Consider the following 115,343-nt stretch of genomic DNA (forward strand, 5'->3'; position numbering starts at 1 on the left):
TTGAGCTCTCATTGACCGCCCCCTCTATTTAATTATTGGATGATTTTAAGGGGTGACAACAATCCTGACACAGGGGGACTCTAAAACCATCTCTAAAGGGCTTAATTTTTCAAACAGTTCATTTCTACACACATTTAACAGCAGTGGCCAAATGCACTTAAATAACTCAAATATACCTTCTTGAGTACATAAATTTTCATAGTTTTCTTCTAACCATTTTTCAATGAATATTAAGTCTTCAATTCCTAGGAGTGCTTTACCGTAAAAAGCTAGTTTATCTGGTTCAACTTTAATTACAGATTTATAGATCAATTCAAAAGCTTCGATGAGTAAGAGCTTCTCTTTGTCAGAGCACAAATGATGAGCCAATGTTCCTTGAGCCAAATCTAAAAAGATAGTTTCATTATCAACTTCTGGTGCGTCTTTAAGAAAAGACATCATATAACTTTCAAGTGCATTGATTGTCTTTTTCTTACTATCTAGCTCAAATATCAAATCCTTTAAGTCTTGCCCTGTAATTTTATCCTCTATTGCAACTTTTATGCATAAATCTCTATAATGATTAGGGCTTTTGATAAACTCAATTGCTGTCAATTGTTTCCTGCCAACTATAATGGGTTCAATCAACCGTTTTAAGCTACTTACGCAGTCCTCTGAATTAGAAGGGTCTAATAGAGCTCTTACTTCTTTCCATCTTTTATCACCATCCCATGTAAGTCGTTCATCATATAGCTTTGTATTGGAAAAAATAACGCTGCCTTCAGTGTGATAACCCGATCTACCAGCCCTACCTATAAGGTTATGAAAATCTCTTGTGGATATTTTATTTATTCCCTGAGCTGTATTTGAAATAATTAAATACTTAATTGGAAGGTTTACACCTTGAGCTAGTGTTGAAGTACAAACAACAAGCGAAGCTTTATTATTCTCCATCGCCCATTCAGCAGACACTCTAAGACCATTTGGAATATTAGATCCATGAGGTAAAATACCTAAATCGATAGCTCTAGGGAATATACTCTTATCTGCAAAATGCTTTCGGCTTAAACTTGCAATCTTTGATAATTCTTGTTGATCACTATTAGATAGCGGAGGTGGTATTTCTAACCCTCTTGAATAATGATCTACAAGCGTTTTGCAAATGGATGTGATTATAGATTTCGTTCCACAAAATATAGCAGTTGGTGATTGTTGAGCCAATTTTATACCTAGATATGCAGATATAGCCGAGTTATCTCCTGTTTTTGGAAATATTCGGTCAACGCTTTCTGTACCGCGAGTTCCTAAATTTACTTGTTCTATTATTCTAGGAACAAAAAACTCCCTTTCTCCTATAAAATCTTTATCTATATATTGTAATTTACCTGTAGAACTAGCGAATGCTGTTGATCTAATAGTAGGTAAACAGTGAGTACCTTTAACCTCCGTCCCATTCTCGCCATACAACCAATCACCTATGGTTTCAGCGTTAGACATAACAGCCGAAATAAGTATGAGTTGAGAATCAACAGGGATATTTGCCTTTAAGGATGCCAGTAATAATTCATATGTAATTCCTCTAGAACCAGAATCAAACTGGTGACCTTCATCAAAAATTAATAAACCAATATTAGATGCTAATTCTGGTTCATGGCGAAGTAAATAAACTAATTTTTCTGGTGTTGTTATAATGACGGAACTACTAACATTATCATCATCCTCTATATTCAGCAGGTCATTAATCATTGCTAAATCATTGGGATTTAATTGTGGTACATCTTGTAGTTCATTGATTTTGATATTTTCATTTGAAAATGATTTTTTAAATGAATCAGCTATTTCCCTACATAAAGCTCTGAATGGGGCGACAACTACAGCTAAATTACTTCTTTTTGATAAAAAAGAGCTGCGTATAATTAATTCCGTTGATTTTGTCTTGCCTGCACTGGTTGGCATCTGGACAACAGCTGATTTCCCTTCAAAAACCCCATTCTCACCTAACAAACGTTGCGCGGGCCAAAACTCTTTTATGAAATCGTCTTTAGCTAGTGCTGATTTCCAAAGGTTAACTGTTAAACCTGTATATTTTGGAAGGCAAATTAACGATGAATATTTTAACTTTCTCTTCGCTATAGCACCCAATATATCTACAAGTAACAGCTCACGTGCATTTCCGCCTGCGTATACAGCTCCCCTTAATTTTTTTATTGCATCATCAAGTTGAGCAAATGGCACTTCTTGTTTGAAGCAATTAGTTATACTCGATGTAAAATATTCTAGCTCTTTTTCAAAATCGCAATTTTTTACGATATACCATTCATGCAGTAAATTTCCTTTTAATAGCCAAATCAAAATACCTTCGATATAGGAAGGTGTAAGGATATCAATGTCATAATCTACAGAATTTATTAAAACTAAAGAACTACCTGGCATATCAGCTAAGTAATAAGAGGCTGAACCTAATAAATTTAAATAGTTAGATAATGAGCTTTCTAATCTTGAATTGTTCAAAGAATCAAAATATTGGCTTACATCTATCAGTTGAGATTTTAAAGATATGTATTCTTCATTATTCTCATTTTTGGCTAAATGAGAAGCCTCTATAGCGGATAAATCACCTAGTATCCCAATAGTTAGTAAAAGTAACTTTTGAGGTTCAATCGTTAAATTAATATGATGCTCTTCTTCTACACCAAATTCATACATTTTCGCTTTAGATTTTGTAATAGACAGATATATTTTTGAGCTATGTTCAAGCTTCATCAGCAGCCCTTTGATATAAGAAATGAACTAAATCCATTAAAGCATCTCCCTTAATAACCAATAAACTTAAAGAAGAGTTATTAATATGCCCTGTGGTATCAGTTTTATTTAACTCTGTATCAGAGTACATTGTATTAGTTAAAACAGATGCAGCTCCGTATTTTTCTTTGTACGGATGATCTCCAATGTTTTGAAATCGCTGTACTTTAGGTACATCTTGTTGAAGACCCTTTAATTTTAATCGTTGTTTTATTGCATTAAGAGACTCTGCAATTCTAAAGCGATCTTTATTTGAGTCATTTACTGCTATCTGTAATCGATTTGAAGGTTTATTTCCAGTTAATGATCCTTTAACTTCATATATCATTAACTCATCATTCTTAGGTTTGCCATCAGCAGAAAACTTAAAACCAATTACATCAGAACCATTTTCAGATAAGTTTGGGTTCACTTTAAATTCATAACGAGTTCTTGGAACCCAGTAATTTAAATTAAACTCCAGAAAGTCAGATACAAGTATCTCGGTGAAATCCCCAGACCGTGTAGCGGGACCTGTTTTTTCATGGGGCGCTGTAATTTTTTGAACTGGGAGTTTTACTTTTAATAAGTACTCAGATCTAGATAGGCCAGTGCCTTCTCTTAATTCATCAATCTCTTTATCATCACAATAATGATTTCTGAAATGTTTCGCCCAGGCAGACATTGTAGCTTCGTCAGTCATATCTGGATTAAAAGTATAAATAGGGGCTTGCTTACCACAAGCTGTTGTTATTATCTCTCCTGTATTTTCTAACCATTTCAGATGTTTATTTGTCCATGGCATACTACTTTTCCTTTAATGGGCTTATCCAACGAGCAACAGGTAAGTTCAGGATAAATTAGATCTAAGTAAACGTTTTTAACGTCTTGTCATTCCCTACAACATTTAAATCAACCTATTTTCAAACTCACAATCTACACAATTCAAGGTGTAGGTTTCTTTGCGCTTAGTGACTTTGGTATTTTTACTCATGCATAGTGGGCATGGTAATTTCATCGATGTATTTTTACTGCACTGGTTACAGTTGATGTAGTAACCGAACTTGCCATACATCGGGGTGTATTGTGTTGATTCACCGCAATGTTTGCAGCTTATTATAGGTTGTTGGCCTGGCGCTAATGCGACAACCGCTGCTGGTGCAAGTATTGCGACAGTAGATTGAGCTAGAGCATTAATGGGCGCTAACGCTGGTTGAAGCTCTGGCTCAAGCTCTGGTTTTAGTTCTGGTCTTTTGGGTATCGCTTGGATTTGCTTTAGTTGTGCTGGAGCTGCGTCAACTTGCTGAGTATTTGAGTCGAGATGTTGGCTAATAAGAAATTGACCGATTGAATCGAGTTCCCGTTGGCTAAAGTCTGGTCGAGTGTCGGTGACGCTGACCAAGCGGAGCAATTTGTGTTTAAGATTCATGATATTTTTGAGTTCATCGACCAAAAACTCAGTTTTATACAGTTTGTCTGAAATCTCTTTGGGCATGGTTTTTCGGTCGATCACCGCATTACTGGATATCGCACATAAATAATGCCAGCAGCGTCCATTGAAGCCTTGCTGCTTTATACCCAGTAACTTGCTTAATATGTCATTCCTATGATGCATGAGCATTTCTTTCAATAAGGCTTGTTGCAGCTCAACTTGCTTGATGGGCGAAGACATACCTGACCATTGGCTGTTATAACTGCGTGTCCATTCGCCTTGGTTGTTCACTTTAACGTGACCTTTTATGCTTTTTGATTCAATGAGCACAAAGCCATAGGTATACACAATCAAGTGATCGATTTGAGCTGTTTCATTATTAAAGCTGAATTTGAAGTCGTTGATAACCAGTACTTCAGGGTTGTCTTTAAATGCGCGGCGTAAGAAGAAGGCCACATCCTGTTCTTGTTTTTGACCGGCAATCGTTTGCGGCGTTTTGGTCATTTTTAGTGTTTTAGTTTTAAGAATCATTTACCAACAGCATCCATTCATAACTTGATAATAATCAATCTCATAATATCTATGATGCTGATAAAAAAGCCAGTGTTAATTTTAAAAGTAGGGCGTAATCGATTCGATAGTGTAACAACATATACTTCTAACTCGTTTAGCGACTGCATATTAGTGGAGGCAGAATAAACTTTCTTTTTTGTCTAAATCGGTGATAACTGCATCGCTTCAACACTTAGGTGATTGATAAAAGCCTAAAGCCAAACTTCTTATAAAAGAGAAAGCCTCGATTCTTAACCGTATTGAGGCTTTTTGTTTTTCGCTTGTTGCTTAATATGTAACGGTTTTTTCGTTAAGTCTTATTAGGATGCGATGTGAACGATATTGGGCTCAAAGCTTTACTTATTTCACCAATAGTTAGTTAAATTCAGCATTATTTGTAAACACTCTAATTGAGTGAAGCTTAACTTGTTGAATTTTAATAGATTATTTTTGGCGCTGTATTTGCATTGTTATTTCATCTTGATCTATATAGGGAAATACAATGTTATTGGATATTCAATCACTTAGTCATCAATACCAAAGTGGGAAAAAGGCTAAGCCTGCAATCAAATCGCTGTCGCTGCAAGTTGAGCCGGGGGTTTTGGGGCTGTTAGGTCCTAATGGTGCGGGTAAATCTAGCTTGATGCGTATTCTCGCAACAATAACAAAACCAACCCATGGGAATATCTTCTGGCAAGGGCAAGATATTATTAAGTCACCTCAAGTATTGAGGAAAGAGCTGGGTTATTTGCCACAATATTTTGGGGTATATGATCAGTTATCCGGCATCGAATTTCTGCACTACATGGCTAGCTTAAAAGGGTTAGATAAATTAACCGCAAATCACACCATCGACGATTTACTTCATAAACTCAACCTAACGCACGCTGCGCATATGCCATTGAAAGGCTATTCTGGCGGCATGAAACAACGAATTGGTATTGCACAGGCTTTACTTAATGATCCCAAATTGCTGATTATTGATGAACCCACCGTTGGCCTTGACCCACAAGAGCGTGCCAATTTTCGCCAGTTATTAACCGAGTTGGCAGGTGAACGGTGCATTATATTCTCTACGCATATCGTGGCAGATGTTGAATCCATCGCAGACCGTATTGCGATTATGCACTCCGGGAGTTTAATTCAATCAGAATCACCACGTGCACTTCAAGATAAGATCGCTAATAAATGCTGGCAACTCATCGCAAATTTCAGTGAACTAAAGCAAATTCAGCATGAGTTTATTGTTGGCCATAGTGTGCGTAAAGACACCATGGTTGAACTCAACATTATTGCTGACAATTGCCCCGATGAAAGAGCCATTTCAAGAACTCCATCCTTAGAGGATGCTTACCTTTATTTTACCAGTCATCGACAAGCTCAAATTGGCTATGCGAGGGCAAGTTAATGAATCAAGTTTGGCAATGCATTGTCGCTGATTTTAAACAACGAACTCGCCAGCAAAGCTTTGTAGTAACACTTCTGGCGATGTCGGTATTAACATTACTTTTTTTCCCATCCCCTGATGCCCATTATCAAACGCTAGTGATTAATGGTTATCGTGGTATCTACAATAGCGCCTGGCTTGGTATATGCCTCGCGATGTTGAACGTGTTGTTTTTGCCTCTTATCTGTTTTTATCTGGTCAAAAATGCTCTTGAATTAGACCGACAATCAATGACCTGTGAACTCATCGCAGCAACCCCGATTAATAAACTGACTTTTTTATTAGCCAAGTGGTGCACAAGTGTATTTATTCTGTTTTCTATTGTGCTGGTTATGTTGCTGAGTAGTATTGGGATCCAGCTTTATTATGGTGAAAGTTATCAAATCGATCTTTGGGCGTTAGCATGGCCACAATTCGTTTTTGTATTGCCAATGCTATTGGCTATTGCCGCTATCGCGATAATGTTTGAGTCAATTAAGTGGCTTAGAGGCGGGTTAGGCAACGTCGTTTATTTTTTCTTATGGATTGGCTCTATTGTTCAAACCATTGAAAGCGTGTCTGGGATCGGAGCATTAGTCGACCATTTAGATGCAGAAGTCGCAGAGCGCTTTCCGCTACAGCAAGGTAATACTAATATAGGCATAAATATCAGTGATGAAACACGCGAAATAAATACCTTTGTTTGGCAAGGAATAGAGCCGACGATAATGCACCTTTGGGGAGCGCTGCCTTTGCTTCTTATTTGTCTTGGTTGTTTAGTGTTAGCGTTTATCTTTTTTGACCGTTTTAGCGCACACTCACTATCTGAAAACAAACCAGATTTATGGATGAATTTCACATTAAAAACCAAAGTGGTTAGCCTACTGGATAGTTTTTTTGTCACGTTAACTCAGCATTTCGCTTTTACTCGTTTATTAAGATTAGAGCTAAAATTAATACTCAAAGGCCATTCGGTATATTGGTTTATCGGTTTGCTGGTGTTGAATGGTATTCAGTTGTTTATCAGCCAGGATTTACTTCTCAGCATTTTTTTACCCATTTCATGGTTGTGGTGCGTGTTAGTGATTTCTCAGTTAGGCCAATTAGAAAAACAATCGAATACGGTAGAGCTGATGACTTACAGCAAACAATCCCCCATATTACAAAGCTTAGCCAGTTATTCAGCAGCATGGATGTTATTAGGCTTAGCAAGTATGGGAAGTGTGCTGCGCTTTACAGGAGGAGCTGAGTGGTTGTTGCTGGTTCAATTGATTATCGCCATTTCATTTACTGTATCTTTGGCCTATTTTTGTGGCACGTTTACAGGAACAAAACGGATGTTTGAAGTGCTTTATCCGGCACTTTGGTACATGGGGCCCATTCAAGCTGCACTATATGTCGATTTTTTTGGTGTGAATAGCCAAGCAAGTTGGCAGGCGGGTGTACCGTATTTATTTTTTGCTACTGCAATCGGTCTGCTGATGTTAACCGTTAGTGCTAAACGCACCCGCTAGCATATCAACATCAGTTTAATAGCCGGATAGTGGCTAGATAAATGATGAAAAAGTAATTAAGTCCATCCGCAGGAATGAGTGTAAACCTCGAATGTAGATTGTGGTTGTGTCGTCCATTTCAAATAGGTCATTAAAAATAAGTGGGGAAGAGTTAACTTTCCCCCACTATTTATCTCTGCTATTTACATCAAGTGAGCCTGATATTACTTGCGGGTAATTTTATCCAAATATCCCATGGCGAAGGCCGATAATACAAAGGTGATGTGGATGAGCAAATACCACATGATTTTGTCGTTATCTATATTGATTTCTATCAATCTTCGGGTCAATTTCACAGTCTGTAGTGATTACATTTAATCAGCAAATCACGAAATAATCGTATAGTGTAACAACTTACACTTTAACTCATTTAACAACCTAGACACTGTGAAGGTGTACTATGTTACACTTTTAACTGAAGCAAAAGAGTAAATCACTATAAAGTGTAGCAAAGTACACTTTGGACTAACGTTATGGCATCTGCACTCAATCAACAATCCTTGGGCTTACTCATTAAAGAAACCAGAAACAACGCAGCACTGACTCAAGATGTGGCGGCGATGATGTGTGGCGTGACCAAAAAGACCTTAATCCGTGTTGAGAAAGGCAATGATGTTTATATCTCGACAGTGTTTAAAATTCTTAATGGTCTGGGGATTAGTATTGATGTCGCGCAGAATCATAACGCTGATCCTAAAGTGTGGTACTAATCGATAGTAAATAAAAAGCCCTGATGCTGTTATGTATCGGGGCTTTTTATTTTGTGATGGATTGTTATTTACGGGTAATTTTATCCAAATATCCAATGACGAAGACCGATAAGACTGATATTTATCTCGTATTCATAAGTGTAGGTCGAATTTATTTTTCTTAAATAAGCGTTCAATTTGTTGTTTGGCGTTTTATTTAAGTTTAGTCAGCCAAGCATTTAAAGGATGTTATGTAAACATGCGATTATTGAGTTATATAATGCTCAATACGTAGTGTTATGGCTCATTGCTGAGTATTATACAACTCAATAATAAACCGGCCCGATAGCTTTTGAGTATTATATGACGTATTAGCTATCAGCGTAGCAATCTTCTAATTATCCAAATTAACGACAAGAACAAACAACCAAATGAGTTTTATAGTACTCAGTAATTGAAGGTGATAACAATTATTGAGTACTATAAGTTACTTTTATTGAGATTTTACATGTTTTTGAGTACAATAGTGTTCATTAAGTATAAAAAAGAGTATTCAATGGAAGATATTAATCTTGAAAATTTAAATGAACTAACTGTACAAGCTTTCATTGATAACTCATGGAAGGATATTGCGAAGATTACATTCCCGAATAATGCTGATTACACATTTGACGCTACCGAAGTCGATTATGAACTTGACTATATAATTGCTAATCTTTCTGCGGATGATCACCATGCAGTATCTATAAATCACCCTGTTGAATTTTATTTTGATGACAATGGACAACAAGGTTGGTTGAAGTTCATTGACGACATCATCCCTAGTGGCTCAAGCCGAAAGTACTGGCTGACTCAAATAGATACAGATGGGATGTCAGCCAATCAACAAAAGTTCGTGTTGCTAGCATATGGCACTATTTCTCCCATTGGAAATTTGCGTATCAAAGAATCTATAGAAGCAGTTAATAGAGTTCCTAATCAATACTTTGAAGTTTCAGACGTAGCAAGTAGAGGTGCAGACTTTTTGAGTTACGCACAAACTCGGGGGGCCGCTGCTGGTGGAGCTACTGGAGCAGGTGGAGAAGCCCCAAAACTGCTACTAAGACGTAGCAAAAACGATGTCGTGTGGATAGATACCTATCAAGACAATACAAATATTGATGATATGTATTACCTCGTTAAATTCCCAAGAGGGAATAGAAGGGGAGTTAATGATGCGGTATTAGTTGCCGAATACCACTATTATCATGAGTTAACCGCTATGGGTTTTAGTACTATACCTGTAGCAGACATGAAACTAGAAAAAGGTGAAAACTATCATTCACTTTGGTTGCCAAGGTTCGATATAGAGACTCAAGTAGATGGGACTACCAAACGTTATGGTATGGAATCTGTGTACTCAATGTTAAAAAAACCGCCAGCTACTATTCTAGATCATGGTGAGACAATACGTGAGTTGGTTGACCTGATCACTCAGAGTAATACAGTCAAAGAGAAGCACCTGCATTTTGATGTTGAGGCATTTATTATTGAATGGGTTCGCCGTGACTTATTAAATATTGCGTTTGGTAATAGCGATAACCACGGACGAAATACTTCATTCTATAAAGATGACAAGGGTATAAGGTTAACCCCCATTTATGACTTTGCGCCTATGAAAGCTGATCCAGATGGTATACCAAGAACAACGAAATGGGCTGCTCCAGATCTTGAACTTGGTGGTAAATTTAATTTTATTGAGATTGCCTACTCCTTAAGTGATTTAATTGATCCAGAACTATTGATAAATGAACTAAGGACAACAGCACATCAACTAGTCGGTTTAAAGCAAAGGCTAATCGATCGTGGTGTTCCTGATCAAATAGTGAATATGCCAACATTTGGGTTTGATTTTCTAGATGAAAAATTGAAACAATGGGAATTATTATGAAAAAGAAAAATTTAACGAATACAGTTAACTTCTTAAAAAAACATAATTCTGATAGCAATATGAAATTTAACAGCGAGGGGGAACGTATACAGACTAGAAGCGACCAAATTATAACGAATCGAGTTGATAACAGCGTTGTCCATATGACAGTTGGAGATGCTGGAAAACCCGTTGTTGTTCAGAGAGGCCCGCTCCCTAGATTGGAGGGAGCTCCTAGAGGTAAGTCATTTGCAAGCGATGTAACATCTAGTGATAAAACTCAAACTAGGCAACGTTCGTCTACGAAAACGGCTATTAAGGATGCTAAGTTACGTAGGGCAGTTATTAATAATGTTATAACTAAATTACTATTTTCTAACATTACACAAGGAGATGCCTTAATTCAGTTACGCATACAGGTGCTCGGTTTGAACCAAGAAAAATATGCAAAGTTAGTTAACGTTTCTCGTAAAAAGCTTTCTGATATAGAAAATAATAGAAGCAACCCAAGCGTTGTGGTTTTGAATAAAGTGTTTAAGCCTTTTGGTTTAAACGTAGGTTTGATCCCAATCTCACCCACGGTATTGCAAAATGTTCTAGATGATGGTGACTTTGTTAGGTATTTGCCCGAGTAAGGTAAATGTTTGCTCCTAAAATAGGTTGATGATTTTTATTAAGCTTGTTGGATCTCCCAACTGGCTATTTTATGCACTTCGTTTGGGGTTTCATTCTAAATCAGTGAGGCAGAGTAAACTTTCTGCCCCACGATATTGTCTATGCCATTTCCACGACGTAAATCTGCTATTACTTGCGTGTAATTTTATCCAGATATCCCATGGCGAAGGCCGATAACACGAAGGTGATGTGGATGAGCAAATACCACATGATTTTGTCGTTAGCGATATTTTCGGCATTCATAAATACTTTGAGTAGGTGAATAGACGAAATCGCCACAATAGATGCGGCTACTTTGTTTTTTAGCGAGCCTGCATCCATCTTGCCAAGCCAGTTGAGTTTTTCACTGCCTTCACCCACATCGAGTTGTGAGACGAAGTTTTCGTAACCTGAAAACATCACCATGATGAGTAGACCACCGACTAAAGTGATGTCGATTAACGATAGGGTGATTAGCACCAAATCGACTTCTTTTATCGAGAAAATATTGGGGATAATATGAAAGATCTCTTGAAAGAACTTTATGCCTAAGGCGAATAAGATTAGGCTTAATCCCAAATAAATCGGCGCCATGATCCAGCGTGATGCATACATCAATCTTTCAAACACTTTTTCCATTAAAAATTAATCCTTCAGATAAAATAGGTAAAAATAACTCAAGTCACTCATTCTAAAACAATAACAAAATGAACGTTAACTGCGCCGACATGCAGTGGCACACGTGATGATGTGTTGCCTGTATACTTTGCATAATGCACAGTGTATTGCATTATGTTCTTAGTGGTCGATATTTAGTGAGGGCAGAGTAAACGTTATTGCCGTCTAAATCACCTATTGTCTATTCATCCCAGACGTTTTTAATCTAAGCCTCAGGTTTATTGATTATACTGTTTTGCTTGGGTATGTATTTCAACACTTAAAAGAGAGATCTATCATTATGGATAAACCTACCAACGCGCCTCGTAAAATGCCTTGGGTTGCGATAAGTGTCATAGCATCCATAGTATTGCTGTTTGGGCTGTTGTTAATGCTGATGCCCAAGGGGTTTACGTCTAATCTTGAACAAATTGGTACGGGCAAACCTGCGGTAGTATTTGTTTATGATCCTAACCTTGTTTCAAGTATCACCCAAACAGAGCAGATGAATGAAGCTCGATCTCATCTTGGTGATAACGTGTACTTTCTGCTTGCTAGAACAGCAACGCCTGAGGGCGATGCGTTTATCGCCAAGCATAACGCACGAGTAACTGAACTATTCCTCTTTGACTCAGCAGGAAGCCTAATTAAAAGACAGCGTGCGGTGATAGATGCGAATGAGCTGATGCGATGGGTACGTTAGTCATTTTAGCGTGATCGCCATCTGTGATTAGCGTGATCGCCATCTGTGATTAGCGTGATCGCCATCTGTGATTAGCGTGAGATTAAGTGAGGGAGTCAGTGGAGAGAGTAAGTGGGTCTGCTTAAACGTTTCATCTGACTTAAAGCCGCAATAACTGCGTTGCTTCAACACTATTTTATAAAGCCTCGATATTTAATTGTATTGAGGCTTTTTAATAGCTGAACTAATCAACAGTGTATGAAGCTACACTTTATGGCTAGTTTACGGCTTTGCGCCCTGAAAGTGTATGTAAGTACACTTTTTTGGGGCATGCGAGATCCCAATAAACTATTTCCTAAACTGTTCAGTACAAAATTCTTATTCATTGATGATTACCCAAAAGGCCCTGTTATTAAACGGCGTAGCGGCTTCTTTAAGTATTTTAGTGAGTGAAGGCTTGTTAGATTATAGCTGTTAGCGAATTTTCATTTCAGATTACTTATTTCTCATGCTTTATTTCTCACTCCTTATTTCTCAATCGTGCGATTTGATATATGATGCGCCACCCTAAATTTGCCTATGTCGCCGATCCCTTTTTATGTCTACCAATGCCCTTTATACCGATTTGTCCGCTTATTACGATTTAATGTGTTGTGACATTAATTACCAGCAGCAAAGCAATAGCATAGTGCGCTTGCATCAGTTTTTGGGTAACAGTGGTAAACAGCATTTAGATTTAGCCTGTGGAACGGGGCCTCATGTTAGGCATTTTATCGATTTAGGTTTTCAAAGTAGTGGCCTCGATATCAATCAACCCATGCTCGATATTGCTATGCGTCGTTGCCCTGAAGCGCAGTTTAGTTTGCAAAATATGACTGAGTTTTATGTAGAAGAAAAACTCGATTTAATTACCTGCTTTTTGTACTCCATTCACTATTCTCCAGGTATCGAGGCACTTAAAGCCTGTATTGCCAGTGTGCATAAGGCATTAAATACCGGCGGCTTGTTTTGTTTTAACACCGTTGATAAACATAAAATCAATAACAAGGCGTTAGTGAGACACAGTGCCGAATTTGAAGATAGTCAGTTTGTGTTTGAATCGGGTTGGCATTATAGCGGTGAAGGTGAGATGCAGTCGCTCAATCTAAGTATTGGTAAAACTCAGTCTGATGCGACGCAGTTATGGCAAGATTCGCATGCGATGGTCGCCACTAGTTTTACTGAACTTGAAGCATTGTTAAGCCCGTATTTCGATATTCAAATATTTGAACACGATTACGACAAAATCATCCCTTGGGATTTGGCTTCCGGCAATGCCTTGTTTGTGTGTACGAAACGTGAGATTTAGTGGTTAAGTTTTTAGCTGCTATTCACTAAGGTTTTTAAGCGATAATGCTGATAAGCCGGAATGAAACGTTGATCTTTAGACTATAAATAAGTGGTTCAGACTAATACTTTTAAACATGGACCATTAAACTGCGAAAGTCGAATTGGAGTGAGTGGATTCAATTTAGTCGCATGCCTGTGGAACTTCACCAGCTTTCAAATACCGATTTTTATAGGCTAGAATGTATAAAAATCGGTATTTGAATGTGGTCAGCCATCATCATTAACAATGGCTGTTGATGGAGTTTTACTGCGCGGTATCAGTAAATTCAGCTTGAACCTTGTCTAATTCTTGCTGATTTTTAAGCTCAACTTGTTGCTGTTTTTTAATGCTGACTTCTTCTACAAGTGCCGCTTGTCTTTCTTTAAGGCTGTGTTTCTCATCTTTGGTCAGAAACTTAAACGCTTTTTCATTGGCAAGTGCATACGCAACGACATCTTCGCCTTTTACTCTGCGTTCATCCACTCGTTTTGAAAAACGATCGTTATCTCGAGCTTTACGCTCTTCGGCATTTAACTTACTCATTGGTGTATCCTCATTAGTTAATCACGGTAGGGTTCACTACGCTCAGTCAAACAAATGAGAATTGCACATTCATAAAGCTGATCGGCGCATTTTAGCATAAGTTGGCTTGTTAGCCTGTAATACATGGTGCCTGAGTAACTTTATCATCTGTTGGTGGTTTCTAGAGTCGGTTCTGCTGTCGGTTACCTATAACGATCAATCATTAAAGCTATTTAATGCCATTGCGATGTTGTGAGTGGCTTGTTTGGCGCGCGGGCTGAGTTTTGTGATTGAAATAAAGCCATGCATGCAATCGTCATAATGTTGGTGTTGTGTATTGATGCCTGCCGCTTTTAGGCGCTGGGCATACGCAATACCATCGTCCCTTAATGGATCGAACCCAAGGGTTAATATGTAGCTTTTTGGCGATTCGCTAATGTCTGCTGCTTGCAGTGGACTCACTAATGGCAGAGTGACTTCGTCGAGAGAGTGTAAATATTTTAACCTGAAATAATCCATTAAATCGCGGGTGAGTATTAATTGTTTATTGAAACGGCGATAAGACTCGGTTAAGCCTTGTAAATCTACCATTGGGTAGATCAAAAACTGAAATGCGGGTGTTACTTTTGCCTGTACTGGCAGCGATGTTTGCAGTGAATGTAAACCGATGATACACGCTAGATATCCGCCTGCGCTGTCACCACCCACGCCTACGTGCTGTGGATTAATATTAAGTTGTTGATGGTTGGCATTGATATAGTTCCACGCTTCGATAGCATCACAAATCGGGATGGGGAATTTATGTTCTGGAGCCAGTCGATAATCGACTGAGATAATGTTCATGTTGCCATGTTTAGCCAGATAGCGGCAAAAGTGGTCATGAGTGTTAATACTGCCAATAACGCCGCCGCCACCGTGAAAGTACACTAAGGTTTTTTGAGGCTTGGTGGAGCTAGGATGGTAGATGCGAAGCTTTATTGTGCTATTGCTGTCATTACCGTTATTGCTGTTATTACTAGTACTAGTAACGCTGGCGCTATGTTCGTTCAAAGGAATAGTGCCCATAAAAGGAGTGCCAGCGCTCACTGGAACCGTTAAATTAATCACCTTATCCATTTCAATTTTAGTCAGCCCAAGTACTCGGTCCATCGCTAGAAATACATATCTGAATAATGTAACTGGTAACTTGTATAACGGCGCTAATGATAACCACTTGGCGACCATTAATTGTTTCGCTTCAAGCTTGGGCGCTTGTAGACGTTTGCCTTGTAGCGGTTCGTCTTGTGGTAGTTCGTTTTGCGACGGCTTGTCAGATGATGATTTATCTTGTGACAATGGTGTTGGCTTATTATCGTTATCCATTTTTATAGCCTTGTTATTATTGTTAACTGATTAGAACCGCATGTTTTATCGACTTAGCCACTTCATCGCTAGGCGATTGATAAATGCCGGTGATACGTTACTTAATCTATGTAATAGGCCATAAAAAACACTGACCGTTCTATGGGTTTTAGGCTGTTTCACTTGTTTAGCAATCACTGCGACTACGTGTTCAGCAGTGATGTTCACGCCGAGTCGTTGCATGACTTTGGCGCTGTTTTTCTGTGCCTTAAGCATATTGGTTGCCACAAAAGGTGGCATAACATCGCATACACTGATGCCGTACTTTTTCCACTCAAGTTCCAGCGCCTCGGTAAGGGCTTTTACGGCAAACTTACTGGCCGAATAGCTGGCTAATTCTGGTACACCATAATCGCTGCTGGCTGATGACATGTTGATAATAGTACTTGTGCCATTGTTGTGTAGATATGGCCATGCAGCATGGCATAGGTTCATTACTCCAATGACATTGACACTTAATGTGCGCTGATGTTGTTCGATAGGGATTTCTTCAAAGGAGCCTATTTTCAATATGCCGGCATTATTAACTAATATGGCCAGGCAGTTATTATGTTCAGCACAAAATTTAGCCATAGCGTGTTGTACTTGTGAAAAATCACTGACATCCAGTTGAAACAACCTTATTCGAGTTCTATCCCATATATCGGTGGCTTGTGTTAATTGCGCCAAATTGATGTCGGCCATACCGACCCAGTAGCCCTTTTTGTGAAAGTGTTTTGCCGTCGCTAAGCCAATGCCGGAAGCTGCGCCGGTAATAAATATAGTGTTTTTATTCATCATAAACCTAGTTGTTTCTAGTATGAGTCAATCAGCACGAGTGAATCAATACGGGTGGATATGTAAGGGTGAAAGGTGGATAAGCCAACTAAAATGATCGGGTATTAAGGTGTTCCATCTGCGGCTGTTTCATTTCATCAACCCATCGTTGCCAGGTGTAGGGCCATAAAATTGGGTCGCCATCGGCATCTAAATACCAACTTTGGCATCCTCCAACCCAGCTAGTGCCTTTTAACCCTTCCTTTACGTAGGCATTAAAGTCGTCAATGGCTTGTTGCTTGGCTTCAAACTCATCAAATTCATGCTCACGCCATTTATCGATCAGTTTAATAACGTAGTTAGTTTGAACCTCGCTCATGGCGATAACCGAAAAATTACCAATAGGTGTGTTGGGGCCGAGCATTAAAAAAAAGTTAGGGTAGTCGCTGAGTAACATTGATCGATAGGCTTTGATTTTATGAGCCCAGGCTTTATCAATGTGCAAATTGTTGCGCCCAATGAGATTCATTGGGCGCATAAAATTAAATGCATTAAAACCGGTCGATAATACCAATACATCGAGGTCGTGATGTTTACCGTCTTTAGTGATAATGCCTGTTTCAGTTATGCGCTCAATGCCTTCTGTTATTAACTCAGCATTGGGTTTTTGAATGCCTTTATAAAAGGTGGTGTTGATAATGACCCGTTTGCAGCCTACTTGATAATGAGGTCGTAGCTTTTCGCGTAAGGTTTGGTCTTTAATGCTTAATCGTAAGTTGGCTTTACACAAAAAATTTAACGCATGCTTTTGGATAAAGTGTCCCGTGACTGCTTTGGTAAAAAAATGTTCTAGAAAAAACTTGCCCATATTGCGATGAATTTTGGTGATGATGGGAAAGCGAGCCATTAACTTTCTGTTGGTTTTTGAAAAGGTAAAATCGGGCAGGTGCATTAGCCATTGTGGTGTGCGCTGAAAAACTGACACCTTAGCTCCGGTTGTAATCAGTTCGGGTATGGCTTGTGCGGCCGTTGACCCAGTACCGATAACTCCAACCCGGGTTGAGGCGGATATGTCGACGTCATGATTCCATTGGGCAGTATGGAATGTTGTGCCTTTAAAATCTTTTAATCCGGGAATGTCTGGAAATTGTGGATGATGCAAAATGCCGGTGGCGCACACAATAAAATCGGCAATATAGGTTTGCTGTTGGCTGGTTTTTACCGTCCATTTGCCATTGGCATATTGTGCATCGGTAACGGCTTCGTTAAAGCGAATGTCTCGTTTAACATCATATTTATCTGCTACGTGCTCAAAGTATTGTTTAATCTCTGGTCCATGGGCAAAAAAGCGGCTCCAATTTGGATTAGGTTCAAATGAATAGGTATACATGTGAGCGGGTACATCACAAGCAGCTCCAGGGTAGGTATTTTCTCGCCACGTTCCGCCCACGCAGTCTTTTTTCTCCAGTACTACAATATCGGTGATGCCAGCTTGGCGCAGTTTAATGTCCATTAAGATGCCTGTCATACCTGCACCAATGATCACCACAGTAGGATTTCGTTTCACTTGGGTCATGACGCCCTCTATTATTGTTATGGTTTTTTATTAACGAGCTTGGTTGTTGTTAGCTTTTGTTATTCGTCATCGCTATTTTTACTTGTTACGTTGAGCATTAATTTCTGGATAACGGATCATTCAAAAGTTGTTAATAAATTGTATTATCTATCCAGCATAGGAAACTATTGTTCATTGATCTACGCGCTAAAGGGACGTATATTTGTGATTTTAAGACATGGCAGCCCTCAGTTATGACATTTCGCAGCATTACCAGTGTGCAAATTATTGTTTCCTATGGCATTGAGCTGGGCATTGAGCAAGAGCGGTTGCTGCAAGGGTCTGGTTTGACGGGGGCCCAATTAACCGACCACGAGCAACTGGTTGAAGGAAAAAAAGAATTACAGGTGTTAAATAACCTAATGCTCAATACTTCATGCCCATTCAAGGTTGGAATGGAGCTGGGTTGCCGTTATCACCTGACCAGTTATGGCATCATGGGTTATGCTCTATTGGCGAGCAGCACTGCGAGAAAGGCGATTGAATTAGGCTTACGTTATCTAGATTTAACCTATGTTTTTTCACAAATAACATTAACTGAGCTTAAAGACGATTTATCTCTAAGGTTCTCATGTGACATTCCTGGAGAGTTAGGCGAGCTGGTGTTAGTTAGAGACATGTTGGGCGCTGCGATGATCCAACGAGAAGTATTTGAAAGTAACGACTTACCGATAAAATTGCAGTTTACGTCGCCCCAGCCCGCAGGCTTGTCGCTCAATGATATAAAGCAAAAACTGGGTGCTGAGATTGAGTTTAATGCCAGTTATAACGGTTTTACTGGATTAGCACCGCTATTAGATCTGCCATTATTAAAAGCCAATGAAGCCACCGCCAGATTATGTGAGGCGCAATGCAACCAGCTACTGCAACAAAAGCAAAACTGGAAACCTGTTGCTAAGTTGGTAAAAGACACCTTAGTACACTTAGGCTTAACAGCATCAATGGAAGATATCGCCCAGCATTTAGCTCGAACGACTCGCACTTTACATCGTCAACTCACACTAGAACAAACCAGTTGGCGCCAAGTGCGTGACGATGTTCGTTTTGGCATAGCCGAAGCGCTATTATTAACGCCGATGCAACTTGATGAAATAGCCGAACGCCTTGGTTTTAGTGATGGGGCTAATTTTAGTCACAGCTTTAAACGCTGCAAAAATATGACCCCAAGCCAGTATCGAAAGCAGGCGAAAAAATAACGATAGTCACCTGTGACACATAGATAAAGACTAGCCAGAACCTTATATCTCAAGCCTAGAATCTAAAGGCTCATACCTAGGGTCTAGGATTTAGCACCCTAGTGCCCAAGCAAGCGGCTGTTAGCCAGAACCTGCTTTCTATGACTCCATCACCTCATGTTTAATTACAGAACTGCCTTTCACATGGAACCCCATCGTTATTTCCGTCCATTTGTGTGCCTGGGCAGTTACGGATATAAAAGGTTGCTTCTTCACAAGATGTCATCTGACTGCAGTGTGTTTTACCGGCTTCGCATCTGAACTGTGGTTGTAGATTGATTGAGCTTGGTTTTGATACGGTTGGTGTCCACTCCATCTGTTCAACATTCTCATTGGTCAGCACTGGCGTAGCGGTCATTTTTTGATATTGTTTATAACCGAAAATACCAACCCCAAGCAGGATAATAAGCATGATTACGCGGCCAAGCACGGGGCTTGAACGGTAGTTTTCGTCTTGATGAGATGGGCTGTTTCGATGATGTTGACCAGTGTGAGAAGCTGGACGGGTTGTATTAGACACAACTGCGACGCCTTCAATACTGGCTTTTACGGCTTTGACTTTGCCATCGGGTTGGTTTTCGCGATGAAATAGTATCTCATCGCCAACAATGGGCTTTCTTGCCATGTGTTTTAGGGTTGAAATATGAATAAACACATCTTGATTTTCACCGGTTTCTGGCTTGATAAAACCAAAGCCTTTTTCGGTATTCCAACGAACCAACGAGCCTCTTTCCATGGCGATACCATATCCTTGATAGTCATTAAGTTAATAAAAATCATGATGTAGAATCATGCTTTTAAATCAGTAACATAATACCTATAACTACAGTGTTTTAGCCAGTAATTTGATTGAGTTTATAGATAGAGTCATAAAATATATCCGCTACGCTTACCTGCTAAGGTAAAAACTGAATTGATATCTACTTGGGCAAATTATCAACTGGCTACAACAAAAGCGTGGTGTTATTTAAGATTAAGTTTAACGTGTATATAGGCAGGATTATTTTTAATGAATTGACCAAAAGTGAAAATAGAAGGGGCCACCGATGAATGATGAACAATACCAAAAAGGGCTAGAGGTACGTCGCCAGGTGATGGGGGACGCTTATGTCGATAAAGCGCTTAGTAATGTCAGTGATTTTACTCAACCATTGCAAGCGTTAGTCACTGCAAATTGTTGGGGTGAAGTCTGGGTGCGTGATGTTATTTCTAAGCAAACGCGCAGCCTAATCACTATTGCAACATTGGCAGCATTAAAGGCGCCAACTGAATTAAAGGGCCATGTTCGAGGGGCATTACGTAATGGATGTTCTATTGAAGAAATTCAGGAAGTATTGCTGCATTCAACCGTTTATTGTGGCATGCCGTCTGGTATTGAGGCTTTTCGGGCTGCTAAAGAAGCCATCGAGGAATGGCAGCTAGAGAATAGCTAGCTGAATGAGATGCTTATGGTATTTTGCTTTGGGTAAAATGAGGGTACAGTAATCACATTAGCTTTTTAATGCTGTGAATTATTATTTGAATTTGGCAACAAGCAATCCTTTTGCCATTTGGCTGCGTATAAAAGAATCGGATATTTATAAACAAGGATTACAGATGCGTTTTTTAATGATTATTGCCGCTTTACTGCTGAGTGCTTGTAGCACCAGTTATCCCAATCAGTCTATTACAGGGCAAGATTTTCCATCGGTAACAGGTCAAACACTTGAAAACGAGTCGATGGCTTTACCTGAGGATTTACAAGGTAAATTGTCGCTGTTGTTGATTGGTTACAAGCAAGATTCACAGTTTGATATTGATCGCTGGTTGATTGGCTTAGACATGACTCAAACTCAAGTGTCGGTATATGAAGTTCCGACTATTCAGGGATTGTTTCCTAGAATGTTCAGCCCTCTGATTAATAATGGCATGCGTGCAGGCATACCCAAGCCATTATGGAAAGGCGTGGTCACCATCTATAAAGATGGCGACCAAGTACAAGCCTTTACCGGTAATGAAAATCCCAATAATACTCGAGTCGTGCTGCTCAATGAGCAAGGTACAGTGATTTACTTTTATGACCAAGGCTTCTCTGTCGATGCGCTCAATCAGTTAAGAGCTCTGCTGTAGTTATTAGCTCAATGACTCGCCCATAGGCTCAGTTAATCGCTCGTGGTAGTACTGAGTTTTTTTGGGCGCAGTAGCTGAATTAATGTTGGCGCGATAGAGGCTAAAATCATTCCACTCATTAATAAATATTGGTGTGATGTATATGATTCGCCTATTAATACTAGGCCACAGACGATGCCCGCTATCGGATTGGCAATGCCGCCAAATGTGAAGTCGACCACAGACATACGTTGCAGTAACCACACATACATACTGTAACCGAGTACGGTGTTGAGCAATATTATCCAGCTTATACCGAAGCCATTGGTCAGGCTAAATTGGCTGACCACATTGAGATATTGTTGTGGTGAAAATAGCGCTTGAATACCAGCGACAACGAATAGCAATGTACCGCCGATAATCAATTGCCAGGTGAGTATCGTCCACCAATGAATGCGCGACCCTAACGCTTTGGTCATTGTGCTGCCGATAATTATGCAGCTGATTGCGGCAAACATTGCGACTAATCCTATGGGGTTTAAGCTAATGGAGCTTGGGTCAAACAGCATCCAAGCTAAGCCAATTAACACCGCGCCAGAAAGTGCTTGTAGCAAATTAGGACGTTTTTTACTGACTACCCAATGAAATAACATCGCAAAAACAGGCACTGAAATCATCCCGATACCAGAAATAGCCGATGGCAGCGTCAGTGCCATGATAAAAATCAAACTGAAAAACACCGCAATGTTAATAGCACCGAGTTTAATTAAAATAGACCAGTCGGCTTTGTGCGGTAGGCTCGGTTTAATCGCCAGTAGAATCAGTCCTGCAGGCAGCGCACGAAGGGCACCGAGTAATAATGGTGGCCAGTCTGGCAAAGTAAGCTGGGTCATCGCATAAGTGGTACCCCAAAAAAATGCAGGGATCATGGCCAGTAAAATATTCATAAACTACCTTTGTATTAAATATCTTTATGTAAAGATAAGTGCTAATTCTGGACTGATAAGTTATTTTTGTAAAGTACCTTTTTATGAAGTATCTTTATATTAAGTTTTTAAGTTATGTTTTGAGTGCAAAATGATAAGGGTGAGGTATGGAGGATATTGATAGAGTCGTAGCGCAATGGGGCGAACAAAAGCCGCATTTAGATACCGAGCCAATGGCGATTCTTGGGCGTTTTTTGCGTTTGCAAAAACATATTGAGGCTGAAATATCAACTTGTCATAAGCAGTTTGACCTGACCATGGGTGAGTTTGATGTGCTGGCGACATTAAGACGTAATGGTAAACCTTACACCTTAACCCCTTCGAAATTATTATCGTCGATGATGTTAACGTCTGGCGCGATGACAAATCGTTTAGACAAGCTTGAATCTAAAGACTTAATTGCACGCGTACACAGCACTGAAGACAGGCGCAGCGTATCGGTAGCTTTGACTAACAAAGGCCTTGCCACAATAGATGAAGCGATTGAGGAGCACGTACGCATTCAACACAAACTGGTGGCAAGCCTTTCAGATTCTGAACTGCCCGAGCTCAACCAATTGTTCAAAACCTGGTTAGCTGGTTTTGAAGGCAATCAATAGCGATTGTGATCGGATAAATCAAAAACGGCCAGCATCTTAAGATACTGGCCGTTGTTGTTTGTGCATTTTTAATGGCTTAGTACTTATGGTTGTAGCTGCGCTTTTGCTGCTTCAACTTTAGAAAAATCTAGTCCTAACTCTTCAACTGCTTCTTTGATTAAGGCTGGGTTTTGCATCACCATGCCCATCAACTGTTGTAGCTTTTCTGCAGGAATACCTAATTGACCAATAGTTGCCATTGCTGCGAATGGGTTTTCAGTTAACGTCTGGAACAACTCATTAATTTGTACGTCACTGATATTGTGTTCTTTGAAGATGGCAAGAATCGGGTTCATTGCTATACCTTGTAATGTTAATGGACTAAGTTGTGATTTTATCACGTTTTCACAATACTGGTGCAAGCCTCATTATCTATTCATGATAACTGTCGATATGATTGATGTAATGTTTAAGGCCTCTGAGCAGCCGCCACGATTAACGTCAGTTTAGTTATTCAGTCTCGTCTCTATGCTTCATGACTCTATCTTAATTGCCCTGTCTTATTACTCTGTATTAATGCTCTGAAACATAGCAACTACGTGAAATCACTACATTCATAGAGCGCAGTATTGCTGTAATAATTCATAGGCTTATTAATGCCTGCTTGGTGTTCAGTTGAGGGATTATAGTGATAGTTCATCATGCCTATATTAACGGTGGTGAATTATTGATTGAGTTTACAATATTGGCGTTTATACTAAGCCCTATATGGCATGGTGCTGTATGTTTTGTTTAACTACACGGATGTTTTATATGGATATTGTTACCCTTTGTATTGCCGTTGTTATTTCTCAACCATTAATTGTGTATTTGGCATTTTATAAAGATACCGGTCTGACAACGAAAAAAAACGAGTTTTATCAATCCTTTTTAGTTATTCCCCCCAGCTTTGCTTTCTTCTATCTAGACCAATATTGGTATGCGTTAAGTTTACTGGCTGCAGTCACGTTATTCGGTCTGCTATTGGCCAAAATGGTTAATCATAAGGCAAGTCATCCTATTGTTCGCGATGATCTCATCTCATTCGGTATTGCGTGGTTGATAATATTCGGCATAGGCCATTTTATTGCAAGTTTGTTTACAGACTCAAGTCCAGACATCGCTGTAACACCAGAAGTTACGGCGGTAACAATACAACAAGGAATGTACTCCGCATTATCAATTTCACTGCTTTATTTAGCGATTATGCTGGTGGTATTTTTTGTCCGAGTCTTAGAGAGAAAATATATAACCAAAGAAAAATTTAGCGACTTTTTGCTACTCATTTGTAGTGTTATCGGTGGCGCGCTTCCCGTCATGGGCGACTATTTTATGTTGAGTATGATGCTAAACTTTTTTATCTTGTTTTATATCAGTGGAATGATTATTCGCTTAGATGAGACAGGTCCTTCTAGTGGGGCCGTTGGTTTTATTTTTGGCTATTTATTTATGATGGGTGCAGGAGTTTGTCTGTTGATCAAAGGTGGAGCTTGGTTGTTTGGTTAAAACGATTTCCTTGGATTAATACCGAGCCATCAACGAGGTAGGATCCCTTAAGCTTTTAGCTAAATATTCACTGGAAATGTCGGCACAAGTTGACTTAATGACGAGTTTTACTGTCCTTTACAGTCAGCCGCCAGTACTATGAAATGATCAAAAACATCTGTGAAGGGATAGAATGCAAGCGTTAATGACAAATATGGCTATACCGCGCAGTCTGCAACGTGGCGCCTCTGGAGCCAAACTGTTACTGATTATTGCAGCAACGATGCTTGTTACAGCAGGGCTGACATTTTTTATTATCCGCACTTATATCTTTCCGTCACCGCTTACCCCAGTCAGCTTAAACGCTAAAGAAGAGCAACAATTGGATCAAAAATTGACTCAGTTAGGTTGGCAAGTTGAACCTCGCTCAGCGGTTACAGCATCAAGTGGTGATTCCCGTACTACTGATAATGTTAGTGCAGATAGTGATGAGTTAACCCCTGAAGCGTATCGTGAGTTTGACGCTGATCGGCAAGTGACATTTAGTGAGAAAGAAGTGAATTCGATGATTGGTCGTAATCCTGATTTTGCTCAGCGTGTCGCAATTGATTTTTCTAATAACTTAGCCAGTGCCAAAATGCTGATCCCGATCCCAGACGACTTTCCTATTATGGCTGGGGAGATTTTACGCGTGAATACTGGGCTTGATATTCATCTTGATGCTAATCGTCGTCCAGTTGTTGCGCTAGTTGGCGTGAGCTTAATGGGCGTGCCTATTCCGAATGCGTGGCTAGGAAACATGAAAAACGTTAACTTGGTCGGTGAGTTTGGCGATCGTGGCTTTTGGAATGCTTTTGCTGATGGTGTTGATGATATTGAAATTCGTGATGGTGAGTTGTCGATCAAACTGCGCAAGTAAATATTGTAAGTCGTTGGTGTTTTTAAAAGTGGGCGTTGATATCAAGCCCACAACTTAGTATTTATTTATGACTGAACTGTTCTGGGCTTGTTCATTCGAAGTGTGGCTCATTCGAAATACGGTTCACTATATGCGCGACTATTGTCGATGATACTCTTTTCAATCCGACGATAGCTAAGTGCGATAAAGTACCTTCACCACATGCCAGCCAAATTTGGTTTTGACGAGGTGCGGCGTAATGAGCTCGCCGTTGAAACAGACTTTATCGAATGGTGGCACCATTTGACCTTTTTTAAATTCACCCAAATTGCCGCCGCTTTTGGCCGAAGGACAGCTAGAATGTTTTTTGGCTAAAACATCAAATTTAGCACCGTTATTAAGCTGCTTAATGATGTCTTCAGCCTGAGTTTGGTGTTTAACTAAAATATGTAATGCTGCTGCGGTTTTGGCCATGTTGGTGCCTGTATTTATTTGTTTGAATGGGTAGAGCAATGTTTAGCGCGACATTATACCTGCTTAGTCGACCAAATTGGCATGATAATCTAGCAATAATTTGCTCTGTTATGGGGCATGGCCTGTTACTGTTTGCTCTCCTTATCGATTGAACATCTACATGGATCCTATAAAGTAGATGCATGCTAGTAAAATGCCGCAAGCAAATAACAAAAAAGGAAATTTTTAATGCTTAAGCGAATCATACCCTTATGTATAGCGAGTGCGATGACAATGGCTACACCAGTTAATGCAGAAGAAGACAAATATATTTGGTTAGAAGATGTTGAAGGCGCTAAGCCGCTGGCGTGGGTTAAGCAGCAAAATGCTGTGTCTGCAACACACATTAAGGCTTACTCAGGTTTTGATAACTTAGTCTCAAACAGCCTAGAGATTTTAAACGATAAAGCCCGTATTCCTTATGCCACTCGTATTGGCGATTATTTGTATAATTTTTGGAAAGACGAAATCCACGAGCGTGGTATTTATCGTCGTACCACACTGGCGGAATATGCTAAGGCTGAACCCAACTGGGAAACCGTGCTTGATATCGATGCCCTTGGCAAAGCAGAGGGGGTTAATTGGGTATTTAAGGGCATTGAATGCCAATATCCACAGAACGAGCGCTGCTTTGTGTCGTTGTCTCGTGGGGGCGCAGATGCCGCTGAGGTGCGAGAATTTAATTTAACCGCAAAAGCGTTTGTCGACAGCACTCAAAAGCCGTTTGTGTTGGCTGAAGCTAAGTCAAGGTTAAGCTGGATTGATAAAGATACCGTGTTTGTCGGAACTGATTTTGGTGATGCGCAAAGCATGACGGATTCAGGCTATCCAAGTGTGGTTAAATTATGGAAACGCGGCACACCGTTGTCTGCAGCCAAATTAGTGTTTAGAGGTGATAAAGCCTCAGTTGCCGTGTCGGGTTATGTGATGTTTGATGATAAAACACCGCTGAATATTGTCACAGAAAGTTTATCCTTCTACACCGCTAAACATTATGTTTATCAAGATAGTAAGTTAGTGTCGCTGCCTATTCCTAAAGATGCCGATTTAAAAGGTTACTTTAAAGGTCAGCTATATATAGAGTTAAAAAGCGATTTAGTCACCCCCAAAGGTACTTTCAAACAAGGTGCCATTGTTTACACACCCGTTGATAAACTCATTGCGCAAAAACCTGAGTTTAGTGAACTGGTATCGCCAACGAAGCATGCTTCAATTTCACAAGTCGCATTTAGCCAGAATGCCATTTTTGTCACTTGGCTAGATGATGTAAAAAGCAAACTTGTACGATACATGCAAAACGATAAAGGTGAGTGGCAAAGCAAACCTGTGCCATTTGAAGCCAATGGCACCTTAAGTGTGTTTGATGTTGAACGTGATAGTGATGATTTTTTTGTTAATTACACCAGCTTTTTAGAACCAGCCAGTTTATATCGCTTAAATGGTGCCAGCTTAAAAGCCGATAAAATTAAAGCAATGCCGCAACAATTTAGCGCCGATAAGTTTGTCACGAAACAGTACTTTGTTAAGTCAAAAGACGGCACAAAAGTGCCTTATTTTGTGGTGATGGCTAAAGACATTAAACTCGATAGTAGTAACCCTACATTACTTTATGGTTATGGCGGTTTTGAAGTATCGCGCTTACCAGCCTATTCGGCCACTATTGGTAAAAATTGGTTAGAGCAGGGCGGTGTTTATGTACTTGCTAACATTCGCGGTGGTGGAGAATACGGCCCAGCCTGGCATCAAGCAGCGTTAAAGCAACATCGTCATAAAGCGTATGAAGACTTTGAAGCCATTGCCGAAGACTTAATTGCTCGTAAAATTACGTCAAGCAAGCATCTTGGTATTCAAGGTGGTAGTAACGGTGGTTTGTTAATGGGCGCAGCATTTACTCGTCGTCCTGAACTGTATAACGCCGTAGTGTGCCAGGTGCCATTGTTGGACATGAAGCGCTACAACAAGTTATTAGCCGGTGCCAGTTGGATGGGAGAATACGGTAATCCTGATATCGAAGAGGAGTGGGCATACATTAAAACCTATTCGCCATATCACAATTTAAAACAAGGGGTTAAATACCCTAAAGTGTTCTTTACTACGTCAACACGTGATGACCGTGTACACCCAGCGCATGCGCGTAAAATGGTGGCGAAAATGGAAGACATGGGCATAGATGTGTTGTATTTTGAGAACATTGAAGGTGGCCATGCTGGCGCGGCAGACAATACCCAGGCCGCCGAGTTAAGTTCAATGGTTTACGCATACTTAATGCAACAGCTTCGTTAAATTTATCAGTAGCCAGTGTTGAATAAAAAAGGGTTTCAGTGCTGCTGAAACCCTTTTTTTGTTTTCAATATTCACAGCTGTACAGCGTTAAACTGTTTATCTAAGCGGTGCATACCCAGTTTTGTATATTCAAGCCGTGCTGCGAAAATGATAAAAAGAGCCGCAGTGTAATACTGCGGCAAATAGCCTGAAGCTAATGAGCACAAGTGGTCTTCTCTCGCCATTAGCCGGGGGGAGGCTGAATGATGATTAATTGCTAGGGTCAATCAACTCAATTTCATTACTGGCAAGCGCGCCCTTAATTTGGACCGCAACCTTATAAATCATTTCAGCATTTGCCGATGCTTTACTTTGTAAGTCGAGATCGCTCACATTAAAAGTATATTTTCCCGCAGTATCTGTCGCTTCTAATGTGCCTGTACAGCTGTCGGTGGCTGTACTATCACATTGATAGTTTTGAGTGACATGCCAACGTTTCCAAGCCTTAGGCTTTATGGACGGTGAGGCTGGGTCAGGAAAACCAAAATACACAATATCGTAATCGGCTACGTTAATCAGCGCTTCACCTTCGCTATTGGCAACGGTGAATGATAGTGCGCCAGTGATGGAGTCAAATGTGTCGAGTTTAACCACCACAGTGCTGGCATCATCAATACTCACGCCATCAACAACAGGCGGTACAACGACTACTGGTGGCACAACAACAGGGGGAATAACTACCACCGGTGGCTCAGTGACAACTTCGTCATCATTGTCGCTATTACAGCCAAAGATTAACAATGAACTCGCTAATATGGCGCTAAGATATTTAACCTTCATGATGCGCTCCTTAATTGTAATGCCCTGTGTGACAAGTGGTACATTCCATATCTGTTTTCACGCTGGCTGCAGAGCCCATAGTTTCGGTAACGCCATGACAAGACTGACATGCTTGCGCTTCTACAGACGGTTTTGCTTCTGCTAATACTGAAATATCTTCACCGCCATAGGCACGATTGAGTAAATCAACAATATAAAAAGCCATGCTGGCAGAGAGGCGTTTGCAACGTTCACCTTTTAATGCAAAAGGCTTTCCAGATGCCGCAGACCAATTACTAATAGATGAATGGCACAGTGGGCTGTTGGCAATAGAGGTTTTACCTACTTCGAGTGATTTATCGGCTGTAGAACCAATCCCCGCAATGAACTCAGCAGATGATAACGGTAAATCGTTGGTTTCGTAGTAACGGAACGATGCACCAATAATGGCGCTGTTTTGACCATTAATATCGTCAAGGAAATTAATCAACATACCGGCAGCATTAAGGTTGCCACATAATGTTCCCTGGCCTACCACGCCTGCCCAACCATAGCCTGCTAATGCGGTAGGGATAGTGGCAAACTTACTGGCGTCTACGCTGCCAGATGCCGCTAGCATAGTCACAATGGCGTGAAACACTTGGTGCATACAACCGCCACCCGTTTCATAGGCAAGTTTTGCTGTTTGCATCGCATCAAGTGGCGCATATTTAAGTTTTTCACCAAGTTCTAAACGGTAGTTGCCATCTGCGTCTGTGGCAGCAAATGCAGATGTGCCTAATAACGTTGCCCCAGCTGCTGCAGTGCTTAAACCAATAATTTGTGTCAATGCTTGACGTCTGTTTATGCTCATAATAATCACCCTTTACTCATCGTTATTTTATTATTCCCAATCTCTAGTGTTGGGGGTTTTGAGTTGCTAGTAAAAATGGGTTAGCAACTTGATGTGGTAACAATAAGCAATGGAGCAATTAAAGATGTGATTCAAGACAGATAAAAATAGCGGCTTGAAATGAGGTTTTTTAGTGATTGTGGCATCGATTTATTGAAGCTGAATGTGCTTAACGTCATAGGATTTTGTGATGTGAGTCTCACTATTTTGCACATTTATGCATTTTTGCAGCCGTTTAGTGTGTTTTTAAAATCATGAAATGACGTGATGTCGCTCGCAAATTTATCAGTTTGCACATTTAAAGACTTACTTTTACTAAGGAATAAAGCGCTTAGGTATAAGGATCACAGATTTCATAAGATTTTATGCATACACTTCAGTATGTCGAAGTTAGGTCAATTATTGAGGCGGTCTACATGCAATTGGGACATTGCAGGTTCAGTGTCGACAAAGGGGAGTTAATTAACCAGGAAACCGGAGTGGTGTGGCATCTTCCCAGAGCCGAGTTACATGTGCTGACATTATTGGTCGAGTATCAAGGGAAAGTTGTTGCTAAACCATTATTAGAGTCGGGTCATGAAGACGATTCACATTTGAGTTCAGCGTCAGTCGCCAGGGCTATTTTTACCTTACGCTCTTTTCTTGGACCACAATATGAAACGCTTATCGAAACAGTAAAAGGCCAAGGTTATTTGCTGAGGCATCATCGTGCCCGTAAAGAATCCAACAATAAATTAGCCCGCGTAGTCATTCGGCCATTACAAGCTTTGCTGGTGGTCATTGCAGTTGTTAGCGTGTCGCTGGTAAGCCTATGGTGGTTTAATCAATTTGGCCATTCTATCAATCCAACCATGCCGCTTAGCATTGAAACAGTGACTTTAGATTCGGGCCAGCAAGTCGATGTGATTCTGTATTCACCTTCAAACACCAATAATGAGTTACTGATTGGTCAAGGACAACTGCTCACACAAAGTTTATTAGGTTGTGCTGAAACGGTATGGAATAAAGCTTTTTTATCGTTATCTCATGACAAGCAAGTACTGAACATTACCCTCAGAGGTGATTATTTGGGCCAGTCTATTATTCGTAATTTAAAAATTAGCGACTTACGCCAACCTAAGCGATTTATCAATTCAGCATGGCTTGAACAAGTGAACATTTGCGACTCATTACCTGTTCGACTCGCTTCATCTCATCGATCTCAGGGGCATTAGTACAATGGCAAGAAAAGGATTATGGGTAATCAATATTGTCATTCTATTGTGTTTGCTGGCCAGTATTGGCGGCATTTACTCGTTAACATCCAAGACTCCGAGTTTTATGCTGAGCTGTAGTTCAGAACTGTTTAATCATGAAGTTGGCGCTGCAGATAGCGATCATTATTTATTGGTCGATCTCGTCTCTAAAGATGGTTTAGCCCAAATTAATTACCGCTATTATGACTTAGAGGGCAATTCAGCTGGCACATTAGCGATGACGGGTAGAGTGAATAGAATTGATGCTCAAAGGCAAATGTACGATATTTCAGTGACCACTAAACAAGAGTATTTAGGTGGGAGCAGTCTCGATATACCGGCACATTATGAATATTTATCGTATGTGAGTGGAATAAATTTAAACAAGAATGGTATGCACTCATTAAGTCTTCAGGTGTTGGAACGCAATGAAAATAAAGATTATGCAGTGGTATTATTTCAGCCGAGTAATACCGTGTGTGGCTGTCGTTTGGTGCATTAATTTATGCAAACAAAAAGGTCGATGCAATGCATCGACCTGTTAAGTATTTAACCCGAGCTCGGGTTATTTATGCTTTAACCGAGTGTAAGGTTACTTTTTCCACTTCAGTTGCTTGGGGCTGAACCTGAGCTTTAGTCTGAGTTAACTCCCCAACAGGTAAAATAGTGCGACCATATTCAGCGTTAAGCACTTGGGCCATGGCAAAGTAAATAGCGCTTGCTCCGCAAAAAATACCTTCAAATCCTGCAATAGTGCCAAGCAGTGCATTACCGGTAAAGTCGCGTGCGGCCAATAAGAAAAACAGGATGGTTAATGAACCAAATATTACTTGTTTTGCCCGAGGGTAACGTAACGATCCCACAAACATAAAGGCAGTAAAGGTGCCCCACAACGTTAAATACCAACCCATAAAGTGTGCTGGACTGGCGGCTACGCCCATATTTGGCATTAAAATAATACCCACTAAGGTTAACCAAAATAAGCCGTATGAAGTAAACGCGGTGGTGCCGAAGGTATCGCCACGCATAAAGCACATCATGCCGACAATCACTTGGCCAATGCCACCGTAGAAAATCCCCATTGCGAGGATCATCGAATCAATTGGAAAATAGCCAGCATTATGGATATTGAGCAGTATGGTTGTCATGCCAAAGCCCATTAATCCTAATGGTGCAGGATTCGCTAATTTTGTAGACATCATGTTCCCTTAATGGAAAGTTTTAACGCCGATATAACGTCGCTAAAGATTAATTTACACCCCGATTGGGCAAGGCGCGCATTTTAGAGAAAGCGTCTACGGGTAGCAATAAGCAGCAATAGGGATGAATAGCTAATCGTAAAGCAAGTTATTCATTATTAAAAACAATGACTTAATTTATATTTTGTATTTAATAGTGTAAAGCTAAACTTAATTTTTCCAATAAGTTATTTAAATTCAAACAGATACTGAAAGCACATGCGAGTGGGGTGATATTGTGCAAGTTGTTGCGGTTAGTGCGACAGGTATCAAAAATAGCATTGTTCTGCTATTCACTAGGGCGGTTAAGTTGTGACTGATGCGGAGTATTCTGTGATGTAAGCGATACAAATTCACTAAGTTTGTTGTTGCTTGCAAAAATAACATTTACAGCAAAAATCATCTCTATGGTCAATAATTTATGACTAACTCCGGCTCTCTTCTGTTATAACGTTGAGCATTATACCAACCATTTTCACCTGCTCGATGACATAATCTATCGCTATGTTTGGTCGCTGATGACAACTCATTTGTTTGATTTGTGTCCTAGACCACAGACGTGCTTTCGCGTGATAGCTAGTCTGTAGTTAGGCTTTAATTAAAACCACATTAAATATACCAACATCATTGTGGTTTATTGGTATCGGAGGTTATATGCAACATAGGTTTATCACTACTGTATTAGGGACTTTAAAGCCTAATCTTCTGCAATCACTTGCTCAAGTTAGCCGTGAAATAGGCGCAAGTTGGGAAACCAGTAAAGTCATTAAACTCGACGGACAATTTGTGGCCATGATGCGGGTAATGATAGATGTCGATAAAGAAGCGGCGTTAAAACAAGCATTAGAACAGCAGTTTTCACAATTAACGTTTGTCTACGCTGAGTACGATCATGAAGCTAAACATCTATCGCCAGAATGTAAACTCACTTTAGATTGCAATGATCGCTCGGGCTTAACCCATGACATGAATCAAATTTTAGCGGATCTTGAAGTCAGCGTAGACCACCAAGAATGTTACCGTGTACAAGTCACTAGTTTAGGTAAAACGGTGTACAGCGCTAAGCTGACATTAAGATTACCGGAGAATGTGACTATCGCACTGTTAATTTCCCAGCTTGAAACATTAAGCGATAATATTCGAATAGAAGTTAACTAACCTTCTCTTAATCTGGGCAATCGTTCATCGTTCATCGTTTTAGGCAGTGGCTTCGATTCACAAAGGGTTAGTTATCCTTTACGGAGGTTAGCTAAACACCACTTTGTTTCTGCCACTGCTTTTGGCTTGATATAACGCACTGTCGGCGAGATCGATAGCTTGCTCTATCGTTATGTCTTGGTTACTGAGTTCAACGACCCCAAAACTGGCGGTTACGCTAATTTGCTGGCCGCAATACACAATAGGTGTTTGGTTAATCATGGCTCTTAATCGCTCGGCAACATTGATAGACTCTTGATAATTGCTGCGCTCGATCAATATAACAAACTCTTCACCGCCCATGCGGCCGATTAAGTCGTCTTTTTTTATATGTTGTTTAATTAACTGGGTAATGCTGATTAATACTTGATCGCCGCCAGCATGGCCGAACTGATCGTTAATGGCTTTAAACTTATCAATGTCCCAGTAAATGAGGCATGCATGTTGCGGCTGCTTTTGTAGCTCAAGTAATTTTTGTTTTGCGTGGCTATAAAATCCCCGACGATTAAAGCAATCAGTCAATGAATCTGTCATCGCCAGCAACTTCATTTCTTCGGCCAAATCAGAAGCCAGCATATAAATCACAAATACTGACATACCAACATAAGCCGCAGGTAGGGCGGTAAAGTTAACAATGGCGTAGAGCTTGATAAGTTCCACATCCATCTCTTTACCTTGGAATAGCGCGATACTCGCTGCAACAAATATGCACATGGCAAATATGAAATGCATTAACGACGCACCAATTTCGGCTGGCCGTGATTTGGTGCGATGCTTGATGATCACCACACTAGTGATCATCAACAGCAGCACATCAACGTATAAATACAACGACATTCTTAAGCCTAGATGTGGGCTAATATAAGTAAAGTAATAGGTTAGCGCCATCCCACATATGCCTAGGCCAAGCAATGTTGCAGGGTGGATTTTAGTGTTAGTGCGTAAACAATGTCCCCATGTCCCGAGCACCACCGACAGCATGGATACACTGCAGCCGATCATCCAATACAGGTTATGAGAAAGAAATAGGCTTTTAAATAAACTATTAGCCCACAGCACAGTCGAGGCTAAAAAAGACAAAGAAAACATCAACGCATATTTTTGCTTACCCATGGTTTGCCAGGTCATGAAAAAGATTATCGACAGCAAAATGCTAGAAAAAAACAAGGTGATTAAAATATACGTAAACGGACTTTCCATATGGTGACTTCCTAGCTTATGGCTTTGTTTATATAAACCCAAAACGAAGCTATGTTTACTCGAATTAGACTGAGGATTGCAGTGTTTGTTGGTAATAAATAACCGATGGATGACAACAAATACTACAGTGTTTATCAACTGTAGACGGCAATAGCAGCCTTAGCCAATAGGGATAAGATAATAGCCTTTAGGTGGTTAATTAATCAGCAATAATGAGCGTTAAGCTGTGGTGAGTTGTTTTATCGCTTGCTCGGTTAGCGCTTCGGTATATGGGTTGATTTTGAAATGCTCAACACTCCAACCTTTAATAAAACGCTGGAAATCAGCCCAGGCTAAACAATATAAAGGTCGCCATGCCTGTTGTACCTCAAGCGGATTGATTAGCGGATGACATTCGGCTAGGCCTTGGGTTAGCGCGGCAAAATAATGATTAAGATAGCCATTAATTAACGCTTCTGGTTCGTGATAGTTCAATACACTGCTTAACAACATGATCACGTCTTTCATGCCGCAACCTTGGCCGATATATTGAAAATCGACTGCTGCAGCATGGTCATCCTGACTAAAACAAAAGTTAGCTAATTTGGCATCTCCATGCACCAAGGTTTGAAATGGACATTGTTTCAAGGCATCGTCGATGAGATGGGCTGCCGACTTAAGCGGGCTGTCGGCTAAAGCGGCTAACTCGTCTGGTCGTGTATCTAGATGCCAGTATGTGCCGACAGGCCAAAGCCCTTTTGGCTCTACGTGCATGTATTTAGCATGAAAATGCCCTAACCACGTTAAACAAGCGAGTACGGTTTCTGATGTGGTGGTTTTTCTTACTTGAGTAAATCCCAGGGTATGCAAGTCTTGTAACACTAACAGGGTTTCATTGGCTTGTTGGTCTACATAAAAACAACGCGGCAGAGGACTGAATCTCTGCTGTGTATGAAGATTTGCATAGTGCTGATACCAATTCACTTCCACTTGGTACGACTGCAATTTACGATGATGCGACAGTGGCGTGTTCCAACCTCTAGGATGCGATTCCTGTTGAGGTAAACAGATATATTTCACAATCACTGACGAGTACGATTTACCCGTTACATAAGCCCTAAATAACTGACCATAACCACCCCAAAGCGGTTGAATCGCTTCAATATGAGTGATTCTATCTGCCGAAATCGCCTGACTAATTGTTTGTAAAATACTATTTGGAATTTTCAAAGCTATCTCGTTAAGGCTGTTTCTGGCTAATGTGAAGCAAATTGCTCATTATCCATCGTTTAGCATCCATCATTTATTCAACTTATAAAGTCGGGCGATGCAAATCAAAACGTAACTCGTCAGAAATACCATAATAAGCCGATGGTCCACCTGCGCGCAAAACAGGCTCAGCTAATGCTGTTTGATAAATTCCTTCTGGGCTCAGCAAGTGTTTTTCAATGTGTACAGCTACAACCTCACCAAGCACTAACCAAGTATCAATTTTGTCACCATTAGCTGCGGTTAACTGAATGCATTGCGACAGTTTGCATTCGAAGCTGACCGGGCTTTGTGCAATGCGGTCAGCCTTAACAATGTTGCCTGCTATTGGTGTCAATCCGGCAAATTCAAACTCATCAGTGCCACGGGGTAATGCTGCAGAGGTTTGATTCATTTGCGCGGCTAAACTGCGGGTAGTTAAGTTCCATACAAACTCGCCAGTTTCAACAATGTTGGCGACGCTGTCTTTCCAACCTGTACTGGCAAAGCCGATAATTGGCGGATCGTAATTAAAGCAGTTAAAGAAGCTATAAGGCGCTAGATTTCGCTGGCCTTGAGCATTGCGAGAGGCAATCCAACCAATGGGACGTGGGCCTATAATGGCATTAAGTGGGTTATGTGGCAGACCATGACCTTTGCTGGGTTCATAAAAATAGCGATTATCAGCACTCATATTTTACCTTATTTATATTGTTGGGCTTGTTATAGCGGTATCAAATATTACGATGATTTAAATTGGATGGCTCAATTTTATAGCTCAATTTGATTGTTCAATTTATGAATCAACGCGATAGGCAAATATTACCATATCAATTATGGTATCAGTGCCGTCCACAATAAGCGTAAACCTACCACGATCATTAAACTGAGGATGATTTTTTTAAACTGTTTTTCATCAAACTTATCTTGAATGCGCAGTCCAAGTTTTACCCCAATCCAAGCAATGGGCGCCAATGATGCAGAGACTAATAAGTTACTAAGGTTAATTTGCCCTAGCATGCTGTAGGGAATTAACTTTACTGCATTCACAACCGCAAAAAATACCACCGCAGTGCCTAAGTATTCTGTTTTGGGCAAACGCAGTGGGATTAAATAAGCATTTAATGGCGGCCCACCGGCATGAGCAACAAAGCTGGTAAAGCCAGCAATTGTGCCGCAAACTCGGCCGATAAAAGAGGATGGTTTTCGTTGTGACCATTCTCCTAATGTCAAACCATAAACACCAAATCCTAACGAAATAACCCCTAATAAGCCGCGTAAATACTGCTCGTTAAGTTGATCAAATAGCAGATAAGCCACCACAATACCGATAATGGCCGCAGGCAACAAAATCCACAGTTGGGTCGTATTTTGTTTTCCCCACCAAGAGCGCACACTTAAAAAATCCATGTAAACCAATAGCGGTAACATCACTGCCGCGGCTGCTGCAGGGCTAATGGCCAAGGCAAGTAAAGGCACGGTTAATCCGCCTGCACCGCCAGCAAAGCCTGATTTTGACATCCCGGTGATTAATACCGCTGGAATAGCGACTAACCAAAACAATGGATCTGTTAACACTGACGTTCCTCGCGATGTTAATCAGTTAATAACTATTGGGCAAATAGCTGATCATTAATATTTTATTCTTTAAAATAAAAAGCTTAACTTTATGTGTGGTTTAACTGAAGTCGAATAAGCTGGAATCATAGCACCAGCGCCCATTAATCAGACAATAAATTAATAGAACATTTAGCTTTATATTAGTAGGTGGTTAAGTGATTGTGATTAGATTAAGAATTAGCAGACCGCAACAAGAAGGGGGAGCGTTGCTCATCTGGATGGTGTAAAAGTTTTTGCTTTAACGCCTCAAACTCAAGTGGTTTATCAAATAAATAGCCTTGTAAATAATGAATACCTAAAGCTGTAAGTGTGTTGGCTTGTTGCTGGTTTTCAACACCTTCAGCAACAATGCGGTAGCCAAGGCCATGAGACATCACCATTACCGCTTTAACAATATCAATGCCATTAAGGTGCAGGTTATTGATAAAAGAACGGTCGATTTTAACGGTATTAACATGCAAATCTTGGATCACTGATAATGACGAATAACCGGTGCCAAAATCATCGATTGAAATCATAAAGCCAAGTAATTGTAATGCTTTAACCATGTTGATTAATTTAAGCTTATCTTGGGAAAAAACCGATTCAGTAATTTCTAAATGTACTTTACTTGGATTTACATGGTACTGGTTAATAATTTGATGAACTTTATTAACAAAATCAATATCTTCAAATTGAATCACAGACACATTAATGCATATTGCTAATTGCGGCTTTAACAAATGTAGCACTGCCAGCTGACGCACCGACTCTTCAAGTACCCAGTAGCCGATCTGTTTAATGGCGCCATTTTTTTCAGCTAACGGAATAAACACGTCAGGTGGAATATTATTGCCTTCAAATTCCCATCGGAGTAACGCTTCAACAGAGGCAATATCACCAGTAGTGGAATCAATAATGGGTTGAAACATTAAGCGTAATTGTTGCTCGGCAATTGCTTGGGCAATCCCTTTACTTAAATGCATTTCATGCTTTATTTTCTGCTCTAGCTCACCACTAAACATCACGTAGTCATCGGTACCACCAATTTTACGGCTATACATCGATAGATCGGCCAAACTGATTAAATCTGATATTGATTGACCATGTTCAGGATACATAGCAATGCCAATAGAACAGTCCATATTAATCACATGTTGCGTGGTTAAAATAGGCTGGTTGATATGCTTTTTTAACATGATCGCAAGTTCTTCAAAGCGATAAAGCGGCGTTTGATGAGCCATAATAATAAATTCGTCACCGCCCCAGCGACAAATAATTTCATCGTGCTGGCAAGCTTGTTTAATTCGCTTTACTACTTCAGTAAGTACTTCATCACCAACCCTATGCCCGAAATTATCGTTTACCTGTTTAAAACCATCTAAATCGAGGAAGAAAATAGCATATTGATTGTCGGTTTCTATTTGCGATAACTGTAGTTTGGCGGCAGCTAAAAATGAGCGTCGATTGAGTAATTGAGTCAGTGAGTCGTGTTGGCTTAGTTCAATAATTTTCTGGGTTCTTTGTTGAATCTTATGTTCCATGGTTTTTAATAACTGATTATGTTCGTTACGTAATAAAATAGAATTTTTAGTAAAATTAGCAGCAGCATTGGCTACCGATAACATAACTGCAGCATAAGCTAAGCCTAAACAGCCTAATAATAGATGGGCAGGATTATCACCAAGAATCATTTGCAACGAGAAGGGAGCTAATAGCATTAGGGTGTAAATTTGCGATAATAACTTGTTGCCAGATAATACCGTAGCAGCACCGCCAGCCATTGCAGATACAATGACCAAAGAAGAAAATAACTCATCAATACTCGATGTGTTATAAAAATAAATACAGTAAAAGGCCCAAAGACACGCAGTTAATAATACACCTGCACCAAAACGATATAAGTCATTTTGGCAACTGAATAGACCTTTATTAGCACGCCGAAACCATAAAGCCGTATCGATAATGCGAAAACAAACAACCGCAGATAAACATAACCACCAGATGAATTTATAATGAACCGTCGAATGTTCCTCAAACCCAAAAGCTAGCCCAGCCGAAGCTGCAATAGTAATGGCAATGCCCGGAATCGCATTTTGGTATAACAACTTTAGGTGGTCGTTTAAAACATGTGGATCATTAACCTGCATTTGCATCAATAAGTTTACCGTCATTACGAGGGAATACTAATAAGTATACGTCCAATGCTTAAAAATACTACTTTCGTGATGATTTAAAGGAACGAAAAATGCTAGCTAATTTAAGTATCGATTTATCATTAACTTAAGTGTAATTAAGTTATTTTTTATGGATTAATTTCCATAAAAACAGACTAGCCAATATGGGGATGATGTGTGATTCTGTTATCTAAACTCGTTATTTAGCGGAAAATATCGTCATGATCGAACTGTGCGAGTGGCAACAGCAGGGGCAATTTTTGTCTATTAACGATCAGCAGATCTTTACTCGTCAAGCGGGTGATAGAACGGCACCAGCGTTATTGCTAATTCATGGTTACCCTAGCGCAAGTTGGGATTGGGAAGGTATGTGGCATGAGTTAACTCAACACTATTTTGTGGTAACTCTTGATATGTTGGGTTTTGGATTTTCAGACAAACCCAAAAGTGTTGATTATTTAATCAGTCAGCAAGCCGATATTTATGAAGCTGTTTTACAGCAGTTTGGCGTTAGCCATTATCATATTTTAGCCCATGACTACGGTGATACAGTCGCGCAAGAATTATTAGCAAGACAACTTGATGGCAGCAGTACATTGTGCATCAACAGTGTGTGTTTTCTTAATGGAGGTTTGTTCCCAGAAACCCACAAACCTTTGCTTATTCAAAGCTTGCTACTGTCTCCATTAGGGAGCGTGGTAGTCAAACTAATGAGTAAACAAAAATTTGCTGCTAATTTACAACGTATATTTGGGCCATCGACACCGCCTAGGCCACAGGTTATTGACACATTATGGCAATTGCTTAATCACAATAATGGTATCGCGGTAATGCATAAAGTCATTAGCTATATCACCCAACGTAAACAACATCGTGAACGTTGGGTTGGGGCGATTATCAACAGTACAATACCGATCAAGTTGATCGCAGGGGCTAAAGATCCGATCTCTGGTCAACACATGATCGATCATTATCGTAAATTGATTCCTCATGCAGATGTAACCGAACTGTCTACGCTGGGACATTACCCACAAATCGAAGATGCCAATGGAATTACAGCTGCCTATATGCAATTTAGGTTAAGTCGTACAAAGTAGATGAGTGAAAGGGGGCAGTAAAATTAATGCCTGTTATATCATCGAATAAGGTGAAGTATTCAGTTAGCTCTAGACGAGGATGTAGCGAAATCTATCATTGGATAATAAGCACTTTGGGCTATTTTTAGGTGGTGGCTCCATTGTGATAATTTACAGTAATATATCTGTTTTTCTTTAAGAGCAATGAACAGGTACTAAGTGTGTAAAATGATGTCTTTAATGATAATTTCAGATGTTTGTTCAGTGCTTATTTTAGGTGTTTGGAATAAATAACCTTGTAAAAAAATAGGCTTAAATTGACGTAAATAATCTAGCTGCTCTTTGGTTTCAACCCCTTCAGCAACAACATCAATATCGAGTTTATGAGCAAGTGCGACAATGCTTTCATAAATCCCTGCGCTTTTTTTATCATTAACAGCATCATTTAAAAATTCACGATCAATTTTAATTTTGTCTACTTTTAGATGTTTTAGTCGGCTTAATGACGAATAACCTGTCCCAAAATCATCAATCATGACTTTAATGCCCATCGTATTAAGTGCGTCAATTCTGTTGGTTGTTTCTGTAAAATTTGCGATTAACGAGCTTTCTGTAATCTCAAACTCAATATTAATATGATCAAATGTAGAGATGATTTTTTGAGTGTTAACCAGAAAATTCACGTCTAAAAATTGTTTAACTGATACGTTTATCGCGATAAATTGATCTCGTTTTAAAAACCGACTTCCTTCTGCCAACGTTGTTTTTAGCAGCCATTTAAAAAAGTCTTCCGATAGACCAATGTCTTCAGCAAGGTTAATAACCAGTTCTGGATTAATATGTGTTCCTTGCAAATTCCAGCGTGTCAGTGTTTCATAACCCTCTATTGCTCCAGACACAGCGCAAGCGATAGGTTGATAGACTAAATATAGTTGTTCGTTTTGAATGGCCAGCTTAAGTTGCGAGGATAGTCGATAGCGTTCAGAGATTTTTGGCCTATTTCATCGGTATAGTAACAAGCTGTATTCAGTTTATTACGTTTTGCTTCATACATTGCACAATCTGCTGCAATTAATAATTCTTGAACGGAGTTACCATGCTGTGGTGAAAGTGCGACACCCATGCTGAAGCTCATATCAATGCTGCGACTATTGATGCTAAATGGTTCGTTTTGACACTTAAAGAGCCGATTAATCAGTGACTCTATATTGGTTGTTCCTTGAGGAAAACCTGCAATTATTAAAAATTCATCGCCGCCAAGTCGAGCCACTATCTCATCATTTCTTATAATCGAAGCTAGCTTTTCACCCACCTTTTTAATGAGTATGTCGCCCGCTTCATGGCCGTATGAATCATTAACATCCTTGAAGCCGTCTAAGTCCAAAAAAATGACACCAATACTCGTTGATGTTCTATGAGAATTTTGCAGTAATTTATCTAATTGAGACAGCGCTAATGTTCGATTTGGAAGACCAGTTAGTGAATCGTAATACGCGTGATAGGTGATTTCTTTGTTAATCGATTTAATGTCAATGACTCGTCTTATGCCATAAATAGTTGCAGTTAATGCAATCCATAAAAAGCTAAAAATCAACTCATCCATTTCCCAGCTTTCGTGGCTACGAGTAAATTCATAAACTGATTCAACAAATTCGACATTAAACGCGAAAGACAAAATGACCATGATTACCACGAATAATGTGCCAACAATAAAATCAACTCTAGCTCGTTTTTTCATGAGCATGCTGGACTGAGTTTGTGATTTTAGAATGTCTAACTTCATCCAATCTCCAACACTGTGATGCCAATAACATATTGGTTATCTTATAACTATATATTAATATCGCCTGTTTCACGTCAGCCATTTACTCGTTAATAACAAATTATCTTTAATTCTTGCTGAGTGCAGAAGGGAGAGGCTGTATAAAGGCGGATTAATTAAGTGTTGTTATAACCAGGTATTGCAAAATATATTGAATTAAACAAGGCAATGTTATTTAGTTTATCCAAATAAAATCAATAGCTTATTTTATTTCATCCGTTACTGCTTATTCGCCGCTTTAGTAAGAATACGACATAGAGATATTGACAAAAAATGGCACTGGTAAAGCGGCCTAATATTGCTTAATGAGGAGTGCTTTCTTTTTTTGCTTACTCAACACTCAACAGCTGCTAAATATGCAGGGCTACTACACTAAAGCACTGCATGATTTATTGGTCGTTATCACACAATAAATTCACTTCTATTTTGTTTAATCTGCTCATCGTTAAAATATGCACGCACTCGTCCTGAGCCTATTGAGAATGTCTTGGTTACGTGATCCACGCTTATCTTCTCGAATTAATAAGGTTGGGTGGCTAGGTTATTTGCCATGTGATTGATACGTTCTGCGGTGAATCCATTATTGTGGGTATATCTTCAATACTAATGCCACTGGAATGTCATTAGCATGGTTTATTTGTAGTGTAGACATCATATTGACAGCGCTTTATATATTGATAAATATAGAATCAAAATCAATAAAATTGTCATATTTATTTGATATCATTAATATTTATATATCATGGGGAATCATCATGCGTGTCATTGCTATTATATGTGGATTGCTTACTAGCTTATTGAGCTGTTATTTATCAGCTAACACTACAGCAGCAGTACCAGAAAAACCCTATGTATTACTCGTGTCTATTGACGGTTATCGATACGATTACAACAGCTTGCATAGCCCTAAGCACCTTACTGATTTTGCTAAACACGCTGCCACAATCACTCGTTTTGAGCCGTCGTTTCCGACAGTGACGTTTCCTAATCACATCACCTTAGTGACAGGCCTTTACCCCGCTCATCACGGCATAGTGTCAAATCGATTTTATAATCATGCTTTGCAACAGCCTTATGCCATGAATATTAAACAAGCGGTCACTGACGGCCGCTTTTACCATGGGGTGCCGTTATGGTCATTAGCGGGTCAGCAAGGATTAAAAAGTGCCACCTATTTTTGGCCAGGTTCAGAAGCTAAAATTGCTGGTCAGCGACCAAATTATTGGTTGCCTTATCGTGACAATGCTCCCAACAATGAAAGAGTCGAGCAGGTTTTGCAGTGGTTTAATTTAGCCGAAGATCAGCGGCCACAATTTGTAACGTTATACTTTTCAGATGTAGACACCGCAGGCCACCTTTTTGGCCCAGAGTCTACAAACACCTATCAAGCGGTGCAGAAAGTTGACCAAGCTATAGGGCTACTTTTAGCGGGAATAAAAGCCTTACCTTTTAAGGTTAATGTGATTATTACATCCGATCATGGTATGGCGAATGTTGCAGGATTTGAACGTCTGTATACCGATAAATTGTTTGTGGGCAATAAAGCGTTAAAAGCTAGATTTAGCTTTAATAACGATGCGGCGTTTTCATTAGTCACAGCCACTGGTGAGAATAAGCAACAAGATTTAGATGCCTTAAAAGCGTTAACCCAAACAGTGCCTGGTTTGCAATTTTATCGCCAACAAGATATTCCCGCTTCTTTGCACTTTAACAATAATCCGTCAATTGGTGATGCAATATTAATCAGTAATCAACATTACATTACTAGCACCGATGCGAGGGCTGGCGTAGTAGGCAAGCACGGTTATGATGCCAGTGTCATCAGCGACATGAACACAGTGTTGTACGCTCAAGGGCCGGCATTTAATCATGTGACAGTCGACTATGCTGAAAACATTCATTTGTATCCACTCATTGCTGATATTTTAGGGTTAACCATAACCGAACCCATTGATGGAAGATTGTCGGTATTATCGCCACTATTGGCCGACTCGAGATAATATTAGCGCGTGGCGTATTGATGTTGTCTAAACCCCGTGGTTAAACTCATTGGTTTGACTGAGCTAGAGGTAATATATTCTAAAAAGTGTTGCTGTTTCATATCCTCTTGCAAAATAACATGATATTTTACAATCAAATGGAGTTTAACCCGTTAGGTTTATGGAGGAGCCATGCAGGCTTTTTTAGTCGCTCAAGCAAATATACCCTTTTCAATTGCGCTTGTTATTGTGGTCATGCTGGGGATGTTTGAAATCATCGCCATGATTGCAGGCTTAAGTGTATTTAGTGCACTTGATAATTGGTTTTCACTCGATGTCGATACAGATGTTGATACCACGGTATCTGTTACCGGTATGACAGGTATATTGGGTTGGCTGTGTCTTAATCGCTTACCGTTACTTATCTGGTTTGTATTAGCATTAAGTAGTTTTGCGATAGCAGGGTATGTGATTAACTTTGGCTATTCACAACTTTTTGGCAGCTTTTTACCCCAAATCATCACCGTACCTGTTGCGTTAGTCATAATGTTTTTTTCAAGTCACTTTATTGGTAATGGTATTGCCAATATTCTCCCTAAAAACGAAACCTCAGCAATATCAATTGATGCGCTTGGCGGTTGTGTTGGCAAGATCACCCAAGGTCGTGCAATAAAAGGCATGCCGACAGAAGCGGTGGTTCGGGACACATTTGGGCAGAAACACTACGTGTTAGTTGAACCAGAACACGACGATGTCGAATTTTTGCCTGGCGTCGATGTTGTACTCATCGCTCATCAAGGCAAAGTCTGGACAGCAACCAGATTCAGTTAACCGAAAAATATCTTATTGAGATATACCCTAAAAATAAAAATGTCATTCCAATGACACTTTTTGATAAACACAGTTGTATTTAAAAGGAAATTAAATGGAAACGTTAACAAACTTTGATTCAGGAAGCGGCTTTGTCCTCCTCATTGCTGGCATAGCAGTATTAGGATTGATTATTATTGGACTTATTTTTGCAAAACTGTACAAACGAGCCAGTAAAGAAATGGCTTTTGTTCGTACCGGGTTCGGCGGTGAGAAAATCATTAAAGATGGTGGCGCAATTGTGCTGCCAGTGCTGCACGAAACGATTTCGGTCAATATGAATACCTTGCGTATTGAAGTCGAAAAAAATCAAAAAGATGCCCTGATCACCAAAGACAGAATGCGCGTGGATGTAAAAGCCGACTTCTATTTACGTGTTGCGCCAAATGCCGAAGGGATTTCAATGGCAGCGCAAACGTTAGGCACTCGCACTAATCGTGTTGAAGAACTAAAAAAATTAATGGAATCAAAGTTTGTCGACGTATTGCGTACCGTTGCAGCCGAAATGACCATGACCGAAATGCACGAGCAGCGCGCTGACTTTGTCCAGCGAGTGCAGAATAATGTCGCCAATGACCTTGAGAAAAACGGCCTAGAATTAGAATCTGTGTCGCTCACGGGTTTTGATCAAACTGACTTGCAATTTTTTAATGAAAATAACGCATTTGATGCCGAAGGTCGTGCTCGTCTAGCAAAAATCATTGAAGAAAAACGTAAAGAAACCAACGATATTCAGCAAGAAAACCGCATCAAAATTGAACAGCGTAATCTTGAAGCAGAAAAAGAATCGTTAGAAATCGAAAAGTCGGAAGAAGAAGCTCGCCTCGCTCAGCAACAGTCGCTTGAATTTAAACGTGCCGATCAAAAAGCTGAAATCATTAAACAAAAAGAAAATAAAGCCCGCGAAGAGCGTGAAGCCGAAATTGCCAAAGAGCGCGCAATTGAAACGGCTGAAATTGAAAAAACCAAAGACATCGAAACCCGTGAAATTGAAAAGTATAAGTCTATTGAACAGTCACGCATTCAGCAACAACGCGATATTGAAGTATCTGAACAAGACAAACGCATTGCGGTAGCCGCTAAGTCGGAAGAAGAGTCAGCCGCTCGCGCTCGAGCTGCAGAAGCTGAAAAAACCAAGGTAGAAAAAGAAGAAGCGGTTATTACTGCGCGCCAAACTGCTGAAGCTAATCGTCGTAAAGACATTGAAGTTATTGATGCCCGAAAAGAAGCTGAGCGTGAGGCCGTGGGTGTTACGGTTCGAGCTGAATCAGAAAAAGTTGCCGCGGAAGATAGAGCTAGCGCCATTTTAATTGAAGCGCGTGCCAGTGCAGACGCTAAGATGCTAAAAGCCTCAGCCGATGAGAAAATCTATGCAGTTGAAGCTGCGGGTAAGCGGGCACAGTACGAAGCTGAAAACGTACTGAGCAACGAACAAATTGCACTGCAAAGATCATTAGCCATATTAAAAGCCTTACCAGACATTATTGCTCAAGCCGTTAAACCGCTTGAAAAAATTGAAGGTATTAAGATTTTACAAGGCTATGGTACGGGCAATCAAATGAGTAACGGCGAGGGTAACCAATCCCAGGGGGGTATTGCAGAGCAAGTAACCACTGCAGCATTAAACTATCGTGCTAATGCCCCTGTGGTCGACGCTATGCTACGAGAGTTAGGTTTAGTTAATTCAGAGTCTGGTAATTTAAATGACCTACTGACAGGCAATAATGCACTGACATCTGAAGCGATTAATGTCATTCAATCGGCCAAAACAGGCTTTAGTGTGAATGAAGTTATCCCTGGCGTTAATCCAGCGCAATAAATGCTAAGTTGCTAAAGAGGTCTCTTTCCTCTTTAAAATACAAAAAGTGCCTTTTGGCACTTTTTGTATTTATCAGCATCACTCTATAACAGCGTTATGCCGACTATGTTCAATCTCAGTCACTTAGCGGGAGTGTGAAACACTTTTTAAGCTAAAGAGTGAGTTACAACAATTGATCCTGTAACAGATTCTGTGTTGTTCTGCCTTATGACATTATGGTCTTAATCGTTGAGAGACTTAATATTCTTTAAGGTTTATTGTGAGATTATCATAGACTTGATATTAACTTTCTCAGTGGCCAGAAGGCAGACTTTCAGCCATAGTACTTGGAATTTAACTGTTAGTTATGATTGTATTATGGTCGTTACCCGTTATCTATTAGCAGTTAATGCTAGGTATAAGCTAAATACACGTGTGTGATGACTCAGCCCCTCAAATAAGCCCAAAAAGGTAATGTGAACCATGACAACAGCAATAGATTATTATTTTACGAGTGTTTCTCCTTATGCCTATTTAGGCCATAGCACCTTTACCTCGTTGGCTGAACAGCACAAAGCTGCTATCAACTATAAGCCGATTAAACTGGCAAAATTATTTGCTGAATTAGGTGTGTTACCGGTAAAACAACGCCTGCAAGCTCGACAAGACTATCGTTTAATTGAGTTAGCTCGTTGGTCAACAAAGCGCAAATTAACCCTTAATCTTCAGCCCGCTTTCTTCCCTGCAGACCCAGGCTTGGCCGACAGATGTACTATTGTGTTACAGCAAGCTGGACAAGATGTCGGTGAATTTGTTGGTAATGTACTGGCAGCATGTTGGGCAAAAGATCAAAACATTGCAGACGAAGCGGTTATCCGACAAATATTAACCTCACTCAATTTAGATGCCGACGGTGTTGTGCAGCAAGCATTGTCAGCCGAAATAGAAGCAATATACGAATCTAATACCGTAGATGCTATTGAAAAAGGTGTGTTGGGTGTGCCGACCTATGTGTATCAAAATGAGCCATTTTGGGGGCAAGATAGACTCGATTTACTTAACGATAAGCTGGCTGGATAACGTTATTTAGGTGAGGTCTAAAATAAGGTTGCAGTGGTTATTTACTGCAACCTTTACCGATGCCAATAATAATGAACGTACAAAAGTAAAAACCAATAATCAATTGCTGTTTACACGTATTAATTTGGTTTTTGGAGTCAATAACGTTACTTATAAATAGTCATCAGCTGGCAGCCATTATGGTTGAATGTTTTTACATCAACGTTTAATCACAATCCATTATTTCAACTTTGTAATACCTATTAGAACCGCAATAATACCACCCGCCATTCCAGCCCAGGCTTCAATAGGTGTATCACCACTTATGGCGCGGGTAAGTTGGGAGCTCGCTGCATCATAAATATTGTAGCCCCACAACGCTAAAAAAATACCCGCAATAACAAGCACAATCCCAATAATTTTATTATTCATGCTAACTCCAGACTTTGATGAGCTGATAGTTGATAGCTAATAGTTGATGATGTCACCGTTGATGACGTTTAGTTGACCATGTCGCAGTAGATAACCCGAAACTAACGAAACTCATGAGGGCTCTTTATACGAACGCCTCAGACCAACCTCTGGGTATGACCCGCTTCCATCTATTTCATTTTTAGCCAAATGAAATAGACACAAGCTAACCTGTTATTTACCTGGCAGTCACTATAGTTTGACGTTATTTCTAATCTGTTCTATTCGCTCGCGGTTAACCCCAAAGTCAGACTCTCCGATACGTGAAGCGGATCTAACATGGATGGTTATTTTATCGGATGCTGTTGACGGAAAGTAAAACTCAACATCATCGACAAACCGCATTATCTGCGAGGTAAATTCTACTCGGATATACTCATCCTCAACCACGACGATATTCGCTCGTTCAGCAGTCTTTAATACGTGCAACAGTTTTGCCTGCGCCTGCTGGCGTGTGCCGACGAACTCAATCGGTTGTATCGCATGCTCTTCATCTGCAGCTGATTGTTGGCTACTGACACAATTTGGCGATTCAGGACATGGCATTAACTGGCCATCATTAATGCCTAAAGTAGGCACTGTGCCAGAACAACCCATTAACAGCGTCATGCTGAGTGTAATAATTGAAATCTGCTTGTACATTATTAATATCCTTTTATTTATTTTCACGGTGACCATAACTCAATACTCGGGTTATTTGCCATTTGTCGTCTACTTTACGCCAAACCATGACAAAGTCAGCTTTACCTTCACATTGGTTGGTTTTATTTTGACAAAAGATATGCACCCCTTCTGTAATCGCACCAAAATCTTTAATCGAGTGGACGTTAAAAGAGCCCTCAACCAGCTTTCGGGTGTAATGACCACATGCATTATTTTTTGTATTGGCAATCATGCTGTCACGGTCCCACGTTACCCCACCATTATCATGATAAAACTCAACATCAGCTGCAAAAAAGCTTGCGTGCTTATCTAGCTCTTGCAGATTTTGACAATGATTAAATGAGTCAAACACCGCAGTATCAAGCGCTTTCATTGTGTCAGCTAACACCATGTCATCAGCCAATGAAGGTATTGAGAAAAAAGCCAATAAAACCAAGCAGATTTGTTTCATCGTTTCGATTCCTTATGTGCCAGTGACAAAGTTAGTGAAAGTGCCGGATTTAGTGCCCCACTTCACAGCCATCATTGGTAGTTTGAAAGCCTTACCGTCGTTTTCTTTCTAAATTTTGGTAATTCGGTGGTGATTTTTAATCCGTTTTCTGTGGGGATATACAGTCTATTCAAAATATTGATTTGGCAATGTTCGTTAGCCAATAAATCAGACAATAACTCAACATTGAACCTAAAGAAAGCGCTTAAAAAATGACAATTAAAATCATGAGTATTTTACAGTGGGGGCGTAATAAAAAATTCACAGAAAATCAAACCATGAAGATAATAAAAACCGTTAATAAAGTCTAAAATATGTAGCACGTAGACTCCAATTTTTATCTAACAAGTTTGTGGTTCAATTTGTTTCGATGGTAATGTCACTTGTTACTAAAAATTGTGGGCTGATTTTGAATTGCAGCTCTATTCTTTAATTATCTTTTAATAGGTGGTAAATGATGTTTAAACCAAGACGAATTATTGATAATTTGGGGAATATTGCCACTTTTCATTACATCTCATCTTTGCTGTACAGAGCCATACCCTGCAAAGTTGATGATATGGCGAGAGAAAATCTATTACATCGACAGAAGTGGCTTACTTTCAATTTTTTTCAGTTGGCTCTTAACTTTATTTATACAATATGTATTTCTGCATACTTGTTTATTGGTAGAAATCTACATTCAATAATATTTGTCTCGATGACTTTTATTGTATTAGGTTGTGGAAGTTCTAATGCTAATACGAGTTCAATACAAGCCCCTGTGGTGTTATCAGACAGTTATTATAGTGACTTATATTCTTGGAATATAAGTGGTGGCCTAAAACAAACACGATTAGGCAGAGGGATCAACGTTGGCAATTACTTAGAGGCTCCTTTTGAGGGAGACTGGACTGGTGGTAAGGTCTTAATTGAAGATGACTTTAAAATAATTGCCAAAGCAGGTTTTAAAAACGTACGTATTCCAATTCGCTGGACTGCGTATGCAGATAAAACCTTTCCCTATACCATAGATTCTGTATTTATGAATCGTGTTAAAGAAGTTGTAGGTTGGGCGAATAACGCCGGTCTTAAAGCTATTATAAATGTACATCACTATAACGAATTGATGCGTGCTACTGACAATGACAAAATGTCGCATATTTTACGTTTAGAAGGTATTTGGAAACAAATTAATGAGCAATTTCCACTTTCTAAGTATTCTCGAACGGATCTAATTTTTGAACTATTAAACGAGCCGCAAGACAGTATTCACTACAATGATTGGAACGACATTATCGAACGTTTATTGACTGTCATTTGGGGCGATACAGATATTCCACAAAAAAATAATACCCAACGTATTGTTATGGTAGGTACTGCTTATTGGAATGTACCTGATACCTTACCTAAACTGTCATTGCCACACTATGCAAATCAATATAATACAATTATTACAGTGCACAATTACAAACCCTTTCATTTTACTCACCAAGGAGCTAAATGGGTTAATGGTTCAAAAAAGTGGATAGGAACGACTTGGTTAGGTACTGAGAGCGAAACCGCACCTTTAATCACTTTACTGGATAATATGACTCGTTGGAATTCTAAAGCTAATCGTAATTTTGAAATTTATTTGGGGGAGTTTGGCGTATATTCACGCTATGCGGATCCCAAGCAGCAAAAAGCTTGGACGGCTTTTATTGCTCGTGAAGCAGAAAAACGGAATATTAGCTGGGCATATTGGGAATACTCATCGAGTTTTGGTGTATACGATAATAAAGCTCAGCAGTGGCGACCACATTTAATAGAAGCATTAGTTCCAGTAAAATAATCTAGGCTGACCTAGAATATCGGCTGGCGCAGTGGTAAATATTTCATTTGGGACTCAGCTAGAATTTTTTGCTAGCACCGTGTTAATAAGTATAAGCGCAGTACAACCGCTTATAGCGGTATATGAGTCGCATCTAAGGCTATGATAATAGTGAGCTATTAAATAGAAAAATAAGGCATAAAGCCTGCGGTGAGCAGACTATTGTCTTAACTTGTCATGAATGTCTATATGAGCATACTATTAAGTCATATCTGTATTCAGTTTTGATATTCACTCGGGCATTGAGCTGATTGTTTAAAATCAATAGTGCTATTAACAAATAAAATACCTATTTCATCGATAAGCCAACGGTCATGCTCATAAATATATTTAATGTTAAATGACATTGGCATACTCTCATTGTCTAATCCATTAATTGATAAGCATCCAACTAATCCATCTATTTTTTCAAAGTGTGCAATCTGCTTAGACATATATTTTTTAAATAGTAATTACTCAGATACGTCAGTCTCATTTATATTTAATTTTGTGAGTAAATTCTGACTAAAAATGTCAGGGCTTATCTGCAATAGATTGTCTTTATGGACACTATTTTTATAATGAAAGTAGTTCAAATACAATTGCTCTTCATTAGTCTTTATTGAACATGAAGACACTAAAAAAACTAAGCAAAAAATAATCAACTTCATATTATCTTCCCATTATACTCTGTAGTTCAGCCTCATAGGCTTTATGTCGGTCTTTAAGAGCTTTAGCTGCAGTACATAGTAAACCTGAACAAGAAGTGATTTGTGTCGTGTAGAAAGTTAATGATACACGTTTACTCGGTAATATGACGTATTCTCACAAAAATTTAGAAGCATTCATGGTATTTGAAGAATTAATCGTGGCTCCATTATTAATCTGCAATGCCTGATGGTACTTTTTCGTATTTATCTTGGATCTGGAGGATAGCTTGCTTGTAATAAATAGGAACCCAGACTATTGAGTTAAATAGTTAAATAGTTAAATAGTTAAATAGTTAAATAGTTAAATAGTCTTTTAAATTCATTTGTTTGCAGAACTTTGCACCTTCAAAGTCTGCAATTGCTAACTAAGATTGACTTTATTCCTGAAGTTGAAAAAGTCAATAATTATGAGCCTTTAAAATTTTTTTATATACTTTTCAGCTGAATACTTTATGGTTATTTCTAATCTAATTGTAAAATATCCGAACTGCTTGTTTTCCAAGCTGATAACTCAACAATAAATGCATTCAAAGACAACTGCTCACATTGGCTTCCACTCAAGCTATTGAAATAGTTTATCCCAATACTTGTTCTTACCAAAATATCCTTTTGCAAATAAAAAGAATGATATAACTCACCGTCAGAATTCAACTTTAAAGGGGTAATAGCTATTGGCCCTTTATCACCATAAATACCAAGATCTACTTTATTTAATTTTAAACAATGAAATTTTGTTGGAATACTTCCTATCTTTACATTAATTTGGTACATGCCGTATATTTCACTTGCTTTAACTTGTATTTCTACATCGTAGCTTGCTGCATTTACTCTTGTTATATAAGTAGACTTATAATTACTTGGCCTAATGCAGAAGCTAATTACGGCCAGAATAATAATCAAATACTTGATTGATATCATTTTAAATTTCCCCTGTAACTTTCAACGTAAAATCATGCCTATTATTTGAACCAGCAGATTATTATCTTGACTCACCGAGATCGTCCATATATGGCCATGTGAACAAATAAAACCGAGCCACCCATTATTTGAACAAGTAACATAGCTCGTTTTCATTGATTTGGCGATAGTTACGCTCGATGAACTCAACTCACAAACTTCAATCAACATGGTTAAGTATTTTATTTAAGTTATTTATTTATATGGTTTAAATAAATTCTGGAAGAATTAATCGTGACACCCATAATTAATTTGCAATGCTTAGTGTACTTTTTCGTATTGGTCTTGGATCTTGTGGAGGGATAGCTTGCTTGTAATAAATAGGAACCCGTGGGTTCAAAGTCCTATCTTTCGCCTAAACGAAAAAAGGCTCATCATTTCTGATGAGCCTTTTGTCTTAAATCTTGCGGAGGGATAGCTTGCTTGTAATAAAGAGGAACCCTGGGTTTAAATCTCTATCTTTCGCCCAAACAAAAAGGCCTTATCTTTCGATAAGGCCTTTTTGTTTTTAATGTGGCGGAGGGATAGGGATTTGAACCCTAGAACGGGATAAACCGTTGCCGGTTTTCAAGACCGGTGCATTCGACCACTCTGCCATCCCTCCGAACGCGGTGAATAATAAGGGTATTAGAAAAAATGTAAAGCCTTGATGTGTTCGATGGCACAACAAATGTGCAAAATGACACAAAAAGGCTCACGTTTGCACAATATTTACCCTTTTAAATCTTTAAAGCGCTTTCATTGCAAGCTTGCCTCTCTTGTTGGCGAGTTGCCAATAAGAGAGGCTTATATCAACAATAATACTTAGTGTACTAAACCACGACGCTTTAATAGGGCGTCGGTTGATGGTTTTTTACCGGCAAAGTCGATGTAGCTTTGCATTAGATCTTGGCTATTACCTTTTGACAATACTGCGTCACGGTATTTTTGGCCGTTCTCTAAGGTTAATCCACCGTGAGCCATCATGTAAGCAAACGAGTCTGCAGCAAACACTTCGGTCCAAAGGTACGCATAGTAACCCGCTGAGTAACCGCCGCCGAAGCTGTGGCTAAAGTAAGTGGTTTTGTAGCGTGGTGCAATTGGGCCGTAGTCTAGGCCGTGTTTGGCTAGAGCTTGTTTCTCAAAGGCGGCAACATCGGTAATTTCGGTGCCAGCTGGAATTGAATGCCATTCCATATCAAGCAACGCTGCAGCTAAGTATTCAACTGTGCCAAAACCTTGGTTAAAGGTGTGTGCTTTTAACACTTTAGCTAATAACTCTGCAGGAATTGGCTCACCAGTTTGGTAGTGTTTCGCATAGTTGGCTAGCACTTGTGGATCAACACTCCAGTCTTCGTTAGCTTGTGATGGAAACTCAACAAAGTCACGTGCAGTTTTGGTACCGGCTAAGCTTGGATAGTTAACTTGTGAATATAAACCGTGAATGGCATGACCAAATTCGTGGAATAACGTGCTCACTTCATCAAACGTTAACAGAGTAGGTTGACCTTCTGCTGGTTTAGGTACGTTAAGTGCGTTGTACACCACTGGCTTAGTATTTTGTAAGAATGACTGACTAACGTATTCATCCATCCATGCGCCGCCACGCTTACCAGGGCGGGCGTACATATCGAGATAGAACAAACCTAGTGAGCTGCCGTCTTTGTTAAAGATTTCATAACCAGTGACGTCTTTGTGCCACACAGGTAAGTCAGTACGAGGTTTTACGGTAATGCCGTACAGTTTTTCCATTGCGAAAAACAAGCCGTCGTTTAATACGGTATTCATTTCAAAATAAGGTTTAACCTGGCCGTCGTCTAAGTCATATTTGGCTTTACGCACTTTTTCTGCGTAGTAAGCCCAGTCCCATGGTTCTAAAGTAAAGTCTTTACCGTCTTTAACGATTTCGGCTTGAATGTCTGCCGCTTCTACTTTGGCTTTAACCAGTGCTTTTGGGGCTAAATCGTCAAGAATGCCATAAACCGCTTCTGGGTTTTTGGCCATTTGGTCGCCTAGCGAGTATGCCGCCCATGTTGGGTAACCTAATAGTTTGGCTTTTTGTGCACGCAGTTGAGCAATTTTGATGTTTAACGGCGCGTTGGTGTCCATGGCGCGATATGCTGAGGTTTCCCATAGCTGTTTACGGATATCGCGGTTTTTAAGGCTAGAAAGCAATGGTTGAGTGGTGGTGTTCACTAAAGTGATCATGTAACCCGTTTTACCAGCAGCTTTAGCGGCAGCAGCTAATGATGCAATGTCGTTGTCTGATAAGCCGTCAAGTAGGGCTTTATCTTCAATTACGATCACGTCGTCATTAAATGACTTTAATACGTTTTGTGAGAAGCTGGTTTCAAATTTGGCTAGTTCACCGTTTAGCTCACGCATTGTTGTTTTGTCTGCGACTGATAATTCAGCACCTGCACGGACAAAACGGTCGTAATACACTTCAACTAAACGTAAGTCTTCGCCTGTTAATGTGGCTTTATTTTTATAAATCGCTTGGATACGAGCAAACAACTTTTCATCAAGATAGATGTTGTCTTGATGTGCCGTTAGCTTAGGCACAATTTGTTCTTCAACACTGATGAAGTTGTCGTCTGAGATAAGCCCTGACAGATTGAAAAACACTCGTTGAGTACGGTCTAGAATAGCCCCGGTGTTTTCTAGTGCGACAATGGTATTGTCAAATGTGGCTGCTTCGCTGTTATTGGTGATAGCGGCGATTTCAGCTTTGTGATCTTTCATGCCTTGCTCAAATGCTGGCAAGTAGTCGCTGGCTGTTATTTTGTCGAACTGTGGTGCCATGTATTGTAAAGGGCTTGGTGTTAACAGTACGTTTTCGGCAGTTGCAGGCGCTTTAGTCATAGTTGTTGATGCATCTGTTGTCGTTTTGGCTGCCATGGCGGTGTCTGCTGATTGCTCTGAACACGCGCTGAGCATCAGTGCAGCACTAACTGCAGTCGTGATAAGTGTTTTACGCATTGAAATATCCTTGGGTCTTGGCCCTTTTAGGTGTTTTTATGCCTATTCAAAGTGTGTGGTGCGGCTGAATAGTGACAATAAAAACATAAAGTAATAACCCCAGTACAATACCAAGCCTGCGGCTTGCCGCAAAGGTTAATGGTATTAACTAAGATTAATTATTGTAACTAAAGTTGCCAATAGTGATGTTTGTTAGTTTTTGCGGCATTCTGGCCGTAATTGTAGTGGTAATTTGTGGATATTCGCGTAGCTTAATAGCAATAGATAGCACGACGAGGGTGATAGATGAAAGCGGGTAAACACGATACAAAACTGCTCAAGCTCGCGATGGAGATTGGCATGGGATACGCGCAAAAGCGTGGTTTTGAAGATTTTGGCAAAGGCATTTCGCCAAAAGATAAAGTGGAATGTATTTATCGATTATTAGTGCAAGACAATTTAATCCAACCATTAGCCGAAGATAAAGATGATGGTCCGAATCGTAAACATAAATTGATATTGTGGATTAGTAAGCAACTGCCTAAAGAACATGAGTTATTGAACTAAGGTTACCAACCTACACCATAAATTAAGCCCAAATGAAATGGTATTTCATTTGGGCTTTTTGTTATTGATTATAAATGTATTTCTCGTATTGGGTCTAGTGCTGACGCTTACATCCGTACCTATTTTAGTACCTATTTTAGTACCTATTTTAGTACCTATTTCCGTGTCTAGGTTCAGGATTAGATATTGAATTAGCGTGATTCAATTTCAACAATTTTTAAGCTTATCAACTGCTTTTGCCATTGCTGCTTATTCACACCCTCTACCCAAATAGTATCACTTTGGCGATGTTGACCATTACGTAGGTAAGTTTCTGGCATACGGAATATAGCTTCCCAGGCTTCAAGCTTTTCTGTTTTGAGCAATGCACCGTTGTCATTGTAAAAACTTACTTCAACTTCAACAACCGTGACATGTTCGTTACTGGTGCTGTCAAAATCGAACACTAAACCGAGTTTATCGCCTTTCCATTTTGTGTCTGCAAGGGCGATTTTAATGCCGTCTTTAGCCGTACTACCCAATAACTCTGGTTGTGCTAACGCCGCTGCAGTTAAGCGTGTGGTTGATACTTGAGTATTCATTGCTGGTGCAGTTGGCATGGCAACCGTTGGTGCTGCAACAGGTGTTGTTACTACTGCTATTGACGCTGCAGATGCAATGGTCGGCTGTGTTACTACGTTTGCTTGCTTTGCGATGTCGGCTTTAGCGGCTTGCACTGGTTGGGTTACTGTTTCGGTAATGATGTATTCCCAAGTGAAGTCGTCTTTTAGACGAACATTGGCGCCATTTTCTAAGGTGATAACAGCAACATTGGCGGCCATAGCGGCTGGAGCAAGTAATAAAAATAGGGCTGATGCGATCGCATTAAGTTTGGTTTTCATCTATTCATCCTGATTGAAAGTCTTTAACACTTTGGCTCATTCTACGGACTTTTATAGTAGAAATGGAAATAAACTGTGGTTCGATATTCATATTTTACCCCTGTATGTGATGGAGCAATATTTTATACGTGTGTCGCTATTGCTAGGTGATGCATGAATTCATTTTAGAATGTTAATTTCAGGTTAATAATCATACTCATTTAAACGCTGTTTGTTGATGTCGATCAAATGCGAATACCTCTTTGTGAGTAACACTGAGCATGTTTCGAATACATAGAGGACGTGTGATGAAAATTTATTATTCAGTATTGATGTTATCTTCGGTTTTATTGCTGAGCGCTTGTGGCGGCAGTGATAGTACAACCGATGAAGTTAACCCTTTAGGACAATTCTCTTTAGGGGTGTCTGATGCCCCTATGGCGGGAGTGTCCCGGTTAGGGCTAGTGATGAATGAACTTGTTATGACGGACGCTGCGGGGGAAATACACCGTTATAGTTTACAATATATGGAGTTTAATTTGCTCGATTATCAGGGCATGAATAGGCATCTTGCCATTGATAATATCGATCTACCTGTTGGCCAATATCATAATGTCCACGTGACAATTGATCAGGGTGATGGCAATGAGGGTTGTTACGTTGAAGATGGTCAAGGCCGTCATAGTTTGCAAGTTGAAAATGGTTATTTGCCAATAGAAGATGTTGAGATTATAGCTAACCAACACCGTGTAATGACATTGGAAATTAACTTGTACCAAGGTCTGCTAATGGATCAAGAACAATACCAATTACGACATCGTGCAATGTGGTCAGTCGATAATAGTCAAATGGGCCATTTAATTGGAGAAGTTGATCCGCAATGGATTGCCAATTGCGAAACTGAGTATTCGGCTCTCACTCCTGTTGGCGGGGAATTTTATCATTTAGCTTATTTATATCCTGACAGTGTCAGCTCTATTGAGCAAATGGCCGATATGGGAACAACATCTCCTGCAGGGCTAACGGCTCCACTGTCGGTGAGCCGATTGTTACAAACTACGGATGGAGATTGGTATTTTGCAATGGGCTATTTACCCGAAGGGAACTACCGCGTTGGTTATAGCTGTTTAGGTCATTTAGATGATCCAATCCTTGATGACATTAGCACCGGACCATTTGTTATGTATGAAGATGCAGGCTCTATAGCGATTGAATCTGGCCCTCTTGGTGGGCAACAAACGGTACATGAGTGTGGCAACGGCAATGGTGGGCATCATGAAGGACATGGTGGACATGGTGGCTAGTACTGAGGTCAATTGAATTTATCCACCATTTGATTTGGTCAATCAACTGGGTCAGTAAGACATACAATCAATGATGTCTTACTGACTCTAGCCACGTTATTTTCCCTGTATCCATGTTTATTATGTCGCGATAGATAATGATTTTAGCGCGCCATAACCTCCGTTTTCTCTCTCGATATTATCCAATAAAAAACCAATCAATATTAGCAATTGCTGAAGGTGATGTAGCTCATAAAATCTAACATTGGTGTCAAAAACGGGTTTTGATTTACAGAGTAAAGAGTAAACTCATCCTTAACATGTAAAATTTATACATGAATAATAGTTGAGGAGTAGAGTTATGTTTTGTGTGCAATGTGAGCAAACCATTAGAACACCAGAAGGCAATGGCTGTAGTTACTCGCAAGGTATGTGCGGCAAGTTAGCGTCGACGTCTGATATTCAAGATTTATTAATCTATATGCTGCAAGGCGTGTCGGCTTATGCAGTTAAAGCGCGTGAGTTTGGCATTGTAGACAACGACATTGACACTTTTGTGCCTAAAGCCTTTTTTGCCACGTTAACTAACGTAAACTTCGACGATGAACGCTTAATTGATTATGCCTACCAGGCACAAACCTATCGCGACCAATTAAAAGCGGCTTACATTGCTGCTTGTAAAGGCCAAGGTGTCGAGCCAGAAATGGTCAGCGGTCAAGGTGAGTTATTACTTGCTACATCAAAACCTGAGATTTTAGCCCAGGCGCCAATTGCACTGCTTAACGGCGGAGACGTAAATGAAGACATTTTAGGCTTACGTTTATTATGCCTATATGGCTTAAAAGGCGCAGCAGCTTATATGGAGCATGCTCGCGTATTAGATCAAACTGACGTTGATGTGGCTGCTGAGTTCCATAAAATCATGGCATTTTTAGGTGAAGATTCTGTTGATGCAGACAAGCTGTTTGCTACTGCAATGGAAATCGGCCAATTAAACTACCGCATCATGGCGATGTTAGATTTAGGCGAAACCACCTCTTTTGGCCATCCTGAGCCAACACAAGTGAATACCAAATCTGTTAAAGGTAAAGCGATTTTAGTGTCTGGTCACGACATGAAAGATCTAGAGCTTATTCTTGAGCAAACCGCAGGCAAGGGCATTAATGTCTTTACTCACGGCGAAATGTTACCAGCACTTGCTTACCCAGCATTTAAAAAATACGCGCATTTAGTCGGTAACTATGGCGGCGCTTGGCAAAATCAGCAAAAAGAATTTGCCACTTTCCCTGGTGCAGTAGTGATGACCTCAAACTGTATTATCGACCCTACCGTTGGTGAGTACTCTGACCGTATTTATACCCGCAGTATCGTAGGTTGGCCTGGTGTCACTCACGTTGAAGGTGATGATTTCAGCGAAGTGATTAACAAAGCCCTTGAACTTGAAGGTTTTGCTTATGATGAAATTCCCCACATGATCACCATCGGTTTTGCCCGTAACGCCTTAATGGCAGCAGCACCCACCGTAGTTGAAAACGTTAAAAATGGTTCTATTAAGCACTTCTTCTTAATTGGTGGTTGTGATGGCGACAAATTAGAGCGCAATTACTTTACTGACTTAGCTAAGTCTGTGCCTGATGATTCAATTATTTTGACCTTAGGTTGCGGTAAGTACAAGTTCAATAAATTAGACTTTGGTGACATCAATGGTGTGCCACGTTTACTTGATGTGGGCCAATGTAACGATGCCTATTCAGCTATTCAGTTAGCGTTAGCGTTAAAAGATATTTTTGAGTGTGACCTTAATGATTTGCCGCTGAGCCTAGTGTTGTCGTGGTTTGAGCAAAAAGCGATTGTAGTGTTGTTAACCTTGTTATCACTTGGGGTGAAAAACATCCGTACAGGACCTACTGCGCCAGCATTTTTATCTGAAAATCTAATGAATATTTTAGAGCAACAGTTTGGTTTGCGTGGCACTACCGATGTTGAGTCAGACTTAAAAGCAATGATGAACGTGGCGTAATTAGCCATAAAAATCGTGCATTTATGTTACACGTATTTGCACGATAACGATTAAAGGCGATATGAGATTTTCATATCGCTAACTGTATTTTTTACTGCGTTAAGGTATCAAAATGAGTAGTGCTCCCTCAGTCGGTTTTTCATTTTCACAAGCGCTTTCTGCCCAAGTGGCTAAAAAGGTGGCCCCCGTTATCGAGACCACGCCAACGGTTGAACCCGCTGCACTGGCAACCCCGAAAGCACTTTTGGCAGCTGATAACTGGCAACGAGGCGAGGTACAGCTTTGCTGTGTTGAAAAATGGAATGAAACCCATGATGTGGTCAGTTTCCGCTTTCAGGGACTCACACCGGTTAAATTTAATTTTAAACCGGGGCAGTTTATTACCTTTAAACTAAATATTAATGGCGACAAGGTTTACCGCAGTTACACTATTTCATCGTCACCTTCACGACCATTTTCATTAGTGGTCACGATTAAAAAAATCGCTGGTGGCGTGGTGTCTAATTACTTAACTGAGTCGCTCAATGTTGGCGATGAAGTGACGGTTACTGGCCCTGATGGGATATTTAACTTGGTCGACATTGAGGCCGATAAGTACTTATTCTTAAGCGCGGGTTGCGGCGTAACACCAATGCATTCTATGTCGCGCTGGCTTTGCGATACCACCACCGACAGCGACATTGCCTTTGTACACAGTGCCAAAACTGTCGATGACATTATGTTTGCTAATTCAATGGCGTCGATGGCATCACGCAGCCAACATTTCAATCTCAATTATGTATTAGAGTCTGACGGCAATAAGCAAAATTTGACTGATAAGCATGCCTCTACAGGTTGTGAAAGTGGTCGCTTAAGTTTAGAAACCTTAGTTAAGTTAGTGCCAGATTATCAACAGCGTACCGTATTTGTGTGCGGACCAGAGCCATACATGGCGGCGGTAAAGTTAATGCTTGAAGCTGCCGAATTTGATATGAGTCAGTTCAACCAAGAAAGCTTTGGTGCGAGTAGTGCCATGGGGTTGAAAGCTGCGTTGGAAAGTAATCCATCAACCGAGCAGTTTATGCTGAGTATTGGTAATAAACAGGTGCAGCTAACTGGCGATCAAAGCCTACTTGATGGCATAGAGTCAGCAAAATTACCGATTATTGCCGCATGTCGTTCAGGCGTATGCGGTGCGTGTAAATGTCAGGTTGTTTCAGGCACCACTGTGTCGTCTAGTAAAATGGCGTTAACGGCTGACGAAATTGCAGCAGGCTTTGTATTGGCGTGTTCAACCAAAATGACCTCAGATGTGCGCTTACAAATGTGATATGTCTTACCGTAGTACATATAAGCCGACTTTGTAACGGTCGGCTTATATGGTACTCGTTGAGTGCGAAACTATTGCGAAACTATTGCGAAACTATTGCGATACCATTTGCGACACATGCAGTAGATTAAAATAGTGGTGTCATTGAGGGGATTAAGTATTGCTGGGCAAACTCATTGGCATTTACCGGTTTTCCCAGATGATAACCCTGCCATATGTCAGCCCCTTGCTTAGCCACAAAATCGGCTTGAAATTGATTTTCCACCCCTTCAGCCACTAACGACAACTGTAAGTTATTTGCCATGGCGATAATGGTGTTAACTAACTGTCGGCTCTGTTCTGAAGTATCAAGATTACGAATAAAGCTGCGATCAATTTTGACTGAGTTAAACGGATAGTATTGCAAGTAACTGAGTGACGAATAACCGGTGCCAAAATCATCTAACGACAAACGGATCCCATGCTGATTTAACTTGCTCAATACTTCCTGGGCATATGCTGCATCGTGGATTAACGCATTTTCTGTTAGCTCAATCTCAAGCAAATGGCCGGGTATGTTGTATAACTCAAGCAAGCTAACAATCTTATCGACTAAGTAACTGTCTTTTAGTTGTATGGGTGACATATTGATGGCCAGATAAAAATCGCGATTATATAGCTCACGCCAGTAAGCTAATTGTTTCAGAGCGCTTCTTAATACAAAATAACCTATTTCAATGATTTTGCCGGAATGTTCTGCAATTTCAATAAATTCAGCCGGCGAAACTTGGCCTAAAGTTGGGTTGTTCCATCTTATAAGCACTTCAGCGCCAACAACACTTTTACTTTGAGTGCTTACAAATGGCTGGTAATGCAATGACAATTCATCGCGTTTAAGTGCGCCTCTTAATAATGATTCCATTTGTATACGACTAGACAGTTCGGATTCCATTTTTTGGTTAAAGAACTTATAGCTATTGTTATTACCCATTTCACAATGTGATAGCGCGGCGCTGGATTTTCTTGATAGGTCCATAAATCCACTACCATCGTTGGGGTAAAATGCGACTCCCATAGCAGTGGTAATGGATAACGGTAATTCATCGACATAAATATCTTGGCTAAAGTGCTGACATAAGCGACTGCAAAAAGTCGCCATCTTATCGCCATATAGTTGTTTCTTGGTGGAGATGACGATACAGAAGGTCGTATCACTGACAATGGCAAGATAAGTATTATTGGGTATAAAATGTTGTAGTTTTTGCGCGACCACATTACGTACTTTTTCAGTGATGTCATAACCTAAACCGTCTTGAATGACTTTTAAGTTGGTGATGCTGAAATGGGTTACCGAAATACAGGTTAAGGCGTCGCTTTTCGTCAGGTTGTTAAACACTGTTTCGAGTTGACTAAATTTAGGCAAGCCAGTGACGCTGTCGAAACGTTGTTGAATATCCAATAGTTTTTCCGCGGCGATGCGTGAATCGATTTCTTGCATTAAATTGCTGTTAAGCTGCTCTAAGTCTGATGTGCGCTGCGCAATACGAGTTTCTAACTGTAAATTGGCTTGAGCCAGCTTTTCTTTTTGGTAGAGTATTTCTAGATTACTTTCAACATTTTGACGAAAACAATCTAACAGCAAAATAAGATCATCGGAGTAGCTATTTGCTTTTTGGTCTAGTATGCAAATGGTGCCAAAGGGCTCTCCATCAGGCCAGTTGAGTGGTACGCCATAATAAGAAACCATACCAAATTCAAGCTCAGGATTTTGACTCCAGCGAGGATCTTCTAGGGCATTTTTGACATGTAATTCTGTTTGCTGCTCAATCACTGATTCGCAATATAAACTATGTCCCAGCATGTCTTTCATCCCGGGGGCATATGGGCTGTTGGCATTATGATTGGCGACAAACACTTCCATTTCATCAGTGTGAAGTTTCATAATTAACGATGCAGGCACTTGAGCGACTTTGGCAATCAGATCAACTGTTTTTTGCCAAGACTTCAGCATTTCAGGGGTTATCGCAATCGTATTATTTTTCAAAAGTGTAATTACCTCTTATTTTATTGTGTTGTTACTCAATAAACAGGCTGTTTGTATGTGAAGAAATACGGTAACAGGCCACCAGTCTGTAATGGGTGAGTTCGAGATAATTAACATCTAAACTTTATGGCATCTAAATTTATTGCATATAACTAAGTGATATTATTATTCTTTATAAATCAGTTCGTTATATTGGCACGGCGTCATGGTGCACTGATGTAACCTGAAGTCTTGAATGAAGGAAAAATACTGGTTGGGTAATTTCAGAGAGTCCATTGTGATACTACATACCGGCTTAAGTGTTGTAGCTGCTCTTTCATCCATGAATATCGTATCGATTTCTTGCAATACACTAATACAACCTAACACATATGCAGTCTCTATGTTGGTCATTAATATTGTTTTGTTATTTACTCGGCTATAGGCGAGTGATATGGCTTAGTGTGAGCTTTATGGTATTTAACTTTTTATGTAAGCTTTTGATTAAAAATAATTTATATTTTATTGCTAAAAACGTTTAATACTATTCTCAGCGGTACTAATTTTATAAGGTTAATTTGATTTCGGTACATGAAACGAAGCTAATGTTAAGCCAGCACGATAGAGCCAGCTTTAATGAAAAAGCAGCATGTTAGTTTTTGGCTTGCTGTTTTTTTAGATTTAGATGTTGAGATAGATTTAGTGCTTAGATTTAGAGCTTAGCGTTAGTACTTAGATAAGTGCTCGTTAGTTGTCGTTCAATAACATGACATAACGATTAAAAGTAAATTCATCTCGTTGGAATTGAGAATGAAATGTCATGCCTAACTTTGTGGCCACGTTGATCGAGCCGCTATTGGCATCGACAACATCGGCATAGACGATGTCTAAATCCATGTGTTGTTTGGCATATTCGATACAGGCTAGGTTGGCTTCTGTCGCTAAACCAATACCCCAGTAATCAGGGTGCAAGCGATAACCAATATCGACGGCATTAATACGAGTTTCATTTTTAAAACCGCAAAACCCAATCACAGTCTTGGTCTCTTTCAGTACCACAGCCCAACGGCCAAAACCGTATTGCTGATATTCAGCTAACCAAATATTGGTAATGATGTTTTCGGCGTTGGTTAATGTTGTGCACATTCCTGCGTCACCGGTATAGAGGCTGACTTGTTCTGGAGCATTAAAATGCAATACTGCAGGTGCATCTTCAAGGGTAAATTCTCTTATAATTAACCTTGGTGTTTCAGTAATGACTGTCATTGATTTCCTTTATTATTATTTCTCTGACCACAATGACTTAATCACTATGCCACTACTAACATTATCCCTTAACTTGCGGTTACCTAAAACCCATTACAAAGTGGCTTAAGCTTATGGTAGGTTAACATACTCAAATCCCGACAATTAAGAATAATAATATGACCTGCTTACGTGTTGCGTACCCCTTATTGGCGTTAGTGTTTTCAGCTTCGTCGTTATCATTTACTGCTAGTGCGAGCGATCTTGATCTCTCTGTAAGTAAAGCATTACCAAAGCTTGAGCAACTATATCTACACCTGCATCAACACCCTGAATTGTCATATCAAGAAAAAGCTACTAGCCAACGTATGGCGCAAGAACTAAAGCAATTAGGCTTTGAGGTTACTGCTAATTTTGGCGGTTATGGTGTGGTCGGTATTGTCAAAAACGGTAAAGGCCCCGTGGTGATGATCCGTGCAGATATTGATGGCTTGCCAATTATTGAGCAAACGGGAAAAGAGTACGCCTCGACCGTGACAACACTTAATGCGGACAACAGTACTGTTGGGATTATGCATGGTTGCGGCCACGATATTCACATGACCAGTTTAATTGGTACTGCACAGCAACTGATGCTTCACAAAGCAGACTGGCAAGGTACTTTGATGATGGTGGCTCAACCCGCAGAAGAAGTCGGTGGCGGCGCCAAAGCCATGCTAAAACAGGGGTTGTTTAGCCAGTTCCCAACACCAGACAGCATTATTGGTTTGCATGTGAGTGCGTCAATTCCTGCAGGCAAAGTCGGCACCGTAAGTGGTTATGCCTTGGCGAATGTTGATTCGGTTGATATTACCATTAAGGGCAAAGGTGGCCATGGTGCTTATCCGCACGTCACTATCGATTCTGTGGTACTTGCTGCGCGCACAGTGCTTGCACTGCAAACCATTGTTAGCCGAGAAGTCTCGCCGTTAGAGCCTAATGTGGTTACTGTTGGCGCTATTCATGGCGGCTCAAAGCACAATATTATTTCAGATGAAGTGAAGCTTCAGCTAACCTTGCGTTCATATAACCCTAAGGTTCGTGAGCAGCAAATCGCGGCGATTAAACGTATTACTACCGGTATCGCGATTAGTGCTGGCTTGCCAGATGACCTTATGCCTGTGGTGTATGTACATGATGATGAAACCATTCCGTCAACCTATAACGATCCCACGTTAGCCGCTAAGGTTAAAGCCAGTATTGAAGCCGAATTAGGCAGCGATAATGTGCTGGTGGCACCACCGGTAATGGCTGGCGAAGATTTTGGTTTATATGGGCTCACTGCAGAGAAACGTCCGATTACTTTATTTTGGCTGGGCGGGGTAGAACCTAGCCAGTATCAAGCGAGTCTTGAGTCTGGCGATACCTTGCCGTCTTTGCATTCTAGTCAGTTTGCGCCAGATTATTCGTTAACTATCCGCACTGGGGTTAGGGCTATGACAAAATCCGCGATGGATTTATTTAATCACCCAGCGCAATAAACTTGAACGTTTACATTCAAGTCAGTTTGCACCCGGTTATCTATGCCGTTAACCATTCGTACTGGGGTTAGGGTGATGACACGCGCCGCGATGGATTTATTTAATCAGCCAGCCCAATAAACTTGAACGTTTACATTCAAGTCAGTTTTCACCCGGTTATCTATGCCATTAACCATTCGCACTGGGGTTAGGGCTATGACAAAATCTGCGATGGATTTATTTAATCAACCAGCGCAATAAACTTGAACGTTTACATTCAAGTCAGTTTGCACCCGGTTATCTATGCCGTTAACTATTCGCACTGAGGTTAGGGCGATGACACGCACCGCGATGGATTTATTTAATCAGCCAGCCCAATAAGTGGAAAGTGTTTAAAGGATAGAATTTCATTCAACAATAAGCGCGATAGCCGCCTACGGTTCTATATAATATAATGGTGGCTATTCTCATTTTTGGAACATGGCTGTATATGATTATCTTTAGCACCAACCTTGGCGATTTTACCGTAGAGCTTGAAATGGAACGTGCGCCGGTTTCTTCAAAAAACTTTTTAAAATACTGCCAAGACGGTTTTTATGAAGGCACTATTTTTCATCGGGTTATTAAAGGTTTTATGGTGCAGGGCGGTGGCTTAACCGCCAAAATGAAAGAAAAACCTACTCGTGACCCTATTGCCAATGAAGCCAATAAAGGTTTGAACAACGTGTTGGGTACTTTGGCGATGGCTCGAACAGATTCGCCGCATTCAGCTACTGGGCAATTTTTTATTAATGTCGCCGACAATGATTTTCTAGACCACGCAGCAATGACCAATGCGGGTTGGGGTTATGCGGTGTTTGCCAAAGTGACCGCCGGTATGGATGTTATTCAGCAAATGGAGCGAGTTAAAACAACGACGATGGCAGGCCATGAAGATGTACCGCGTGAGCCGATTATTGTTGAGAAAGTGACCATTGTTGACGAGAAACCTGTTGCTTAAATATGCTGTGCTATTTACTTACTCGCTATTAAACATTAGCGAGTAAGTAATAGCTATTAAGCACTTACTATTAAGCACTAGCTTAAAACAACGCAATAAAAAAGGTTCGACATCACTGTCGAACTTTTTTTGATCTGTGTTAAACCACAGTAGTCACATTAAAGTGTGAAACGAATACCAATGGCAACGCCGTCATCTTCAGACAGTTCCATTCTGGCTTGTTGTGCTTTGTCTGCACTGGTGAAATTGCTGTAATCACGGCGAGCTTCAACATATAAAACAGTATCTGGGTCAAATACATAATGTAAACCTACTACGAAAAACTGACGTTTAAAAACGTCATCTTGATCGGCATTGTAGTTAGGTTGGATCACGTAGTTAGATCCAGCATCAAGAATGTTGTACGAAATAAAAGTACGAATGTTGTTATCGAACTTGTACGAGAACAATGATTCAATACCCACAGCGTCGTTAATTAAACGACCGATATTGTCGGTGTCATGATTTTCGTTTTTGTTTACGTTGGCAGCAGTATAAAAACCATTCTGCTCAAAGTTGCCCCAAGTGATACCCATGCCGTAAATAAGATCAACAGCAGTGGATGTTCCACCGTTACCAAAGGTCACATCAAACTCACCACGGTTAACACCGGCAGTTAGCACTAGCTTATCAGTGGCTTGGTAAGTGACAGCACCACCATAGGTATAGTTATACTCAACTTGCTGTGCCGACGTTGAACTTGCTGCCCATAACTCTTCACAGGCATCTTGAGTGATATTTTCTACATCACAAGTATAGAAAGCACTGTTTTTAAGTTGGGCTTGCACGGCAAAACTTACGTCGCCAAAGCTGTTACGATATTGAACTGTTTTGTCACCACGACCGACACCATTTACCGCGCCGTCATCTTTGTTGTAAGTGTAAACACCCGCAGTGTTTCCGTCCCATACAAAGCCATAGTTTGTGCTGTACACCACGTCATACCAAGCACCCCATTGCTTGCCAATTGTGATGCTACCGTATTTGTCATGTGATAAACCGGCATAACCAAGACGATTATAGAAAAACTCGTCTTGAATTGATTCAAAGCGATTATTGTAAACAATATCTGTGCTACCTACTGGATTTACACCCCATTCAAGCAAGGCGTAAGCTTTCCAGTCATTTTGTAGTTGACGACTAAAACCAAAATTAATCCGTGAAGCACCGTTAACAACTTCTGTTTCACCTTGAGTATTGATCACGCGCGCATCGATAAAGCCGCCAATTTTAACCGCATTAACATCATCTTTATAAACTTCGATTGCTGACGCTGCAGGTGCAATAAGAATTGTTGAAATTAATGCTGCAATTAATGTTCTGTTCATTTTAATCTCTTGTCTTGTTGTTTGAGTAAGCACAGCTTAGTCCGTTAATATATCTTTCCATTGAGGCGACGGAGAATATCAAACCTATGAGTGACTCACAAAGTGAAATGTGCTCAAAAAAGGCGATATATCTCATAAAATTCGTTGTTCAATGACTTAGTAAAATCGAGTGTTAATACTGAGTTGTACCGCAGTTAATAATTGTAAGTAAATGTTGCTTGGCGGTTACTTATGCACTTAATGTGGTTTTTTATTTGCCTTTAAAATAGCGTGTTTTTTGAGCGTTTATTTGATGTAGATCGCGACTTTATTTTACCAATGGCATACGCTTAATTTAGCACTGTTATCGATTTTATCGGGGGCGACATTATGGACATGACTTTGCAGTTTCACGGCGCAACTCAAGAGGTCACTGGATCTTGCCATTTACTCACAGTCAAAGGGCAGCAAGTGCTGCTTGATTGTGGATTAATTCAAGGGAGTAAAGCTGACGCGTTACGTAATCACGATCCTTTTCCATTCGACGCCACACAAATCCATGCAGTGGTATTAAGCCATGCCCATATTGATCATTCCGGCCGTTTGCCTTATTTGATTAATCAGGGGTTTACTGGCCCCATTTATACTCAAAAAGCCACTGCAGAGTTATGTGATGTCATGTTGCGTGATGCAGCCATGCTGCAAGAAAGAGATACCGACAGGCAAAATAAAAAACGTGCAAAACATGATTTAGAACTGCTTGAACCGCTATTTACCGAGAAAGATGTCGATCAAGTAATGGCGCAGTTTGTGATGGTAGATTATGGCCAGCGAGTGCAGGTTGCCGATGGGGTAGAGGTTTGCTTGTCCGATGCGGGACATATTCTGGGTTCTGCGGTGGTGGAGTTGTGGTTAGGCAATAAACCTCAACAGAAAAAACTGGTTTTTAGTGGTGATTTAGGTCGTGCAGGTATGCCGGTTTTGGATGACCCAACGTTTATTGAACAAGCTGATTTAGTGCTAATGGAAAGTACTTACGGCGATAGATTGCACCGCAGTTGGCAAGATACCTTGGTTGAACTGAAATCAATTTTCAAACGAACTATTCATGAAAGTAGGGGCAATATTTTGATCCCGGCATTTTCGGTGGGACGTGCTCAAGAGCTTCTTTATCTATTTCATTTATATGCCAAAGAGTGGGACTTATCACGTTGGCGTATTTGTTTAGACAGTCCAATGGCGATAAAAGCAACCGAGGTATATGTTAACAATTATCCGTTGATGGACGATGACTTTAAGCGTTTTACCCGCTTATCGCCTGGGCAACATCCGTTGTTATCCAGTGCTGAATTTGTGTGTAGCACTGAAGAGTCGATAGAGTTGAACGATATTCATAAAGGATTAATCATTATTGCCGGCAGTGGTATGTGTAATGGCGGCCGAATTCGCAATCATTTTGTGCATAACCTATGGCGTAAAGAAGCCGATATTATTATTTGTGGTTTTCAGGCAATGGGAACGCCAGGGCGGATATTAGTCGACGGTGCTGAAGAGCTGACGATTCATGGCCAAAGTATTAAGGTTGCTGCCAGTATTCATACTGTAGGTGGGTTATCAGCCCATGCTGACCAAGCCGAGTTATTGTTTTGGTATCGCCATTTTGAGCAATCACCCGCGGTAATATTGGTACATGGTGAACTAAAAGCACAGCAAGTATTGATTGAAGCGCTTAATCAAGACAGTGCCAATAAACCGAAAAATAGTGCGATTGCCCAACGAGGAGATTGCCTAGACTTAAACGCATTACCTGAGTTTGTGTGGTTGAATACGGCGAGTGGATCTAATGAGCCATCAGCAACTTAATTTGAGTGAATGTGTTATGAGCTGAACGATTGCTTAGCCTGCGGGCTAAGCATCAATTTCGTGTTGCAGCTTTTCAATATCATCTAATATGCGCATAAATTTTTGCCCAAATTCGGTCACTTGGTATTCTACTCTCGGTGGAATTTCAGGGTAATTAATTTTATTCAAAATGCCAAATTCGATGTTTTTTTTCAAACATTGATTGAGCACTTTGGTGCTGAGCCCTTCAACTGATTTTACCATTTCACCGGGACGGTTAATGTTATTGGCTAATAGCTGATACACAGTTAATGACCATTTACAGCCGTAAATGGTTTCGACCATACGGGCACTTTTTTCTGGGGCAGACTTTCGCAGAAATAATTTTTCTTTTGTATTCATTAATATGTACCTAAAAGTACCTATAGGACTTAATTGTACTTACTATTCAATTGGATAGTTTGCCAATAAGCTTAACACACTTACTCTTTTATTAGGTGTGCTCAAATGACGAATTCAACTCAAACAACAGCGCTGATTATTGGCGGCACAAGCGGTATCGGTTTTGAAACCGCCAAGCAACTCGTGTCGCAAGGTGTTGATACCATTATCGTTGGCAATAAAACCGATAAACTCAATGCTGCAGTGGCGCAACTGTCTTCGCTGGGGAGTGTCAGTGGGTTTCAAGCCAATTTATATGACCCGCAAGATCTCAGCCGTTTGATCAATATGATCAATTCCATGGATCATAAAATCGATCATTTAGTGAATGCTGCAGGCTATTTTAATCCTAAGCCGTTTTTAGATCATCAAATGAGTGATTACGATATTTACATGGAGCTTAACAAAGCCATTTTTGTGATTTCACAAGCGGTAGCCAGAAACATGATTAAACATCATGGCGGTAGCATAGTGAACATTGGTTCTATGTGGGCTAAACAAGCCATTAAAGCCACACCGTCAAGCGCATATTCTATGGCCAAAGCAGGATTACATGCGTTAACTCAGCACATGGCAATGGAACTAGCGGATCATAATATTCGTGTTAATGCGGTATCGCCAGCTGTTGTTAGCACGCCAATTTATCAAGCTTTTATCGAACCGCAAGATATGGCTAGTGTGCTCGACAGTTTCAATCCATTCCATCCCATTGGCCGAGTAGGTAGTCCGACCGATGTAGCAAATAGCATAGTATTTTTGTTATCAGATAAAGCCGCTTGGGTGACTGGCGCGGTATGGGATGTAGATGGTGGCGTGATGGCTGGCCGTAACTAACATTTTGCTTACAATAGAGCATTGCCTATTTGAAATATGAATGTTTGGGGGGCGATCTTGGTCGCTCCTTGTTACTCGCTAACTTACATCCAATAACATTACATCCGATAACTTTAGATTAAATCACACTTAATAAGCGTTAATATTTCATTCTATAAATCGCTCTAACACGTTAAGCTATAGATAAATAAGTGATGTGAGCGGCGTGATGAAGTTAGTTAACATTAATAAAAGCCAGTATCGTTCGGTTAATAATCAAGTGCAGATAGGTTTAGTGGCAACGCTGGCTATTTTGTCAGTAATATTGGGTCAGTTGATGATCTATTTTTTTGGCGTTAAGCCATTACCCGGTGCAGAGGCTACTGGCAATTTTCATCTTAATTTTACTGGGGTGATTTTGGCGTTAATGGTGTGCGTATTTTTAATACGTAACCTGCGTTCAAAACCGAAATTTTATGAAGTGTATTATGTGTGGCAACTGAAACAGTTGCAGAACAAAATTTACCGCAAGCTTAAATCGATTCAACTAGCCGCCAAAGACAATAACCGTGATGCATTAGTCATCCTCAGTTTTTATTATCAAAGCTTAGCGCTAGTGTATGAGTTAGATAACAACACCTTAACTATTTCAAACGTCAATAATGAGTTAGATAAACTACAGAAATGCATTGATGCGGCTGGTATTTCTGTTGATGCTGATGAGTTTACTCCCGACATGCTACAAGCCTTTTAGACCATCATCTGTTGATAACTTTTTTGCTAGCGTTATAGCGTGGTTTTCAGCGGATGCCATCAATTCTTACCTTAAATAAGGAGCCATGATGTCAATATTGGCAGATATTCCTTTTTCATTACTCGAACTCGCTCCGATGCGCGAAGATGCCAACGTCACTGAAACGTTACAAGGTAGCCTGCGTTATGCCCAACATGCCGAAAATGTTGGTATTAATCGTTTTTGGTTGGCTGAACATCACAATATGCCAGGCATTATATGTTCGGCAACCTCGATATTAATTGGCTATATTGCAGGTGGAACTCAACGTATTCGTGTTGGCGCTGGCGGGATCATGTTACCTAATCATGCCCCCTTAGTGGTTGCAGAGCAGTTTGGCACCTTGGCCAGCCTGTATCCCAACCGTATCGATTTAGGCTTAGGTCGCGCACCCGGTAGCGACCAAGTGACGAGTCGCGCATTGAATCGTGATGATAGCCGAGCAGAGCATTTCCCAGAAGAAGTGAGCGAACTGCAATCATTATTAGGTCCGCGAGCGCAGCGTCAGCAAGCTGCCTCCGCCCAAGTGAGAGCGATTCCGGGCGAAGACACTAATGTGCCCATTTGGTTATTAGGTTCAAGTTTGTTTAGCGCTCAGTTGGCTGCTAAACGTGGATTGCCGTATGTATTTGCAGGCCACTTTGCGCCGCGTTTTTTACATGATGCAGTAGCGCTTTATCGACGTGAATTTATCCCTTCGGCGGTATTGAGCAAGCCTTATGTTATGTTGGGATTACCTTTGGTCGCCGCCCCAACAGATGCTGAAGCAGAGCACCTTAGTACTAGCTCGAAACAACGTATTTTGGCGTTAATTCGTGGCAATGAAATGTGGCTTAAACCGCCTGTCGATAGTATGGATGGGTTGTGGAGCGAGCAAGAGAAAAGCTACGTCGATAACTTTTTAAGTTTGTCGGTGTGTGGCGGACCAGCAACGATTAAACATCGACTTGAAGTGATTGTTCAACAGCTAGGTGTTGATGAGCTTATGTTTACCAATGACTTATATGACAGTGAACATCGTTTACGCGCCCTCAACATTTTAATGAGCGTGAAACAATAGCGCCGCTAAAGTCATCGAGTTGACTAAGTAAGTTGACTAAGTAAGTTGACTAAGTAAGTGCTAATAGGCTGCCACAAGCACAAAAAAACCAAGACAAATGTCTTGGTTTTTGTTTTTAAGTCAGTAAAACTGGTTTACAAAAAGCTTAAATCGCTTGACCGTTTACGGTTAATTTTACATCGATGTTGCCACGTACTGCGTTTGAGTATGGGCAAACTTGGTGCGCTGTTTTCACTAACTGTTCAGCTTCTGCTTGGTCGAGTTTAAGTTCAACTGCTAGCGCTACTGTTAATGCAAAACCACCATTGTCATTGGCACCGATACCGACAGTTGCTGTAGTTGGAGCTGCCTTGATAGCGACTTTACTTTGGCTGGCTACATGCAGAATCGCGTTAGAAAAACATGCGGCATAACCGGCAGCAAATAACTGTTCTGGATTAGTAAACTCACCACTGCCACCCATTTCTTTTGGGTAACTTAATTGTAAATCTACTTTTTTATCGTCGGTAGAAACTTGGCCATTACGGCCTGCTAATGCTGTTGCTGAAGTGGTATATAGTGCTTTCATAGTAAACCTCGTGTAAAAGTTAGTTAATTTAAGTTGTACGCAATCTAATTGTGTTTACTATAACTAAGCCGACAATAATTTGCAACTACATTGTGCGCAATTTAATTTTTGTTGTTGTGTTATTATTTAACAATCACTGTCTAAAAATCACTATCCGATGGTTGTAAACCTTAGCCTTACTTTGGTATCAATATGATTAGCTTGTCATTCTTCTGTCACCTTTATGTCATCATTAGCTCTCACAATAGCCACTCATTAGACCTCTTAGGCAGTGCTAAGCATCGCCACATAATATGCGAACGATAAAAAATAAGGATAGGCTATGAAACGGTTTGTAACTCGTCGTGACTTTTTGGCTATGTCAGCTAAAGGTGCTGGGGCAGTAGTGGTGTCTTATGGATTAATGGGCTGTAGCAGTGATGATGACGATGTCGTATCGGGTCAATTTTTACAAGGTGTTGCCAGTGGCGACCCTGCTGCAGATGCGGTGATTTTATGGACTCGTGTTACGCCTGATGTTGAAGGTGATATTACTGTGTCATGGGAAGTCGCCACTGACAGCAACTTTAGTCAAGTAGTCACAAACGGCCAAACGGTGACGAATAAAAACCGTGACTATACCGTTAAAGTTGACGCTGTCGAACTTGAAGCGGGTCAGCAGTATTACTATCGTTTTAAAGCGGGTGAAACGGTATCGGAAATAGGGCAAACACGTACATTACCTGAAGGTAGCGTAGCGTCAGTTAAGTTGGCGGTAATGTCATGCGCTAATTTCCCTGCTGGTTATTTTAATGTGTATGAAATGGCTGCACAGCAAAATGATTTGGACGCTGTAGTGCACTTAGGCGATTATTTATATGAGTATGCTCGTGGTGAATACGCCAGTGAACATGCTGTCGAGCTTGGGCGTGAAGTGTTGCCAGCCGGTGAATTATTTTTATTAGACGACTACCGCACCCGTTACAGTCAATATCGTAGTGATGCGAGCTTACAAAAGCTACATGCCAAAGTACCATTTATTACCGTGTGGGATGACCATGAAGTGGCCAATGATACCTGGAAAGACGGTGCTGAAAATCATAATGATGGTGAAGGTGATTTTGATCAACGCAAACAAGCCGCACTACAGGCGTACTTTGAATGGCTGCCAATTCGTCCATGGAGTGAAGGTAATCATGAAGAAATTTACAGAAGCTTTAATTACGGTAACTTGGTTGATTTGCACATGCTCGATACTCGGGTATTGGCTCGCGATAAACAATTAGAATATAGCCAATATATTGATGCGACCACAGGTGCATTTAACAGCAGCACATTTCTCGCGGATGTAACCGATACTGACCGCACCCTGTTAGGCCAGACTCAACTATTGTGGTTACAACAAACTTTGTTGCAGTCTACTGCTAAGTGGCAAGTATTAGGTCAACAGGTGTTAATGGGCAAAATGTTAATGCCTGCTGCTATTGCGACTCAGCAAATGAGTATTCCGCAGTTTGCTGAGCTTGCCGGATTAGCGCAGCTAGCGGGCCGTGCTCAAGCTAGCGATCCAACGTTAACCGCAGAAGAGTTAGCTTACTTACAAGCGAATCAAGCCAAGCTGACGCCAGAGGTGATTGCATTACTACAGCTGCCCGCAATTCCATACAACTTAGATGCGTGGGATGGTTACGCCTACGAGCGCGAAGTGATTTTAGCGACGGCAAAGTCGTTACAGCATAACTTGGTGGTGATTGCCGGTGATACCCATAATGCATGGGCCAGCGATTTAACCGATAGTGGTGGCGATATTGTCGGGATAGAGTTTGCCACCAGTTCGGTGTCATCCCCAGGTCTTGAGTATTACTTAGGCTTGTCTGATGCTGAAATGCCAGCAACTGAAGCAGCAATAGTCGGTTTGATCGCCGATCTCAAATACGCTAATTTGAAAGATCGCGGCTATTTATTACTGACATTTACTGAAAATGAAGTTCGCAGTGATTGGCAATACGTTGATACGATTTTAGATAAGACATTTGTTCAATTAGATGCTCGTGGTTACAGTGCCACCAGTACCGCTGGCAGCCCTAAAGTTACGCCAGTGTCGTAATCAATTGATGTGAATTCGCAGATACAATTCAGCCACCGTGAAGGTGGCTGAATAATTTATATAAGCGGCATATCGCTTAGCTAAACCTATGGCTAATCCATAGTTAATCCATAGTTAATCTATGGTTCATCAATAGCTAATCTATGGTTAGCACGACAATTTTTAACGGATGATTGTCATCAAATGCGGGGAAGTCTGGGTGGCAATCTAACCACTGAGTCGCAGTGACTTTACGGCCTTGCTTTTCTACGCAGCGGACTAGGCTGTCGTACCATGCTTGGCGATCAACTTTAGCGACATTATTACAACAGACAATTTTACCGCCGACTTTGGTGGTTAATACTGCTGGTTTAAATAAACCTTGGTAATCATTGACTAAGTCGACAATACCAAAGGCGCTTTTAGCAAACCGTGGTGGATCTAAAAACACTAAGTCGAACTGAGCAACACGCAGTTTAGGGTATTTAGGCAGCTTTTGATTACGACGACCGCCAATAGGCAACCCCGCTAATTGACGCAATGCCGGAAACGCATCACTTTGCACAAATTCACACACATCAGTGACATTGTTTAGCTCAGCATTTTTTTGTCCCGCCGCTAATGCAAATGATGAAAAGTCGACATTCATGACTTTACGAGCACCGCCCATCGCAGCAGCAGTACCAATACCACAAGTGTATGAAAACAAGTTAAGAACACTCTTATCTTGGCTGTTAGCGCGCACATATTCACGCCCAATACGCATATCTAAAAATAGCAGCGGATCTTGACCTTCATGGCGTAGCTTGGAGGTAAAAGCAATGCCATTTTCATGGATAACTTGTTCTGATTGCGAGTAGTCTTGGGCTTCATTTTCGGCATGATTGACCACACGAGAATGGCTGCCAGAGCGATCGTTGTAAACGATATGGTAGTCCGCGTGAGCAGTCAGTAAGCTTGATATGTCTTCAAGTTGCTGAGCCGATAAGGTTTGGTGAAACGTTTGAATCAGCCATGCATCGCCGTAACGGTCAATGTTAAGGCCATTTTCACCTTCAACGGTGCCGTGAAAAACCCGATAACAATCAGTATTATCTTTGGCAGCTTGCTCAAAAAAAGTGGCACGCTTGGCTAAAGCATCGGCTAAAACAGCTTGAATGGACATGAGGGCTCATTAAATGGTGTGGCTATTGGCGCGGATTATAGCAAACATTCTAACTTAGTGAAGTTGCAGTACAGACTATTAGGCGTCGCAATTAATCTGGTAGATGCACCTTAAAGGTTTTGTCGGCAATAATTTTGCCATTTAACTCCAGCGTCATGCGCCAATTACCGACCTTATTAGTGATCGGTGCCCAGATGCAATCACCCAGATAAAAGCGCCAATCATTTTCTTTGATAAATATCTCACCATCAAACGGTGGGCTAACATTACCGTCGTCATCGGTAATGTTAGGGTGGTAAATACAATAAGTGAGTACTTGGTTTTTAGCCTTTTTGATGCGCGTGATAAAGCCAAATTCGGTGTCGATAATCGCAGGTACATGTATCGTTGCCTGCAACAAGCGCGGCAAGTCATCGCTTTGATTGTCCCATTGGCTGAATATGCCACTGTAAATAATGCTCACGTCCGCTTTTAACTTACTCAAGGGCTATCCCTTTATAGAATGATATTTAGTGTTTATCGCTCAAGTGCTTAATCGCCGCTTGCAGAGCAAAATCATAACCTTGTGCGCCTAGGCCACAAATTACTCCTAGGGCTTTATCTGAAAAGTACGAATGGTGCCTAAAAGGTTCGCGGGCATGTACGTTAGATAAATGTACTTCAATAAACGGAATTGCTACCCCAAGTATGGCATCACGCAAAGCAACACTGGTGTGCGTAAAGGCTGCTGGATTGATAATAATAAATTGAGCGTCGGTAGCATGAATTGCATCAATCAATTGATACTCGGCATTGGACTGAATATGTTCAAGCGTAACGCCAGCCTGAGTCGCATTGCGAGTTAATTCATCCACAATAGTGGTGAGTGTTTGGTGACCATAATGTCCGGGTTCGCGACGGCCTAATAGATTGAGATTAGGACCGTTGATCAATAAAACTTTTGCTGTTTGGCTCATGATGGTTCCTATAAAAATCGCAAGGTAAGTGGCTTAATATGCAGCACAAAAGAGGGTTCAACAAGCATTCTTACCGAAGACGGTTATCAGGTAAACCAAAAAATGCTCAACTAGGGTAATACCTTAGTCATTGAGTGATGGCGGATTCACTTTGTTGCTAATAATTTGCTAGCGACTTACTAATGATTTATTAGCAACTGGCTAATTATTTACTAATTACTTATTAATAATCAGATTTATTTTGGCGCATCGCTTTAGTGGCACCGCGTTGTTTTTTGGTTTCAATGCGTCGCTTTTGGCTGCCTTTTGTCGCTTTGGTTGGTATACGGGCTTTTTGTACTATGCCGACGCTTCTTACCAGTTCAATAAATTGTTCCAGTGCGGTTTGGCGGTTAAAGTCCTGGCTGCGTGATTGCTGACATTTTATAATCACCTTGCCACTTTTGGTAATACGGTGATCGGCTTTTTCAAGCAGCTTTTGTTGGTAGAACTCGGGTAAAGAAGATGAGGCAATATCAAAGCTGAGTTGCGCTGCGGTTGATACTTTATTGATGTGCTGGCCACCCGCACCACTTGAACGGACAAACTGCCATTCAATTTCGTTATCTTGCAATATGACGCGCTGAGTTATTTGTATCATTCGGTTGTAGTGTTCCCCTTAATTAACGGTCATAAACCTATAACGCTGCTTACTGTTTTTTAAGCGGCATGTTTATGTGCTGTAGTTACATTCTACCGCAGTCTGGGAAACTTTTCAGGGTTGTCTGCTGTGGCATGGATTGCGATAAGTGGATTGACCTTAGCGTGGGGATTGAATTAAAAAGCCTGACTGGCCTCAGAGTTATGACATATTTAATGAAATAACCAGAATAGTTTTGTTATCATGAGCGCCATTGTCGCTTTACACGATAACATCACCGTATAAAGTCTGTTCTATGGCCTAGTTAGAGGGCCGGAGTTGCCGTTATGTTATGTCAAATCCCCGATATCACTAAAGGTGTTATTAGCTTATTTGTCAGTGGCCGTTTATCGGCACAAGATTACCGTACCCGTTTACAGCCCGCCATTAAGAGTTATCGTAAAGACTGGAATCAAGTGTGTCTTTATATTGAAGCCGATGTGTTGTTGGAAGGCTGGGAGTTTGGCTCATTAACCGGTAGCGGAGAAGTTCAGTTACCCGCGTTTGATGCGTTAGTGTTTGTAGGCGGCCCAGATTGGGTGGGTAATTCTGTTAGGCTGATGGGACCTTTTATGCAGGGCGAAGTTGCATGGTTTCCATTAGAGCGTAAACAAGAAGCCATTACTTGGATTGCTAAGCGATCTCTGCGCTAGAGTGGCCTGTAAATAATTTTGTGGCACCTTTTTACTCGGTTATCGCTTATTTATGTCGAACAACGACAGATGATAAGTTCTTCCCAGTAGCTAATTGTCACAAATTACTGCAAAATTCATCTACAAAGGTCAACAGGACCTAGTACTGATTTTATTATTTTAGAAAAGGATAGCTTATGTCATTGTCAAAGTTGTTTGCCGTATCAAGTGCGTTATTGTTAACTCTTAGCTTATCGGCATGTGCTCCTGAAGTGGGTAGTGAAGCTTGGTGTAAGCAAATGAAAGAAAAAGAAAGTGGTGATTGGACTGCCAATGAAGCAGCCGATTACGCCAAGCACTGCGTATTTAAATAATATCGTTTAGGAGTGGGTGGTTGAGTCATACCGTTTTGCCTTTTATGGCTAACATAGCCAAATTATTGATTGCTTTAGTGCTACTGCAATTTGTGGGCGCCAATTTAGGTGCGCATCAATTACATGTGGGCAACAGCAACGAAGAGCAAAATAACCATCCACATCTTCAATTTACTACCGAAGTGATCAGCCTTGCTGAATGTGCCGATTGCGCTTGTGCACTCGATGGTTCATCACTGCATTCGGTTAATGATGATCATCAACATTTTGATACTATTACTGATTTTGAGAAAGTTGATGTGTGTTTAGATTGTCAGTGTCATGGTGGTCATGTGGCACTTGCTAAGCTTAACGATAATGTTGTTAGTGAACATTTTCATGACCTTTTTGCCGATACCAAACTGAACTATTTACCTCCTGAGTCTTTCCCTACTTATCGTCCTCCTATCGTTTAATCCCTTTAAAACACGTTTTTACTGTTTAGCTTCACCTCTATATTCGCTTTCATTGCGCTAATGAATGCTTTTTTGCATTCCATTATGGCGTGATATCTCGCTTGTAATGACGGTGGCTAAGCCTATTTCTGTTGATATTTATTGTCGACGGTCTAGATTGTTTTTAGGATTAACCATGAAAATCAAATCAGTCCAAGTACTACCTTTATTGGCAGCGTTGAATGACAACGCTATGTTGAGTCATTCAGTGAATCATTTTGTGAATCGTGCTCAGTTAAATGTTGCGCCAGGCACTCAGCCCATCTCTCTGCCAAGAATTCGAAAATCTTACCGCATGAACTCCAGCGTTTCGCGAGCATTATTGTTCAGTGTAGCGCTATTGCTATCATTATTTGCACTGTTTAGTTCGCCTGTGCAAGCCAGCAATGAATCAACAGAGGCGGTTCATCAAGAGTCGTTGTTAACCTTAAGTGCTGAGCAGCGCCAACTGGCGGGAGTGGAAGTGGCACAGTTAAGTGCGACCGCGTTTAATTTACAGGCCGTTGCCACCGCTCAGCTGGTTGTAGATAAAGACAAAACCATTACCATAGCGCCGCAATTAGATATGCAGGTGCTTAAGCGCCATGTGGTGCCAGGACAACAGGTGCAAAAAGGCCAACCATTATTGACTATCGGCGGGGCAGATATTGCTGCGGCGCAAGCTGACTACGTTAATGCAGCAACGGAGTGGGATCGCATAAAGCGCATGAGCAAAGGAACGATTAGTGCTAGTCAGCGGATGCAAACTGAGGTCAATGCAGAGCTTAAACGTGCCATTTTACAGTCGGTAATGATGTCCAAACAACAGATAGCCGAGCTAGCAACCTCGCCAAGTTCAATTGGTCAGTTTCAGTTGTTGGCTCCTATAAATGGTCGGGTTCAGCAAGATGTTGCCACCGTAGGACAAGTGCTAACCGCGGGCACACCTTTGATGCAACTAACCGATGAATCGTATTTGTGGGTGGAGGCTGAACTGACGCCATTACAAGCAGATCAAGTCAATATGGGCACCGATGTTTTAGTACGAGTGGGAAGCCGTACTCGAGAGGGTGTCATTATTGGGCGTTCGCATGAAATTAACTCGCAAACCCGCACTGAGCAAGTGTTGGTGCGGATGGCAAATCCAGGTCATGACTTACATGCTGGCGAGTTTGCCGAATTATACCTAGCAGCAAATCAAGGGGCTGAGCCGCTTGGATTTATTGTGCCAGATGCAGCGCTAACACGCAGTGGTGACGGTGACTGGCAGGTGTTTATCGAGCAAGATGGTGGATTTAGTGCAGTAGAAGTTTCTGTGGTGGAGCGCCAACGCGGACTGAGTTTTATTCGTGGTTTAGTTCCACAAACTCGCGTTGTTGTATCTGGTGCTTTTTTCTTAGCATCTGAGCAAGCCAAATCTGGCTTTGATATCCATAACCACTAAGCGCTAAGGCATCATAATGTTATATAAATTAATTGAGATTGCCGTTGAAAAGCGGTTATTGGTGTTACTTGGATTACTGGCCACTGTGGTGGCATCGGTATTCATGTTACCAAAACTAAATTTAGATGCGTTTCCGGATGTTACCAATGTGCAGGTGACCATTAATACTGAAGCGGAAGGGTTGGCGGCAGAAGAGGTCGAGAAGCTGATTAGCTATCCTGTCGAATCGGCAATGTATGCATTACCGGCAGTGACTGAGGTGCGTTCATTATCGCGTACTGGTTTGTCGCTAGTGACCGTGGTGTTTGCCGAAGGTACTGATATTTATTTTGCTCGTCAGCAAGTTTTTGAACAACTGCAAGCTGCAAAAGAGTCGATTCCTGCGGGTGTTGGCACCCCTGAAATCGGCCCAAACACTTCAGGTTTAGGGCAAATTTATCAATACATTTTACGGGCCGAGCCCGAAACCAATATCAGCGCATCTGAGCTGCGTAGCTTAAATGACTATTTAGTGAAGCTGATATTAATGCCTGTGAGTGGCGTGACTGAAGTGCTTTCATTTGGCGGCGAGGTGTTGCAATACCAAGTGCAAGTTGACCCTAATAAACTGCGCAGTTATGGCTTGTCGATGAGCCAAGTTAGCCAAGCATTGGAAAGTAATAACCGTAATGCTGGTGGTTGGTTTATGGACCAAGGCCAGGAGCAATTAGTGGTTCGTGGTTATGGTTTGTTGCCCGCTGGCGACGCAGGCTTACAAGCCATTGCCGACATCCCGTTAACCGAAATCAATGGCACGCCAATACGAGTGGCCGACATTGCTAATGTGGCTTTTGGTAGCGAAATAAGAGTCGGGGCAGTGACCATGTCGCGCAGGCAAGCAGCGGCTAATGGCTCGTCGTCCGATGTACAAGCGCTGGGTGAAGTGGTTGCTGGCGTTGTGCTTAAACGCATGGGCGCCAATACCAAAGCCACCATTGATGACATCAATTCACGTATTAGTTTAATTGAGCAATCCTTGCCAAAAGGAGTGTCATTTGAGGTGTTTTACGACCAAGCGGATTTAGTCGATAAAGCGGTCACGACTGTGGTTGAAGCGCTATTGATGGCCTTTGGATTTATCGTGATTATTTTGGCGTTATTTCTGGTCAATATACGGGCGACATTGTTGGTATTATTGTCGATCCCAGTGTCGATCGGGATCGCACTACTGATCATGTCTTACTACGGCATGTCAGCTAACTTAATGTCTTTAGGTGGCCTTGCTGTTGCGATCGGTATGCTAGTTGATGGTTCAGTGGTGATGGTCGAAAACATCTTTAAACATGTTAGCGGCGAAACTGGCGTCAACCAATCTGCTGATGTTCATTTTGATAGTGATGTTGATAGTGATGTTGATAGCGAATCTGATGCACAAACCCAAAGTATGGCGATTAGGATCATGCTGGCGGCAAAAGAAGTGTGCAGTCCTATCTTCTTTGCAACAGCGATTATCATCGTAGTATTTATGCCGTTATTTGCCCTAGAAGGTGTAGAGGGTAAATTATTTAAACCTATGGCCGTGAGCATTATTCTCGCCATGATGGCGGCATTAGTGGTGGCGTTATTTGCGGTGCCTGCATTGGCGGTGTTTCTATTTAAACGCGGTATTGTGGTGCGTCAAAGCAAGGTGTTGGCCCCCCTTGACGCAGTCTATCGACGAGTACTGACACTGGTGCTATCAAGTCCTAAATCAGTGATGTTAGCGGCAGTTGTTTTGTTTGCAGCAAGCATGCTGTTATTGCCAAAGTTGGGCACTGAATTTGTGCCTGAATTAGAAGAGGGCACCATCAACTTACGGGTGACATTGGCGCCTACAGCCAGTTTGGCTACTTCGGTTAACGTTGCGCCTAAAATTGAAGCCATGCTGCTGGAGTTTCCTGAGGTGGAATATGCGTTAAGTCGAATCGGGGCACCCGAACTTGGCGGCGACCCTGAGCCTGTGAGTAATATTGAAATATATATTGGTCTTAAACCGATAGAGCAATGGACATCGGCAAGCAATCGCTTTGAGCTACAGCGTTTAATGGAGCAACGGCTAGCGATATTCCCAGGACTATTGCTAACCTTCTCACAACCGATAGCGACTCGAGTCGATGAGTTGTTATCGGGCGTTAAAGCGCAGTTAGCGATTAAGATATTTGGCCCCGATTTGAGCATCTTGTCGGAAAAAGGTCAGGTGTTAACCGATTTAGTCGCTGCCATTCCTGGGGCGGTTGATGTGTCGCTAGAACAAGTCAGCGGTGAAGCTCAGTTAGTGGTTCGACCTAAACGTGAAGTCCTTGCTCGCTATGGTATTAGCGTCGATGAAGTCATGAGTTTAGTCACTCAAGGTATTGGTGGTGCCAGTGCTGGCCAAGTGATTGATGGTAATGCCCGTTATGACATTAACCTGCGATTAGCTGCGCAATATCGTAATGCGCCAGATGCGATTGAAGACTTGCTACTCAGTGGTGCTAATGGCGCGATTGTACGCTTGGGCGATCTCGCTGATGTGGTGATTGAAATGGCACCGCCGAATATTCGTCGTGACGATGTACAGCGCCGAGTGGTGGTGCAGGCTAATGTATCGGGGCGTGACATGGGTTCGGTGGTCAACGATATTTATGCCATAGTGCCGCAAGCGGAGTTACCTGCGGGCTATACTGTTGTGGTGGGCGGCCAATATGAAAACCAGCAACGGGCGCAACAAAAGCTAATGTTGGTGGTGCCCATTTCTATCGCACTTATTGGCTTATTGCTGTATTTCTCGTTTGGGTCACTCAAACAAGTGGCATTGATTATGGCTAACGTACCATTGGCATTAATCGGCGGCGTAGTGGCTTTATATGCCACTGGCACCTATTTGTCGGTGCCCAGTTCAATCGGCTTTATCACCTTGTTTGGTGTTGCGGTGTTGAATGGTGTGGTGCTGGTGGACTCGATTAACCAGCGCAGACAATCAGCAGATGAAAGTCTGTACGACAGTGTTTATCAAGGCACGGTAGGGCGGTTACGTCCGGTGTTAATGACGGCACTCACCTCAGCATTGGGGCTGATCCCTATCTTGTTATCATCTGGTGTGGGCAGTGAAATTCAACAGCCATTAGCGGTGGTGATCATTGGCGGCTTGTTTAGCTCAACGGCTTTGACTTTACTGGTGTTGCCGACGGTTTATCAGTGGTTGTATCGAGATAAGTTATCATCGAGATAAAGCCAATTAGCTAAATAACATTTCAATTTTAAGCCTAATTATCTGATTAGGCTTTTTCATTTTCATTCGTAAATTGCTCGAAAATAAACCTTGCTTATTTATGATTACAGTTGTAATTTAAATAAATGGATTACACCTGTAATCCATTTTCAGCCTAACAAGTACTAACAACAAATGAGCGATATCGCATGAACGAAATCAGCAATAGTGAATTAGTCGTGTTGCAACAACTTTGGCTGCAGTCGCCATTAACCTCGAGTGAAGTGGTTGATGCATTAGAACAAAGCCATAACATGCATGAAAAAACGGTTAAAACCTTGCTTAATCGTTTAGTCAAAAAACAAGCCGTCAGTTTTGAAAAACAAGGTCGGGTTTACCATTACTCACCTTTAATTGCTGAGCAGGACTATACCGTTAAAGAATCGCTTTCGTTTGTGGACCGCATGTTTGCTGGCAAGTTAACCCCATTGGTTGCCGGTTTTGCACAAAAGAACAAGCTGTCGGCAGAAGATGTCGCCGAACTGCAAACCTTACTTGATGATTGGCAAAAGGAACAAAAGTGATGATTACTTGGTTTATGGAACAAACCATCTCATTGAGCGTGGTGTGTTTGGCTTTACTGGTAATGCACCGGTTTATATTGTCTAGATTTGGGGCGCACTATACCTATTTTATGTGGATATCAGTGCCACTATTAATCATTGCCGATTTACTGCAAATAATATTACCGCACACCGTTAACTGGTTTGGCAGTAATAATACTGCCTCAATCATCCAGCAGTATTATGTGTTTGCTAGCGATACCGCTGCGTTGTCGGCAGGCTTACTTGACCTGTTATACCTGCCTTACCTCTACGGTGCAGTTATCACGTTATTAGTCGCTAATATCGTGATGGAATATGGCTATCTACAACGGTTAATCCAGCATGGACGTCAGCTAGATATTTCCTCTGTAAAGCTTAACGTTTTAGTCCATCCAGATATTGAATCACCTATGCTCGCAGGGTTTATTGCTCCCAGTATTTTGGTGCCAACAAGCTTTACATTACTCGATGAAAGCCAGCAGCAAGCCATTATTCAGCATGAGGTGTATCACTATCAACGTGGTGATTTATGGGCAAATGCCCTGGCTTATGGATTAACCGTATTGTTTTGGTTCAATCCGTTGATGTGGTTGAGTTACCGCCGATTTAGACAAGATCAAGAATTGTCATGTGATGCACAAGTCACTGCCGATATGAAAGCCCAAGCTAAAATTGCCTATAGCAGAACACTATTGGCCTATTCACAGCATGCGCCGTTGAGCATGTTACACACCCATTATGGGGATAAAACCATCTTAAAAGAGAGGATCTTACAGATGAAAAAGCAACATGGAAAAAGCACCTTAGCATTAATTGGAATGACATTGGCTATTGGTGTTAGTGCCTTTATGTTTAATCAGCAGGTATTTGCAGGCAATAATCTCAGCGTTGAAAACAAAACCGACTCTATGGCAATGCCTGTGATAAGAATTGAGCCTAGCTATCCAATTGATGCCGCTAAAGAAGGGCTTAATGGCTATGTGCAAATGTCATTTGATATCAGTCCAAATGGCAGTGTGAACAATGTGAGAGTGACCAAGTCGTCGCCGAAACAAGTGTTTGATGCATCGGCGGTTGCGGCGCTTGAACAATGGAAGTATCAACCCTCTGCAACTGGGTTTAAAGACCTACAAGTACAGTTAGACTATGTGATCCATCAACCTGATAAATCAGTTGAGAGAATCACTGTAAAATAACCTATATCAAAGATACTGAAAATGATTCAATGCCTCATTGTTATGGGGCATTGAATCATTTTTATAGATCAGGATTTTTGGGCTGCAGTTTTAGGCCTAGTTTATTGGCTAGCGGTTCAATTGCGGCGCCTTGAACAATGACCGAAATCAGTACAATGAAAAACACCATGTGGATCATTTCACGGGACCCCTCTACTCCTGCCGCAGCGGGAATAAGCGCAAAGACAATTGGCGTAGCACCTTTTAATCCGATCATAGAAACAAACAAACGTTTGCGCCAATTAGCTTGTTTAAATGGCAAGTAGCACAGCTGTACAGCCAATGGGCGCGCGACGACAATAAGTAATATGGCCGGGAGCAATGATGCCATGAACACCGGCATTAATTGCTGCGGGAATATCTGTAAGCCTAAAATGATGAACATTAATGACTGCGCTAACCACGATATACCATTAAAGAAATGCTTACTGACTTCAGCGCCCTTCTTTAAATAGTTGCCGATGATCACCCCAGCAATATAAACCGCAATAAGTTCGTTACCACCTAAGATTTCGGTACTTGATACTGTAATGGCAAAGCTGGCCAAAATAAAAACAGGAATAAGTCCGAATTCAGGCAGTTTAATGTTATTAAGTGCCCAAACGGCTAATTTACCCATTATTAACCCAACGACAGCCCCAACACCAATTTGCTGGCCGAGACTCGATATCACTGAAAGTGCTGTGGGTGCGCCGTTGGCACTATTGATAATAAAGTCGGTTAACATCACCACCATTAACAAGGCTACAGGGTCGTTGGTAGCTGATTCGAATTCTAAAATGGTGCCCGTACCGTGTTTTAATTTAAGTTTTTTCGACTCTAAAATAGAGAATACGGCCGCAGCATCAGTAGACGACACTACCGCGGCGAACAACATGCAAGTAATAAGGTTAAAGTCGAGTAACGCATTAAGGATAAAGCCAAAAATAATGGTAGTGAATATCACCCCAGCAGTGGATAACATGCCACCTTCTTTCCAAGAAAACTTAATGTGTTTCATTGGGGTATTGAGGCCACCCACAAATACTATGGTGTTTAATGCTAAGGTGCCAATCACTGAAGTAAGTTGCAGGTCGTCGTATACAAAACCAAATTCACCATTGCCAAATGCCAAGCCGACACCCATAAAGATCAATAACGACGGTAAGCCTAATGTTTTAGAAGGGTGATGGAGTAAAATGCCAATCGCAATAAGTATGGAGATCCCTAAAATAATAATATCAGGTGGCATATGGGCAACTCCTTGCGTGGGAAGATTGTATCAAATGGCTATTTTAGCATTAAAATCGCCTAAACTTACTTTATGAGCATTTATTAATATTTTTTTATATTCTTATAATCAATTTGATTAATGTCATTACCGTGTGTTTATTAGACTATATAAGTGTAATAAATAGCCACTCGCATTAACCTTTTTTGTTAACACATCTTGCTTAATCATCTTGTTGATAGTGGATGCGACATTTTTAGTTAACAAATTACCTCATTAGTGAGGTGTTAATATTAGCGTAAGCAGTATCACTCGGAGTTAACATGGCCATATTCATTAGCTTGTGGGGCGTAATCACATTCAGTTTTGGCCTGTTCATGATGCTGGCTCCAGCGCATTTTGCAGACCAAATTGTTCGTTTTAGCCATCAACGCTATTTCCATTACATTGAAATTATATCTCGGTTAGTTATTGGGACGGTCTTACTGCTCGATGCGCATAACACTTCATCACCATTAGTGTTCGAGGTGATAGGTAATTTATTGTTTATTATTGCAATTATTCTTGTTTTTATGACAGAGAAATATCACAAACAGTTTGCCTTATGGTCTGCCTCCTATTGTGTCAAAGCATTTAGACCCGCGGGATTTTGTGCCATCATTTTTGGTTTGTGGACCGTTTATGTTAGCTATTATTAAGTTGATTAGGTCTAAAACGTTATATTTCCGCTTTTTTTGTTAAAAATTTATGCCATTCAAATCTCCTCCTAAGGTGCATAGCCATTGGATTTGCATATTTCTGTCATGTTAATGAAATGTGACTGTCATGTTTACGCAGTCTTTTTGTCATTTTTGCAGGTTAGCTTGTCATCCAGCCAACTAACTCACACGCTTAAATCCGTCTTCGGAGATGACAATGGAACTGAAAAACATTTTTAAACTTACTGCACTTTCTACAGCCCTTGCTGCAACATTAGGGCTCGCTGGTTGTGGTGGTGATATTAATATCAATGCGGGTAGCGATACTGTTACACCTACTACGCCAACAACTCCAACTACACCCACTCAGACAGTTCAAGAAAAATCATACAGTGGCTTTGCAACTAAAAGCACCACAATGACAGCCGTTGATGGTAAAGAAGTTTGGGTATTAAAAGGTACGTTAGCTCCTTCTACTGCAGCATCAACGATTACCACTGGTGGCCAAGATGGCGACAAAATAGTGTTAGGTAATGACGTTGTATGGCAGCTTGATGGCGCAGTGATTGCCGGTGGCGATAATGCTAACGCGGTTGAGTTATCAATATTACCTGGCACCAAAATCTTAGGTGGCAGTGATTCTTATTTAGTGGTTAGCCGCGGTTCAAAAATCATGGCTGACGGTACGGCAACAGCGCCAATCGTATTTACGTCTGTTGAAACGGCTTTAGGCCAAGAAGGTAAAGCGGGTCAGTGGGGTGGTTTAGTTTTATTGGGTAATGCGCCAGTAAACACCTGCCCAGATTTAACCAATTGTTCAGCGTCTTTTGAAGTGGGTAACCACAGCTACGGTGGTAATGATACCGAAGACAATTCAGGTTCAATCAAGTATGTACGCGTTGAGTTTGGTGGTTTCAAAATCAATGACACCCAAGAAATGAACGGTATTAGTTTTGCCGGTGTGGGTGCGGGTACTGAAATTGACCACGTACAAGTTCACATGAATAACGATGATGGTTTTGAATTCTGGGGCGGTAATGTTTCAGTAACAAATATCGTACTGACAGAAAACTTTGATGACTCGTTAGATTGGACAAACGGTTGGCAAGGTAGCGCGCAGCACGTTTATATTCGTCAAGCGGACAATGCTTCTAACCGTGGTATTGAAGCTGACAGTAACAGTGACGCAAGTGCTGTACCTATGTCAAAACCAGTGTTAGCCAACTTTACTATTCAGGTTGCTAATGGCACCAACAGTGGTGGTGACGATGCGGAAGGTATTTTATTCCGTAAAGGTACTGGGGTGAATACTTATAACATTCTTGTTAAAGGTGACGTTGATTCTGGCGAATGTTTAGAGGTTAACGACGACAATACCGTTAACAACGCCAACACCGCTGAATTGACGATGCAAAACAGCTTAATTGATTGTGTTGAACCGTTCAAAAGTGCCAAGGCAGATGCTGCAGAAGGCCGTGCTTTAGCGCTAGATGTAGAAGCTTGGTACAACGGTCAAGACGGTAACTTAGTTGCCGCTTCTGATTTAACTGATTACATGCCTAATTCATCATCTGTTGCATTAACGGCTGGTAAGGCTGATTTGGCTAACCTTGATGCGCGTTTGGTTAATGCCAACTATATTGGTGCATTTGATGGCACTAACGACTGGACTAAAGGCTGGACTACAGCTATTCATGACGATGTGACGCCAACGCCAACTGAATTGCCAGTATTAACTTCTTGTCCTGTAGGCACAACAGCTTCAGCAGCGGCAACAGGGTTATATAAAGATGCATCAATCACGTTAATTTGTACCCTTGAAGGCAATGTCTTAAGCAACACGACGCTTCTCGCTGGCCAAAACGTAATGTACAAAATTGATGGCGGTGCAGTAGTAGTAGGTGGTGATAACACAACACCTGCAACATTAGCCATTCAAGCGGGTACTAAGCTATTCGCGACATCTAACAGTTTTATCGCGGTGAGTCGTGGCTCAAAAATTATGGCTCAAGGTAGTGCAACTCACCCAATTGAAATGACCTCTGAAGAAGATGTTATTGCGGGTGCAAGTGGCGAACGTGGTCAATGGGGTGGTTTGGTTATTCTAGGTAATGGTTTAACCAACACATGTCCTGATCATAATGCTTGTTCAGCGTCGTTTGAAGTCGGTGACTTTCCGTACGGTGGTAACAACAACGCTGATAACAGCGGTCAAATCAGCTACGTAGTGATTAAGTATGCTGGCTTTAAAGTGAATGATACTCAAGAAATGAACGGTATCTCATTTGCAGCAGTGGGCAGCGGAACTCAAGTAGACCATATTCAAATTCACGCTAACGGCGACGACGGTGTTGAGTTTTGGGGTGGTGCAGTTAACTTGAAATATGTTTACTTAACTGCCAACTTCGATGACAGCTTAGATTGGACTAACGGTTGGACGGGTAAAGCGCAGTTTGTGTATATCACTCACGAAGACGGTAATGCTAACCGTGGTATCGAAGGTGATAGCCATAAAGGTGCTACGGATACTCCGGTGTCAGCGCCTAAATTAGCTAACTTCACTATTTTACCGGGTACAGATATTGCTAACGCAAGTGGCGATAAAGGTGAAGGTATCTTACTACGTGTTGCTACTGCAGGTGAGTTATACAACGTGCTAGTACAAGGTCGTAAAGGCACTACTGCTGAAACTGAGTCTGGCGAATGTTTAGAGTTAGATGGCTCTTACGCTGGTTTAGTCGACAACGTAAACAACAGCACTTTGACTATGTCTCATTCAATTATCGACTGTAACGAGCCCTTTAAGTACAGCTCTGATAATGCCGCAACAGCCGACGCTGTGAATGTTGAAACCTGGTTCATGGGCCAAGAAGGTAACTCAACAGCTGCAGTGACTATCACTGACGGTATGCCAGCGGCAACGGATACAACGCTACTTGGCACAGGTAAAGACTTAAGCACAGATGATAGCTTCTTCGAATCAACCAACTTTATTGGTGCATTCGATGGCCAGAATGACTGGCGTCAAGGTTGGGCTTACTTTCCACAGTAATCACCTCGATAACGTTAATTTGTGACCTATTAATAGCCGCCCGCAAGGGCGGCTATCTCTGAACCGCATACAGGATAGTTAAGTATGAAAACCAAGCCGAGTTTTACCGTTAATAAGTTAAGCCTTGCCATTATCTCTGTGATTTCTGCGGCGACACTTTTAACAGCTACCCCCGTATACTCGCAAGAACCAGCGCCTGTTCGTGATCCTGGTGAAGTGATTCCAATTGAACCAATCGAAGTAATTTCAGTTACTGGGCGTCTACGTAGCTCTGCATCAGAAGCAACTGAAGAACGTCGTGAACAAATTGCTGTAGCCGATATTATGGGCTCAGAACAAATTTCAAGAACCGGTGACGGTGATGCAGCCGCAGCGCTTCGTCGTGTGACAGGTTTAACCTTAAAAGATGGCAAATTCATTTATGTTCGTGGCTTAGGTGAGCGTTATTCAAGTACCTCACTGAATGGCGCGACAGTGCCGTCACCGGATCCAACCCGTAACGTAGTGCCTTTAGATATGTTCCCTGCATCGATCATTGAATCGTTATCGGTGCAAAAGTCTGCCTCAGCCAATTCACCTGCCGCATTTGGTGGTGGGCATGTTGATATTCGCACTAAATCAATTCCGGCCGATTTCTTCTTTAAAGCAAGTGTTGGCGGCCGTTATAACACCAATGACTCAAACGACAGCTACACCTACAACGGGGGTGGCGATGATTGGACCGGCCAAGACGATGGCACTCGCAGTATGCCAAGCAACATTAATAACACCATTAATCAATATGGTGGAATTAGCCCAATTGATATCGTGAGTAATTCTAATGGCGCTATAAATTACCCGGCAGCACAACAAGTTAACCGCGAATTGGCACTAGACATGTACCGCGATATGACGGTGCGCAGCCAAAGTACAGACCCTGCAATGCGCGGCGATATCGCCATTGGTGATCGTTGGGACATTACCGACGACATTATCTTTGGTGCATTGTCAGCCGTGTCTTACAAGAAGCAAGCTGAAAACTACACTAAACGTGAAGTTGAGCTTGATGGTGATAGCAGCCAAGTACAAGTTGAAAACCAGAAAGACATCGTCGGTACTGATTCAATAGTCCAAGTGTCTGGCATGCTTAACTTAGGCTTAGAGATTGGCTACAACCATAAAATCGAAACCTTCACCACTTACCTGCAAGACACTTCCGATGACGTGTCTATGGGGATTGAAGAAACCATCGATACCTTGGGCGAACCAAATGCACTGCAAGTTTACGCCATTGATTACGAAGAACGTTCGCTTATCAGTAACCAAATTAAAGGTCATCATTTTATTGAATATTTGAATGACTCTGAATTTAATTGGAAGTTCTCCGATGCACGTTCTGAGCGTTATGCCCCGAATGAAGTGTCGTATACCTACAACGTGATTTTAGATGAGAGCAATCAATTATTATCACGTAACCTCAATACTCAAGATGCACCCAAGTATGTTTATAGTCGCCTAGAAGATGACAGCCAAAACTATGGTTGGGACTTTATGTACCCCATTAATCTAGACGGTGCAGTGGTTAAACTGACTACCGGCTATGAATACTTTGAGCGTACTCGCGAAAGCTATGCAACTCGCTTAGGTTTTGATGTCGATTTAAGCCCAACTGATGCCAATGGCGCTATTTTAGCGGGTGATTTTGATGAGATTTTCTCTGATAAAAACATTACCGACAATACCTTAGGGCTAGAGCTAAAAGACGCATCAACTGACACCGAAGACTACATTGCCGCCGAGAAAAACGACGCTGCATTTGTGAGCATGGACATCGACTTTGACGATGTTTGGCGGGTATATGCTGGTATTCGTTATGAAGATTTTCGTCGCGTCACTTTGCCTATCGACCCAAATGGTGAAATATCAGATGAAGGTGGTCGTTATCAGTTATCTGACTACGTGATAGCAGAAGACGGTTGGTTCCCATCGTTGTCATTAACCTGGAAGCAAACCGACACCACCCAATGGCGTTTTGGCGCGAGTAAAACCATTGTACGACCAGATCTACGTGAAGTGTCACCGGTTCGATTCCAAGACCCCGTTACCGGTTTTGACTTCTTCGGTAACCCAGAGTTAAAGAGTTCAGACATTCTTAACTTAGATTTACGTTGGGAATACTATTCTGATTCAGGCAATAATTTCAGCATGGGCGCATTCTATAAAGATGTAGACGCACCGATTGAACCTATTCAACGTATTTCAGAAGCTGGGCGTCAGCTCAAGTTTTATAACGCGCAGTCGGGTTATGTGTACGGTCTTGAAACCGAGTTCTTACAAGAGCTTGAGTTTTTAGGTAGCGAAGGCAGCATTTGGGAAGACTTCTTTGTTGCAGGTAACTTAACCCTTGGCGACTCAGAAATCGATATCGCTGCTAACGGCGAAATTGACCCAACCAATAAAACCCGCCGCATGACCGGACATTCACAATGGGTGGCTAACTTACAGTTAAGTTACGACTCGTCAGACAGTTATCACAGTGCCACATTAGTGTATAACGTGTTTGGTGAACGTATTGCTTATGGTGGCCGTGGTGGTTTAGACGATGTATTTGAAAAGCCATTCCATAGCCTTGATTTTACGTATAGTTTCTTCCCGACAGATAGTTTTACGGTAAAAGTAAAAGCGAAAAATATCTTAGGTGAAACTACTGAATACGAACAGCAAGATCTGCAAGTGTACGCCAAAGACCCTGGCACAGAGTTCACCTTGCAGTTTAGCTATGAGTATTAATACGTTTAATAGCCATATGTAATCGTCACGTTCAAGAGTCACGTTTAAAAGAGTACTTGTTTTTAGCGGTTTTTACTCATCATTTCAATCGCTAAAAATGTGCACGGCCACTTTCTTCGGAACAAAGAAAGTGGCCTTTTTTGTTTAATAACAAGATAACGCTACACAAACTCAGCTTATCTAACGAATAAATAAATAAACCTCAGTGTAAACATTGGCACTTTTCTATTTCAAATTGGGTAGAATACTGGCTTGCTCGTTACTGATATCTCAATGGACCCGTGTTAATGCCCAAAATATTGCCCCTGTTCACCCCGTTAAAGCTGTGTATATATTTGATGTTGGCGTTATCGACCAGTGCATGTGCTATGCCGATAGGCATGACCCAAGCGGGTAGTATTACCGCCCCGACCATTGACGAAGCCAGCGGTTTGGCGGTATCGCGGCTCAACGACAATATATTGTGGGTACATAACGACAGTGGTGACACCGCAAGGATTTTTGCCATCGATACCCAAGGTCATCAGTTGGCGACAGTCAACATTACAGGTGTTAGGAATACCGATTGGGAAGACATCGCCTCGTTCGTTTATCAAGGTGAGTCGTATTTATTGATCGCCGATGTGGGTGATAACCAAGCTAAACGATCGCAATATCAGTTACATCTGATCAAAGAGCCAGATTTAAGCCAGCTTAATGGTCAAAAAACACTGGCGGCTAAACCCGTTTGGAGCATGACATTCACCTACCCAGATGGTGCACACGATTGTGAATCTGTGGCCGTTGATGTCGCCAAGCAAAAAATACTGTTACTGAGCAAACGCGATAAACTGCCAATATTATTCGAGCTGCCTTTAATCGCTCCGGTTTTAGGGCAAAGCGCTTCAAGCAATTCATCGGTTCAAATTGTTAACAAACAAGCCAAAAGGCTAGGCGAAATCGCGCCATTACCAACAGCCATGCTCGATTACGCCAGTATCTATACCTGGATTGGTTTTGCCGGGAAACCCACAGCCATGGATATATCAGCTGATGGTTTATCGGCGGTGGTATTAACCTACACTCACGCGTTCTATTTTACTCAAACTGAGCCAGGTGATTGGTTAACGCTGTTTTCTACGCCACCACAAGAGATTTCTCTGCCAGCGATAAAACAAGCCGAAGCAGTGGGTTTCAGCCAAGATGGTAACAGTGTTTTTATCACCTCAGAGATGATCCCAGCACCCTTGTATAAGATGGATTTGAAAGGGGCTGATATGCTGCAGTAGATAACATTATTTGCACTGAAACTGGCCAGATACAGTCACAGGCAGGGTATACGTCATCATCGAGTGCTTAGAACCTGGTTTTTAAGCGTTACCGGTAGTTTTTTGCTTTGCACTTATGGCCAGAGACCACTAACGTCGTGGCGCTTCTTTATTATGTTTGGCAGGAGTGAATGATGTCAGCTATTAGACTCATTGTTCGCGTGACGCCGTAAATATATCCCTACTTAATGTTAATTGACTTGAGTGCAGCATTTTTGCTTCACACGCCTCGAACTATTTAACTTAATATCATTTTTAGTAACTTAGACTGAGCGTAGATGGGTCATCTGTTTCAATGTAAACGGCTTTAAATTGCTTAGCGCCATTTTCACCTTCAGTGATATTGGTAAAGGAATAGTTGTCAGTAAATTTAGACAATTCAGCAGTGTTTTCATCATTACCATCAAAGTTAAAAGACACTAAACAGATTTTTCCTGCGCAAGAATAACGTTCAGAATAAACTTGAATATCTTCTAACTGATATAAACTTTGAGCTAAAGTGGCTTCACGTATTGCAGCATTTTCTGATTTTTCTATGGCATCAACTTTCGCAATAAACTCCTCAAAATCACTCACTTTGAATGAATCCTCTAGAGCAGCTTTAGACACCTCACCATCTTCATTTATGAAACCTGATGTTAACTGTTCAGAGCTCTGAAAATGACTCTTAGTCAAATGGGTAAATTGGTTGAAGAAATCTTCATTATCCTCGGCGACTACACTTGTGTTTAATTCAATATCATTGGGTGCTTCTGCGATTATCTCATTACTTATATTCGGTATATTACTTGATGAAGTTTGTGTCTCAGAGCTTATTGAAGACGCGACATCTGGCAGAATAATAGATTTAGTATCTTGTTGATTAAAATATGAGTAGCAAAAGTAAGTTAAAAATAAAACACAAATAAAGACGAGAATCGATTTCAACATAGTTGTTTTTTCCTTAAAACAAACGCTAGGTACATGATGAGCCTGAAATTTGAACAAGATTATCGTACCATCAATATTATCGATTTATGTACTAATATGTTATTGAGCTTGTACGTCTTCTATCAATTTTTGCCACTGTGGGTATTCTGCAAAGCTTTGTTGTAAGTCGCCCCAGGGTGTCAGTGCTTCGGCCATAGACGGCGCGGTATTTTGGCTGGTCTGATACAAATAATAAAAGGCAGAGGCTCGGTAATTAGCTGCGCAATGGACCAACACTGGTGCATCGCCATTTTGCTGCATTAGGCTAAAAAATTGCTGTAGATTTTCTGGTGTAGGCTGCTGCCAGTCCACACTAATATTGTGATAGTTCATGCCCAGTTGCGTGACGATCTGCTGCTCATTTGGCAAGGCATTTGGGTTGTCGTTAGGGATAAGGTTTATCACAGTTTTGATACCCGCTTGAGCAAGTTGTTCAAATTGAAGCTCTGTCGGTAAACCCGAGGTAATCACTTGTTGGTTATTAAACTTAACCGCTTTAATGTCACCCAGTTTGCTGGTATCAATGTTTGCCATGCTGCTTGCGCGGTTCATATCAGCACTGTTCATATCAGCACTGTTCATATCGACACTATTCACTTCCGAGCTATTCATACCCGAACTAAATACTCCCGCACTAAAAAAGAAACAACACATTAATATGCTGGTGGACAGTAGGTTATAACGTTGCAGTATATTCATGTGATTCCCTGGGTTAATTTAATACGTGGTTGGTATTGTTAAGCTCAAGTTAACCATACCATTGTTAAGTTTTCATATAAAAATTACAGGTCTAAAGTGACACCTTGCAAAGGCCAAACCCACAGTTGTTCCGGTAATGTTGTTGATCTGGAATTTAGCGCTAAGCCGTCATCCTCGAGTGCTTTTATCGGGGATCCAGCTCTATTTTTTGTATTTATGGCCTGCGGCCACTAAGGTCGTGGCGCTTCGCCCACACCAGACCAAGAGGAAACCAACGGCTGTTCCCTCTTGGATCTCCCTGCCGCCCCGCAACATTTTCAAACAGCGAAAAGGTCGCCATGGGGTCAAGTTTAACTTTGATCTGCATTTGTGTCTGCTTCAGCCTTATTCGAAAATGCTATCGCTTCCGATGGTACATCCTGTACCGCGAAAGCTAGCCAGACATCCATGTCTGGACTCACGTCATTTTCCTCAACGACCTCAATTCATGGAACCCTGAAAATGTTAAACCAAGCATCATAATGAGATTCTGTGATGAATGGTAAAAATCGGCTGAATGACTAAAAAATACATCTTAAAAGGTGTAATTAGAACAATCGATTAGCAGAAATATTGTACAAAAAATCACTACCGCAAAAAAGAAAATTCCGATAGCATGTTATGTTAATAGTTACCGATTAATATGGATGTGGCATCGGCCAAGTTCAACAAGCGATTTATGCTTTGCAAACAGCGCAACGCATAAATACTAAAACGTTATGTGTAAACGGATATCGTCGAGTATATGGATATTTTCAAAGGTATAGATTTCAATGACTTGTTTGTTCTCGGTTGGAGTTCAAATGCAACTGAAATCACATTCAAAATTGAGGCTAGCATTTGGCCTGATTCACCTCATTATCTAAATCCAAAACCTGATGAATATACTTGCTACCGTAAATGTGAAATTCAATTTACGGATTTTACTTCATATTCAGGGCTTTCTGAACAAAGTAGCGTTAACCCAAGCATAGATATAAATGGTTCAATTGATTATGGCAATATAGATTCGTTAATTATAACAAATCAAGGCTTTAAGGTTGTTGGTGAGTTTGGTAACTTAGAAGTTATAAACGGTAAAGTTCAGTTAAAAATTTACACATAACAAGTTGCTCAATTTCGTTCCGGCCACAAAAAGCGTGGCCTCCACGGGACTGCCTACGCTGCGCTACGGCAGCCCATTAGCAATGCGTTAGGAATAGGATTTTCATTTGAAGCAACATAGTGTTCAAGAAGCTTACCTTAAGAAGTTTGAGGACAAATGTCGAATTTGGGTTCATGAGGCGACAGATATGAAGCCTCGCCATATTCCGGCGAAAAAGTGCACAATGGAAGTTGACTTTCAAAATTACAAATTGGAATCTTCACAAAACAATAATATTGAAAAGCCAGCAATTGACGTCATTCGCTCACTTTATTCAGGTGGGAAGTTAAACGAAAGCCAAGCTATGAAGTTGTTTGCATGGACTGAACTTCATCTAATTCGTAATGAAAAATTTAGGTATAAGCCAGATGTAAATTACGCTGACGAGTATTATTCTTTAATAGAAGTAGAAGAAAAATTTGCTAATTATTACAACTGCATCTCAACCTATAATTGTGAAGAAGGTGAGTTTTTCATTACTTCAGATAATCCAATTTTAGAGATTTTTATTAGTGGTATTATTGTCAGACTGTTTGTTATTTCCCCTAAAACATTAGTTATGATGTCACCTAGAAGCGGGTTTCCAGAAACTGAAATTAGTTTCACAGAGATGATAAATTCAACTATATATGCAAATAAATACAAATATGTGTTTAGTCATAAACAGGAGTTACCCTTAGATTTATTTGAAAAAAATGCAACTAGATTTAAGTTACGTAATAATAAACCGTCACCAAAATTTCGGTATACGCTAAAAAATTCCTAACAAGGCGTTTAAAAGTAACTAAAACAGTGGGTTAAGTTTCATTCCGCTACACATTCTAACCCACAATTTTAGTCCGCTTAACGCGGCGTTAACTGGTTTTTAAAAGGTATCTCATGAGTCGCAATAGTCAGCAAAAAAGATCAAAAAAGAAAGCTGTAAAGGCGAAAGTTACTATTTTTAGGGGGGATTACCCTGCCGTTGCAACCAGTTAACAATTTGCTTAAACGGAGTAAAAAAACAGTTGGTTATAGCTTCGCGATTTTAACCAACCATTTTTATCCGCTCAGGGCGTTAACCATGCCACCCATTATTAAATTTCTGGAGCGAGCTGTATTTTGAGTACTTTTTTAGGCATTTGTTTACTGATGCTGCCATTGATCTTTTTTGGCATTTATTCAAATCATGAATTCGATTTATCGCTTTCGGATAACTTAAAAAAATGGAAATGGGGTAAGTATTTTGCCGTTATTCTTGTACTTGTATACGTAGTCTATTTGCTAATGTATGGGCACAGTTACGTTGTAATGGGTATCGATGAAACAAGCACGTATTTAGAAGATTGGGTGCTGTATTATCTTGTGCCAGGTTTATGCTTAGCGGCAGTAATATATTCCAAACCAGTAGGTTACTTTTTTGGTGATAATAGCTCAGAGTTTGGCTCATCGATTAAAGAAGATGTCGCTTTTATGCTTGGCCTTCTGTGGTTGTTATTTTTTACTTGGCAAATATTCTTAGAAAGCTTGTAAACGACACGAATTAATCATGGCATCCATTGGTAAATTTTCCATTGTTAAATTTTTACCTAGCCTTTTAAAGCCAGCTAGTAAAGTGAAGCTAGACTGTTCACCCTTTACTATGATGAAGTGCCACGCAGGCCATAAATGCAAAGAGTAAACACCTGGATTCCGGCTCAACCGCATTGCCCGAACGACGGTGAAAAAGTAAGGTTAATCTACTAGCATCCAATCGACTTGAACGCCAGCTTGCTCAAACATCTCTTCGCTGACTTTAATCTTATCTCCCCAGCGTGATAAAAAATCTTCGTTGGGTTGCGGGCTATGCACAGCGCGTAATCCTGTTTGGATAATCTTGGCGGCGCAGTTTGGGCAGGGGAAGTGGGTTACCCAAATCTCACAGCTACTGAGATCTCGTTTGGCATGGAGAATGGCATTTTCTTCTGCATGGAGCGTTTTTAGCAGTTTCATTTCACGGTTATCGGTTTCAGCGCTATCTGATATTCCGTGAGGATAACCATTAAAGCCTAGCGAGACGATGCGATTGTTTTCGGTGATTACTGCGCCAACTCGGGTGGAAGGGTCTTTACTCCAAGATGCTACGAGCTCGGCCATTTGTAAAAAGCGTGTCGCCCATTTTGTCATCATCTTATTGCCGTTCCTATGCTTTATGTATCACGTTAATTATTATTTCAATTAGGTGCTATTCTCTATGCAGAACAGTGATAAATCAACCTTCAATATTCTAACCTTGGAGCCACTTACTCTTTCTCTTTCTTATATTAAGTAGGGTTATGGTGCGCCTGTATAGCGGAATTTGACTGCCAATTATTTAGGTCGCGTTTACTTATTCCAATGAGATAGTCCTAATTACTCTTTATTACCTACGCTTCATTGCTTACTCTTCATGACTCAGAATAAAGTTATTAATCGCTTTTGATATCAGGTCTTTTTTCATTGATGTGCGGGAAACGGGTTCGTTGAACCAGAAGCTCATTGGTTGGTCGAAGCCGATACCGTGCATGTAGTTGTAGATTGCTTTACGCAGTCCTTCGCCCAGCATGTCATGATCCGTTCCGGTCGGGTCGGTGAAATCGACATCGTTTTCAGCAAATAAGATCTCTGGGCGTTCAGCAAGGGTGATACCAAATTGCTCTGGGTTCATGCCTATCGGGCTGTGGATGGTGGCGACAAAACGGTGCCAATAGGCTGACTGGAAACAACCTAGTTCCATCATCTGACGCACCATTTCTAGTGAGTCTATGGTTTCTTGCTCGGTTTGTGTTGGGAAGCCATACATTAAGTAAGCGTGAACCATAATACCAGCATCACTGAATGCTTTGGTTACATGGGCTACGCGCTCAACGCTGACGCCTTTTTTCATCAGTTTAAGTAGACGATCTGACGCTACTTCAAGGCCGCCACTGACGGCGATACAACCTGAATCTGCCAGTAATTGACAACGATCTGGGCTAAAAGTCCGCTCAAAACGGATATTGCCCCACCAACTGATCACTACGCCGCGTTCAATGAGACGTTTTGCAAACGCAAATAAGGTTTTTGGTGGTAAGGCTTCATCGACAAAATGGAAACCAGTTTGTCCGGTTTCTTCGACAAGCTCTACGATTCGGTCAACCAGCACATCGGCGCCAGCGGTATCGTAGCGGTCAATATAGTCCAAACTCACGTCGCAGAAGCTGCATTTACGCCAGTAACAACCATGGGCTATGGTCAGTTTGTTCCAACGTCCATCACTCCATATACGGTGCATTGGATTAAGCATTTCACATAAAGACAGGTAGTCACCTAGTGGCAGGCCGTCGTAAATGGGTGCGCCGACCTCAGATTGTGGAATATCGTGCAGCTGTGTGTTTTCATTGAAATGGACATAGGGCTGGCCATTTTCATCCTCTGCGAGGAAATAGGTTCGCACTAAATCGTCTATCTCACGCTTGCCTTCAAAATATTCTAGCAGAGTGATAAGCGGGCGTTCGCCGTCATCCAGACAGATAAAGTCAATAAACTCAAATACACGAGGATCTTTTAGTGCGCGCAGTTCGGTATTAACAAACCCGCCGCCGATGACGATAGGAATGTCTGGATTAATGGCTTTACAGGTTTGGGCAATACGTAACGCGCCCAGCATATTACCGGGAAACGGCACGGTTAATGCGACAACACTTGGTTGGGTGTCTTCCAGATACATCTCGACCAATTGCTCCAAAATTTCAGAGCTGAAACTCGGTTCACCCATTAGGGTGTCGTAGAGGTTGTCAAAACTTGGGTTAGCCGCGGCTAACTTCTCGCCATAACGGCTGACTTCAAAGTAGGGATCAACGCCCTGAGTAATAACGTTCGACAGATCATTAATAAACAGAGTGGCCAGATACTTGGCTTTATCTTGTACGCCTAAATTACCAAAGGCGGCTTGCAACACGTCGCCAGATACCGCTTCCATCTCAGCAATTGCATCAAACGCTGGGCCTTCGGGTAAAAAACGACGCGTGTTAATGCGCATTGCAAGGCTGGGATCTTTGCCTTGTAAAAAGCGAATGGCAGGTTCTACGGTGAGGTGATAACGCTCAAATTCAGCCAAAAAATTAAAGATGACATCTGGCAGTTCGTCGTCTTCAAAGTGTTCGAAGTTTTCTTCTACATGCTGACGAATAATGTCCAGCGCAGGCGTTGTCATCATCTCAAGGAAAAGCTCAATCGCAGGATCTCGCTGAACCGCCTCATAGCCTCGTGAGCGTAAAAAACCGGTTAAATACGCTGTTGCTGGATACGGTGTATTCAGCTGGGTCATCGGTGGAGTCATTAGAAGAACGGTCATAGCCTGCCTTGATCGTAAAAGCGGATAAAAATGAGCTCGCATTCTAACAGTAAAAATAGTTCAAATCCTGTTAATTCCGGCTTTCATCTGGCTTGCTAGTAGGCATCATGTTTTCGCCACATGATGACGATTGGAAGAGAATAGTATTTTTTGAATGATATTAAAGGCTAATGGCTTATCAATGATCAATATTTTGATCTTTTAAATATGAAGGGCAGTTGCCCGTTGTTATTGCTCTTAACAAAGAGCAATAACAACGGGCAACTGATGACGGTTAATTGGTAAGAATAGGCTTTAAATAGCCTGAGCCAAGTTGGCGCATTTGTTTTTCACCCCAAGCGACTCTTTGGCGCAGGTATGGGGTTAAATTGTTAGGGTTTCGGTTACGCGGACTCGGCAACAACACTGCTAGGCGCGCCGCTTCGTTGTTGGATAGATAGCGGGCCGATTTATTAAAATAGTGCTGACTCGCCGCTTCTACGCCATAAATACCTTTACCAAATTCGGCTACGTTTAAGTACACCTCTAAGATACGCTTTTTGCCCCAAATCGCTTCAAGGCTAACGGCCAATATGGCTTCTATCCCTTTGCGAACAAAGCTTCTACCCGGCCAAAGTAATAGGTTTTTGGCGGTTTGCTGGCTGATGGTACTGGCACCACGCAGACCTTGGCCGTCGTCGTACTGGTTAAGGGCTTTAGTTATGGAGGTAAAATCGACCCCGAAGTGCTCTGGAAACAGTTGATCTTCTGCGGCGACTACGGCTAAAGGCATGTGCGCTGGTAGTTCATCAATACTTACCCAGTGCTGACTAACCGGATAATCGCTTTGCAGCATAAATGACGTCGTCGGTGGTGGCACAAATCTAAGCAGCAGTAACAATAGCGCCAGTAATAGCAAAAATCGCCACATGACAAACCATGTCCAACCGAAAAAACCTCGTTTACGATCTGTCATTCACTGCCTCATGTTATGTTTTACGAGCCTGTGTGGGGCGTTGTCGTTTTCGACGTGCAGAGTATAGGATATTGGGCATTAAGGCCAAAGGCTAATCAACGTCGTGCAAACTTTATATCTTAAGTGACGTTTACCTCGTGACGGTGCGTAGAGTCATTAAGTCATGCGGTCCTAATGTCCTTATGGGCTAATTAACTCGGTTGGGTTGTTAACAAAATTGTCTGTATGTCTGCCAAGCTGGTTTGCCATTGATGATAATCAAGCCGAATAGGATAGGCGTTGTTATCGACCATCAGCACTAATGAGGGAAATCCTTGAATGGGAAGTTGGCGAGCAAAATTGATTTCTTTGAGTAATTTATCTTCTGTTTCATCAGCGCTTAATTGCTCTGTGAACAAGTCTGCGGGGATCCCTAATTGAGTCGCAATCGATACCAAAGTATCAACATCAGATGGATTACGCGCATTAAGGTAATAAGCCTGTTGAATGGCGTTGATCATTTGTTGCTCTAGCCCATATTGGCGAGCAATGATGCTAGCTCTGCATGCTGGATACGTTGAACGCCTTGGTTGGCAATGCTGCCAAAAGTCGTGATTAAACACGGTGCCAAGCTGTTGAGTAATTTTTTGCCAGGTTTGTTGTAACATTTGCTGCATGGGTTGCGGCATTGGTTGGTCGGAGTCGGGCGCTAAACCACCGACTAGATAGTGTAGACTCAATTGCTGGCCAAACTGCTGTTGTAGTTGAACTTGCAGAGCATCCCATGTGGGGCGATATCCCCAACACCAACTGCACATTGGATCGTGAACATAATAAAGTGTTGTGTTTGCCATTGTGGACCTCATTGTTAGTTGTTTACTCACTATCGTTTATTTGCTTGTCTATTTACCGTTACCGCAGTTAGGGTCATGTTTTATATTATTCAATCGGTCGGTAAAACAGTAGAAACTAAGGTTGTCATATTAATTCGATAATTCAGTCATATTCATTGCGTAAGCTGTTCCTGATGATGAATTTTTCAGCAAACCATTACAACTGACATTACCGCATTACAACATGGAGCAAAAAGATGACAAGGAAAAAAAGTGTAACACTGGGTATCATTTCAGTTTTAACCAGTACGTTATGGATTTCGGGGTGTAACAGTAACGATAATAATGACACCACTGCAGAAGTGGATAAAAGTGTTAGCGCTCAAGTAGGCCCTAGGCCGCTATTTTTAGTCGGTCAAATGCAAGACAGTGAGTTAAAAGATCAATTAGCGCAATGTGCTTCAAATTCATTTTACCGTACTGACTTTTCTATTGGTCATCGCGGCGCATCAATGCAATTTCCTGAGCATACCAAAGAAGCTTATCAAGCAGCTATCGATTCGGGCGCAGGTATTGTGGAATGTGACGTGACATTTACAGCAGATAAAGAGTTAGTTTGCCGTCACTCGCAGTGTGATTTAGCCACTACCACCAATATTCTTGCTATCCCGGCCCTAGCCAATAAATGTTCAGTGCCATTTTCACCAGCCGATGCCGTCAATGGCGTGAGTGCAACGGCAACCTGTTGTACCAGCGATATTAGTCTTGCAGAGTTTACAACCTTACAAGGCAAAATGGACGGCTTTAACCCCAATGCCACCACAGTTGAAGAGTTTATGGATGGCACGCCAAATTGGCGCACCGATTTATATGCCGGTAATGGCACGTTAATGACTCACGCTGAAAGTATTGCCTTATTCAAAGCTGCTGGAGTAAAGATGACTCCCGAGCTTAAGTCGGCCAGTGTCAGCATGCCATATGATGGATTTACCCAACAAGATTACGCCCAAAAAATGCTAGATGAATATGCCGCAGCAGGTGTTGATGCATCGCAAGTGTTTCCACAATCGTTTAATTTAGACGATGTAAAATATTGGATAGCCAACGCACCTGAATTTGCCGATCAAGCGGTATACCTTGATGGCCGTGACGAGCAAGCTGGATTTGATCCGCAAAACAGTGCCACATGGTCACCGAGTATGGACACCTTAGCGGCAGACGGGGTCAAGATTATTGCACCACCTTTATGGATGCTGGTTACCGTAGGAGACAATAACGCGATAGTGCCATCTGAATATGCCAAAGCAGCAAGTGCCGCTGGCTTGAAGATTATTGCTTGGTCATTAGAGCGTTCGGGGCCACTGAGTCAAGGCGGCGGTGGTTGGTATTATCAGAGTATTGCTGACGTGATTGATAACGAAGGTGATACTTTTGAGCTGTTAGATGTACTGGCAAAAGATGTCGGGGTAATAGGTGTGTTTTCTGACTGGCCTGCCACAGTGACATATTATGCTAACTGTATGAATATGTAAGGCTTAATAACATTCCAGCCTTTCATTTCATTAGGGCTTACACCATAGACTAAAAAGGTGCCGACATTGTTGGCACCTTTTTATTTCAATTAACTATACTCGTGGATGGCAGAGTATTTATTGCTCGCTGCCCAGACAGCCCTAAAGCAAGTTGGTGATGAAAAATGCTAATGTTGCTATTGGTGTCGTATCGAAGTAACTGAAATCGCGGAATAAAGGCGATTTATAATGATGTTATTAGCCTTTAGTCTATATAGATTGCACAGGATGTCAGTGGTAGTGTAACTACATAATAATACTCATAACAATATAAAAAATAAGGATATTGCAGGATGAAATTAACCAAACGTTTTTGCATGATTGGCGCAGCTGCAGCGCTATCTATTAGTACGGCTGTTATGGCCGCGCCGACATTTATCAATATTCTCACCGGCGGAACTAGTGGTGTTTACTATCCTATCGGTGTGGCTTTATCTCAACTTTACAGCAATGGCATTGAGGGCTCTAAAACCTCAGTACAAGCGACTAAAGCGTCGGTTGAAAACCTCAATTTATTACAAGCTGGGCGTGGTGAATTAGCGCTTGCACTAGGTGATTCGGTATCGGCAGCGTGGGAAGGTGATCAGGAAGCCGGTTTTAAAGCACCGCTTAAAAAATTACGCGTTATTGCGGCAACTTATTCTAACTACATCCAAATTGTCGCCAATAAAGATGCCGGTATTAATAGTCTTGCAGATTTAAAAGGCAAACGTATTTCTGTCGGGGCGCCAAAATCAGGTACTGAGCTAAACGCTCGCGCTATTTTTGCTGCTGCAGGACTCAGTTACGACGACATGGGTAAAGTGGAGTTTTTGCCTTATGCCGAATCTGTTGAGCTGATTAAAAACCGCCAATTGGATGCGACTTTACAATCGTCTGGTTTAGGTATGGCTGCCATTCGTGATTTAGCCGCAACAATGGATATCAACTTTGTGGCTATCCCTGCGGATGTTGTCGCTAAAATTAATAATCCTGCTTATCAAGTTGGGGTGATTACGGCCAATACTTACGAAGGCCAAACAGAAGATGTGAGTACGGTTGCGATACAAAACTTATTGGTAAGTCACAGTAAGGTGTCTGATGAGATTGCTTATCAAATGACTAAGCTGATGTTTGAAAACCTAGACCGTTTAGGTACTGCTCACTCAGCTGCTAAGGCGATCAGTTTAGCCACAGCGGCAAAAGATCTGCCTATTCCACTACACCCAGGTGCAGAACGCTATTACAAAGAAGTGAATGCGCTATAAGTAATAGTCTTAAGTTAACAGCGCTTGTTTGGTAAACCCAGCAAGCGCTTGTTTATTTCTGTCTTTCAACCATATTTGCTAACTTCCGTTTTAGATCAAGAGTGACTAATTGAGTCAACGTCATTTTTAGTCCACTCATTTTCTGAGCTGAGGTTATTTAGTTGTAGTAAGTGTCGAGGCATACCATGAGCGATCCAACCCAAATTACCGAACCAGAGCAGGGCTTAAGTGCCGATACTCGCAACTGGCCGAAAGCCTTGTTTGCAGTAGCATTAATTTTTTCTATTTTCCAAATTACCACCGCGGCATTTCATCCAGTTTCGACACAAGTATTACGCGCCGTACACGTGGGCTTTTTATTATTAGTGGTGTTTATTAGTTATCCAGGTATAGGCAAGAGTCAGCCATGGCAACCTTTGGCATGGATACTCGGTTTAGCGGGTATGGCTACCGCAGTTTATCAATGGGTGTTTGAAGCAGACTTAATTCAACGTTCCGGTGACTTAACCCAAAATGACATGATTATTGGTGTGGTGTTAGTGGCTTTAGTGTTTGAAGCCGCAAGACGAGTAATGGGAATAGCCCTGCCGATTATTTGCGGTATGTTTCTGGCCTATGGTTTGTTTGGTGAGTATTTACCCGGTGAATTGATGCATCGAGGTTATGGTTTCGACCAAATAGTTAACCAGTTAGCCTTTGGTACCGAAGGCTTATACGGCACGCCAACCTATGTATCCGCGACCTATATTTTCTTGTTTATTCTGTTTGGTGCTTTTTTAGAGCAAGCTGGAATGATCCGCTTATTTACCGACTTTGCTATGGGCTTATTTGGGCATAAAGTGGGTGGGCCTGCAAAAGTGTCGGTGGTATCTTCGGCACTCATGGGCACCATTACCGGTTCGGGGGTTGCCAATGTGGTCACCACTGGCCAGTTTACGATTCCGTTAATGAAGCGTTTTGGTTATCGGTCTGCTTTTGCGGGGGGTGTAGAAGCCACATCCAGTATGGGCAGCCAAATTATGCCGCCGATTATGGGCGCCGTAGCCTTTATTATGGCAGAAACCATTAATGTGCAATTTATTGAAATTGCTAAAGCGGCGATGATCCCCGCAGTATTGTATTTTTGTTCGGTGTTCTGGATGGTGCATTTAGAAGCTAAACGCGCCAATTTATCTGGCTTACCCAAAGACCAATGTCCAGATCCGTGGGCAGCAATTAAGTTGCGTTGGTACTTACTCATCCCATTATTTATTTTGATTGGCTTGTTGTTTTCAGGTCGTACACCGCTGTTTTCTGGCATGGTTGGCTTAGCACTGACTGCGATTGTGATTTTAGGTTCGGCCATAATTCTCAATCTATCATCAGCTGCTATGCGGTTTGCTTTTTGGATAGCATTAGGGGTGATATGCGCAGGCTTTTTCCAGTTAGGTATTGGGGTGATGTTTGGCGTTATTGCCATGCTGGTGGTGGTTTGTTGGTTTGTTAAAGGTGGTAAAGAAACTCTCACATTATGTTTGCATGCATTAGTTGAAGGTGCACGCCATGCTGTACCTGTAGGTATTGCTTGTGCACTAGTAGGCGTGATTATTGGTGTTGTGTCACTAACCGGTATTGCTTCAACGTTTGCCGGCTATATTCTGGCTGTCGGCCAAGATAACTTATTTTTGTCTTTAGTGCTGACGATGGTGACGTGTTTGGTATTAGGTATGGGGATCCCGACCATTCCTAACTACATTATTACCAGCTCAATTGCCGCGCCAGCGTTACTGGATTTAGGCGTGCCGTTAATTGTGTCACACATGTTTGTGTTTTATTTTGGCATTATGGCAGACCTTACACCACCCGTTGCCCTAGCGTGTTTCGCCGCGGCGCCAATCGCTAAAGAGAAAGGCTTAAAAATCAGTTTATGGGCCATTCGCATTGCCATTGCTGGGTTTATTATTCCGTTTATGGCGGTGTATGACCCTGCGCTAATGCTCCAAAGTGGTGGTGTGCTAGAAACGGTTTATGTGGTCCTTAAAGCGACGGTTGCTATTGGTATTTGGGGCGTGATATTTACCGGCTACTTATTACAGAACCTTTATTGGTGGGAACGTGTTTTAGGCTTTATTGCTGGTGGCTGTTTGATTATGGCGACACCGCTGAGTGATGAGTTAGGTTTTGGTTTGGCACTGGCGTTTATTTTGCACCACGTATGGCGTGCACGTAAGCTAAAACGTTTAGCGCAGGGCGAATAATGCTAGGGCTATGTTTGGGTTTAGCAGGCACGATTTGGGCTCAAGTGCCTGCTGAACAGATGACATTGTCTTGGACTCACACAATTGAGAAAATTCGTTGGGCCGAAGATTATCGATTAACTAATGAAGGTTTTATTTTAGAACAAGCAAGGGTAAAAGGCAGTGGCGCAGGAATGGAAATCCCTGTCGATGCGGTGTTAAAAGATGGCAGTTGGCACTACAAACCGCATTTGCCTATTTTGCCAATGCTAAAGTTGGGCCGCACGCCAGAAGCTGGCGATTATCAGCTATGTGTGTTATCGACTCAGACTGGGCAACAATGCCATTCTATGAGTTATTGGGTGGGTGAGCCTACCACTGAGCAGCCCTCCATTGAGCTATGGGGCTGTGATATAACAAGTTAGTTAATCGACATAATAGATAGGCGTTGAAGCATAAAAAAAGCTGAATCAATTGATTCAGCTTTTTCTTTATTTGAGATGTTTACAACGAGTTACTTTGCAAAGGCATCTTGCAGTGCAGGTACAACTTGTTTTTTACGGCTTAATACGCCGTCTAACCACACGCGACCATCAACGGTAGGTTTACCGTAAGCGCGCTCAGTTAAGTTTGCTGAATCAGAAACAACTAACATTTCTGAACCTTCTTTCATGATATCGGTTAGCAGCAATAATACGCTGTGACGATTGCCTTCAATTTTCAATTTAGCAATATCAGCTTCTAGGTCAGCTTTGATGTCGTCAAATACAGACAAATCGATAACTTCTAATTGGCCAATACCCACTAGGTTACCGTTCATGTTGAAGTCTTTAAAGTCACGCATAACAAGGTCACGCGCTGGCGTGCCTGCAACTGCTGATTTTACTTTAAACATGTCCATGCCGAGTTCTTTAAAGTCTTCTACACCGGCGATTTTTGCTAACGCTTCAACGCAACGGATATCGGCAGTGGTACAGGTTGGAGATTTGAAAATAACCGTGTCACTTAAGATGGCGCACATCATGATACCAGCGATGTTTGCTGGAATTTCTACTTGGTAGAAATCGAACATCATTTTAATGACGGTGTTGCTGCAACCTACTGGACGGATCCAACATTCTAGTGGAGTAGAAGTGGTTAGGTCGCCTAATTTGTGGTGGTCGACAATACCGACGATAGTCGCTTGAGCGATATCATCTGGCGCTTGAGTAATTTCTGAATGGTCAACAATATAGACTTCTTCACCAGCGTAACTGGTTTTATATTCTGGTGCTTCAAAACCAAATTTTTCTAAAATAAATGCGGTTTCTGGTGATAGCTCGCCTAAACGGGCTGCAATTGCCGGTTCATCGATTTGGTTTTTTAAATATGCTAATGCTATAGCACCACAAATTGAATCTGAATCAGGGATCTTGTGACCCACTACATACATTGCCATTGAAAGACTCTCCTATAAAGTTGCCCTGATTTTAACAAGAATTGATCTTCATCGCATTAAAAAATACCACTTCAACGGTTCAACTTACCACATGAGTGTTATCCATGATGATATGCGTGTTTAATTGACAAAAAAAGGCCCCGAGCGGAGAGTCTCGGGGCTTTTTCTATTTTACACAGGGTAAGTGCATATTTTTCTTTAGCTTGGGTATAACAATGATATTGAAGTCTGTTTCAGTGTTCTATTGAGACTATCTCAAGTGCTCTGTCGAGGTGCTTCTTGTGCTCGAATTAACTTTAGCAGACTTCTATCAAATAGCGATGTCTTACTCATAACTCAGTAGTAGGACTGAGCGTTGGTCATGTTTTAAGGTTATACCCGTACCTTTATCACCACTTTGCGGACTTTTTGTGGTGTAGGGCTGGTGCCCGGCATATGGATGTCACCAGGAAAAAACAATGCAAACATGCCCGCTTTTAGCGGAATAAATGCCGCATCATCTTTGTTAGATTCATAGTCGTATTCAGCATAGTCATGCTTGTCAAAATAAGGCTTAGAAGGCGTTTGATTGGCTAACGGTAAATAACCAAATTCTTCTTCACCGCTAACCACATACTGCACATCAATATACTGTTGATGAACTTCAAAGGGTTCGATCTCTTTAGGCTTAGTTTCATAGTCATTGACGATAACGAAAATATCTTTGCCTTCAAGCGGATAGTTGCCCACTTCAAGCTGGCTAAAGTCGGTGTCCGCGAGATGAGCTAATGCTTTGGCTAATCTCGGGCTAAGTTGAGTGTATAGGTGGCGATTTGCTAAAGTATCAACAATCATAAAAATTCCGTAAGATAAGAACCATAAAAATATGCTAGCGTGTTAGCGCTAAAGCATACAGTTTTACAAAGATAACAGCATTACAAATATAAGAAGGATTGTACATTGCCTGCATTACGTTTACTTGCTGGACCAACGGCTTACGAACAACTAGAAGCGAATGGCTTAGATCAATCATTGTTTACTCAGCTCTTTGCTGCATCAGGCGGGCCTAAGTGGCTGGCGATAGCAGGCTTAGATAAATATTTATTTAGTGAGTTTTTTCAGGGGCGCCAAGATCCTCTTTATACTATGGGCGCATCGTCGGGTGCGTGGCGTTTAGCTTGTATGGCGCAACAAGATCCATTAGCGGCTTATGAACGTTTAGAACATTTTTATATTCATCAGAATTACGAAAAAAAGCCGACGCGTGAACAAGTCAGTGCCCAAGTATTGCAAATTGTTGATGGCATTTTAGGTGAACAGCAAGGCGCTGATATTATTGCTAATCCGTTAATTCGTCATCATATGGTGGCCTGCCGTGCCCGTCATTTAAATCGCATTCATGCCAAATTTGGCTTAATGGTGGGATTGTCGATGGCAGCGGTAAGTAATGTCATCAATCGAAAAAGCTTAGGCTGGCACTTCGAGCGGGTTATTTTAAGCCATAAAGACGCAGCATCACCTTTTAGGCGCCTGAAAGATTTACCCACCAAACATGTTGAGCTAACTCAAGACAATATCCGTCATGGATTATTAGCGACCGGATCGATCCCGCTATTGCTTGATCCGGTAAAAGATCTGCAAGGTTCGCCAAAAGGCCATTATTACGATGGAGGCATAACCGATTATCATTTTGATATGCCATTACCCGCAGCGACAGGGTTAAGTTTGTATCCGCACTTTTATCCGTACATGAGCCCTGGTTGGTTTGATAAATCTTTGTTGTGGCGTAAAGCGAAAGCGAATTATCACAATGGATTAATTTTAGCACCGAGTAAGCAATTTATTGCAAGCTTACCGTTTAGTAAAATTCCTGACCGTGAAGACTTTAAAAATTTAGATACTGAAAGTCGAATTGCTTATTGGCAGCAAAGCGTGCAACAAAGCCAGGTATTAGCTGACGAGTTTGCTGAGATTGTCGCTTCCGGCACTATTATGGATCGTATTGAGCGTTTATAAGATCCAATAAATTGAATGTTTTTTGTACTTTTTTTGAAAGATAGTCGTATTGATTAAGGTCTATTGAAGTAGGGCGTAGCGAAAACGGGTGGTTATGTCGGTAGTAAGCATTATATTATGCTGCTTAAGTTGTTGAATAATTAACCACTGCTACACTTGTTTCATTGATTTGACTTTGGTTCAGTAACTTCACCTATGGTGTAGGAGGCTGTTATGCAAACAAAAGAAGTAGCATTACTGATTCAAGATGCTGTGCTATTACCCGGTGGACGACTTGAAATTCGAGTTGTGGCACCGAGTGATTTAGCCATGGTTGCCGATGTATTAAAAGGTCACTATGGTTTAGCATTTGCGCCATTAAAAGTGAATAGCGAACTGCCTTGTTATATTGCAGCAACCCAATGCAATATTATTGATTTCAACCAGTTAGGTGATGATTCTTTAAGCATCGTTGTTGAGGGAACACAGCGTCTTAAAATTTTATCTGCCGCGCAAAAACGAGATGGTTGTTGGATTGCTCGTGCGCTCCCTTGCGCTAATTGGTGCCATGAGCCCATTGCGGGTGAGTTTGAAATTATCAGCGCCGCACTTGAACAATTTTATCAAGTGAATCCAGATTTACTGGAATTGTATTCACAAACGCATTTAGAAGATGCCGCTTGGGTGAGTCAGCGTTGGTTAGAGGTTTTACCTATGTATAACCGTGATAAGCTGATTTTAGTTGAACAACCTAATTGCCATAAAACCATGGATTTTGTGCTGCAATTACTAAAATCTCACGTGGATGTATAAGCGCAATATTGTGTTATCGGTATCGTGATAATCAAGATACATTTTCGGCCTAGCCTGATAAGATACCTTCTCGTTTGAACCTTACCTTCATCTTTATATAGCCAAGTTGTTTATGCCTAATTCATCAAATTGCACTGCGGATCATCTTCAATCCTCTTCCCAAACACCAAACGCTGCCATTGCCGCTCAGCCTTCGTATATTGTGTTGCCGCGTGCTAATGAATTAGCAGGTAAGCAATACCACACAGTAGTTGAGTTTTTGGTCGATCATTTTAAGCAAATCGATGCCGGTGTGTGGCAGC

Annotated in this window: 102 protein-coding genes, 1 tRNA gene and 1 pseudogene (1 of these 104 running past the window's edge); 55 read left to right on the top strand and 49 right to left on the bottom strand. The window is 41.2% G+C overall.

The features are described 5' to 3' along the window. Positions 1-45: 45 nt before the first annotated feature. The 3 genes from AAEY97_RS06375 to AAEY97_RS06385 form a co-directional block, all read right to left on the bottom strand. Positions 46-2,742, bottom strand: coding sequence for a DEAD/DEAH box helicase (locus AAEY97_RS06375; protein WP_350997415.1), 2,697 nt, complete (start codon positions 2,740-2,742; stop codon positions 46-48). Continuing rightward, a complete protein-coding gene (locus AAEY97_RS06380) occupies positions 2,732-3,565 on the bottom strand; it encodes a Hachiman antiphage defense system protein HamA (protein WP_350997417.1) in 834 nt (277 codons plus the stop codon). Before AAEY97_RS06380 ends, AAEY97_RS06375 begins: the two co-directional genes overlap by 11 nt. Positions 3,566-3,667: 102 nt before the next feature. Then, entirely contained in the window at positions 3,668-4,723 is a 1,056-nt protein-coding gene (locus tag AAEY97_RS06385; protein ID WP_350997420.1) for a nuclease-related domain-containing protein, read from the bottom strand. A 523-nt stretch (positions 4,724-5,246) separates the two neighbouring features. On the opposite strand from AAEY97_RS06385, the gene AAEY97_RS06390 reads away from it, so the two are divergent. Both AAEY97_RS06390 and AAEY97_RS06395 read left to right on the top strand, forming a co-directional pair. Beyond that, positions 5,247-6,152: an ATP-binding cassette domain-containing protein gene (locus AAEY97_RS06390; protein WP_350997422.1), complete on the top strand. Its 906-nt coding sequence runs from the start codon at positions 5,247-5,249 to the stop codon at positions 6,150-6,152. After that, positions 6,152-7,684, top strand: coding sequence for a hypothetical protein (locus AAEY97_RS06395; RefSeq protein ID WP_350997425.1), 1,533 nt, complete (start codon positions 6,152-6,154; stop codon positions 7,682-7,684). Before AAEY97_RS06390 ends, AAEY97_RS06395 begins: the two co-directional genes overlap by 1 nt. 203 nt (positions 7,685-7,887) lie before the next feature. On the opposite strand, the pseudogene AAEY97_RS21590 reads toward AAEY97_RS06395, so the two are convergent. Continuing rightward, a pseudogene (locus tag AAEY97_RS21590) lies at positions 7,888-7,989 on the bottom strand (TIGR00645 family protein); the annotation flags it as partial. Positions 7,990-8,196: 207 nt separating this feature from the next. Here AAEY97_RS21590 and AAEY97_RS06400 point away from each other — a divergent pair. The 3 genes from AAEY97_RS06400 to AAEY97_RS06410 all read left to right on the top strand — a co-directional run bounded on the left by AAEY97_RS06400 (position 8,197) and on the right by AAEY97_RS06410 (position 10,956). Continuing rightward, complete coding sequence (locus tag AAEY97_RS06400) at positions 8,197-8,433, top strand: helix-turn-helix domain-containing protein (RefSeq protein ID WP_350997428.1); 237 nt, start codon at positions 8,197-8,199, stop codon at positions 8,431-8,433. Between the two features lie 535 nt (positions 8,434-8,968). Then, entirely contained in the window at positions 8,969-10,342 is a 1,374-nt protein-coding gene (locus AAEY97_RS06405; RefSeq protein ID WP_182743810.1) for a type II toxin-antitoxin system HipA family toxin, read from the top strand. After that, positions 10,339-10,956: a helix-turn-helix transcriptional regulator gene (locus AAEY97_RS06410; RefSeq protein ID WP_350997431.1), complete on the top strand. Its 618-nt coding sequence runs from the start codon at positions 10,339-10,341 to the stop codon at positions 10,954-10,956. Before AAEY97_RS06405 ends, AAEY97_RS06410 begins: the two co-directional genes overlap by 4 nt. A gap of 169 nt (positions 10,957-11,125) precedes the next feature. On the opposite strand, the gene AAEY97_RS06415 is transcribed toward AAEY97_RS06410, so the two are convergent. Further along, positions 11,126-11,614: a TIGR00645 family protein gene (locus tag AAEY97_RS06415; RefSeq protein WP_162024000.1), complete on the bottom strand. Its 489-nt coding sequence runs from the start codon at positions 11,612-11,614 to the stop codon at positions 11,126-11,128. A 319-nt stretch (positions 11,615-11,933) separates the two neighbouring features. On the opposite strand from AAEY97_RS06415, the gene AAEY97_RS06420 reads away from it, so the two are divergent. Next, entirely contained in the window at positions 11,934-12,335 is a 402-nt protein-coding gene (locus AAEY97_RS06420; protein WP_197708399.1) for a hypothetical protein, read from the top strand. 577 nt (positions 12,336-12,912) lie between these two features. Next, the gene (locus AAEY97_RS06425) at positions 12,913-13,662 is read left to right on the top strand and encodes a class I SAM-dependent DNA methyltransferase (protein WP_350977596.1); all 750 of its coding nucleotides are present in this window, start codon (positions 12,913-12,915) and stop codon (positions 13,660-13,662) included. 285 nt (positions 13,663-13,947) lie between these two features. Here the strand turns inward: AAEY97_RS06425 and AAEY97_RS06430 are convergent, their stop codons facing one another. From AAEY97_RS06430 to AAEY97_RS06445, 4 genes are all read right to left on the bottom strand, one after another. Next, positions 13,948-14,226 carry a hypothetical protein gene (locus tag AAEY97_RS06430; RefSeq protein WP_011639067.1) on the bottom strand — a complete coding sequence of 93 codons (279 nt, stop codon included), beginning with the start codon at positions 14,224-14,226 and terminating at the stop codon, positions 13,948-13,950. Positions 14,227-14,421: 195 nt separating this feature from the next. Beyond that, positions 14,422-15,567 (bottom strand): alpha/beta hydrolase, encoded by a 1,146-nt coding sequence (locus AAEY97_RS06435; protein ID WP_350997435.1) that lies wholly within the window; start codon positions 15,565-15,567, stop codon positions 14,422-14,424. Between the two features lie 45 nt (positions 15,568-15,612). Continuing rightward, the gene (locus AAEY97_RS06440) at positions 15,613-16,386 is read right to left on the bottom strand and encodes an SDR family oxidoreductase (RefSeq protein WP_350997438.1); all 774 of its coding nucleotides are present in this window, start codon (positions 16,384-16,386) and stop codon (positions 15,613-15,615) included. An 85-nt stretch (positions 16,387-16,471) separates the two neighbouring features. Next, complete coding sequence (locus AAEY97_RS06445; RefSeq protein WP_350997440.1) at positions 16,472-17,938, bottom strand: flavin-containing monooxygenase; 1,467 nt, start codon at positions 17,936-17,938, stop codon at positions 16,472-16,474. Positions 17,939-18,171: 233 nt separating this feature from the next. On the opposite strand from AAEY97_RS06445, the gene AAEY97_RS06450 reads away from it, so the two are divergent. Next, complete coding sequence (locus tag AAEY97_RS06450; protein WP_350997443.1) at positions 18,172-19,173, top strand: AraC family transcriptional regulator; 1,002 nt, start codon at positions 18,172-18,174, stop codon at positions 19,171-19,173. A 160-nt stretch (positions 19,174-19,333) separates the two neighbouring features. Here AAEY97_RS06450 and AAEY97_RS06455 read toward each other — a convergent pair whose 3' ends face one another. Further along, positions 19,334-19,948 (bottom strand): excalibur calcium-binding domain-containing protein, encoded by a 615-nt coding sequence (locus AAEY97_RS06455; protein ID WP_350997446.1) that lies wholly within the window; start codon positions 19,946-19,948, stop codon positions 19,334-19,336. Positions 19,949-20,258: 310 nt separating this feature from the next. Between AAEY97_RS06455 and AAEY97_RS06460 the strand changes: the two genes are divergently transcribed. Both AAEY97_RS06460 and AAEY97_RS06465 read left to right on the top strand, forming a co-directional pair. Continuing rightward, positions 20,259-20,645 carry a carboxymuconolactone decarboxylase family protein gene (locus AAEY97_RS06460; RefSeq protein WP_350997449.1) on the top strand — a complete coding sequence of 129 codons (387 nt, stop codon included), beginning with the start codon at positions 20,259-20,261 and terminating at the stop codon, positions 20,643-20,645. A 163-nt stretch (positions 20,646-20,808) separates the two neighbouring features. Continuing rightward, complete coding sequence (locus tag AAEY97_RS06465; protein ID WP_162024411.1) at positions 20,809-21,321, top strand: hypothetical protein; 513 nt, start codon at positions 20,809-20,811, stop codon at positions 21,319-21,321. A 32-nt stretch (positions 21,322-21,353) separates the two neighbouring features. Here the strand turns inward: AAEY97_RS06465 and AAEY97_RS06470 are convergent, their stop codons facing one another. Then, positions 21,354-22,247 carry a DMT family transporter gene (locus tag AAEY97_RS06470; protein ID WP_350997453.1) on the bottom strand — a complete coding sequence of 298 codons (894 nt, stop codon included), beginning with the start codon at positions 22,245-22,247 and terminating at the stop codon, positions 21,354-21,356. Positions 22,248-22,393: 146 nt separating this feature from the next. Between AAEY97_RS06470 and AAEY97_RS06475 the strand changes: the two genes are divergently transcribed. Further along, entirely contained in the window at positions 22,394-22,885 is a 492-nt protein-coding gene (locus tag AAEY97_RS06475; protein WP_350997456.1) for a MarR family winged helix-turn-helix transcriptional regulator, read from the top strand. Positions 22,886-22,968: 83 nt separating this feature from the next. Here the strand turns inward: AAEY97_RS06475 and AAEY97_RS06480 are convergent, their stop codons facing one another. Beyond that, entirely contained in the window at positions 22,969-23,220 is a 252-nt protein-coding gene (locus AAEY97_RS06480; protein WP_101085033.1) for a DUF2999 family protein, read from the bottom strand. Positions 23,221-23,677: 457 nt separating this feature from the next. Between AAEY97_RS06480 and AAEY97_RS06485 the strand changes: the two genes are divergently transcribed. After that, positions 23,678-24,409 (top strand): hypothetical protein, encoded by a 732-nt coding sequence (locus AAEY97_RS06485; RefSeq protein WP_350997459.1) that lies wholly within the window; start codon positions 23,678-23,680, stop codon positions 24,407-24,409. 172 nt (positions 24,410-24,581) lie between these two features. Next, complete coding sequence (locus AAEY97_RS06490; protein ID WP_350997462.1) at positions 24,582-25,307, top strand: arginine N-succinyltransferase; 726 nt, start codon at positions 24,582-24,584, stop codon at positions 25,305-25,307. A gap of 174 nt (positions 25,308-25,481) precedes the next feature. On the opposite strand, the gene AAEY97_RS06495 is transcribed toward AAEY97_RS06490, so the two are convergent. Then, positions 25,482-25,760 (bottom strand): peptidylprolyl isomerase, encoded by a 279-nt coding sequence (locus AAEY97_RS06495; protein ID WP_011639051.1) that lies wholly within the window; start codon positions 25,758-25,760, stop codon positions 25,482-25,484. Between the two features lie 228 nt (positions 25,761-25,988). Here AAEY97_RS06495 and AAEY97_RS06500 point away from each other — a divergent pair, with 228 nt between their 5' ends. Further along, entirely contained in the window at positions 25,989-28,082 is a 2,094-nt protein-coding gene (locus AAEY97_RS06500) for a prolyl oligopeptidase family serine peptidase (RefSeq protein ID WP_350997465.1), read from the top strand. A 249-nt stretch (positions 28,083-28,331) separates the two neighbouring features. Here AAEY97_RS06500 and AAEY97_RS06505 read toward each other — a convergent pair whose 3' ends face one another. Beyond that, positions 28,332-28,901 (bottom strand): hypothetical protein, encoded by a 570-nt coding sequence (locus tag AAEY97_RS06505; RefSeq protein WP_350997468.1) that lies wholly within the window; start codon positions 28,899-28,901, stop codon positions 28,332-28,334. Positions 28,902-28,911: 10 nt separating this feature from the next. Beyond that, a complete protein-coding gene (locus AAEY97_RS06510; RefSeq protein ID WP_162023987.1) occupies positions 28,912-29,733 on the bottom strand; it encodes a cytochrome c3 family protein in 822 nt (273 codons plus the stop codon). 455 nt (positions 29,734-30,188) lie between these two features. Here AAEY97_RS06510 and AAEY97_RS06515 point away from each other — a divergent pair, with 455 nt between their 5' ends. After that, positions 30,189-30,986 (top strand): winged helix-turn-helix domain-containing protein, encoded by a 798-nt coding sequence (locus AAEY97_RS06515; protein ID WP_350997471.1) that lies wholly within the window; start codon positions 30,189-30,191, stop codon positions 30,984-30,986. 4 nt (positions 30,987-30,990) lie between these two features. After that, on the top strand, positions 30,991-31,509 hold the full coding sequence (locus tag AAEY97_RS06520) for a hypothetical protein (protein ID WP_350997474.1): 519 nt from the start codon (positions 30,991-30,993) through the stop codon (positions 31,507-31,509). Between the two features lie 67 nt (positions 31,510-31,576). Here AAEY97_RS06520 and AAEY97_RS06525 read toward each other — a convergent pair whose 3' ends face one another. Then, positions 31,577-32,206: an acetate uptake transporter gene (locus tag AAEY97_RS06525; protein ID WP_182743841.1), complete on the bottom strand. Its 630-nt coding sequence runs from the start codon at positions 32,204-32,206 to the stop codon at positions 31,577-31,579. A gap of 693 nt (positions 32,207-32,899) precedes the next feature. Here AAEY97_RS06525 and AAEY97_RS06530 point away from each other — a divergent pair. Beyond that, entirely contained in the window at positions 32,900-33,403 is a 504-nt protein-coding gene (locus tag AAEY97_RS06530; protein WP_182743826.1) for a glycine cleavage system transcriptional repressor, read from the top strand. Between the two features lie 87 nt (positions 33,404-33,490). On the opposite strand, the gene AAEY97_RS06535 is transcribed toward AAEY97_RS06530, so the two are convergent. The 5 genes from AAEY97_RS06535 to AAEY97_RS06555 form a co-directional block, all read right to left on the bottom strand. Further along, the gene (locus AAEY97_RS06535; protein WP_192114109.1) at positions 33,491-34,642 is read right to left on the bottom strand and encodes a GGDEF domain-containing protein; all 1,152 of its coding nucleotides are present in this window, start codon (positions 34,640-34,642) and stop codon (positions 33,491-33,493) included. A 219-nt stretch (positions 34,643-34,861) separates the two neighbouring features. Then, positions 34,862-35,851 (bottom strand): phosphotransferase, encoded by a 990-nt coding sequence (locus AAEY97_RS06540; RefSeq protein WP_350997478.1) that lies wholly within the window; start codon positions 35,849-35,851, stop codon positions 34,862-34,864. An 82-nt stretch (positions 35,852-35,933) separates the two neighbouring features. Beyond that, on the bottom strand, positions 35,934-36,563 hold the full coding sequence (locus tag AAEY97_RS06545) for a flavin reductase family protein (RefSeq protein WP_162023983.1): 630 nt from the start codon (positions 36,561-36,563) through the stop codon (positions 35,934-35,936). Between the two features lie 140 nt (positions 36,564-36,703). Then, positions 36,704-37,447, bottom strand: coding sequence for a sulfite exporter TauE/SafE family protein (locus AAEY97_RS06550; RefSeq protein WP_101085048.1), 744 nt, complete (start codon positions 37,445-37,447; stop codon positions 36,704-36,706). 212 nt (positions 37,448-37,659) lie between these two features. Continuing rightward, positions 37,660-39,642, bottom strand: coding sequence for a putative bifunctional diguanylate cyclase/phosphodiesterase (locus tag AAEY97_RS06555; protein WP_350997482.1), 1,983 nt, complete (start codon positions 39,640-39,642; stop codon positions 37,660-37,662). A gap of 224 nt (positions 39,643-39,866) precedes the next feature. Here AAEY97_RS06555 and AAEY97_RS06560 point away from each other — a divergent pair, with 224 nt between their 5' ends. After that, a complete protein-coding gene (locus tag AAEY97_RS06560; protein WP_350997485.1) occupies positions 39,867-40,742 on the top strand; it encodes an alpha/beta fold hydrolase in 876 nt (291 codons plus the stop codon). Positions 40,743-40,936: 194 nt separating this feature from the next. Here the strand turns inward: AAEY97_RS06560 and AAEY97_RS06565 are convergent, their stop codons facing one another. Continuing rightward, a complete protein-coding gene (locus AAEY97_RS06565; RefSeq protein ID WP_350997687.1) occupies positions 40,937-41,710 on the bottom strand; it encodes an EAL domain-containing protein in 774 nt (257 codons plus the stop codon). After that, positions 41,644-42,504: a diguanylate cyclase domain-containing protein gene (locus AAEY97_RS06570; RefSeq protein ID WP_350997488.1), complete on the bottom strand. Its 861-nt coding sequence runs from the start codon at positions 42,502-42,504 to the stop codon at positions 41,644-41,646. The genes AAEY97_RS06565 and AAEY97_RS06570 overlap by 67 nt, the downstream gene beginning before the upstream one ends. Before the next feature lie 794 nt (positions 42,505-43,298). On the opposite strand from AAEY97_RS06570, the gene AAEY97_RS06575 reads away from it, so the two are divergent. From AAEY97_RS06575 to AAEY97_RS06590, 4 genes are all read left to right on the top strand, one after another. Beyond that, positions 43,299-44,543 carry an alkaline phosphatase family protein gene (locus AAEY97_RS06575; RefSeq protein WP_350997490.1) on the top strand — a complete coding sequence of 415 codons (1,245 nt, stop codon included), beginning with the start codon at positions 43,299-43,301 and terminating at the stop codon, positions 44,541-44,543. A 171-nt stretch (positions 44,544-44,714) separates the two neighbouring features. Beyond that, a complete protein-coding gene (locus AAEY97_RS06580; RefSeq protein WP_101085053.1) occupies positions 44,715-45,353 on the top strand; it encodes an OB-fold-containig protein in 639 nt (212 codons plus the stop codon). A 94-nt stretch (positions 45,354-45,447) separates the two neighbouring features. Further along, entirely contained in the window at positions 45,448-47,211 is a 1,764-nt protein-coding gene (locus AAEY97_RS06585; RefSeq protein ID WP_335692252.1) for a flotillin family protein, read from the top strand. Positions 47,212-47,673: 462 nt separating this feature from the next. Further along, positions 47,674-48,270, top strand: coding sequence for a 2-hydroxychromene-2-carboxylate isomerase (locus tag AAEY97_RS06590; RefSeq protein ID WP_335692253.1), 597 nt, complete (start codon positions 47,674-47,676; stop codon positions 48,268-48,270). A gap of 219 nt (positions 48,271-48,489) precedes the next feature. On the opposite strand, the gene AAEY97_RS06595 is transcribed toward AAEY97_RS06590, so the two are convergent. From AAEY97_RS06595 to AAEY97_RS06605, 3 genes are all read right to left on the bottom strand, one after another. Then, the gene (locus AAEY97_RS06595) at positions 48,490-48,681 is read right to left on the bottom strand and encodes a DUF3185 family protein (protein ID WP_101085056.1); all 192 of its coding nucleotides are present in this window, start codon (positions 48,679-48,681) and stop codon (positions 48,490-48,492) included. 231 nt (positions 48,682-48,912) lie between these two features. Further along, complete coding sequence (locus AAEY97_RS06600) at positions 48,913-49,362, bottom strand: DUF1499 domain-containing protein (protein WP_350997494.1); 450 nt, start codon at positions 49,360-49,362, stop codon at positions 48,913-48,915. A 13-nt stretch (positions 49,363-49,375) separates the two neighbouring features. After that, positions 49,376-49,834, bottom strand: coding sequence for a nuclear transport factor 2 family protein (locus tag AAEY97_RS06605; RefSeq protein ID WP_101085058.1), 459 nt, complete (start codon positions 49,832-49,834; stop codon positions 49,376-49,378). A gap of 493 nt (positions 49,835-50,327) precedes the next feature. On the opposite strand from AAEY97_RS06605, the gene AAEY97_RS06610 reads away from it, so the two are divergent. Next, positions 50,328-51,686, top strand: coding sequence for a glycoside hydrolase family 5 protein (locus AAEY97_RS06610; protein WP_350997498.1), 1,359 nt, complete (start codon positions 50,328-50,330; stop codon positions 51,684-51,686). Between the two features lie 257 nt (positions 51,687-51,943). Here AAEY97_RS06610 and AAEY97_RS06615 read toward each other — a convergent pair whose 3' ends face one another. The 4 genes from AAEY97_RS06615 to AAEY97_RS06630 form a co-directional block, all read right to left on the bottom strand. Then, positions 51,944-52,159, bottom strand: coding sequence for a hypothetical protein (locus tag AAEY97_RS06615; protein ID WP_350997501.1), 216 nt, complete (start codon positions 52,157-52,159; stop codon positions 51,944-51,946). Positions 52,160-52,876: 717 nt separating this feature from the next. Continuing rightward, a complete protein-coding gene (locus AAEY97_RS06620; RefSeq protein ID WP_350997504.1) occupies positions 52,877-53,332 on the bottom strand; it encodes a hypothetical protein in 456 nt (151 codons plus the stop codon). Positions 53,333-53,885: 553 nt separating this feature from the next. Beyond that, a tRNA-Ser gene (locus AAEY97_RS06625) sits at positions 53,886-53,975 on the bottom strand. 200 nt (positions 53,976-54,175) lie between these two features. After that, positions 54,176-56,332, bottom strand: coding sequence for a M3 family metallopeptidase (locus tag AAEY97_RS06630; protein ID WP_192114116.1), 2,157 nt, complete (start codon positions 56,330-56,332; stop codon positions 54,176-54,178). Between the two features lie 285 nt (positions 56,333-56,617). Here AAEY97_RS06630 and AAEY97_RS06635 point away from each other — a divergent pair, with 285 nt between their 5' ends. Further along, on the top strand, positions 56,618-56,878 hold the full coding sequence (locus tag AAEY97_RS06635; RefSeq protein ID WP_011639029.1) for a DUF5062 family protein: 261 nt from the start codon (positions 56,618-56,620) through the stop codon (positions 56,876-56,878). A 191-nt stretch (positions 56,879-57,069) separates the two neighbouring features. Here AAEY97_RS06635 and AAEY97_RS06640 read toward each other — a convergent pair whose 3' ends face one another. Then, positions 57,070-57,759, bottom strand: a complete 690-nt coding sequence (locus tag AAEY97_RS06640; protein WP_350997507.1) for a DUF3157 family protein — start codon at positions 57,757-57,759, stop codon at positions 57,070-57,072. 287 nt (positions 57,760-58,046) lie between these two features. On the opposite strand from AAEY97_RS06640, the gene AAEY97_RS06645 reads away from it, so the two are divergent. From AAEY97_RS06645 to AAEY97_RS06655, 3 genes are all read left to right on the top strand, one after another. Further along, positions 58,047-59,042 (top strand): DUF4382 domain-containing protein, encoded by a 996-nt coding sequence (locus tag AAEY97_RS06645; RefSeq protein ID WP_350997510.1) that lies wholly within the window; start codon positions 58,047-58,049, stop codon positions 59,040-59,042. 340 nt (positions 59,043-59,382) lie between these two features. Then, on the top strand, positions 59,383-61,041 hold the full coding sequence (hcp, locus tag AAEY97_RS06650) for a hydroxylamine reductase (RefSeq protein WP_101085064.1): 1,659 nt from the start codon (positions 59,383-59,385) through the stop codon (positions 61,039-61,041). 112 nt (positions 61,042-61,153) lie between these two features. Next, entirely contained in the window at positions 61,154-62,350 is a 1,197-nt protein-coding gene (locus AAEY97_RS06655) for an FAD-binding oxidoreductase (protein ID WP_350997512.1), read from the top strand. A 127-nt stretch (positions 62,351-62,477) separates the two neighbouring features. Here AAEY97_RS06655 and AAEY97_RS06660 read toward each other — a convergent pair whose 3' ends face one another. Both AAEY97_RS06660 and AAEY97_RS06665 read right to left on the bottom strand, forming a co-directional pair. Continuing rightward, entirely contained in the window at positions 62,478-64,373 is a 1,896-nt protein-coding gene (locus tag AAEY97_RS06660; protein ID WP_350997515.1) for a sensor domain-containing phosphodiesterase, read from the bottom strand. Positions 64,374-65,099: 726 nt separating this feature from the next. Next, on the bottom strand, positions 65,100-65,618 hold the full coding sequence (locus AAEY97_RS06665) for a GNAT family N-acetyltransferase (RefSeq protein WP_350997518.1): 519 nt from the start codon (positions 65,616-65,618) through the stop codon (positions 65,100-65,102). 158 nt (positions 65,619-65,776) lie between these two features. On the opposite strand from AAEY97_RS06665, the gene AAEY97_RS06670 reads away from it, so the two are divergent. Then, positions 65,777-67,117, top strand: coding sequence for a M20 metallopeptidase family protein (locus AAEY97_RS06670; RefSeq protein WP_350997520.1), 1,341 nt, complete (start codon positions 65,777-65,779; stop codon positions 67,115-67,117). A 469-nt stretch (positions 67,118-67,586) separates the two neighbouring features. Then, positions 67,587-68,096, top strand: coding sequence for a peptidylprolyl isomerase (locus AAEY97_RS06675; protein ID WP_101085068.1), 510 nt, complete (start codon positions 67,587-67,589; stop codon positions 68,094-68,096). A 158-nt stretch (positions 68,097-68,254) separates the two neighbouring features. On the opposite strand, the gene AAEY97_RS06680 is transcribed toward AAEY97_RS06675, so the two are convergent. Next, positions 68,255-69,463, bottom strand: a complete 1,209-nt coding sequence (locus tag AAEY97_RS06680) for a porin (protein ID WP_350997522.1) — start codon at positions 69,461-69,463, stop codon at positions 68,255-68,257. A gap of 369 nt (positions 69,464-69,832) precedes the next feature. Here AAEY97_RS06680 and AAEY97_RS06685 point away from each other — a divergent pair, with 369 nt between their 5' ends. Then, complete coding sequence (locus tag AAEY97_RS06685) at positions 69,833-71,305, top strand: MBL fold metallo-hydrolase RNA specificity domain-containing protein (protein ID WP_350997525.1); 1,473 nt, start codon at positions 69,833-69,835, stop codon at positions 71,303-71,305. Positions 71,306-71,350: 45 nt separating this feature from the next. Here AAEY97_RS06685 and AAEY97_RS06690 read toward each other — a convergent pair whose 3' ends face one another. After that, positions 71,351-71,686, bottom strand: a complete 336-nt coding sequence (locus AAEY97_RS06690) for a winged helix-turn-helix transcriptional regulator (protein WP_011639018.1) — start codon at positions 71,684-71,686, stop codon at positions 71,351-71,353. Positions 71,687-71,791: 105 nt separating this feature from the next. Between AAEY97_RS06690 and AAEY97_RS06695 the strand changes: the two genes are divergently transcribed. From AAEY97_RS06695 to AAEY97_RS06705, 3 genes are all read left to right on the top strand, one after another. After that, positions 71,792-72,559, top strand: coding sequence for an SDR family NAD(P)-dependent oxidoreductase (locus AAEY97_RS06695; RefSeq protein WP_350979862.1), 768 nt, complete (start codon positions 71,792-71,794; stop codon positions 72,557-72,559). 208 nt (positions 72,560-72,767) lie between these two features. After that, complete coding sequence (locus AAEY97_RS06700; protein WP_162023961.1) at positions 72,768-73,292, top strand: DUF3087 domain-containing protein; 525 nt, start codon at positions 72,768-72,770, stop codon at positions 73,290-73,292. Between the two features lie 88 nt (positions 73,293-73,380). Next, entirely contained in the window at positions 73,381-74,391 is a 1,011-nt protein-coding gene (locus AAEY97_RS06705) for an LLM class flavin-dependent oxidoreductase (RefSeq protein ID WP_350997690.1), read from the top strand. Between the two features lie 145 nt (positions 74,392-74,536). Here AAEY97_RS06705 and ohr read toward each other — a convergent pair whose 3' ends face one another. Further along, the gene (gene ohr / locus AAEY97_RS06710; protein WP_350997528.1) at positions 74,537-74,959 is read right to left on the bottom strand and encodes an organic hydroperoxide reductase Ohr; all 423 of its coding nucleotides are present in this window, start codon (positions 74,957-74,959) and stop codon (positions 74,537-74,539) included. A gap of 322 nt (positions 74,960-75,281) precedes the next feature. Between ohr and AAEY97_RS06715 the strand changes: the two genes are divergently transcribed. Beyond that, positions 75,282-77,045, top strand: coding sequence for an alkaline phosphatase D family protein (locus tag AAEY97_RS06715; protein ID WP_350997531.1), 1,764 nt, complete (start codon positions 75,282-75,284; stop codon positions 77,043-77,045). A gap of 136 nt (positions 77,046-77,181) precedes the next feature. On the opposite strand, the gene AAEY97_RS06720 is transcribed toward AAEY97_RS06715, so the two are convergent. The 4 genes from AAEY97_RS06720 to arfB all read right to left on the bottom strand — a co-directional run bounded on the left by AAEY97_RS06720 (position 77,182) and on the right by arfB (position 79,785). Next, positions 77,182-78,189: a class I SAM-dependent rRNA methyltransferase gene (locus AAEY97_RS06720; RefSeq protein WP_350997534.1), complete on the bottom strand. Its 1,008-nt coding sequence runs from the start codon at positions 78,187-78,189 to the stop codon at positions 77,182-77,184. A 91-nt stretch (positions 78,190-78,280) separates the two neighbouring features. Next, positions 78,281-78,673, bottom strand: coding sequence for a DUF3859 domain-containing protein (locus AAEY97_RS06725; protein WP_102036807.1), 393 nt, complete (start codon positions 78,671-78,673; stop codon positions 78,281-78,283). Positions 78,674-78,698: 25 nt separating this feature from the next. Next, positions 78,699-79,145, bottom strand: coding sequence for a type II 3-dehydroquinate dehydratase (aroQ, locus tag AAEY97_RS06730; protein ID WP_011639010.1), 447 nt, complete (start codon positions 79,143-79,145; stop codon positions 78,699-78,701). A gap of 223 nt (positions 79,146-79,368) precedes the next feature. Further along, the gene (arfB, locus tag AAEY97_RS06735) at positions 79,369-79,785 is read right to left on the bottom strand and encodes an alternative ribosome rescue aminoacyl-tRNA hydrolase ArfB (protein ID WP_011639009.1); all 417 of its coding nucleotides are present in this window, start codon (positions 79,783-79,785) and stop codon (positions 79,369-79,371) included. Between the two features lie 326 nt (positions 79,786-80,111). On the opposite strand from arfB, the gene AAEY97_RS06740 reads away from it, so the two are divergent. The 7 genes from AAEY97_RS06740 to AAEY97_RS06770 all read left to right on the top strand — a co-directional run bounded on the left by AAEY97_RS06740 (position 80,112) and on the right by AAEY97_RS06770 (position 87,756). After that, the gene (locus tag AAEY97_RS06740; protein WP_101085080.1) at positions 80,112-80,477 is read left to right on the top strand and encodes a SpoIIAA family protein; all 366 of its coding nucleotides are present in this window, start codon (positions 80,112-80,114) and stop codon (positions 80,475-80,477) included. A 176-nt stretch (positions 80,478-80,653) separates the two neighbouring features. Beyond that, a complete protein-coding gene (locus AAEY97_RS06745; RefSeq protein WP_101085081.1) occupies positions 80,654-80,830 on the top strand; it encodes a DUF3012 domain-containing protein in 177 nt (58 codons plus the stop codon). Positions 80,831-80,874: 44 nt separating this feature from the next. Further along, entirely contained in the window at positions 80,875-81,285 is a 411-nt protein-coding gene (locus tag AAEY97_RS06750) for a hypothetical protein (RefSeq protein ID WP_162024407.1), read from the top strand. A 175-nt stretch (positions 81,286-81,460) separates the two neighbouring features. After that, positions 81,461-82,747, top strand: a complete 1,287-nt coding sequence (locus AAEY97_RS06755; protein WP_502959436.1) for an efflux RND transporter periplasmic adaptor subunit — start codon at positions 81,461-81,463, stop codon at positions 82,745-82,747. A 16-nt stretch (positions 82,748-82,763) separates the two neighbouring features. Further along, on the top strand, positions 82,764-85,976 hold the full coding sequence (locus AAEY97_RS06760) for an efflux RND transporter permease subunit (protein WP_350997539.1): 3,213 nt from the start codon (positions 82,764-82,766) through the stop codon (positions 85,974-85,976). Between the two features lie 188 nt (positions 85,977-86,164). After that, on the top strand, positions 86,165-86,539 hold the full coding sequence (locus tag AAEY97_RS06765; protein ID WP_350997542.1) for a BlaI/MecI/CopY family transcriptional regulator: 375 nt from the start codon (positions 86,165-86,167) through the stop codon (positions 86,537-86,539). Continuing rightward, positions 86,539-87,756 carry a TonB family protein gene (locus AAEY97_RS06770; RefSeq protein ID WP_350997545.1) on the top strand — a complete coding sequence of 406 codons (1,218 nt, stop codon included), beginning with the start codon at positions 86,539-86,541 and terminating at the stop codon, positions 87,754-87,756. Before AAEY97_RS06765 ends, AAEY97_RS06770 begins: the two co-directional genes overlap by 1 nt. Before the next feature lie 61 nt (positions 87,757-87,817). Here AAEY97_RS06770 and AAEY97_RS06775 read toward each other — a convergent pair whose 3' ends face one another. Next, complete coding sequence (locus AAEY97_RS06775) at positions 87,818-89,026, bottom strand: potassium/proton antiporter (RefSeq protein ID WP_162023955.1); 1,209 nt, start codon at positions 89,024-89,026, stop codon at positions 87,818-87,820. A gap of 302 nt (positions 89,027-89,328) precedes the next feature. Here AAEY97_RS06775 and AAEY97_RS06780 point away from each other — a divergent pair, with 302 nt between their 5' ends. From AAEY97_RS06780 to AAEY97_RS06795, 4 genes are all read left to right on the top strand, one after another. Continuing rightward, positions 89,329-89,703 carry a hypothetical protein gene (locus tag AAEY97_RS06780; RefSeq protein WP_162023954.1) on the top strand — a complete coding sequence of 125 codons (375 nt, stop codon included), beginning with the start codon at positions 89,329-89,331 and terminating at the stop codon, positions 89,701-89,703. Positions 89,704-89,920: 217 nt separating this feature from the next. Beyond that, on the top strand, positions 89,921-92,755 hold the full coding sequence (locus AAEY97_RS06785; RefSeq protein ID WP_162023953.1) for a beta-helix domain-containing protein: 2,835 nt from the start codon (positions 89,921-89,923) through the stop codon (positions 92,753-92,755). 84 nt (positions 92,756-92,839) lie between these two features. Further along, positions 92,840-95,524 carry a TonB-dependent receptor domain-containing protein gene (locus tag AAEY97_RS06790; RefSeq protein WP_350997550.1) on the top strand — a complete coding sequence of 895 codons (2,685 nt, stop codon included), beginning with the start codon at positions 92,840-92,842 and terminating at the stop codon, positions 95,522-95,524. A 287-nt stretch (positions 95,525-95,811) separates the two neighbouring features. After that, entirely contained in the window at positions 95,812-96,792 is a 981-nt protein-coding gene (locus AAEY97_RS06795; protein ID WP_350997553.1) for a hypothetical protein, read from the top strand. Positions 96,793-97,086: 294 nt separating this feature from the next. Here the strand turns inward: AAEY97_RS06795 and AAEY97_RS06800 are convergent, their stop codons facing one another. Beyond that, complete coding sequence (locus AAEY97_RS06800) at positions 97,087-97,761, bottom strand: hypothetical protein (protein WP_350997556.1); 675 nt, start codon at positions 97,759-97,761, stop codon at positions 97,087-97,089. 99 nt (positions 97,762-97,860) lie between these two features. After that, entirely contained in the window at positions 97,861-98,499 is a 639-nt protein-coding gene (locus AAEY97_RS06805) for a protein tyrosine phosphatase family protein (RefSeq protein ID WP_350997559.1), read from the bottom strand. A gap of 784 nt (positions 98,500-99,283) precedes the next feature. On the opposite strand from AAEY97_RS06805, the gene AAEY97_RS06810 reads away from it, so the two are divergent. From AAEY97_RS06810 to AAEY97_RS06820, 3 genes are all read left to right on the top strand, one after another. Then, on the top strand, positions 99,284-99,643 hold the full coding sequence (locus AAEY97_RS06810; RefSeq protein ID WP_350997562.1) for a hypothetical protein: 360 nt from the start codon (positions 99,284-99,286) through the stop codon (positions 99,641-99,643). Between the two features lie 106 nt (positions 99,644-99,749). Next, positions 99,750-100,448 (top strand): hypothetical protein, encoded by a 699-nt coding sequence (locus AAEY97_RS06815; RefSeq protein ID WP_350997565.1) that lies wholly within the window; start codon positions 99,750-99,752, stop codon positions 100,446-100,448. A 335-nt stretch (positions 100,449-100,783) separates the two neighbouring features. Further along, positions 100,784-101,194: a hypothetical protein gene (locus tag AAEY97_RS06820; protein ID WP_350997568.1), complete on the top strand. Its 411-nt coding sequence runs from the start codon at positions 100,784-100,786 to the stop codon at positions 101,192-101,194. Between the two features lie 201 nt (positions 101,195-101,395). Here AAEY97_RS06820 and AAEY97_RS06825 read toward each other — a convergent pair whose 3' ends face one another. From AAEY97_RS06825 to AAEY97_RS06840, 4 genes are all read right to left on the bottom strand, one after another. Next, positions 101,396-101,830, bottom strand: coding sequence for a dCMP deaminase family protein (locus AAEY97_RS06825; protein WP_350997571.1), 435 nt, complete (start codon positions 101,828-101,830; stop codon positions 101,396-101,398). Between the two features lie 250 nt (positions 101,831-102,080). Continuing rightward, positions 102,081-104,015: a B12-binding domain-containing radical SAM protein gene (locus AAEY97_RS06830; protein ID WP_350997574.1), complete on the bottom strand. Its 1,935-nt coding sequence runs from the start codon at positions 104,013-104,015 to the stop codon at positions 102,081-102,083. Positions 104,016-104,289: 274 nt separating this feature from the next. Then, the gene (gene mtgA, locus AAEY97_RS06835; RefSeq protein ID WP_350997576.1) at positions 104,290-104,970 is read right to left on the bottom strand and encodes a monofunctional biosynthetic peptidoglycan transglycosylase; all 681 of its coding nucleotides are present in this window, start codon (positions 104,968-104,970) and stop codon (positions 104,290-104,292) included. A gap of 191 nt (positions 104,971-105,161) precedes the next feature. Continuing rightward, positions 105,162-105,803, bottom strand: coding sequence for a DsbA family protein (locus AAEY97_RS06840; RefSeq protein WP_059745728.1), 642 nt, complete (start codon positions 105,801-105,803; stop codon positions 105,162-105,164). Between the two features lie 236 nt (positions 105,804-106,039). Here AAEY97_RS06840 and AAEY97_RS06845 point away from each other — a divergent pair, with 236 nt between their 5' ends. The 4 genes from AAEY97_RS06845 (at position 106,040) to AAEY97_RS06860 (ending at position 111,241) form a co-directional block, all read left to right on the top strand. Further along, positions 106,040-107,314: a glycerophosphodiester phosphodiesterase family protein gene (locus AAEY97_RS06845; protein WP_162023942.1), complete on the top strand. Its 1,275-nt coding sequence runs from the start codon at positions 106,040-106,042 to the stop codon at positions 107,312-107,314. Positions 107,315-107,646: 332 nt separating this feature from the next. Beyond that, positions 107,647-108,600 (top strand): TAXI family TRAP transporter solute-binding subunit, encoded by a 954-nt coding sequence (locus AAEY97_RS06850; protein ID WP_011638983.1) that lies wholly within the window; start codon positions 107,647-107,649, stop codon positions 108,598-108,600. Between the two features lie 203 nt (positions 108,601-108,803). Further along, a complete protein-coding gene (locus tag AAEY97_RS06855; protein ID WP_162024405.1) occupies positions 108,804-110,837 on the top strand; it encodes a TRAP transporter permease in 2,034 nt (677 codons plus the stop codon). Beyond that, positions 110,837-111,241, top strand: a complete 405-nt coding sequence (locus AAEY97_RS06860) for a DUF1850 domain-containing protein (protein ID WP_350997578.1) — start codon at positions 110,837-110,839, stop codon at positions 111,239-111,241. The genes AAEY97_RS06855 and AAEY97_RS06860 overlap by 1 nt, the downstream gene beginning before the upstream one ends. A gap of 89 nt (positions 111,242-111,330) precedes the next feature. Here AAEY97_RS06860 and AAEY97_RS06865 read toward each other — a convergent pair whose 3' ends face one another. Both AAEY97_RS06865 and AAEY97_RS06870 read right to left on the bottom strand, forming a co-directional pair. Beyond that, positions 111,331-112,254, bottom strand: a complete 924-nt coding sequence (locus tag AAEY97_RS06865; RefSeq protein WP_350997581.1) for a manganese-dependent inorganic pyrophosphatase — start codon at positions 112,252-112,254, stop codon at positions 111,331-111,333. Positions 112,255-112,626: 372 nt separating this feature from the next. Further along, the gene (locus tag AAEY97_RS06870) at positions 112,627-113,088 is read right to left on the bottom strand and encodes a NanQ anomerase/TabA/YiaL family protein (RefSeq protein WP_102036963.1); all 462 of its coding nucleotides are present in this window, start codon (positions 113,086-113,088) and stop codon (positions 112,627-112,629) included. Between the two features lie 105 nt (positions 113,089-113,193). Between AAEY97_RS06870 and AAEY97_RS06875 the strand changes: the two genes are divergently transcribed. The 3 genes from AAEY97_RS06875 to AAEY97_RS06885 all read left to right on the top strand — a co-directional run. Beyond that, positions 113,194-114,249, top strand: coding sequence for an alpha/beta hydrolase (locus AAEY97_RS06875; RefSeq protein ID WP_350997584.1), 1,056 nt, complete (start codon positions 113,194-113,196; stop codon positions 114,247-114,249). 213 nt (positions 114,250-114,462) lie between these two features. Next, positions 114,463-115,041 carry an LON peptidase substrate-binding domain-containing protein gene (locus AAEY97_RS06880; protein WP_192114144.1) on the top strand — a complete coding sequence of 193 codons (579 nt, stop codon included), beginning with the start codon at positions 114,463-114,465 and terminating at the stop codon, positions 115,039-115,041. 112 nt (positions 115,042-115,153) lie between these two features. Further along, positions 115,154-115,343: the beginning of a pseudouridine synthase gene (locus AAEY97_RS06885; protein WP_350997586.1), read on the top strand. Its footprint extends 791 nt past the window's final position; the window shows 190 of its 981 coding nt (coding positions 1-190); its start codon is at positions 115,154-115,156; its stop codon lies beyond the right edge, outside the window.

The sequence above is a fragment of the Shewanella sp. TB7-MNA-CIBAN-0143 genome (genome assembly GCF_040310065.1).
In the GTDB taxonomy this organism is placed as follows: Bacteria; Pseudomonadota; Gammaproteobacteria; order Enterobacterales; family Shewanellaceae; genus Shewanella.

Coding starts and splice junctions, on each gene's coding strand:
- AAEY97_RS06375 (WP_350997415.1), bottom strand. CDS start 2,742: ATGAAGCTTGAACATAGCTCAAAAATATATCTGTCTATTACAAAATCT.
- AAEY97_RS06525 (WP_182743841.1), bottom strand. CDS start 32,206: ATGTCTACAAAATTAGCGAATCCTGCACCATTAGGATTAATGGGCTTT.
- AAEY97_RS06390 (WP_350997422.1), top strand. CDS start 5,247: ATGTTATTGGATATTCAATCACTTAGTCATCAATACCAAAGTGGGAAA.
- AAEY97_RS06785 (WP_162023953.1), top strand. CDS start 89,921: ATGGAACTGAAAAACATTTTTAAACTTACTGCACTTTCTACAGCCCTT.
- AAEY97_RS06800 (WP_350997556.1), bottom strand. CDS start 97,761: ATGTTGAAATCGATTCTCGTCTTTATTTGTGTTTTATTTTTAACTTAC.
- AAEY97_RS06745 (WP_101085081.1), top strand. CDS start 80,654: ATGTCATTGTCAAAGTTGTTTGCCGTATCAAGTGCGTTATTGTTAACT.
- AAEY97_RS06675 (WP_101085068.1), top strand. CDS start 67,587: ATGATTATCTTTAGCACCAACCTTGGCGATTTTACCGTAGAGCTTGAA.
- AAEY97_RS06830 (WP_350997574.1), bottom strand. CDS start 104,015: ATGACCGTTCTTCTAATGACTCCACCGATGACCCAGCTGAATACACCG.
- AAEY97_RS06385 (WP_350997420.1), bottom strand. CDS start 4,723: ATGATTCTTAAAACTAAAACACTAAAAATGACCAAAACGCCGCAAACG.
- AAEY97_RS06700 (WP_162023961.1), top strand. CDS start 72,768: ATGAAGTTAGTTAACATTAATAAAAGCCAGTATCGTTCGGTTAATAAT.
- AAEY97_RS06455 (WP_350997446.1), bottom strand. CDS start 19,948: ATGGAAAGAGGCTCGTTGGTTCGTTGGAATACCGAAAAAGGCTTTGGT.
- AAEY97_RS06665 (WP_350997518.1), bottom strand. CDS start 65,618: ATGACAGTCATTACTGAAACACCAAGGTTAATTATAAGAGAATTTACC.
- AAEY97_RS06720 (WP_350997534.1), bottom strand. CDS start 78,189: ATGTCCATTCAAGCTGTTTTAGCCGATGCTTTAGCCAAGCGTGCCACT.
- AAEY97_RS06810 (WP_350997562.1), top strand. CDS start 99,284: ATGGATATTTTCAAAGGTATAGATTTCAATGACTTGTTTGTTCTCGGT.
- AAEY97_RS06590 (WP_335692253.1), top strand. CDS start 47,674: ATGACAACAGCAATAGATTATTATTTTACGAGTGTTTCTCCTTATGCC.
- AAEY97_RS06655 (WP_350997512.1), top strand. CDS start 61,154: ATGAGTAGTGCTCCCTCAGTCGGTTTTTCATTTTCACAAGCGCTTTCT.
- AAEY97_RS06795 (WP_350997553.1), top strand. CDS start 95,812: ATGCCCAAAATATTGCCCCTGTTCACCCCGTTAAAGCTGTGTATATAT.
- AAEY97_RS06775 (WP_162023955.1), bottom strand. CDS start 89,026: ATGCCACCTGATATTATTATTTTAGGGATCTCCATACTTATTGCGATT.
- hcp (WP_101085064.1), top strand. CDS start 59,383: ATGTTTTGTGTGCAATGTGAGCAAACCATTAGAACACCAGAAGGCAAT.
- AAEY97_RS06765 (WP_350997542.1), top strand. CDS start 86,165: ATGAACGAAATCAGCAATAGTGAATTAGTCGTGTTGCAACAACTTTGG.
- AAEY97_RS06780 (WP_162023954.1), top strand. CDS start 89,329: ATGGCCATATTCATTAGCTTGTGGGGCGTAATCACATTCAGTTTTGGC.
- AAEY97_RS06470 (WP_350997453.1), bottom strand. CDS start 22,247: ATGAATATTTTACTGGCCATGATCCCTGCATTTTTTTGGGGTACCACT.
- AAEY97_RS06465 (WP_162024411.1), top strand. CDS start 20,809: ATGCGTTTTTTAATGATTATTGCCGCTTTACTGCTGAGTGCTTGTAGC.
- AAEY97_RS06485 (WP_350997459.1), top strand. CDS start 23,678: ATGGATATTGTTACCCTTTGTATTGCCGTTGTTATTTCTCAACCATTA.
- AAEY97_RS06825 (WP_350997571.1), bottom strand. CDS start 101,830: ATGATGACAAAATGGGCGACACGCTTTTTACAAATGGCCGAGCTCGTA.
- AAEY97_RS06435 (WP_350997435.1), bottom strand. CDS start 15,567: ATGGATAACGATAATAAGCCAACACCATTGTCACAAGATAAATCATCA.
- AAEY97_RS06475 (WP_350997456.1), top strand. CDS start 22,394: ATGGAGGATATTGATAGAGTCGTAGCGCAATGGGGCGAACAAAAGCCG.
- AAEY97_RS06690 (WP_011639018.1), bottom strand. CDS start 71,686: ATGAATACAAAAGAAAAATTATTTCTGCGAAAGTCTGCCCCAGAAAAA.
- AAEY97_RS06740 (WP_101085080.1), top strand. CDS start 80,112: ATGTTATGTCAAATCCCCGATATCACTAAAGGTGTTATTAGCTTATTT.
- AAEY97_RS06640 (WP_350997507.1), bottom strand. CDS start 57,759: ATGAAAACCAAACTTAATGCGATCGCATCAGCCCTATTTTTATTACTT.
- AAEY97_RS06620 (WP_350997504.1), bottom strand. CDS start 53,332: ATGATATCAATCAAGTATTTGATTATTATTCTGGCCGTAATTAGCTTC.
- AAEY97_RS06755 (WP_502959436.1), top strand. CDS start 81,461: ATGAAAATCAAATCAGTCCAAGTACTACCTTTATTGGCAGCGTTGAAT.
- AAEY97_RS06575 (WP_350997490.1), top strand. CDS start 43,299: ATGCGTGTCATTGCTATTATATGTGGATTGCTTACTAGCTTATTGAGC.
- AAEY97_RS06460 (WP_350997449.1), top strand. CDS start 20,259: ATGAATGATGAACAATACCAAAAAGGGCTAGAGGTACGTCGCCAGGTG.
- AAEY97_RS06870 (WP_102036963.1), bottom strand. CDS start 113,088: ATGATTGTTGATACTTTAGCAAATCGCCACCTATACACTCAACTTAGC.
- AAEY97_RS06865 (WP_350997581.1), bottom strand. CDS start 112,254: ATGGCAATGTATGTAGTGGGTCACAAGATCCCTGATTCAGATTCAATT.
- AAEY97_RS06395 (WP_350997425.1), top strand. CDS start 6,152: ATGAATCAAGTTTGGCAATGCATTGTCGCTGATTTTAAACAACGAACT.
- AAEY97_RS06400 (WP_350997428.1), top strand. CDS start 8,197: ATGGCATCTGCACTCAATCAACAATCCTTGGGCTTACTCATTAAAGAA.
- AAEY97_RS06610 (WP_350997498.1), top strand. CDS start 50,328: ATGATGTTTAAACCAAGACGAATTATTGATAATTTGGGGAATATTGCC.
- mtgA (WP_350997576.1), bottom strand. CDS start 104,970: ATGACAGATCGTAAACGAGGTTTTTTCGGTTGGACATGGTTTGTCATG.
- AAEY97_RS06530 (WP_182743826.1), top strand. CDS start 32,900: ATGCAACATAGGTTTATCACTACTGTATTAGGGACTTTAAAGCCTAAT.
- AAEY97_RS06595 (WP_101085056.1), bottom strand. CDS start 48,681: ATGAATAATAAAATTATTGGGATTGTGCTTGTTATTGCGGGTATTTTT.
- aroQ (WP_011639010.1), bottom strand. CDS start 79,145: ATGAGCCAAACAGCAAAAGTTTTATTGATCAACGGTCCTAATCTCAAT.
- AAEY97_RS06520 (WP_350997474.1), top strand. CDS start 30,991: ATGGCAAGAAAAGGATTATGGGTAATCAATATTGTCATTCTATTGTGT.
- AAEY97_RS06450 (WP_350997443.1), top strand. CDS start 18,172: ATGACATTTCGCAGCATTACCAGTGTGCAAATTATTGTTTCCTATGGC.
- AAEY97_RS06685 (WP_350997525.1), top strand. CDS start 69,833: ATGGACATGACTTTGCAGTTTCACGGCGCAACTCAAGAGGTCACTGGA.
- AAEY97_RS06615 (WP_350997501.1), bottom strand. CDS start 52,159: ATGTCTAAGCAGATTGCACACTTTGAAAAAATAGATGGATTAGTTGGA.
- AAEY97_RS06480 (WP_101085033.1), bottom strand. CDS start 23,220: ATGAACCCGATTCTTGCCATCTTCAAAGAACACAATATCAGTGACGTA.
- ohr (WP_350997528.1), bottom strand. CDS start 74,959: ATGAAAGCACTATATACCACTTCAGCAACAGCATTAGCAGGCCGTAAT.
- AAEY97_RS06570 (WP_350997488.1), bottom strand. CDS start 42,504: ATGAAGTTAGACATTCTAAAATCACAAACTCAGTCCAGCATGCTCATG.
- AAEY97_RS06500 (WP_350997465.1), top strand. CDS start 25,989: ATGCTTAAGCGAATCATACCCTTATGTATAGCGAGTGCGATGACAATG.
- AAEY97_RS06790 (WP_350997550.1), top strand. CDS start 92,840: ATGAAAACCAAGCCGAGTTTTACCGTTAATAAGTTAAGCCTTGCCATT.
- AAEY97_RS06445 (WP_350997440.1), bottom strand. CDS start 17,938: ATGACCCAAGTGAAACGAAATCCTACTGTGGTGATCATTGGTGCAGGT.
- AAEY97_RS06600 (WP_350997494.1), bottom strand. CDS start 49,362: ATGTACAAGCAGATTTCAATTATTACACTCAGCATGACGCTGTTAATG.
- AAEY97_RS06580 (WP_101085053.1), top strand. CDS start 44,715: ATGCAGGCTTTTTTAGTCGCTCAAGCAAATATACCCTTTTCAATTGCG.
- AAEY97_RS06555 (WP_350997482.1), bottom strand. CDS start 39,642: ATGACGGTAAACTTATTGATGCAAATGCAGGTTAATGATCCACATGTT.
- AAEY97_RS06585 (WP_335692252.1), top strand. CDS start 45,448: ATGGAAACGTTAACAAACTTTGATTCAGGAAGCGGCTTTGTCCTCCTC.
- AAEY97_RS06645 (WP_350997510.1), top strand. CDS start 58,047: ATGAAAATTTATTATTCAGTATTGATGTTATCTTCGGTTTTATTGCTG.
- AAEY97_RS06410 (WP_350997431.1), top strand. CDS start 10,339: ATGAAAAAGAAAAATTTAACGAATACAGTTAACTTCTTAAAAAAACAT.
- AAEY97_RS06505 (WP_350997468.1), bottom strand. CDS start 28,901: ATGAAGGTTAAATATCTTAGCGCCATATTAGCGAGTTCATTGTTAATC.
- AAEY97_RS06535 (WP_192114109.1), bottom strand. CDS start 34,642: ATGGAAAGTCCGTTTACGTATATTTTAATCACCTTGTTTTTTTCTAGC.
- AAEY97_RS06430 (WP_011639067.1), bottom strand. CDS start 14,226: ATGAGTAAGTTAAATGCCGAAGAGCGTAAAGCTCGAGATAACGATCGT.
- AAEY97_RS06425 (WP_350977596.1), top strand. CDS start 12,913: ATGTCTACCAATGCCCTTTATACCGATTTGTCCGCTTATTACGATTTA.
- AAEY97_RS06695 (WP_350979862.1), top strand. CDS start 71,792: ATGACGAATTCAACTCAAACAACAGCGCTGATTATTGGCGGCACAAGC.
- AAEY97_RS06545 (WP_162023983.1), bottom strand. CDS start 36,563: ATGAGTGCTGATAATCGCTATTTTTATGAACCCAGCAAAGGTCATGGT.
- AAEY97_RS06515 (WP_350997471.1), top strand. CDS start 30,189: ATGCAATTGGGACATTGCAGGTTCAGTGTCGACAAAGGGGAGTTAATT.
- AAEY97_RS06670 (WP_350997520.1), top strand. CDS start 65,777: ATGACCTGCTTACGTGTTGCGTACCCCTTATTGGCGTTAGTGTTTTCA.
- AAEY97_RS06405 (WP_182743810.1), top strand. CDS start 8,969: ATGGAAGATATTAATCTTGAAAATTTAAATGAACTAACTGTACAAGCT.
- AAEY97_RS06630 (WP_192114116.1), bottom strand. CDS start 56,332: ATGCGTAAAACACTTATCACGACTGCAGTTAGTGCTGCACTGATGCTC.
- AAEY97_RS06705 (WP_350997690.1), top strand. CDS start 73,381: ATGTCAATATTGGCAGATATTCCTTTTTCATTACTCGAACTCGCTCCG.
- AAEY97_RS06440 (WP_350997438.1), bottom strand. CDS start 16,386: ATGATGAATAAAAACACTATATTTATTACCGGCGCAGCTTCCGGCATT.
- AAEY97_RS06840 (WP_059745728.1), bottom strand. CDS start 105,803: ATGGCAAACACAACACTTTATTATGTTCACGATCCAATGTGCAGTTGG.
- AAEY97_RS06490 (WP_350997462.1), top strand. CDS start 24,582: ATGCAAGCGTTAATGACAAATATGGCTATACCGCGCAGTCTGCAACGT.
- AAEY97_RS06680 (WP_350997522.1), bottom strand. CDS start 69,463: ATGAACAGAACATTAATTGCAGCATTAATTTCAACAATTCTTATTGCA.
- AAEY97_RS06510 (WP_162023987.1), bottom strand. CDS start 29,733: ATGAGCATAAACAGACGTCAAGCATTGACACAAATTATTGGTTTAAGC.
- AAEY97_RS06495 (WP_011639051.1), bottom strand. CDS start 25,760: ATGGCCAAAACCGCAGCAGCATTACATATTTTAGTTAAACACCAAACT.
- AAEY97_RS06715 (WP_350997531.1), top strand. CDS start 75,282: ATGAAACGGTTTGTAACTCGTCGTGACTTTTTGGCTATGTCAGCTAAA.
- AAEY97_RS06860 (WP_350997578.1), top strand. CDS start 110,837: ATGCTAGGGCTATGTTTGGGTTTAGCAGGCACGATTTGGGCTCAAGTG.
- AAEY97_RS06805 (WP_350997559.1), bottom strand. CDS start 98,499: ATGAATATACTGCAACGTTATAACCTACTGTCCACCAGCATATTAATG.
- arfB (WP_011639009.1), bottom strand. CDS start 79,785: ATGATACAAATAACTCAGCGCGTCATATTGCAAGATAACGAAATTGAA.
- AAEY97_RS06635 (WP_011639029.1), top strand. CDS start 56,618: ATGAAAGCGGGTAAACACGATACAAAACTGCTCAAGCTCGCGATGGAG.
- AAEY97_RS06850 (WP_011638983.1), top strand. CDS start 107,647: ATGAAATTAACCAAACGTTTTTGCATGATTGGCGCAGCTGCAGCGCTA.
- AAEY97_RS06770 (WP_350997545.1), top strand. CDS start 86,539: ATGATTACTTGGTTTATGGAACAAACCATCTCATTGAGCGTGGTGTGT.
- AAEY97_RS06605 (WP_101085058.1), bottom strand. CDS start 49,834: ATGAAACAAATCTGCTTGGTTTTATTGGCTTTTTTCTCAATACCTTCA.
- AAEY97_RS06420 (WP_197708399.1), top strand. CDS start 11,934: ATGGATAAACCTACCAACGCGCCTCGTAAAATGCCTTGGGTTGCGATA.
- AAEY97_RS06750 (WP_162024407.1), top strand. CDS start 80,875: ATGGCTAACATAGCCAAATTATTGATTGCTTTAGTGCTACTGCAATTT.
- AAEY97_RS06415 (WP_162024000.1), bottom strand. CDS start 11,614: ATGGAAAAAGTGTTTGAAAGATTGATGTATGCATCACGCTGGATCATG.
- AAEY97_RS06380 (WP_350997417.1), bottom strand. CDS start 3,565: ATGCCATGGACAAATAAACATCTGAAATGGTTAGAAAATACAGGAGAG.
- AAEY97_RS06880 (WP_192114144.1), top strand. CDS start 114,463: ATGCAAACAAAAGAAGTAGCATTACTGATTCAAGATGCTGTGCTATTA.
- AAEY97_RS06560 (WP_350997485.1), top strand. CDS start 39,867: ATGATCGAACTGTGCGAGTGGCAACAGCAGGGGCAATTTTTGTCTATT.
- AAEY97_RS06760 (WP_350997539.1), top strand. CDS start 82,764: ATGTTATATAAATTAATTGAGATTGCCGTTGAAAAGCGGTTATTGGTG.
- AAEY97_RS06845 (WP_162023942.1), top strand. CDS start 106,040: ATGACAAGGAAAAAAAGTGTAACACTGGGTATCATTTCAGTTTTAACC.